General features: G+C 66.1%; 110 protein-coding genes and 2 tRNA genes (2 of these 112 only partly in view). 73 read left to right on the forward strand and 39 right to left on the reverse strand.

Annotation, left to right across the window (positions count from 1 at the left end; translation table 11 throughout):
• The 13 genes from FHR94_RS00250 to FHR94_RS00310 all read left to right on the forward strand — a co-directional run.
• On the forward strand, positions 1-1,988 hold the 3' portion of the coding sequence (locus FHR94_RS00250; RefSeq protein WP_183323339.1) for a FimV/HubP family polar landmark protein. 406 nt of this gene lie to the left of the window's left edge; 1,988 of the gene's 2,394 nt are visible here — the last part of the coding sequence; its start codon lies off the left edge, out of view; it ends in the stop codon at positions 1,986-1,988.
• A 7-nt stretch (positions 1,989-1,995) separates the two neighbouring features.
• The gene (truA, locus tag FHR94_RS00255) at positions 1,996-2,940 is read left to right on the forward strand and encodes a tRNA pseudouridine(38-40) synthase TruA (RefSeq protein ID WP_183323342.1); all 945 of its coding nucleotides are present in this window, start codon (positions 1,996-1,998) and stop codon (positions 2,938-2,940) included.
• On the forward strand, positions 2,933-3,589 hold the full coding sequence (locus FHR94_RS00260) for a phosphoribosylanthranilate isomerase (RefSeq protein ID WP_183323344.1): 657 nt from the start codon (positions 2,933-2,935) through the stop codon (positions 3,587-3,589). The genes truA and FHR94_RS00260 overlap by 8 nt, the downstream gene beginning before the upstream one ends.
• Before the next feature lie 60 nt (positions 3,590-3,649).
• Entirely contained in the window at positions 3,650-4,864 is a 1,215-nt protein-coding gene (gene trpB / locus FHR94_RS00265; RefSeq protein WP_183323346.1) for a tryptophan synthase subunit beta, read from the forward strand.
• A gap of 9 nt (positions 4,865-4,873) precedes the next feature.
• Complete coding sequence (gene trpA / locus FHR94_RS00270; RefSeq protein ID WP_183323347.1) at positions 4,874-5,677, forward strand: tryptophan synthase subunit alpha; 804 nt, start codon at positions 4,874-4,876, stop codon at positions 5,675-5,677.
• A gap of 77 nt (positions 5,678-5,754) precedes the next feature.
• Positions 5,755-6,825 (forward strand): acetyl-CoA carboxylase, carboxyltransferase subunit beta, encoded by a 1,071-nt coding sequence (accD, locus tag FHR94_RS00275; RefSeq protein ID WP_183323349.1) that lies wholly within the window; start codon positions 5,755-5,757, stop codon positions 6,823-6,825.
• A 10-nt stretch (positions 6,826-6,835) separates the two neighbouring features.
• Complete coding sequence (folC, locus tag FHR94_RS00280; RefSeq protein WP_183323352.1) at positions 6,836-8,155, forward strand: bifunctional tetrahydrofolate synthase/dihydrofolate synthase; 1,320 nt, start codon at positions 6,836-6,838, stop codon at positions 8,153-8,155.
• Positions 8,152-8,853, forward strand: coding sequence for an SPOR domain-containing protein (locus FHR94_RS00285; RefSeq protein ID WP_183323354.1), 702 nt, complete (start codon positions 8,152-8,154; stop codon positions 8,851-8,853). The genes folC and FHR94_RS00285 overlap by 4 nt, the downstream gene beginning before the upstream one ends.
• Positions 8,854-8,959: 106 nt before the next feature.
• A complete protein-coding gene (locus tag FHR94_RS00290) occupies positions 8,960-9,517 on the forward strand; it encodes a CvpA family protein (RefSeq protein WP_183323356.1) in 558 nt (185 codons plus the stop codon).
• 69 nt (positions 9,518-9,586) lie between these two features.
• Positions 9,587-11,104, forward strand: coding sequence for an amidophosphoribosyltransferase (purF, locus tag FHR94_RS00295; protein WP_183323358.1), 1,518 nt, complete (start codon positions 9,587-9,589; stop codon positions 11,102-11,104).
• A gap of 10 nt (positions 11,105-11,114) precedes the next feature.
• On the forward strand, positions 11,115-12,311 hold the full coding sequence (locus tag FHR94_RS00300) for an O-succinylhomoserine sulfhydrylase (RefSeq protein ID WP_183323360.1): 1,197 nt from the start codon (positions 11,115-11,117) through the stop codon (positions 12,309-12,311).
• Between the two features lie 163 nt (positions 12,312-12,474).
• Complete coding sequence (locus FHR94_RS00305) at positions 12,475-13,068, forward strand: cytochrome b (RefSeq protein WP_183323362.1); 594 nt, start codon at positions 12,475-12,477, stop codon at positions 13,066-13,068.
• The gene (locus FHR94_RS00310; protein ID WP_183323364.1) at positions 13,068-13,649 is read left to right on the forward strand and encodes a YceI family protein; all 582 of its coding nucleotides are present in this window, start codon (positions 13,068-13,070) and stop codon (positions 13,647-13,649) included. The genes FHR94_RS00305 and FHR94_RS00310 overlap by 1 nt, the downstream gene beginning before the upstream one ends.
• Positions 13,650-13,735: 86 nt before the next feature.
• Here FHR94_RS00310 and FHR94_RS00315 read toward each other — a convergent pair whose 3' ends face one another.
• Positions 13,736-14,530 (reverse strand): 2OG-Fe dioxygenase family protein, encoded by a 795-nt coding sequence (locus FHR94_RS00315; RefSeq protein ID WP_183323366.1) that lies wholly within the window; start codon positions 14,528-14,530, stop codon positions 13,736-13,738.
• 275 nt (positions 14,531-14,805) lie between these two features.
• Here FHR94_RS00315 and FHR94_RS00320 point away from each other — a divergent pair, with 275 nt between their 5' ends.
• The 4 genes from FHR94_RS00320 (at position 14,806) to FHR94_RS00335 (ending at position 20,454) form a co-directional block, all read left to right on the forward strand.
• The gene (locus FHR94_RS00320; RefSeq protein ID WP_183323368.1) at positions 14,806-16,632 is read left to right on the forward strand and encodes a putative bifunctional diguanylate cyclase/phosphodiesterase; all 1,827 of its coding nucleotides are present in this window, start codon (positions 14,806-14,808) and stop codon (positions 16,630-16,632) included.
• 118 nt (positions 16,633-16,750) lie between these two features.
• Complete coding sequence (locus tag FHR94_RS00325) at positions 16,751-18,037, forward strand: MATE family efflux transporter (RefSeq protein ID WP_183323949.1); 1,287 nt, start codon at positions 16,751-16,753, stop codon at positions 18,035-18,037.
• A 185-nt stretch (positions 18,038-18,222) separates the two neighbouring features.
• On the forward strand, positions 18,223-19,482 hold the full coding sequence (locus tag FHR94_RS00330; protein WP_183323370.1) for a D-amino acid dehydrogenase: 1,260 nt from the start codon (positions 18,223-18,225) through the stop codon (positions 19,480-19,482).
• Positions 19,483-19,908: 426 nt separating this feature from the next.
• A complete protein-coding gene (locus tag FHR94_RS00335; RefSeq protein WP_183323372.1) occupies positions 19,909-20,454 on the forward strand; it encodes a hypothetical protein in 546 nt (181 codons plus the stop codon).
• Between the two features lie 127 nt (positions 20,455-20,581).
• Here the strand turns inward: FHR94_RS00335 and FHR94_RS00340 are convergent, their stop codons facing one another.
• From FHR94_RS00340 to phhA, 3 genes are all read right to left on the reverse strand, one after another.
• The gene (locus tag FHR94_RS00340) at positions 20,582-21,769 is read right to left on the reverse strand and encodes an amino acid aminotransferase (RefSeq protein ID WP_183323374.1); all 1,188 of its coding nucleotides are present in this window, start codon (positions 21,767-21,769) and stop codon (positions 20,582-20,584) included.
• Positions 21,770-22,108, reverse strand: a complete 339-nt coding sequence (locus FHR94_RS00345; protein WP_183323376.1) for a 4a-hydroxytetrahydrobiopterin dehydratase — start codon at positions 22,106-22,108, stop codon at positions 21,770-21,772.
• Positions 22,109-22,185: 77 nt separating this feature from the next.
• A complete protein-coding gene (gene phhA, locus FHR94_RS00350) occupies positions 22,186-22,992 on the reverse strand; it encodes a phenylalanine 4-monooxygenase (protein WP_183323378.1) in 807 nt (268 codons plus the stop codon).
• Positions 22,993-23,277: 285 nt separating this feature from the next.
• Between phhA and FHR94_RS00355 the strand changes: the two genes are divergently transcribed.
• From FHR94_RS00355 to FHR94_RS00365, 3 genes are all read left to right on the forward strand, one after another.
• Entirely contained in the window at positions 23,278-24,843 is a 1,566-nt protein-coding gene (locus FHR94_RS00355; protein ID WP_183323380.1) for a sigma-54-dependent transcriptional regulator, read from the forward strand.
• A 104-nt stretch (positions 24,844-24,947) separates the two neighbouring features.
• A complete protein-coding gene (locus FHR94_RS00360) occupies positions 24,948-25,646 on the forward strand; it encodes an SDR family NAD(P)-dependent oxidoreductase (protein WP_183323382.1) in 699 nt (232 codons plus the stop codon).
• Positions 25,647-25,728: 82 nt separating this feature from the next.
• Positions 25,729-26,343, forward strand: coding sequence for a hypothetical protein (locus FHR94_RS00365; protein WP_183323384.1), 615 nt, complete (start codon positions 25,729-25,731; stop codon positions 26,341-26,343).
• Here FHR94_RS00365 and FHR94_RS00370 read toward each other — a convergent pair.
• Entirely contained in the window at positions 26,337-28,301 is a 1,965-nt protein-coding gene (locus FHR94_RS00370; RefSeq protein ID WP_183323386.1) for a RecQ family ATP-dependent DNA helicase, read from the reverse strand. The genes FHR94_RS00365 and FHR94_RS00370 overlap by 7 nt on opposite strands.
• A gap of 160 nt (positions 28,302-28,461) precedes the next feature.
• Between FHR94_RS00370 and FHR94_RS00375 the strand changes: the two genes are divergently transcribed.
• Positions 28,462-29,136 carry a dienelactone hydrolase family protein gene (locus FHR94_RS00375; RefSeq protein WP_183323388.1) on the forward strand — a complete coding sequence of 225 codons (675 nt, stop codon included), beginning with the start codon at positions 28,462-28,464 and terminating at the stop codon, positions 29,134-29,136.
• Here the strand turns inward: FHR94_RS00375 and FHR94_RS00380 are convergent.
• Both FHR94_RS00380 and cfa read right to left on the reverse strand, forming a co-directional pair.
• Positions 29,133-29,309: a diguanylate cyclase domain-containing protein gene (locus FHR94_RS00380; protein ID WP_183323950.1), complete on the reverse strand. Its 177-nt coding sequence runs from the start codon at positions 29,307-29,309 to the stop codon at positions 29,133-29,135. The two genes, FHR94_RS00375 and FHR94_RS00380, sit on opposite strands and share 4 nt — an antisense overlap.
• A 12-nt stretch (positions 29,310-29,321) precedes the next feature.
• Entirely contained in the window at positions 29,322-30,473 is a 1,152-nt protein-coding gene (gene cfa, locus FHR94_RS00385; protein ID WP_183323390.1) for a cyclopropane fatty acyl phospholipid synthase, read from the reverse strand.
• 484 nt (positions 30,474-30,957) lie between these two features.
• Here cfa and hppD point away from each other — a divergent pair, with 484 nt between their 5' ends.
• From hppD to FHR94_RS00405, 4 genes are all read left to right on the forward strand, one after another.
• On the forward strand, positions 30,958-32,058 hold the full coding sequence (gene hppD, locus FHR94_RS00390; protein WP_183323392.1) for a 4-hydroxyphenylpyruvate dioxygenase: 1,101 nt from the start codon (positions 30,958-30,960) through the stop codon (positions 32,056-32,058).
• An 88-nt stretch (positions 32,059-32,146) separates the two neighbouring features.
• Positions 32,147-33,607 (forward strand): sodium-dependent transporter, encoded by a 1,461-nt coding sequence (locus FHR94_RS00395; RefSeq protein ID WP_183323394.1) that lies wholly within the window; start codon positions 32,147-32,149, stop codon positions 33,605-33,607.
• A gap of 163 nt (positions 33,608-33,770) precedes the next feature.
• Positions 33,771-34,652, forward strand: a complete 882-nt coding sequence (gene cobA, locus FHR94_RS00400; protein ID WP_183323396.1) for a uroporphyrinogen-III C-methyltransferase — start codon at positions 33,771-33,773, stop codon at positions 34,650-34,652.
• Positions 34,653-34,707: 55 nt separating this feature from the next.
• Positions 34,708-35,118 carry a septal ring lytic transglycosylase RlpA family protein gene (locus FHR94_RS00405; protein ID WP_425485342.1) on the forward strand — a complete coding sequence of 137 codons (411 nt, stop codon included), beginning with the start codon at positions 34,708-34,710 and terminating at the stop codon, positions 35,116-35,118.
• A 4-nt stretch (positions 35,119-35,122) separates the two neighbouring features.
• Here FHR94_RS00405 and FHR94_RS00410 read toward each other — a convergent pair whose 3' ends face one another.
• Genes FHR94_RS00410 through FHR94_RS00425 form a run of 4 tightly spaced genes read right to left on the reverse strand, consistent with a single transcriptional unit; the run spans position 35,123 to position 38,878 of the window.
• Complete coding sequence (locus tag FHR94_RS00410; protein ID WP_183323398.1) at positions 35,123-36,238, reverse strand: ABC transporter substrate-binding protein; 1,116 nt, start codon at positions 36,236-36,238, stop codon at positions 35,123-35,125.
• The gene (locus FHR94_RS00415) at positions 36,235-37,614 is read right to left on the reverse strand and encodes a sensor histidine kinase N-terminal domain-containing protein (protein ID WP_183323400.1); all 1,380 of its coding nucleotides are present in this window, start codon (positions 37,612-37,614) and stop codon (positions 36,235-36,237) included. Before FHR94_RS00415 ends, FHR94_RS00410 begins: the two co-directional genes overlap by 4 nt.
• Complete coding sequence (locus FHR94_RS00420) at positions 37,611-38,273, reverse strand: response regulator transcription factor (protein ID WP_183323402.1); 663 nt, start codon at positions 38,271-38,273, stop codon at positions 37,611-37,613. The genes FHR94_RS00415 and FHR94_RS00420 overlap by 4 nt, the downstream gene beginning before the upstream one ends.
• On the reverse strand, positions 38,270-38,878 hold the full coding sequence (locus FHR94_RS00425; RefSeq protein WP_183323404.1) for a helix-turn-helix domain-containing protein: 609 nt from the start codon (positions 38,876-38,878) through the stop codon (positions 38,270-38,272). Before FHR94_RS00425 ends, FHR94_RS00420 begins: the two co-directional genes overlap by 4 nt.
• A 197-nt stretch (positions 38,879-39,075) precedes the next feature.
• Here FHR94_RS00425 and FHR94_RS00430 point away from each other — a divergent pair, with 197 nt between their 5' ends.
• The 3 genes from FHR94_RS00430 to FHR94_RS00440 are packed head-to-tail and all read left to right on the forward strand — an operon-like array spanning position 39,076 to position 42,043.
• A complete protein-coding gene (locus FHR94_RS00430; RefSeq protein WP_183323406.1) occupies positions 39,076-40,065 on the forward strand; it encodes a Bug family tripartite tricarboxylate transporter substrate binding protein in 990 nt (329 codons plus the stop codon).
• Complete coding sequence (locus tag FHR94_RS00435; protein WP_183323408.1) at positions 40,062-40,517, forward strand: tripartite tricarboxylate transporter TctB family protein; 456 nt, start codon at positions 40,062-40,064, stop codon at positions 40,515-40,517. Before FHR94_RS00430 ends, FHR94_RS00435 begins: the two co-directional genes overlap by 4 nt.
• Positions 40,517-42,043: a tripartite tricarboxylate transporter permease gene (locus FHR94_RS00440; RefSeq protein ID WP_183323410.1), complete on the forward strand. Its 1,527-nt coding sequence runs from the start codon at positions 40,517-40,519 to the stop codon at positions 42,041-42,043. Before FHR94_RS00435 ends, FHR94_RS00440 begins: the two co-directional genes overlap by 1 nt.
• Positions 42,044-42,181: 138 nt before the next feature.
• On the opposite strand, the gene FHR94_RS00445 is transcribed toward FHR94_RS00440, so the two are convergent.
• Positions 42,182-42,346 carry a hypothetical protein gene (locus FHR94_RS00445; protein WP_183323412.1) on the reverse strand — a complete coding sequence of 55 codons (165 nt, stop codon included), beginning with the start codon at positions 42,344-42,346 and terminating at the stop codon, positions 42,182-42,184.
• Here FHR94_RS00445 and urtA point away from each other — a divergent pair.
• The 14 genes from urtA (at position 42,345) to FHR94_RS00515 (ending at position 55,216) form a co-directional block, all read left to right on the forward strand.
• Positions 42,345-43,664: an urea ABC transporter substrate-binding protein gene (gene urtA, locus FHR94_RS00450; RefSeq protein WP_183323414.1), complete on the forward strand. Its 1,320-nt coding sequence runs from the start codon at positions 42,345-42,347 to the stop codon at positions 43,662-43,664. The two genes, FHR94_RS00445 and urtA, sit on opposite strands and share 2 nt — an antisense overlap.
• A gap of 73 nt (positions 43,665-43,737) precedes the next feature.
• Entirely contained in the window at positions 43,738-45,336 is a 1,599-nt protein-coding gene (gene urtB, locus FHR94_RS00455) for an urea ABC transporter permease subunit UrtB (RefSeq protein ID WP_183323416.1), read from the forward strand.
• Positions 45,337-45,342: 6 nt separating this feature from the next.
• Complete coding sequence (urtC, locus tag FHR94_RS00460) at positions 45,343-46,473, forward strand: urea ABC transporter permease subunit UrtC (RefSeq protein ID WP_183323419.1); 1,131 nt, start codon at positions 45,343-45,345, stop codon at positions 46,471-46,473.
• Positions 46,470-47,315: an urea ABC transporter ATP-binding protein UrtD gene (gene urtD / locus FHR94_RS00465; protein ID WP_183323421.1), complete on the forward strand. Its 846-nt coding sequence runs from the start codon at positions 46,470-46,472 to the stop codon at positions 47,313-47,315. The genes urtC and urtD overlap by 4 nt, the downstream gene beginning before the upstream one ends.
• Complete coding sequence (gene urtE, locus FHR94_RS00470; RefSeq protein ID WP_183323423.1) at positions 47,315-48,013, forward strand: urea ABC transporter ATP-binding subunit UrtE; 699 nt, start codon at positions 47,315-47,317, stop codon at positions 48,011-48,013. The genes urtD and urtE overlap by 1 nt, the downstream gene beginning before the upstream one ends.
• A gap of 8 nt (positions 48,014-48,021) precedes the next feature.
• Positions 48,022-48,915, forward strand: coding sequence for an urease accessory protein UreD (locus FHR94_RS00475; protein WP_183323425.1), 894 nt, complete (start codon positions 48,022-48,024; stop codon positions 48,913-48,915).
• Positions 48,916-49,017: 102 nt separating this feature from the next.
• The gene (locus FHR94_RS00480) at positions 49,018-49,320 is read left to right on the forward strand and encodes an urease subunit gamma (RefSeq protein ID WP_183323427.1); all 303 of its coding nucleotides are present in this window, start codon (positions 49,018-49,020) and stop codon (positions 49,318-49,320) included.
• A 64-nt stretch (positions 49,321-49,384) separates the two neighbouring features.
• Positions 49,385-49,705 carry an urease subunit beta gene (locus tag FHR94_RS00485; protein ID WP_183323429.1) on the forward strand — a complete coding sequence of 107 codons (321 nt, stop codon included), beginning with the start codon at positions 49,385-49,387 and terminating at the stop codon, positions 49,703-49,705.
• Entirely contained in the window at positions 49,702-51,414 is a 1,713-nt protein-coding gene (gene ureC / locus FHR94_RS00490; protein WP_183323431.1) for an urease subunit alpha, read from the forward strand. Before FHR94_RS00485 ends, ureC begins: the two co-directional genes overlap by 4 nt.
• Before the next feature lie 66 nt (positions 51,415-51,480).
• Positions 51,481-51,978 (forward strand): urease accessory protein UreE, encoded by a 498-nt coding sequence (gene ureE, locus FHR94_RS00495; RefSeq protein ID WP_183323433.1) that lies wholly within the window; start codon positions 51,481-51,483, stop codon positions 51,976-51,978.
• A complete protein-coding gene (locus tag FHR94_RS00500) occupies positions 51,968-52,681 on the forward strand; it encodes an urease accessory protein UreF (RefSeq protein ID WP_183323952.1) in 714 nt (237 codons plus the stop codon). Before ureE ends, FHR94_RS00500 begins: the two co-directional genes overlap by 11 nt.
• 113 nt (positions 52,682-52,794) lie before the next feature.
• Positions 52,795-53,457, forward strand: a complete 663-nt coding sequence (gene ureG / locus FHR94_RS00505) for an urease accessory protein UreG (protein WP_183323435.1) — start codon at positions 52,795-52,797, stop codon at positions 53,455-53,457.
• A gap of 36 nt (positions 53,458-53,493) precedes the next feature.
• Positions 53,494-53,721, forward strand: coding sequence for a hypothetical protein (locus FHR94_RS00510; protein ID WP_183323437.1), 228 nt, complete (start codon positions 53,494-53,496; stop codon positions 53,719-53,721).
• A 64-nt stretch (positions 53,722-53,785) separates the two neighbouring features.
• Positions 53,786-55,216, forward strand: a complete 1,431-nt coding sequence (locus FHR94_RS00515) for a phospholipase D-like domain-containing protein (protein ID WP_183323439.1) — start codon at positions 53,786-53,788, stop codon at positions 55,214-55,216.
• Positions 55,217-55,227: 11 nt separating this feature from the next.
• Here FHR94_RS00515 and FHR94_RS00520 read toward each other — a convergent pair whose 3' ends face one another.
• Entirely contained in the window at positions 55,228-56,148 is a 921-nt protein-coding gene (locus tag FHR94_RS00520) for a YihY/virulence factor BrkB family protein (protein ID WP_183323441.1), read from the reverse strand.
• Between the two features lie 99 nt (positions 56,149-56,247).
• Here FHR94_RS00520 and FHR94_RS00525 point away from each other — a divergent pair, with 99 nt between their 5' ends.
• The 5 genes from FHR94_RS00525 to FHR94_RS00545 all read left to right on the forward strand — a co-directional run bounded on the left by FHR94_RS00525 (position 56,248) and on the right by FHR94_RS00545 (position 61,929).
• On the forward strand, positions 56,248-56,802 hold the full coding sequence (locus tag FHR94_RS00525; protein ID WP_183323443.1) for a YqhA family protein: 555 nt from the start codon (positions 56,248-56,250) through the stop codon (positions 56,800-56,802).
• 181 nt (positions 56,803-56,983) lie between these two features.
• Positions 56,984-58,252, forward strand: coding sequence for a coiled-coil domain-containing protein (locus FHR94_RS00530; protein WP_183323445.1), 1,269 nt, complete (start codon positions 56,984-56,986; stop codon positions 58,250-58,252).
• Between the two features lie 159 nt (positions 58,253-58,411).
• Positions 58,412-59,212, forward strand: a complete 801-nt coding sequence (gene apbC / locus FHR94_RS00535) for an iron-sulfur cluster carrier protein ApbC (RefSeq protein ID WP_183323953.1) — start codon at positions 58,412-58,414, stop codon at positions 59,210-59,212.
• 84 nt (positions 59,213-59,296) lie between these two features.
• Positions 59,297-59,863: a dCTP deaminase gene (gene dcd / locus FHR94_RS00540; protein WP_183323446.1), complete on the forward strand. Its 567-nt coding sequence runs from the start codon at positions 59,297-59,299 to the stop codon at positions 59,861-59,863.
• Positions 59,864-60,003: 140 nt separating this feature from the next.
• The gene (locus FHR94_RS00545) at positions 60,004-61,929 is read left to right on the forward strand and encodes an autotransporter domain-containing protein (RefSeq protein WP_183323448.1); all 1,926 of its coding nucleotides are present in this window, start codon (positions 60,004-60,006) and stop codon (positions 61,927-61,929) included.
• A 215-nt stretch (positions 61,930-62,144) separates the two neighbouring features.
• Here the strand turns inward: FHR94_RS00545 and FHR94_RS00550 are convergent, their stop codons facing one another.
• The 4 genes from FHR94_RS00550 to purM form a co-directional block, all read right to left on the reverse strand.
• A complete protein-coding gene (locus FHR94_RS00550; protein ID WP_183323452.1) occupies positions 62,145-64,493 on the reverse strand; it encodes a thioesterase domain-containing protein in 2,349 nt (782 codons plus the stop codon).
• Between the two features lie 6 nt (positions 64,494-64,499).
• Positions 64,500-65,297, reverse strand: a complete 798-nt coding sequence (locus tag FHR94_RS00555; RefSeq protein WP_246389769.1) for a protein-L-isoaspartate(D-aspartate) O-methyltransferase — start codon at positions 65,295-65,297, stop codon at positions 64,500-64,502.
• 170 nt (positions 65,298-65,467) lie between these two features.
• Positions 65,468-66,208, reverse strand: coding sequence for a phosphoribosylglycinamide formyltransferase (gene purN / locus FHR94_RS00560; RefSeq protein WP_183323454.1), 741 nt, complete (start codon positions 66,206-66,208; stop codon positions 65,468-65,470).
• Positions 66,205-67,278 carry a phosphoribosylformylglycinamidine cyclo-ligase gene (gene purM, locus FHR94_RS00565; protein ID WP_183323456.1) on the reverse strand — a complete coding sequence of 358 codons (1,074 nt, stop codon included), beginning with the start codon at positions 67,276-67,278 and terminating at the stop codon, positions 66,205-66,207. The genes purN and purM overlap by 4 nt, the downstream gene beginning before the upstream one ends.
• A gap of 161 nt (positions 67,279-67,439) precedes the next feature.
• Between purM and FHR94_RS00570 the strand changes: the two genes are divergently transcribed.
• Positions 67,440-68,519 (forward strand): AI-2E family transporter, encoded by a 1,080-nt coding sequence (locus FHR94_RS00570; protein WP_183323458.1) that lies wholly within the window; start codon positions 67,440-67,442, stop codon positions 68,517-68,519.
• Positions 68,516-69,217, forward strand: a complete 702-nt coding sequence (hda, locus tag FHR94_RS00575) for a DnaA regulatory inactivator Hda (protein ID WP_183323460.1) — start codon at positions 68,516-68,518, stop codon at positions 69,215-69,217. The genes FHR94_RS00570 and hda overlap by 4 nt, the downstream gene beginning before the upstream one ends.
• A 4-nt stretch (positions 69,218-69,221) precedes the next feature.
• On the opposite strand, the gene ehuB is transcribed toward hda, so the two are convergent.
• The 4 genes from ehuB to aptA all read right to left on the reverse strand — a co-directional run bounded on the left by ehuB (position 69,222) and on the right by aptA (position 72,963).
• A complete protein-coding gene (ehuB, locus tag FHR94_RS00580) occupies positions 69,222-70,103 on the reverse strand; it encodes an ectoine/hydroxyectoine ABC transporter substrate-binding protein EhuB (protein WP_246389770.1) in 882 nt (293 codons plus the stop codon).
• Between the two features lie 245 nt (positions 70,104-70,348).
• On the reverse strand, positions 70,349-70,918 hold the full coding sequence (locus tag FHR94_RS00585) for a carboxypeptidase-like regulatory domain-containing protein (RefSeq protein WP_183323465.1): 570 nt from the start codon (positions 70,916-70,918) through the stop codon (positions 70,349-70,351).
• Positions 70,919-71,061: 143 nt separating this feature from the next.
• Positions 71,062-71,430 (reverse strand): phasin family protein, encoded by a 369-nt coding sequence (locus FHR94_RS00590; RefSeq protein WP_183323467.1) that lies wholly within the window; start codon positions 71,428-71,430, stop codon positions 71,062-71,064.
• A gap of 189 nt (positions 71,431-71,619) precedes the next feature.
• On the reverse strand, positions 71,620-72,963 hold the full coding sequence (aptA, locus tag FHR94_RS00595) for an omega-aminotransferase AptA (RefSeq protein ID WP_183323470.1): 1,344 nt from the start codon (positions 72,961-72,963) through the stop codon (positions 71,620-71,622).
• Between the two features lie 309 nt (positions 72,964-73,272).
• Here aptA and FHR94_RS00600 point away from each other — a divergent pair, with 309 nt between their 5' ends.
• A complete protein-coding gene (locus tag FHR94_RS00600; protein WP_183323472.1) occupies positions 73,273-74,652 on the forward strand; it encodes a class II fumarate hydratase in 1,380 nt (459 codons plus the stop codon).
• A gap of 123 nt (positions 74,653-74,775) precedes the next feature.
• On the opposite strand, the gene FHR94_RS00605 is transcribed toward FHR94_RS00600, so the two are convergent.
• The 5 genes from FHR94_RS00605 to FHR94_RS00625 all read right to left on the reverse strand — a co-directional run bounded on the left by FHR94_RS00605 (position 74,776) and on the right by FHR94_RS00625 (position 81,093).
• The gene (locus FHR94_RS00605; RefSeq protein WP_183323474.1) at positions 74,776-75,840 is read right to left on the reverse strand and encodes an endonuclease/exonuclease/phosphatase family protein; all 1,065 of its coding nucleotides are present in this window, start codon (positions 75,838-75,840) and stop codon (positions 74,776-74,778) included.
• Positions 75,841-75,929: 89 nt separating this feature from the next.
• Positions 75,930-76,730 carry a DeoR/GlpR family transcriptional regulator gene (locus FHR94_RS00610; protein ID WP_183323476.1) on the reverse strand — a complete coding sequence of 267 codons (801 nt, stop codon included), beginning with the start codon at positions 76,728-76,730 and terminating at the stop codon, positions 75,930-75,932.
• A gap of 138 nt (positions 76,731-76,868) precedes the next feature.
• Positions 76,869-78,551 carry a glycerol-3-phosphate dehydrogenase/oxidase gene (locus FHR94_RS00615; RefSeq protein WP_183323478.1) on the reverse strand — a complete coding sequence of 561 codons (1,683 nt, stop codon included), beginning with the start codon at positions 78,549-78,551 and terminating at the stop codon, positions 76,869-76,871.
• 113 nt (positions 78,552-78,664) lie between these two features.
• Positions 78,665-80,170, reverse strand: a complete 1,506-nt coding sequence (gene glpK, locus FHR94_RS00620; protein ID WP_183323480.1) for a glycerol kinase GlpK — start codon at positions 80,168-80,170, stop codon at positions 78,665-78,667.
• Between the two features lie 59 nt (positions 80,171-80,229).
• Complete coding sequence (locus tag FHR94_RS00625; protein ID WP_183323481.1) at positions 80,230-81,093, reverse strand: MIP/aquaporin family protein; 864 nt, start codon at positions 81,091-81,093, stop codon at positions 80,230-80,232.
• A 578-nt stretch (positions 81,094-81,671) separates the two neighbouring features.
• Between FHR94_RS00625 and FHR94_RS00630 the strand changes: the two genes are divergently transcribed.
• Together FHR94_RS00630 and FHR94_RS00635 are read left to right on the forward strand one after the other, a co-directional pair.
• Positions 81,672-81,748: transfer RNA gene (locus FHR94_RS00630), tRNA-Val, on the forward strand.
• A 41-nt stretch (positions 81,749-81,789) separates the two neighbouring features.
• Positions 81,790-81,866 (forward strand) — tRNA-Val (locus FHR94_RS00635).
• A gap of 77 nt (positions 81,867-81,943) precedes the next feature.
• On the opposite strand, the gene FHR94_RS00640 is transcribed toward FHR94_RS00635, so the two are convergent.
• The 5 genes from FHR94_RS00640 to FHR94_RS00660 form a co-directional block, all read right to left on the reverse strand.
• On the reverse strand, positions 81,944-82,900 hold the full coding sequence (locus tag FHR94_RS00640; RefSeq protein WP_183323483.1) for an alpha/beta hydrolase: 957 nt from the start codon (positions 82,898-82,900) through the stop codon (positions 81,944-81,946).
• A 99-nt stretch (positions 82,901-82,999) separates the two neighbouring features.
• Positions 83,000-83,491 carry a GAF domain-containing protein gene (locus tag FHR94_RS00645; protein ID WP_183323485.1) on the reverse strand — a complete coding sequence of 164 codons (492 nt, stop codon included), beginning with the start codon at positions 83,489-83,491 and terminating at the stop codon, positions 83,000-83,002.
• Between the two features lie 72 nt (positions 83,492-83,563).
• Complete coding sequence (locus tag FHR94_RS00650) at positions 83,564-84,358, reverse strand: MetQ/NlpA family ABC transporter substrate-binding protein (protein WP_183323487.1); 795 nt, start codon at positions 84,356-84,358, stop codon at positions 83,564-83,566.
• A gap of 312 nt (positions 84,359-84,670) precedes the next feature.
• A complete protein-coding gene (locus FHR94_RS00655; RefSeq protein ID WP_183323489.1) occupies positions 84,671-85,324 on the reverse strand; it encodes a methionine ABC transporter permease in 654 nt (217 codons plus the stop codon).
• Positions 85,305-86,375 carry a methionine ABC transporter ATP-binding protein gene (locus FHR94_RS00660; RefSeq protein ID WP_183323490.1) on the reverse strand — a complete coding sequence of 357 codons (1,071 nt, stop codon included), beginning with the start codon at positions 86,373-86,375 and terminating at the stop codon, positions 85,305-85,307. Before FHR94_RS00660 ends, FHR94_RS00655 begins: the two co-directional genes overlap by 20 nt.
• A 425-nt stretch (positions 86,376-86,800) precedes the next feature.
• Here FHR94_RS00660 and FHR94_RS00665 point away from each other — a divergent pair, with 425 nt between their 5' ends.
• From FHR94_RS00665 to FHR94_RS00700, 8 genes are all read left to right on the forward strand, one after another.
• The gene (locus tag FHR94_RS00665) at positions 86,801-87,430 is read left to right on the forward strand and encodes a riboflavin synthase subunit alpha (protein ID WP_183323492.1); all 630 of its coding nucleotides are present in this window, start codon (positions 86,801-86,803) and stop codon (positions 87,428-87,430) included.
• Between the two features lie 148 nt (positions 87,431-87,578).
• Positions 87,579-88,883, forward strand: a complete 1,305-nt coding sequence (locus FHR94_RS00670) for an NCS2 family permease (protein WP_183323494.1) — start codon at positions 87,579-87,581, stop codon at positions 88,881-88,883.
• Between the two features lie 57 nt (positions 88,884-88,940).
• Complete coding sequence (locus FHR94_RS00675; RefSeq protein ID WP_183323496.1) at positions 88,941-89,486, forward strand: adenine phosphoribosyltransferase; 546 nt, start codon at positions 88,941-88,943, stop codon at positions 89,484-89,486.
• Between the two features lie 2 nt (positions 89,487-89,488).
• Positions 89,489-89,965 carry a xanthine phosphoribosyltransferase gene (gene gpt, locus FHR94_RS00680; RefSeq protein WP_183323498.1) on the forward strand — a complete coding sequence of 159 codons (477 nt, stop codon included), beginning with the start codon at positions 89,489-89,491 and terminating at the stop codon, positions 89,963-89,965.
• 3 nt (positions 89,966-89,968) lie between these two features.
• Positions 89,969-90,655, forward strand: coding sequence for a uracil-DNA glycosylase (gene ung / locus FHR94_RS00685; RefSeq protein WP_183323500.1), 687 nt, complete (start codon positions 89,969-89,971; stop codon positions 90,653-90,655).
• Between the two features lie 99 nt (positions 90,656-90,754).
• Entirely contained in the window at positions 90,755-91,384 is a 630-nt protein-coding gene (gene upp / locus FHR94_RS00690) for a uracil phosphoribosyltransferase (RefSeq protein ID WP_183323502.1), read from the forward strand.
• Positions 91,385-91,607: 223 nt separating this feature from the next.
• A complete protein-coding gene (locus tag FHR94_RS00695) occupies positions 91,608-92,849 on the forward strand; it encodes a uracil-xanthine permease family protein (RefSeq protein WP_183323504.1) in 1,242 nt (413 codons plus the stop codon).
• Between the two features lie 189 nt (positions 92,850-93,038).
• Entirely contained in the window at positions 93,039-94,655 is a 1,617-nt protein-coding gene (locus FHR94_RS00700; protein WP_183323506.1) for a hypothetical protein, read from the forward strand.
• A gap of 75 nt (positions 94,656-94,730) precedes the next feature.
• Here FHR94_RS00700 and FHR94_RS00705 read toward each other — a convergent pair whose 3' ends face one another.
• Positions 94,731-95,318 carry a cupin domain-containing protein gene (locus FHR94_RS00705; RefSeq protein WP_183323508.1) on the reverse strand — a complete coding sequence of 196 codons (588 nt, stop codon included), beginning with the start codon at positions 95,316-95,318 and terminating at the stop codon, positions 94,731-94,733.
• Positions 95,319-95,564: 246 nt separating this feature from the next.
• On the opposite strand from FHR94_RS00705, the gene mobA reads away from it, so the two are divergent.
• The 7 genes from mobA to FHR94_RS00740 all read left to right on the forward strand — a co-directional run bounded on the left by mobA (position 95,565) and on the right by FHR94_RS00740 (position 100,803).
• The gene (mobA, locus tag FHR94_RS00710) at positions 95,565-96,212 is read left to right on the forward strand and encodes a molybdenum cofactor guanylyltransferase MobA (RefSeq protein WP_183323510.1); all 648 of its coding nucleotides are present in this window, start codon (positions 95,565-95,567) and stop codon (positions 96,210-96,212) included.
• 4 nt (positions 96,213-96,216) lie between these two features.
• The gene (mobB, locus tag FHR94_RS00715) at positions 96,217-96,801 is read left to right on the forward strand and encodes a molybdopterin-guanine dinucleotide biosynthesis protein B (protein WP_183323512.1); all 585 of its coding nucleotides are present in this window, start codon (positions 96,217-96,219) and stop codon (positions 96,799-96,801) included.
• Positions 96,798-98,048 (forward strand): molybdopterin molybdotransferase MoeA, encoded by a 1,251-nt coding sequence (moeA, locus tag FHR94_RS00720; RefSeq protein ID WP_183323514.1) that lies wholly within the window; start codon positions 96,798-96,800, stop codon positions 98,046-98,048. Before mobB ends, moeA begins: the two co-directional genes overlap by 4 nt.
• Before the next feature lie 10 nt (positions 98,049-98,058).
• Positions 98,059-98,907: a cyclic pyranopterin monophosphate synthase MoaC gene (gene moaC, locus FHR94_RS00725; protein ID WP_183323516.1), complete on the forward strand. Its 849-nt coding sequence runs from the start codon at positions 98,059-98,061 to the stop codon at positions 98,905-98,907.
• A 3-nt stretch (positions 98,908-98,910) separates the two neighbouring features.
• A complete protein-coding gene (gene moaE / locus FHR94_RS00730; RefSeq protein WP_183323518.1) occupies positions 98,911-99,366 on the forward strand; it encodes a molybdopterin synthase catalytic subunit MoaE in 456 nt (151 codons plus the stop codon).
• Positions 99,363-100,355: a GTP 3',8-cyclase MoaA gene (gene moaA / locus FHR94_RS00735; protein ID WP_183323520.1), complete on the forward strand. Its 993-nt coding sequence runs from the start codon at positions 99,363-99,365 to the stop codon at positions 100,353-100,355. Before moaE ends, moaA begins: the two co-directional genes overlap by 4 nt.
• Positions 100,356-100,512: 157 nt before the next feature.
• Positions 100,513-100,803: an H-NS family histone-like protein gene (locus FHR94_RS00740; RefSeq protein ID WP_183323522.1), complete on the forward strand. Its 291-nt coding sequence runs from the start codon at positions 100,513-100,515 to the stop codon at positions 100,801-100,803.
• 208 nt (positions 100,804-101,011) lie between these two features.
• Here the strand turns inward: FHR94_RS00740 and FHR94_RS00745 are convergent, their stop codons facing one another.
• Entirely contained in the window at positions 101,012-102,610 is a 1,599-nt protein-coding gene (locus FHR94_RS00745) for a ribonuclease J (protein WP_183323955.1), read from the reverse strand.
• Positions 102,611-102,867: 257 nt separating this feature from the next.
• Between FHR94_RS00745 and purU the strand changes: the two genes are divergently transcribed.
• On the forward strand, positions 102,868-103,722 hold the full coding sequence (gene purU, locus FHR94_RS00750; RefSeq protein WP_183323524.1) for a formyltetrahydrofolate deformylase: 855 nt from the start codon (positions 102,868-102,870) through the stop codon (positions 103,720-103,722).
• Between the two features lie 25 nt (positions 103,723-103,747).
• Complete coding sequence (locus tag FHR94_RS00755; protein WP_183323526.1) at positions 103,748-104,419, forward strand: energy-coupling factor ABC transporter permease; 672 nt, start codon at positions 103,748-103,750, stop codon at positions 104,417-104,419.
• Between the two features lie 103 nt (positions 104,420-104,522).
• Here FHR94_RS00755 and dinB read toward each other — a convergent pair whose 3' ends face one another.
• Both dinB and lexA read right to left on the reverse strand, forming a co-directional pair.
• On the reverse strand, positions 104,523-105,578 hold the full coding sequence (gene dinB, locus FHR94_RS00760) for a DNA polymerase IV (RefSeq protein ID WP_183323534.1): 1,056 nt from the start codon (positions 105,576-105,578) through the stop codon (positions 104,523-104,525).
• A 64-nt stretch (positions 105,579-105,642) separates the two neighbouring features.
• Positions 105,643-106,302 carry a transcriptional repressor LexA gene (gene lexA / locus FHR94_RS00765; protein ID WP_183323536.1) on the reverse strand — a complete coding sequence of 220 codons (660 nt, stop codon included), beginning with the start codon at positions 106,300-106,302 and terminating at the stop codon, positions 105,643-105,645.
• Positions 106,303-106,590: 288 nt separating this feature from the next.
• Here lexA and FHR94_RS00770 point away from each other — a divergent pair, with 288 nt between their 5' ends.
• The gene (locus FHR94_RS00770; RefSeq protein WP_183323538.1) at positions 106,591-107,256 is read left to right on the forward strand and encodes a TetR/AcrR family transcriptional regulator; all 666 of its coding nucleotides are present in this window, start codon (positions 106,591-106,593) and stop codon (positions 107,254-107,256) included.
• Between the two features lie 24 nt (positions 107,257-107,280).
• Here FHR94_RS00770 and FHR94_RS00775 read toward each other — a convergent pair whose 3' ends face one another.
• The 3 genes from FHR94_RS00775 to argF all read right to left on the reverse strand — a co-directional run bounded on the left by FHR94_RS00775 (position 107,281) and on the right by argF (position 109,725).
• Positions 107,281-108,261, reverse strand: a complete 981-nt coding sequence (locus FHR94_RS00775) for a 2-hydroxyacid dehydrogenase (protein WP_183323540.1) — start codon at positions 108,259-108,261, stop codon at positions 107,281-107,283.
• Positions 108,262-108,355: 94 nt separating this feature from the next.
• Positions 108,356-108,658: a hypothetical protein gene (locus FHR94_RS00780; protein WP_183323542.1), complete on the reverse strand. Its 303-nt coding sequence runs from the start codon at positions 108,656-108,658 to the stop codon at positions 108,356-108,358.
• A gap of 146 nt (positions 108,659-108,804) precedes the next feature.
• Complete coding sequence (gene argF, locus FHR94_RS00785; RefSeq protein WP_183323544.1) at positions 108,805-109,725, reverse strand: ornithine carbamoyltransferase; 921 nt, start codon at positions 109,723-109,725, stop codon at positions 108,805-108,807.
• 158 nt (positions 109,726-109,883) lie between these two features.
• Here argF and FHR94_RS00790 point away from each other — a divergent pair, with 158 nt between their 5' ends.
• Together FHR94_RS00790 and FHR94_RS00795 are read left to right on the forward strand one after the other, a co-directional pair.
• Positions 109,884-110,240, forward strand: a complete 357-nt coding sequence (locus FHR94_RS00790) for a Grx4 family monothiol glutaredoxin (RefSeq protein ID WP_183323546.1) — start codon at positions 109,884-109,886, stop codon at positions 110,238-110,240.
• A 206-nt stretch (positions 110,241-110,446) separates the two neighbouring features.
• Positions 110,447-111,076 carry an HPF/RaiA family ribosome-associated protein gene (locus FHR94_RS00795; RefSeq protein ID WP_183323548.1) on the forward strand — a complete coding sequence of 210 codons (630 nt, stop codon included), beginning with the start codon at positions 110,447-110,449 and terminating at the stop codon, positions 111,074-111,076.
• Between the two features lie 18 nt (positions 111,077-111,094).
• Here the strand turns inward: FHR94_RS00795 and rnt are convergent, their stop codons facing one another.
• Positions 111,095-111,760 carry a ribonuclease T gene (rnt, locus tag FHR94_RS00800; RefSeq protein WP_183323550.1) on the reverse strand — a complete coding sequence of 222 codons (666 nt, stop codon included), beginning with the start codon at positions 111,758-111,760 and terminating at the stop codon, positions 111,095-111,097.
• 147 nt (positions 111,761-111,907) lie between these two features.
• On the opposite strand from rnt, the gene FHR94_RS00805 reads away from it, so the two are divergent.
• On the forward strand, positions 111,908-112,028 hold the beginning of the coding sequence (locus FHR94_RS00805) for an argininosuccinate synthase (protein WP_183323552.1). 1,100 nt of this gene lie beyond the right edge of the window; the window shows 121 of its 1,221 coding nt (coding positions 1-121); the start codon lies at positions 111,908-111,910; its stop codon lies beyond the right edge, outside the window.

Raw genomic sequence — 112,028 nt, forward strand, 5'->3', positions numbered from 1 at the left:
CCCTGGTAGAGCGAGCGCGTCCCGACGAGGCATGGGCATCTTCCCCCTCCTTCGATCAACAAGCGGAGCTTGAGCCGTCCGACCTGGCGTCTTCTTCTGCGGCCTCCTCCGTGGAGGAGGCCGCCGTCGGGCCATCCTCGACCGGCCCTGCCTGGGTACGACCCGGCGACACCCTCTGGGCGGTGGCCGGACGGTTGCAACCCAGCACCGGTATTAGCCGGGCGCAGATGATGATCGCCCTGGTGGAGGCTAACCCCGAGGCCTTTGTCAGCGGCAATATTCATGGCCTGCGCGCCGGCTATCGCCTGACCGTACCGCCCCGTGAGGCGATCCTGAGGCGTTCGGACGCCGAGGCAGCCCGCGCCGTAGAGACCATGACCCAGGCCTGGGCTCGCCGTGAGGAGGGGACGCCGGCCCCGGCAGGGCCCGAGGATGCCGGCCCACGCTTGACCCTCCTGACCGAGGCCCAGGCCAGCGGCGATGCCTCGGCCGGAGAAAGGCAGGCGGTCGGTGATTCGGACCGGGCAGACAGCACTCCGCCGGCCGATGGCGATGCAGACGTGAGTGAAACGGCACGCCTCGATCGCGGGGTGCTGGGGGCGCTGTATGGCTGGAGTGAGCCGGGCCCTGATACACGGCTGCAACGTCTCGAGCAACGCTGGCAGGAAAGTCGCGACGCGTTGGCGGCGGCACGCGCCGAACGGGATGCGCTGCAGGAGGCATTGGGAACGATGCGCGAGGAACTGGAGGCGCTGCGCGGTCAGCTGACCGCCCTGGAGACGGTCGCTGCCGATGCGCCGGCCGTCCAGGCGGCGCCGAGCCAGGAAGCGGGGTGGCGCCGCGTCTTGCCGTCAGGGGGAGGACGCGCTCTGATACTGGGCGGCGCCGGTGTGGTGGCGTTGCTGGGCCTGCTGGCGTGGGTGCGTCATCGCCGCCGTCGTGAGGAGGCACCGCAGGTGGTGTTCGACCCGTCACCATCGGTAGGACAGCCGCCGAGCACCGCCATCCCGTCCGGCGGACGCCATGCCTCGCCGGCGCCGACCCACGCCTCGATGCCCCGGGCCGAGGCCATCAACGAGGCCGATATCTTCATCGCCTATGGCCGCTACGAGCAGGCGCGGGGGTTGCTGGAAGACAGCCTGGCACGCGAACCCGAGCGTGACGACCTGCGCCTCAAGCTGCTCGGGGTGCAACTCGAGCAGGGCGATCGCCAGGCGGCCCGCCAGCAGGCCGAACGGCTGCGTGCCCGGGGGGAGCCGGCGATCCTCGCCGAGGTGGAGCGCCTGCTGGCACGGCGACCGAAAGCGTCGACACCGCAGGAGGGAGCGGAAGAGCCAGCCGCTGCCGCGCAGGACGCCGAGTCGCCATCCGGCCAGGCCGCGAAGACGCAGGCGCAAGACCCGGTGGCCGGGTCACCGGCCACGGACCCCGAGGCCACCACGCCGGCGCCTGCCGTCCATGACGAGGCCGGGGCGCCGGAAGCCGAAGGCGAGCCGCGCATGACGTCGGCATCGACGTCCCCAAGTCCCCTTGGGCCGGACCGACAGGCATCGGTTCACGAGACGGTGCAGGCGAGGCCGCCTCGCCGGAGCAATGCAGGACCGGAGATCATCGACTATCGGCCGCCGGCGCTGGACCCGAACCCGCTCACTCGTCAGGAGACCCCCATGCAGCCGAGCGTGGAGTTTCCCGCCAGCGGTGCCGTGGGCGGCGACGACTCGTCACGAGGGCCAGGAGAGATTCCTTCCTCAGCATCACGGATCTCGGATCTGGAGGTGGAGGAGGTGGCCTTCCCGCCCCTGGAGCGGGATAATGCACAGTTTCACGTTGCGGCTTCCTCCCCCTCGACCCTGGCCGAGGCGCGCCGCCTGATCGATGTCGAGGCGTCCGGCCAGGCTCGGGCGTTGCTCGAGAACCTCATCGACGAGTCCGATGATCCGGACGCGCGCAAGGAGGCCCGCGAATTGCTCGACAATCTCCCGCAATGAAGGCCGAATGACCCTCTTCCAATCCCTCGACGACCGCCACCCCCTGACTGGCCGCCTGGCCATGGGCGTGGAATACGACGGCAGCGCCTACTGCGGCTGGCAGCGCCTCAAGCATGCGGCCTCGGTGCAGGCGGCGCTCGAGACGGCCCTGTCGAAGGTGGCCAGCCAGCCGGTGAAGGTACACGCCAGCGGACGCACCGACTCCGGCGTCCACGCCACCCGGCAGATCATTCACTTTGATCCCCCCGCGCCGCGCTCCCAGAAGGCCTGGGTGTTCGGCGCCAATGCGAACCTGCCCCGCGATGTCGCGGTGCGCTGGGTGAGGCCGGTACCCGATGACTTCCATGCCCGCTTCAAGGCGCTGGCCCGCCGTTATCGCTATGTGATCCTCAACCAGCCCAGCCGCCCGGTGCTGGAGCGGGCCAACGCCACCTGGTGTCGTGACCCGCTGGATGCCGAGGCCATGCACGTCGCGGCCCAGGTGCTGGTCGGCGAGCACGACTTCTCCAGCTTCCGGGCGGCCGGTTGTCAGTCGAAGACCCCCTGGCGCCACCTCCACTTCCTCGAGGTGCATCGGCACGGGCCCTTGGTGGTGGTCGATGTCCAGGGCAACGCCTTTCTGCACCATATGATCCGCAATATCGTCGGGGCGTTGGTGACGGTAGGGCGGGGCGAGCAGGACAGCGATCATCTGGCGAGGCTGCTGGCGCTCAAGGATCGTACCCTGGGCGATGTCACCGCGCCGGCCTGCGGCCTGCACTTCGTCGACTCGCTCTACGACGCGGGCTGGGGGCTGCCCCGGGAACCGCTGGGGCCGAACCTGCTGGCCTTCCTCGGCGAGTGGACGGGCGAGCGCCCCCTGCCGGACTGCCCGATGGTCGAGTTTCGGCGGGGGCGGCCCGTGACCGCCGTGGTGGCGGAAAGGGTTCCGGAAGGAGATAGCCATGATTGAGCATGCCACCCCCCTGGCGCGGACCCGCGTCAAGATCTGCGGTATTACTCGACCCGAGGATGTGGACGCCGCGGTGGCGGCCGGGGCGGATGCGCTGGGCTTCGTGTTGTGGCCGGGCAGCAAGCGGGCGATCGACGAAGCGCGCCTGGCCCAACTCGCCGCCCGGGTACCGGCCTTCGTTACCCGGGTGGGGCTGTTCGTGGACTCGGACCCGGCTCTGGTGGCACGATGCGCCGAACATCTGGACCTGGTGCAGTTCCATGGCGAGGAGACAGCGGCCTTCTGCGCCGCCTCGCCACGCCCCTGGATCAAGGCGCTGCGCATGCGCGACGGACTTGACCTGGTCGCCGCCGCCGAGGCCTACCACGGGGCCCAGGCGCTGCTGCTGGATGCCTATCGCCCGGGCGTGCCGGGGGGCACCGGCGAGACCTTCGACTGGTCGCGGATCCCCGCAAGCCTGGCAAAACCTGTTATCCTCGCCGGAGGCTTGACGCCGGCCAATGTCGCCGAGGCCATTGGCACCGTGCGGCCCCTGGCGGTGGATGTGTCCGGTGGTGTCGAGGCCCGTTTCGGCGTCAAGGATAGTGCTCGCCTCCGGGCTTTCCTGCGGGCCGTGCGCGCCGCCGATGCCGCACGGGCTGGCGATTGACGGCTGTCCCGTGACCCCCGACCCCTACATCCCTTCTGACGACCCTGTGAGGTGTCTTTCGTGAGCAAGTTCAGTGACCTGACCCGACTGCCGGACGCCCGCGGCCACTTCGGTCCCTACGGCGGCCGGTTCGTCTCGGAGACCCTGAGCTTCGCCCTGGATGAGCTGGAGAAGACCTACCTGAGTCTTCGCGATGACCCGGCCTTCCAGGCGGAATTCGACTATGACCTGGCCCACTACGTGGGTCGTCCGTCACCGCTCTATCATGCCGAGCGATGGTCGAAGCAACTGGGCGGGGCACAGATCTGGCTCAAGCGCGAGGACCTCAACCACACCGGCGCCCACAAGGTGAACAACACCATCGGCCAGGCCCTGCTGGCCAAGAAGAGCGGCAAGCCGCGGGTGATCGCCGAGACCGGGGCGGGGCAGCACGGCGTGGCCACCGCCACCGTGGCGGCGCGTCTGGGCCTCGCGTGCGAGGTCTATATGGGCGCCGAGGACGTGGAGCGCCAGAAGCTCAACGTCTATCGCATGCGCCTGCTCGGCGCCAACGTGATTCCCGTCGAGTCCGGCACCCGAACTCTCAAGGACGCCATGAACGAGGCGCTGCGCGACTGGGTGACCAACGTCGACGACACCTTCTACATCATCGGCACCGTGGCGGGCCCGCACCCCTACCCGATGCTGGTACGCGACTTCAATGCCGTGGTCGGCCGTGAGGCGCGCCGCCAGTCCGTCGAGGAGTTCGGCCAGTTGCCGGATGCGCTGGTGGCCTGCGTGGGCGGCGGTTCCAATGCCATGGGCCTGTTCTACCCCTTCGTCGAAGATGACGATGTCGCCATGTACGGTGTCGAGGCGGGGGGGGATGGCGTCGAGACCGGCCGTCATGCCGCGCCGCTGGCATCCGGGGCGCCCCGTGGCGTGCTGCATGGCAATCGCACCTACCTGATGTCCGACGAGGGCGGGCAGGTGTCCGATACACATTCGATCTCGGCAGGGCTCGACTATCCCGGCGTGGGGCCGGAGCATGCCCTGTGGAAAGACGTGGGCCGCGTCAACTATGTGGCGGCCAACGACGAGGCCGTGCTCGAGGCCTTCCGCGAGCTGACCCGCGTCGAAGGCATCATGCCGGCGCTGGAATCGGCGCATGCTCTGGCCTATGCCAAGGTGCTGGCGCCCACCCTGCGCCCCGACCAGAACATCGTCGTCAACCTGTCCGGTCGTGGCGACAAGGATATCATGACCGTTGCCAAGCTCGACGGCATCGAATTCTGAGGGGCCAAGATGAATCGTATCGACCAACGTTTCGCCGCGCTCAGGGCCGAGGGGCGCAAGGCACTGATTCCCTATATCACCGCCGGGGATCCATCCCCCGAGCATACCGTAGGCTTCATGCATGCCCTGGTGCGGGCCGGGGCCGACGTCATCGAGTTGGGCGTGCCGTTCTCCGACCCCATGGCCGATGGTCCGGTGATCCAGAAGGCCTGTGAGCGGGCGCTCCGCCACCAGGTGCGCCTGTCGCACCTGTTCGAGATGGTCCGCGAGTTCCGCCAGCAGGACACCGAGACGCCGGTGGTGCTGATGGGCTACCTGAACCCCATCGAGCGCATCGGCCTCGAGCCGTTCGCCGATCAGGCGGCGGCCGCGGGCATCGACGGCGTGCTGACCGTGGACATGCCACCGGAAGAGGCCGAGGAGTTTGGCCCGGTGCTCAAGGCCCGTGGCTTGGCCTCGATCTTCCTGGTGGCCCCTACCACTTCGCGTGCCCGGGCCGCTACAATATGCGCCCATGGCGAGGGATATCTCTACTACGTATCGCTCAAGGGCGTGACCGGCTCCGCCACCCTCAATGCCGGCGACGTGGCCGAGCACCTGGCGCCGCTGCGCGAGATGACCGACCTGCCGCTGTGCGTGGGCTTCGGGATCCGTGACGGGGCTTCCGCCGCCGAGGTGGGGCAGGTGGCCGACGGCGTCATCGTGGGCTCGGCCCTGGTCAACCGGATCGCCGAGTATGCCGAGCGTCCGGAGGCGATCCCCGCTGCCCTGGAGACCGTGCTGGGCGAGATGCGCCAGGCACTGGATGCTTGATCCGGGGCCTGTCCCCGACCGATTCGACCTGGCCCCCGCAGATCGGGGGCCGCAGCCTATACGGATGTGTTTCTGACATGAGCTGGCTAGACAAGATCGTGCCCTCGGTGGGCCGCATTCAGCGCAAGGATCGTCGGGTGAGCGTTCCCGACGGCCTGTGGCGCAAGTGTCCCAAGTGCGAGGCGGTGCTCTATCTCCCGGAGCTCGAGAAGCATCACAACGTCTGCCCCAAGTGTGATCACCACCTTCGCCTGACGGCACGCAAGCGCCTGGACTGGTTTTTGGACAAGGAGGGCCGTGAGGAGATCGCCGCCGACCTCGAGCCGGTGGATCGCCTTAAGTTCCGTGACTCCAAGAAGTACAAGGACCGCCTGGTCGCTGCCCAGAAGGAGACCGGCGAGAAGGATGCCTTGATCACCATTCGGGGCACCCTGGATGGTCTGCCGGTGGTGGTGGTGGCCTTCGAGTTCACCTACATGGGCGGCTCCATGGGGGCCGTGGTGGGCGAGAAGTTCGTGCGTGCCGCGACCCTGGCGCTGGAGGAGGGCATCCCGCTGATCTGCTTCTCCGCGTCCGGCGGGGCGCGCATGCAGGAAGCCTTGTTCTCGCTGATGCAGATGGCCAAGACCTCCGCGGCACTGGAGAAGCTCAGGCAGGCCGGCGTGCCCTATATCTCCGTGCTCACCGACCCGGTGTTCGGCGGGGTATCGGCCTCCCTGGCGATGCTCGGGGATCTCAACGTGGCCGAGCCCAATGCCCTGATCGGCTTTGCCGGTCCCCGGGTCATCGAGCAGACGGTACGCGAGCAGTTGCCCGAGGGCTTCCAGCGCAGCGAGTTTCTGCTCGAGCACGGGACGGTGGACATGATCGTCCATCGTCGTGACATGCGTGACCGCCTGGGCAGCGTGCTGCGTAAGCTTACCCACCAGCCGCGATCCGGCCTGACCGAGGCGGTCGAGGCGCAGCCGGATCTGCTCGAGGCGGCCGAACGCGGCGAGCCGGGCAGGGCGCCGGCACCTGAGCCGGTCGCCGAGGCGCTCCGTCGGAACGAGGCGTCCGAAAAGCCAGGCGAGGCCTCCGAAAAGCCAGGCGAGACCGCCGAGCCGGAAGCGTCGGATACCGCCGGTCGCCATCACGTCCCCCGTTGACGCCAGCGGCATGAGCGACGCTTCCCGTTCCCTCTCCCTGGCGGCCTGGTTGTCCCGCCTCGAAGCGGCGCACCCGGTGGGGATCGACCTGGGCCTCGAGCGTGTGGCCGAGGTCGCTCGACGCATGGGCCTGCTCGATGCGCCTCTGGCGGGGCGCGTGATCACCGTGGCCGGCACCAACGGCAAGGGCTCTACCGTGGCCATGCTGGAAGCCCTGGCCCTCACCCATGGCATGACCACCGCCGCCTACACCTCTCCGCACCTTCTGCGCTACAACGAACGGTTGCGCCTCGAGGGAGTCGAGGCCGACGATGCGACGCTCATCGACGGCTTCGAGGCCGTGGAGGCCGCGCGCCTCGATGGCGAGCCGGTCAGCCTGACCTACTTCGAGGTCGGCACCTTGGGCGCGCTGCATGCCATCGCCCGCCGTGCCCCCGATCTGGCGATCCTCGAGGTCGGGCTCGGGGGACGACTGGACGCCGTGAATGTCATCGATCCGGATGTTGCCGTGGTGACCACGGTGGCCCAGGATCATGCCGCCTTCCTGGGGAACGACCTCGAGGGCATCGGCCGCGAGAAGGCCGGCATCCTGCGGGCGGGGCGCCCCGCGGTGCTCGGCAGCGAGTCTCTGCCGGACAGCGTGCGGACGGTGGCCGAGGAACTCGGCGCGCCGGTCTACGCTCTGGGCGAAGCCTTCCGGCGTGAAGGCGATGGCGAGGGCTGGCGCTTTTGGGGTCAGACCCCGAGTCAGGGTCTGACGCTGGTCGATCTCCCCGATCCCGGCCTTCCGCTGGATAACGCCGCCACGGCCCTGCAGGCCTTGGTGCTGGCCGAGGTGCCGCTGGCGTCGGCGGCCTGTCGTCGCGCGCTGACTGAAGTGCAGCTGCCGGGGCGCATGCAGTGGGTCGGCCAGTGGTGCCTCGATGTCGGACATAATCCCCATGCCGCCGACTACCTGGCCGGACGCCTGTCGGCGCGGCCCTGTGCCGGGCGCACCATCGCCCTGGTGGGCATGCTCGCCGACAAGGACGCCGATGGCGTGATCGAGGCGCTCTCATCCGTCGTCGATGCCTGGGTGCCGGTCGGCCTCGACGGCGAGCGGGCCCGCGGTGCCGACGAGTTGGCCGAGCGATTGGTGGCGCGGGGCGCCGAGGTGTGGCACCGGGCCGCCTCGCCGGGGCTGGGGGCCGCCTGGCTGACGCCCCGGCTTGCCGCCGAGGATCGGGTCCTGGTCTGTGGCTCCTTCTTCACCGTGGGCGCCGTGCTGGCGGCCTGGCGGTCCCGGGCACAGACTGATCAGGTTGACACGAGCTTCGAGGGAGCGACATGAAATACGGAATGCGTGAGCGCGTCAGTGGCGCGATGATCCTTGTCGCCCTGGCGGTGATCTTCGTTCCGATGCTGTTCGACGAGCCGGCGCCCCGGGACGAGCGTCCCCGTCCGGTGATGACTATCGAGCGACCGGCCGAGGTCGAGCGTCAGGATGTTCCCGCCCCCGAGCCTCCCGATAGCCTCCGGGGGGGCACCCAGGCCATCGACGAGACGCCCCTCGAGGGGGTCGAGGCACCCGACAGTGCCCCCTCCACCACGGCGTCCGCCACGACGGTGGACAACATCGAGGCCATGCCCGGCGCGGTGCAGCAGGAGACGCCCGGCGAAGACGCCAAGGCGGACGATGCCACGAAGGCGGAAGACGCTACGGAAGAGGACCCCATCGCGGCGCTGGCGCGGGCCGCGGACGAGCGCCTCGCCGCCGAGGAGACGGCGCCGACCGAGTCGCCTCGGCAGGCCGCCGAGGGGGGCGAGTGGGCCGTGCAGGTCGGCAGCTTCGGCGAGCCGGGCAATGCCGAGCGGCTCCAGGCACGACTGGAATCGCAGGGTTTTCCGGCCTATCGGCGCCCGCGCGACAATGACCTGACCTCGGTTTATGTCGGTCCCTACGACAGCTCCGAGGTGGCCGAAGTCGTCATGGCCGAACTCAAGGCCAAGATCAACCTCCAAGGCCTGTTGGTACGCACGGAACGCTGAGTGGGGCATGACAGGCACCGAGCGGAAAGTAACAGGGTGCCGAGTGAAGGATAAGAGGGCGCCGAGTGAGTCATGAGCGAGTGAGTCATGTAGAGAGGGCGCTGAGATGCTGCTGACCTGGCTTGACTGGCTATTCATCGTGGTACTGACGGTGACCGCCCTGGCCGGCTTCATGCGCGGGCTGATACGCGAGGCCCTGGGGCTGGCGACCTGGGTGCTCGCCTTGCTGGCGGCCCGCTGGCTGTCACCCCCGGTGGCGGAGCTGCTGGCCGGTCTGATCGATAATCCCGACGGACGCCTGGTGTTGGCCTTCGTGATGGTGGTGTTCACGGTGATCCTGGCTTGCGGCTTGATCATCCGCATGATGCATGCCGCCGTGGAGTGGGTCGGCATGGGCCTGTTCAATCGGGTCGCCGGCGCCGCCTTCGGCGTCGCCAAAGGCGCGGCGATCGTGGTGCTGGCGACCATTCTGATCGGTCTGACGCCACTGGAACAGCTGCAGGCCTGGCAGCAGGCGCAGTTGCGACCGACCTTCGAGCAGCTCCGGGACTGGGCGGTGAGTCGGCTCATGGACGCAGAAGGGCGCCTGCCCGAGATGCCCGCCGTGCTGCGTGAGCTGCCTCGCGACTCTGGCTTGGTCATCGACCCCGAAACGACCCCCTGACATATATGACCGGGGCGGACGCCATCCTCGCATGGCCCCGTCCCATCCAAGGCAAGAGAGGTAAGCTGAATGTGCGGTATCGTGGGCCTGATGGCCAAGCAGGCGGTGAACCAGGGCATCTATGATGCCCTGACGGTGCTCCAGCATCGGGGGCAGGACGCCGCCGGCATGATGACCTGGCACGAGGGACGCTTTCTACTGCGCAAGAGCAACGGCCTGGTGCGGGATGTCTTCCATACCCGCCACATGGCGCGTCTCAAGGGTAGCCTGGGCATCGGCCATGTCCGCTACCCTACGGCCGGGTCTTCCAGCGAGGCGGAGTCCCAGCCCTTCTATGTCAATTCGCCCTTCGGCATCACCCTGGCACACAACGGCAACCTGACCAACTCCGAGCAGCTCAAGCAGGAGCTGTTCTCCTCGGATCTGCGCCACATCAATACCAGTTCCGACTCCGAGGTGCTGCTCAATGTCTTCGCCCACGAGCTGGGCAAACAGGGCCTGCACCTCGAGCCCGGCGACATCTTCGATGCCGTGCGCCGCGTGCATCGTCGCTGTCGTGGTGGCTACGCGGCCGTGGCGATCATCAATGGCGTGGGCCTGGTCGCCTTCCGCGACCCCCATGGCATCCGGCCGGTGGTGTTCGGTACTCGCGACGGGGGGCAGGGCCAGGAGGTGATGATCGCTTCCGAGTCGGTGGCCCTCGATGTGGGGGGCTTCGAGTTGCATCGTGACCTGGCGCCTGGCGAGGCGATCTTCGTCGACATGGACGGGGCGATCCATACCCAGTCCTGCGCCGATGCTCCGCGCCTGACCTCCTGCATCTTCGAGCATGTCTACCTGGCACGACCCGATTCGATCCTCGATGGCGCCTATGTCTACGGCACACGCATGCAGATGGGCCGCAAACTGGGGGATCGCATCAAGAGTGAGTGGCCGGACTACGATATCGACGTGGTGATCCCGATTCCCGATACCTCCCGGACCTCGGCACTGGAGCTGGCCCAGCACCTGGGGGTGACCTATCGGGAGGGCTTCGTGAAGAACCGCTATATCGGCCGGACCTTCATCATGCCCGGGCAGACCCAGCGCAAGAAGTCGGTGCGCCAGAAGCTCAACGCCATCGATGTCGAGTTCAAGGGCAAGAACGTGCTGCTCATGGACGACTCCATCGTGCGCGGGACCACCTGCAAGCAGATCATCCAGATGGCCCGCGAAGCCGGGGCCAACAAGGTCTATTTCGCCTCGGCGGCGCCACCTGTCCGCTATCCCAACGTCTATGGCATCGACATGCCGGCCGCCAGCGAGCTGATCGCCCATGGCCGCAGCGAGGCCGAGGTGGGGGAGCTGATTGGGGCCGATCGCATCGTCTATCAGGACCTCGAGGACCTCAAGACGGCCTGTCGAGAAGTCAACCCGTCGCTGGAGGCCTTCGACTGCTCGGTCTTCGATGGTCGCTACATCACCGGTGACATCGATGACACCTACCTGGCCGATCTCGAGGCCGCACGCAGCGATGAGGCCAAGCAGCGAAGCGCCGGCGATCATGCCCTGGTAGGCGTGCATAACCAGGATGATATCGACGACTGAGGGGAGCGGCATGCACGACGAATCGATACCCGGTGAGGGTTGGCAACTCGATACCCTGGCGATCCGCACCGGCCACCGGCGGACCCACGAGCAGGAGCACGGGGAGCCGATCTTCCCGACCTCAAGCTTCGTCTACGACAGCGCCGCGGAGGCGGCACGCAAGTTTGGGGGTGAGGAGCCGGGGAACATCTATTCACGCTTCACCAACCCCACGGTGCGCACCTTCGAGGAGCGCCTGGCGGCGCTGGAGGGCGGTGAGCGCTGTGTGGCCACCAGCTCCGGCATGGCGGCGATCCTGGCCACGGCCCTGGCATTGCTCGAGGCCGGCGACGAGATCGTCGCCTCCCGCTCGCTGTTCGGCTCCACCGTGAGCCTGTTCGACAAGTACCTGGGCAAGCTGGGGATCACCACCCGCTACGTGGAACTGTCGAACCTCGAGGCCTGGGAGGCGGCCATCACGCCGGCGACCAAGCTGCTGTTCGCCGAGACCCCCTCGAACCCGCTCTCCGAGGTGGTTGACATCGCGGCGCTCGCCGAGATCGCCCATCGCCACGGTGCGTGGCTGGCCATCGACAACTGCTTCCTGACGCCGGCGCTGCAGACACCCATCGAACTGGGCGCGGACCTGGTGATCCACTCCGCGACCAAGTACCTGGACGGCCAGGGCCGGGCGATCGGCGGTGCCGTGGTGGGGCGTGACAAGGAGCTCGAGGAGCTGTTCGGGGTGGTGCGCACCTGCGGGCCCTGCCTGAGTCCCTTCAATGCCTGGATCTTCACCAAGGGGCTCGAGACGCTGGGCCTACGCATGAAGGCCCATTGCGCCAATGCCCAGCAGCTTGCCGAGTGGCTCGACGGACATCCGGCCGTGGCGCAGGTCCATTACAGCGGCCTGGTCGGCCATCCCCAGCACGCGCTGGCGGCCCGTCAGCAGAAGGGCTTCGGGGCGGTGCTTGGCTTCGAGGTCAAGGGCGGGCGCCAGGCGGCCTGGTCGGTGATCGATGCCACGCGGTTGGTGTCCATTACCGGCAACCTCGGTGACGTCAAGACCACCATCACTCATCCCGCCACCACCACCCACGGGCGCCTCTCAGACGACCAGAAGGCCGCAGCGAGCATCCATGAGGGATTGATCCGCGTGGCCGTAGGCCTCGAGGACCTGGCCGACATCCGTGCCGACCTGGCACGGGGGCTGGATGCCCTCGCCTGAGCCAGGCACGGCTCCCGGCAAGGGCGTCCTTGCCGAGGCCTCACGCCACGTCGTCTCGCCTATTCAGTTTTTCCGAATATGGCATTCGGCTTTTTTCAGCAGACCCCGGGACGGTGGTCGGGTAGGGTAGGCGCCTGATTCTTTTTCATCAGGGATGTCTCGTATGTGGCGCAACACCTCATCGGGCTGGGGGCTTGTCAGCATCCTGCTGCACTGGCTGAGCGCCCTGGCCATCATCGCGCTCTTCGTGCTGGGCTGGTGGATGACCGGGCTTGGCTACTACGACAGCTGGTACAACCTGGCGCCCTGGTGGCACAAGTCCGTGGGCATGCTGGTGCTGTTCGCGACCCTCGCCCGGCTCGCCTGGCGGGCGGTTCAGCCCACACCCACGGCCGCCGGCACGCGTCTGGAACGGGCGCTGGCCCATCTGGGCCATATCGCCCTCTATGTCCTGATGCTGGTGGTCCTGGTCAGTGGCTACCTGATCTCCACCGCCGACGGCGCCGGCATCAGCGTGTTCGGCGCCTTCGAGGTGCCGGCACTGATCAGCCACCTGCCCGACCAGGCGACCGTGGCCGGCACCCTTCACTGGTACAGCGCCCTGGCCCTGATGCTCATCGCGGCGGGACATGCCCTCGCCGCCCTGAAACACCATTGGATCGATCGCCATGACGTGCTGTGGCGCATGATCGACCCGACCCGTTCCCGTCGCCCTTTCGGGCGATCGACCTCCCCGACGAACCAAGGAGATGCATGATGCTCAAGAAGACCGCCATCGCCACCGCCCTGACCGCCGCCCTGGTGCCGTTCACCCAAGCCCAGGCAGCCGAGTACACCATCGATACCGAGGGGCAGCACGCCTTCGTGCAATTCAAGATCAGCCACCTCGGCTTCTCCTACATCCTGGGCAGCTTCGAGGAATTCTCCGGCGAGTTCAGCTACGATCCGGAGAACCTCGCGGCGTCCTCCGTCAGCGTGGATGTCAATGTGTCGAGCATCAATACCAACCATGCCGAGCGTGACAAGCACATCCAGAGCGATGACTTCCTGAATGTCGCCGAGTACCCGACCGCCACCTTCGCATCCACCGGGTTCGAGCCCACCGGTGACAACGAGGGCGTCCTGACCGGGGAGTTGACCCTGCATGGCCAGACCCACGAGATCGAGATGCCGGTGACCCTGGTTGGCGAAGGGGAGGACCCCTGGGGCGGTTACCGTGCCGGCTTCGAGGGCTCCACGACCCTGACCCTGGCCGACTATGGCATCGACATGTCGAGCTTCCCCGAGGTGATGCATGAGCTCGAGCTCTACGTCACCTTCGAGGGCATCCGCCAGTAAGAGAGGATAGCGTCAGGGTCCTAACCCGACGCCTAAATCGAGGACCCCCCGGCATGGCCGAGGGGTCTTTTTTATTCCCGCAACCCTCAGCGGGTCTCGTTGAGCACGGCGTCGGGGAAGTGACGACGCAGGATACGGTTCTGGAAATCATCCACGAAACGGCTGTTGATGATCACGATGAACCGCTCGAAGGGTGCGCCGGGATCCTGCTGGGCGATGCCGTCCACGCTATGGAAGAGCCGGTCGTCCCGCAGGTGCAGGATATCGCCGGGCGCGAGGATGGCATCGGTGAGTCGGCGCGTACCGGCCTTGTCGGCATAGAGGTGGTTGTCGGCGCCGGCCACGTTTTCCCGGGTCACCACCATGATGCTCAGGGCCTTGCAGCCGTCGGCATGGATGCCCTGTCCCTGGAGGGGGTCGACCCGACCCTCGCCCCGGACACCGGTGATCTGCATCAGGATCGGTTCGTTAGCCTGAAGCTCCCACAGCCGCGCCCAGGCCTTCACGAAGGCCTTGACGTCGGGGCGTGCCAGAAAGGCATCGGTCAGGGGCGCGTAGTAGCGCAGCCGATCGGCCATGCTCTCGGCCTCATTGAAGGCGCCGCCCTGCGCCATGGGGCAGTGGCCCATGGCCTGCATCTCGCCCCTCTCGTCGAGGGCCAGCCAGGACATCCGCTTCCAGCGCCGGTTGACGTAGGGATCGCGGGGCAGGTCGGTAGTGGCGGCCTGCCAGGCCGCCAGGTCGAGGCGATCGCGTACGTCGGTCAAGGCCCAGTCCTGGCGCGACAGGGTATCAATGACCGCCGGAGACCAGTAGTCGACCAAGGGGCCGGCAGGCATGGTGGTACGATCGAAACCATGCTTTAAGGTGTCGAGTTTCATGAGTTTTCTCCATTTTCGTAGTGGGCGGTAATGCCCTTTGTTGCTACAAATGAATGAGCAACAGGTACGAAAGGAGGAGAATGGCAACGAAATGTCAAAGTGCGATGTGGCTCAGATCCCGTGGCGCATCATGTGATGGACGCGATAGCTCCGGTGAGGACACGTCATGCGCCGTGCGAGAGTGGCGACGATTCCGTGTAGGATGAGAACGCTAATATCGTGTGAAGGAAGATCATGAGGAATGAGACCGGCAGTGTGACGGGGAGGCAGCCGCCATGATCGGCCGTAATTCGCGCGTTCAACGCTGGCTAACCCATCATCTGGGGTGGGTGCGCCGGTGGTCGTCACGGGAACCGCGTGAGGGCTGGCACGACGATGTCGAACGGGTGCGTCGCCAGTATCTGGAGAGCGAGCAGCGCTTCCGCGCCCTGCTGGAGAGCCTGCCCAAGGTGGCCGTCCAGGGCTATGATCGCGATCGGCGCGTCATCTACTGGAACGAGGCTAGCACGCGACTCTATGGCTATTCCGCCGAGCAAGCCGAGGGCCATCTCCTCGAGGAGCTGATCATTCCTCATTTCATGCGGGAGGGGGTGATCGAGGCTCACCGTGCCTGGGTCCAGGAGGGCAGGGAGATTCCCGCAAGCGAGCTGGAGCTTCGCCATCGCAGCGGTGAGCTGGTGTCGGTCTTCTCGCACCATGTGATGCTCGGCGAGCATACCGAAGACCCCCTGATGTTCTGCGTCGATGTGGACCTCTCGGACCAGAAGCGCGCCCATCGGGACCTGGCCTTCGCCACCCGTTTCGATCACCTGACCCACCTGCCCAACCGGCAGACGTTCGAGGCGGAACTCGACGAGATGCTGGAGACCTGCCGGCGGCGGGGCAGCGGCCTGGCGGTGCTCTATCTCGACATCGACCACTTCGTGGAGATCAATGATGCCGTGGGCTATGAGCAGGGCGACTGGCTGCTGGTTGAGCTTTCACGGCGCCTGCGCCAAGAGCAGCGGGCCACCGACCTGTTGTCCCGGGTCTCCAGCGACGAGTTCGTGATGGCCTTCCCGGGGGTGGAAAAGGAGGCGCACATTGTGCGTCTGGCGGCCAAGGTACAGGAGGTATTCCAGACGCCATTCGTCGTCGACGGTGGCGAGCGGATGATCACCGCGAGCCTGGGGGCCAGTCGCTACCCCGACCATGGGGCCAGCGCCCGGGAGCTGATCCGCAATGCCGATGTGGCCAAGAACCGCGCGAAGCTCGATGGGCGCGGCAGTCTCCAGCTCTTCCAGCAGACCTTCCACGACGAACTGGTCCGTCAACACCGGCTGGCCGAACGCCTCGAACGTGCCATCGACAAGCGGGAGCTGAGCCTGCATTACCAGCCCCAGGTGTCGGCGGTCAGTGGCCGTATCGAGAACCTGGAGGCGCTGTTGCGATGGACCCCGGCGGACGGGCCGCCGGTATCTCCCGCGGAGTTCATCCCCCTGGCCGAGCGTTCGGGGCTGATCCATCGGCTGGGCGACTGGGTGATGGAGGAGGCATGCCGCCAGCAGGCGGCCTGGCGCGCCGCGGGTTTCACCGAGTCACGCATCGACATCAATCTCTCCGGCCGCCAGGTATCCCGGGCGGACGTGCTCGAGCGCTTCGAGGCCTGTCTCGCGCGTCATGGCCTGGGGGCTCGTGATATCGGCATCGAGCTGACCGAGAACGTGCTTATCACGGCGGACAGCCGGATTCTCGAGGGACTCAGGCGTCTCTATCACCGGGGGGTGCGGATCGCGATCGACGACTTCGGCACCGGTTACTCCTCGCTGAGCTATCTCAAGCACTTTCCTGTCACCGCGATCAAGATCGACCGCACCTTCGTACGGGATGCCCCGGGCCAGCCCGAGGACCGGGCCATCATGGAGGCCACGGTCTTCATCGGCCATCGCCTGGGGCTCGAGGTGGTGGCCGAGGGGGTCGAGAATGAGGAGCAGCTCACCCTGATCCGCGAGATGCACTGCGACCTGGTGCAGGGCTATTACTTCTTCCGTCCGATGCCGGCCTTTGACATCGAGCGTCTGCTGGTCGGACTGGTGACGACGTCACCGGGGCTCTCCGGCTGAGAGACGTGGCGCCTTGGCGTAGAATGCAGCGTCCCGTCTATCCATCGGAGGTCTCGTGACGCACGCCGAACCCGACCCTCTTCCCCTTGGCCGCCGGCTCTGGCACCAGACCTGGCCCATGGCCATCGGGGTACTGGCCCTGCTGGGGTTCCAACTGGTCGACAGCGCCTTCATCGCACGGCTGGGAACCGCACCGCTGGCGGCCCAGTCGTTCACCTTCCCGCTGTCGTTTCTGATCATCGGTATCCAGGTCGGCCTGGGCATCGCCATCGCGGCCCTGGTCTCCCGGGCCCTGGGGGCGGGGGAGACGGCCCGGGTGCGCCGCCTGGGCAGTCTGGTCCTGCTGGTCGGCACCGCGACCATCGCGCTGCTGGCCGTGGCGCTGTGGGGGTGGCAGGCGCCGATCTTCACCCGCTTGGGGGCCGATGCTGCCGGTCGTGAGCTGATCCGTGACTACTGGGGGCCTCAGCTACTGGCCGCCTGGCTGGGCGCCGTGCTCTATTTCGGCTATAGCCTGTTTCGCGCGCACGGCAACACACGCCTGCCCGGCAGCCTGATGGTTGCTACCAGCCTGATCAACCTGGTGCTGGACCCGCTGCTGATCTTCGGGGTCGGCGCCTGGCCGGGCCTTGGCCTGCCGGGGGCGGCCTGGGCCACCGTGCTGGCCTTCACCAGCGGGCTGGTGGTACTGGGCTGGCGCCTGGCGGGCACCGACTGGTTGGCGGTCTCGGGGCTCGGCCGTGAGGTGCGGGTCTCCTTGCGCCCCTTCGCGGGCATCGCCGGACCCGCCATGGTCAGCCAGTTGATGCCGCCACTGGCGGCCCTGCTGGCGATCTCGGTGGTGGCGCGGCTGGGGGAGCCGCAAGTGGCGGCCTGGGGGCTGGCGAGTCGTCTGGAGACGCTGTCGTTGATGGTGGTGTTGGCCCTGACCATGTCGTTGCCGCCCTGGCTGGGGCGCTGTTACGGCGCGGGTGACTGGGAGCAGGTGCATCGACTGATGCGCCTGGCCCTCGGCGTCGTGGTGGTCTGGCAGCTGGCCCTGGGGGGGGTGATGGCAGCCATGGCGCCCTGGGTGGCCCTGATGCTGTCGGGGACCCCCGAGGTGCAGGGTGAGCTGGCGGTGCTGATTCGCTTCCTGCTGCCGAGCTACGCGGCCCTCGGCGTCTGCATGCTGGTAGTCTCCGCCGGCAATGCGCTGGGTTGGCCGCTGCGGGCCATGCTGATGTCCGGGGCGCGACTGTTCGTGTTCTATCTGCCCTGCCTGTGGCTGGGTGCCTGGCTCGGCGGGCTGACCGGGCTGGCGATGGGGGCGGCCCTGGGTAACCTGCTGGCTGGCATCACGGCCTGGCAGGTGCTGCGGCGTATCCTCGCCAGCCCGCGGCGATGTCCGGCGAAGACTGCCTAGTGGAATAAGCTTTTTAATAGCCATTTATTTTGATAAATGACTAATTTTTCCTTAATAAAAAATAAATATTATCATAATAAATGATAAATATAGTGTCATTTTCTACTGCTTGATCCCTACACTGCCGGCGGCGCTTGGCGCTCGGTAGCAGACAACCATCGTTCAGCGGTCAAGGGGGGAGCAGCATGAAGGTTCTGATTCTCGGTAGCGGCGTCGTCGGGGTCACCAGCGCATACTACCTGGCGCGCCAGGGCCATGAGGTGACGGTGGTAGACCGCCAGCCGTCACCGGCCCTGGAGACCAGCTACGGCAATGCCGGTCAGGTCTCCTTCGGCTTCTCCTCGCCCTGGGCGGCACCGGGCATCCCCCAGAAAGCCGTGAAGTGGATGTTCCAGGAGCATGCCCCCCTGAAGATCCAGCCCAAGATGGAGCCCGCCATGGCGCGCTTCATGATGCAGATGTTCGCCAACTGCAGCGCCGAGCGCTACGCGGTCAACAAGGAGCGCATGGTGCGCATCGCCGAGCATAGCCGGGCCTGCATCAATGCCCTGCGGGCGGAGACGGGGATTCGTTACGAGGATCGTCAGCGTGGCCTGTTGCAGCTATTTCGCCATGATAGCCAGGTCGAGGCGGTGGTCAAGGACATGCGTGTCCTCGAGCAGTGTGGCGTCAACCACAAGCTGCTCAACGGCGAGGAGATCACCAAGGTCGAGCCCGCGCTTGGCCGAGTGCCCGGCAAGTTCGTCGGGGGCCTGCACCTGCCCGACGACCAGACCGGCGACTGCTACCTGTTCACCCATCGCCTGGCGGACTACTGCCGTGAGCGGCTGGGTGTCACCTTCCGCTTCAATGTCGAGATTCAGCGACTCAAGCGCTCTGCCGGCAAGGTCGAGAGCGTACTGACGAGCGAAGGCGAGCTCACCGCCGATGCCTACGTGGTCTGTCTCGGCAGCTACTCGTCCTTCCTGGTCAAGGACCTGGACATCCGCCTGCCGATCTATCCGGTCAAGGGCTACAGCTTGACGGTGCCGGTGGTCGACGATGGGGGAGCGCCCCAGTCCACGGTGATGGATGAGACCTACAAGGTGGCGATTTCCCGCTTCGATGACCGGATCCGGGTCGGCGGTACCGCCGAGTTGGCTTCCTACAACCTGGCACTGCGCGAGAAGCGTCGGGCGACCATCAGCATGGTGGTCCGTGATGTCTTCCCGGAAGGCGGTGACGTGGCGAAGGCGGAGTTCTGGACCGGTCTGCGGCCCATGACCCCCGACTCCACGCCGATCATCGGGGCCACCCGCCACGCTAACCTATGGCTCAACACCGGCCATGGCACCCTAGGCTGGACCATGAGCTGTGGCAGCGCCCAGTTGCTCGCCGACCTGATGGACGGCCGTCCGCCGGCCATCGACCCGCGTGGCCTCGACGTCTCCCGCTATGCCGCGTGAAGGAGCAGGCCTTGGTGTAACGAGCGGAACCTGGCGTGTCGGCGACAGCCTGGTCCTCAATTAGCAGGTTGTGTATCTTTAGCAACACATTAACTGACTGATTAATATGATATTTTTCTGTCCTTGATGAGTGGCGTCGATGAATTGCGACATTCCATGGGGTAGCGATTTCCCGCCGTGCCGGAATAGAAAACACTGTTTCTTTTTAAGATATTGTTTTTATTTGATTTATTTTCAGGTTGGCATGCCTTTCGCTGCAGTCGAGATGTCGCCTTGGTGATCTCGACCCAGGGCGTGGCGAGGCACCTCGCAATTTCTCGATGACCAGGAAGGGTTCTGGGCCATGGATGGGCCCGATCCACATGGATACAAGTCACTCTGGACACGCCGGGCCTGCGCCCGGTGTGGTTCAACCAAGGAGGCAGCATGAAGCTGAAGACACTCGGGATCACTATCACCCTCGCGATGACGGGCCTGGGCGCCAATGCCATCATGGCCGACAGTGCCGGGGTCCAGGCACAGACCGAGGCGGCGATCCAGGCGGAGGCCGCCGGTCATGAGGCCGGTGCCGATGCCGGCATGCATGCCGACGCCGGACTGGGTGCCGAGGCCGAGGGCAACGCCGAGACTGATATGGGCGCGAATGCCCAGACCGAGCAGGGTGCTGCCGCCGATGGTCAGCTCACTTCCGGGACCGCCGCCTCCGCGGGCACCGAGGCGGGTCAACAGGCCGGTGGCCAGCTGGATGCGGCCGGTGACCAGGCGGCGAGTACCCTGGATCAGGCGAAGGACAAGAGCGAGCAAGCCCTGGAATCGGCGGAAGGTACGGCCGAACAGGCGCTTGAGTCCACCACCGGAACGGCCGAGCAAGCCCTTGGCCACACCACCGAAACCGCAGGTGATCTGGTGGGGTCGGCCGATGCGGACGCGAGCCTCTCCGGCTCCGCCGAGGGGGAGGCCAGCCTGAATTGAGCCTGCCCGTGGCGGCGCTTACGCCGCCACGGCTTACGCTCTTGTTTCTTACCTCTTACCTCTGTTTACGGCATGCCGACAAAGACGCCCGGGCCCGGGCGTCTTTCTAGAGCAGGGGGGATTCGGCTCAGTTGACCGCGGCGATCGCCTGGGTCAGGTAGGGCAGGTTCTCGTGGGAGAAGCCGGCCACGTTGGCACGCCCCGAGCGCACCATGTAGATGCCGAACTCGTCGCGCAGGCGGTCGACCTGCTCCGGCGTCAGGCCGGTGTAGGAGAACATGCCGCGCTGGTCGGCGACGCAGGCGTACTTCTGGTCGAGGCCGTAGGGCTTGAGGGCCTCGACGAAGTCACGACGCAGGGTGTTGATGCGATCCCGCATCTCGGTGAGCTCCTCGCGCCAGAGGGCAGCCAGCTCGGCGGACTGCAGGATCTCGCTGACGATGGCGCCGCCATGGGCCGGCGGGTTGGAGTAGTTCTCGCGGGCCACGATGGCGATCTGCGAGCGGACGTTCTCCATCTGCTCGTTGTCCTTCGCCACCATGATCAAACAGCCGGTGCGTTCGCAGTAGATGCCGAAGTTCTTAGAGCAGGAACTGGTAATGATCACCTCGTTGAGGTTCTCGGCCATCAGGCGCACCCCGTAGGCGTCCTCGTCGAGGCCCTCACCGAAGCCCTGGTAGGCGAAGTCGATCAGTGGAAGCAAGTTGCGCGCCTTGACCACGTCCAGCACCTGTTGCCACTGCTCGCGGGAGAGATCGAAGCCGGTTGGATTGTGGCAGCAGGCGTGCAGCAGCACCACGTCGCCTTCCGGTATCTCCTTGAGGGCGGCCAGCATGCCATCGAAGTCCAGGCGGTTCTCGGCATCCACATAGGGATACTTGTTGAGCGTCAGCCCGGCAGCCGGGAAGATACCCAGATGGTTCGGCCAGGTCGGGTCGGACACCCAGATGGCCTTGCCGGGCAGCTGATTGGCGATGAAATCCGCCGCCAGGCGCAGGGCGCCGGTGCCGCCGGGGGACTGGGTAGCGCTGGCACGCTTGGCCTCCAGTACCGGTGAGTCCTCGCCGAGCACCAACGGCAGGATCACCTCGCCGTAGGCCGGCGACCCATGGGAGCCGATGTAGGTCTTGGTGGTTTCGTTCTTGAGCAACAGGGCCTCTGCTTCCTTGACGGCGCGCATCACCGGGGTGTTGCCCTGAGCATCCTTGTAGACGCCGACACCGAGATCGACCTTCTGCGGGTTGGTATCCTTCTTGAAGGCCTCGATCAGACCGAGGATGGCGTCCCCGGGAACCCGCTCAATTTTCTCGAACATTTATTTCGCTACCTCGTCGGTTCTGGCGGCAAGAATGAAATCGTTCTTGTGCAGGCCCTTCAGCTCGTGCGACCACCAGGTCACGGTGACCTTGCCCCATTCGGTCAACAGGGCCGGATGGTGACCGGCCTTTTCGGCGATCTCGCCGACGCGGTTGGTGAAGTCGAGGGCCTGCTTGAAGTTGCGGAACGCGAAGACCCGCTCGAGCTTCATGATGCCATCCTGCTCGATGATCTGCCACTCGGGGATGTCGGCGTGCAGGGTCTCGATCTCGCTCTGAGTGGCGCGGGGCGCGTCGGCGCTACAGGCTTCGCATTGCAGTTCGGAAAGCTCGCTCATGATGACTCCTCGTTGTCGTTGGTCATGGGTCGTCGGGGTGAAGGGGGCAGGCGCAGGAGGCCCCGGCCGCCTTTGGTTTAGGCAGAAAGTGGCTTGGGAGGGAAGCGCGGCTCGAAGAGGCCGAGCTCCATCGCCTCGTGGACCATGCCCATGATGTCGCGATTGGCCAGCTCGTGCAGCGTGTCGAGGCCATCCAACACATAGTAGAGGGGCTGGAGGATGTCGATCCGGTAGGGCGTGCGCATGGCCGCGAGGGGATCGAAGGGCAGATGCTCCGGAGCGTCGGACAGCGCATGCTGGGTCTCCTTCGGGGAGGAGATGATACCGCCACCGTAGATGCGCCGGCCCTCGGCGGTGTCGACCAGGCCAAATTCCACGGTCATCCAGTACAGCCGGGCCAGGTAGACCCGCTCCTTGGGCGTGGCGTCGAGTCCCAGACGGCCGTAGGTGGCGGTGAACTCGGCGAAGGCCGGGTTGGTGAGCATCGGACAGTGACCGAACAGCTCGTGGAAGATGTCCGGTTCCTGTAGGTAGTCCAGCTCTTCCGGGGTGCGGATGAAGGTGGCCACCGGGAAGCGGCGATGGGCCAGCAGCTCGAAGAAGGTATCGAAAGGGATCAGCGCCGGCACCTGAGCGGTCTCCCAGCCGGTGGCTTCGCGTAGCACCGCGTCGACCTCGGCCAGCTGGGGGATGCGCTCCATCGGCAGGGCCAGGCGCGCCATGCCGTCCAGGTATTCCTGGCAGACCCGCCCCGGAAGCAGCTCGACCTGACGCTCCATGAGGGTCTTCCAAGTGGCGTTCTCCTGCTCGCTCCAGGCGATATGGCCGTTGGCATCCGGCCTCCTGGCCTGGTAGGCGGTCTTCTTGCCTGTCGGTGCCTTCATGATGTTTCCCGTGACGGTTGGGGTGTCGTGGCCTTGGAGGGAATATCCGCAGTCTAGGCCGCCTCAGGGCGCTACTTGGAGCGTCACGGTACCCGGTGGCGGAGAGAACTCACGCCTCAGTGTAAGAAAATCGTGACAGACCCGCCTGCCACGGACCCCTTTATGCATAGGATGCGGAATGCGGCCATTGAGCGGCCCTTGTTGTCACGTTATCTTTACAACAGAGTCACACCGGCCTGACGATTTCCTGGCCTGTCGGCTCCTGTTTCTCCCTTTGAGTCCCTTATGCGCCTGAGATTTCATTGCCAGAACCGCATCGGTATCCTGCGCGACATCGTCGCGCACTTCGCCGACTACGGGCTCAATGTGGCCCATGGCGAGGTCGGCGGCGAGCACGGCAATGCCATCTACCTGCACGTGCCCCAGCTGCTCAATGCCCAGCTCGCCACGCTGAAGCCGGAGCTGGAAGCGGTGCCCGGTGTCTTCGGCGTCCGCCGGGTCAGCCTGATGCCCAGCGAACGTCGCCACCTGGAGCTCGATGCCCTGCTGTCATCGCTTTCCGACCCGGTGATGTCCATCGACATGGAGGGGCACCTGGTCGCCGCCAACCGGGCCGCCGGCCAGCTGCTGGGGGTGCGCATCGATGAGGTGCCGGGGCTGTCGCTGGACCGTTACCTGCCCGACCTGGACCTGCCGGCGTTGATTCGTCGCAACAATGCCCGGGTCAATGGGTTGAGGGTCAAGCTGCGTGACACCGTCTTCCTGGCCGATATCGCCCCCCTGCACCGCGAGAAGCTCGAGGACGTGGCCTCCCTGGCCGGGGCGGTGGTCACGCTACACCGGGCGGACCGCATCGGGGAACGCATCTACCAGGTGCAACGCCAGGCACTGCGCGGCTTCGAGACGATCTTCCAATCGAGTCCTCGTCTGGCGGCCTTGATCCGTGAGGCCCGACGCATGGCGCCCCTGGAGGCGCCGTTGCTGATCCAGGGCGAGACGGGCACCGGCAAGGAGTTGCTGGCGCGGGCCTGCCACCTGGCCAGTGCCCGGGGACAGGCGCCGTTCATGGCGCTGAACTGCGCTGGACTGCCCGAATCCATGGCCGAGACCGAGCTGTTCGGCTATGCACCGGGGGCCTTCGAGGGGGCAAGGCCCGAGGGCAAGCTGGGGCTGCTGGAGCTGACGGCCGGCGGCACCATCTTCCTCGATGAAGTGGGCGAGATGAGCCCGCGCCTGCAGGTCAAGCTGCTGCGCTTCCTCCAAGATGGCGGGTTTCGCCGAGTGGGCAGCGACGAGGAGACCTACCTGGATGTCCGGGTGATCTGTGCCACCCAGCAGGACCTGCCGGCGCTGTGTGCCCAGGGGCAGTTCCGGCAGGACCTCTATCACCGGCTGAATGTGCTCTCGCTGAGCGTGCCGCCGTTGCGGGATTGCCTGGACGGGCTCGAGGAGCTTGCCGCTCAGTTCATCGATCGAGCCGCCCGCCAGATCGGTTGTACGCTACCCGCCATCTCGGAGGCGGCCCTGGCCAGGCTGCGGGCCTATCACTGGCCAGGCAACGTGCGCCAACTCGAGAACGTGCTCTTCCAGGCAGTCTCGCTGTGCGAGCGTGGCGTCATCGAGCCGCGCCACCTGCGCCTGCCCGAGGTAGGCCAGCCTTCCGGGCTGGCCGGCATCGACCTCGAGGGGTCGCTGGCCGAGATCCTCGGCGAGGTGGAGCGCCGGGTGCTGACGACGCTCTACCCCCGTTACCCCTCGAGTCGCCAGCTCGGCAAGCGGCTCGGCGTCTCGCATACCACCATCGCCAACAAGCTCAAGCGCCATGGTATCGGCTTGGAGGAGGACGACTGACGCCGGGCGCCTCGGCTCGGTGCCCCCGGCGCAGCGTGTCTACACTCCAGGCAGGTAATCTCGAACAACCAAGCGCGCATCGGAAGCGTCGGGAGGAGGCCGTCATGAACAAGGTCTGTGCCATCGTCGGTGTCGGTCCGGGTAACGGCCTGGCGCTGGTTCGGCGTTTTGCGCGAGAAGGCTATCGCGTCGCCATGCTGTCGCGGGATATCGACAAGCTGAAGAGGTGGGAACAGGAGATTCCCGGGAGCCATGCCTATCGTTACGATGCCACCGAGGGCGAGCAGGCCCGCGAGGTCTTCACGCGGATTCGCGCGGAGCTCGGGCCGGTCTCGGTGCTGCTCTACAACGCCGGTGGCGGCATTTTCAAGAGTGCCGAGCAGGCGACGCTACAGGAGTTCGAGGACAGCTGGCGGGTCAACTGCTACGGCCTGCTGGCGACCGTCCAGGCCGCCCTGGGGCAGCTGCGCGAACATCACCGGGCGAGCCTTGTCGTCACCGGCGCCTCGGCGGCGCTGCGCGGCCGAGCCGCGACCGCCCCCTTCGCCTCGGCCAAGGCGGGGCAACGCAGTCTCGCCCAGTCCCTGGCTCGCCAGCTCGGTCCCGAGAACATTCATGTCGCCTATGTGGTGATCGACGGGGTGGTGGACCTGCCCCGCACCCGGGAGGCCATGCCGGACAAGCCGGACGACTTCTTCCTGAATCCCGACGCCGTGGCCGACAGTGTCTGGTTCCTCACTCGCCAGGAGCACTCGGCCTGGACCTTCGAACTCGACCTGAGACCTTTCGGCGAAAGTTGGTAACGTTGCGGTGTTCGGCCGGCCCGTCTGCCGATGTGGCGGCGCGAGGGGGAGGCGGAGATCGCGTCGGTTAACGGAGGATCCCGTGTCGCCACCCCGCTTGCCGCTATGGCTTAAGCTTGCCTTCACGCTCTGGGTGCTCATCTGGGCGACGAGCTATGCCCGAGTGCTGGGCTGGCAGAACTTCCTGTGGCTGTGTGACCTGGCGAGCTTTCTGATCCTCGTCGCCCTATGGACCGAGAACCGGCTGCTGATCTCCGCCCAGTGGCTCGCGGTGTCGCTGGTGGGGGTGCTGTGGACGCTGGATGTGGCGGTGGCGTTCGCCATCGGGGTACACCCCATCGGCGGCACCGAGTACATGTTCGACACCGCGCGACCGCTGGCTTTCCGACTGCTGTCGCTATTCCATCTGTTTCTGCCGCTGGTGGCGGGCTACGGCGTGTGGCGGCTGGGCTACGACCGCCGCGGCCTGGGGTGGCAGGTCGTTCTGACCTGGCTGGTGCTGCCGCTGAGCTACGCCGTCACCGACCCCGAGCGCAATATCAACTGGGTGCAGGGTCCCTTCGGTCAACCACAAACGAGCCTCGACCCGCTGGTGTATCTCGTCGGCCTGATGCTGGCCTGGCCGGTGGTGGTCTATCTGCCGCCCCATCTGCTGACGCGGGGTCTGGCGCGCTGGCGCCGTCTCCGTGGTCATTGACCCAGGCGGCGGGTGAGCCACGTCGCGACCTCGGCATAGGGATAGGCCTCCAGGGCGGCGAAGCCGGCGAGGCGACGTGCCTTGAGGCGGATCAGTCGCGGCGAAGTCAGGCCGCACAGGAAGCGGGCCAGCAGGGCCGGTGTGGCGGCATCCGCTTCGTCGGCCTCGGCCAGCAGAGCCCGAAGCGGCGCACATAGGGCCAGAGGGTCGCGCTCGTCGAGCGGGGTGGGGAGCGGCGGCGCCGGCAGCCGGGCGACCTCGCCGCGACAGGCCGAGCAGTGGCCGCAACGCTCGGGGGCGCGGGCATCGCCGAACCAGTCGGCCAGGCGCCGGGTCAGACAGTCCTCGGTCTCGAACAGCGCCAGCATGGCATGCAGGCGCGCGATCTCGGCATCTTCCTTGTCGCTGAAGTAGTCGTGCAGGGCCGTGATCAGGGTGGCGTCGTCGACGCGCGCGACCACGTCGAAGACTTCGGTCATCTGGCGGCTTTCCAGCACCATCCAGCCCTTGTCGACGAAGTAATCCAGGGCGGTGATCACTCGCCGCCGCGAGGTATCCAGGCCGCGCTCGGCCCCCAGCCGCTCGAGCGCCGCGAAGTCCAGGCTGTGCCAGGTCCGGGCCCTGGAGGACGCGGCCAGAATGGCCTCCACGAAGGCCCGACGTTCGCCCTGGAAGCGGCCGGCCAGCGACTCGGCGGCCTCGAGCAGCTGGAACCGGTACTCGGCGAAGTAGCTGTAGCGCGGCCGGATCACGCCGCGCAGCTCGAGCTGGACCAGCAGCGTCTTGAGCGGTAGGGGCCGGATGTCGCTGTCCCGTGAGAGCGTGGTGAGCGTGAACTCCCAGGCCTGGCCGGCGGAGGGCAGCGCCGCGATGACCCGAGCGATGGCGTCGCGCTCCGGGGTGTCACCATAGGCGAAGTTCTCCAGCACATTGAGGTGGTCACCGCCGGCCAGCATCAGGCATTCGGCGGGGGCGCCGTCGCGGCCGGCCCGCCCGATCTCCTGGCTGTAGTTCTCCACGGACTTGGGCAGGTCATAGTGCACCACGGCGCGGATGTCGGCCTTGTCGATGCCCATGCCGAAGGCGATGGTGGCGACGATGCAGGGCGACCGGCCGGCCATGAACTCGTCCTGCAGCCCAGCGCGGGTCTCGGCGTCGAGGCCGGCATGATAGGCCACCGCCGGCAGGCCGGCGGCCTGCAGGTAGGCGGCGATGCGCTCGGCGGTCTGTTGCAGGGTCACATAGACGATGCAGGCAGGTGGCGTCGCCTGGGTGAGGCGCGGGCGCAGCCAGTCCACCAGGCGCCGGGGACGCTGCTCGGCGGGCACCGGCGCCACCTGCAGGTCCAGGTTGGGACGATAGAAGCCGGTGGCGGTGACGTCGCAGGCCTCGATGGTGAAGCGCGCGCACATGTCGTCGATGACCTTGGGGGTGGCCGTGGCGGTCAGCAGCAGCACCTGGGGGATACCCAATTCCCGTCGCGCGTCGGGCAGCTTCAGGTAGTCCGGGCGGAAGTTGTGACCCCACTCGGAGATGCAGTGGGCCTCGTCGACGACCATCAATGACAGCGGTACGCGGCGGATGAAGGCCCAGAAACGCTCGTTCTTGAGCCGTTCCACGGAAATCATCAGGATGCGGATCTCGCCCTGAGCGACGTCCTCCATGATCGCGCGGGTCTCGTCACGGCTCTGGTTCGAGTCGATACTGGCGGCCGGGATCCCGTGACGCCTCAAGAAACTCAGCTGGTCCTGCATCAAGGCCAACAGCGGCGAGATCACCAGGGTCAGGTGCGGCAGGTGAAGGGCCGGTAACTGGTAGCACAGCGACTTGCCGGAGCCGGTGGGGAAGATCGCCGCCGCCGAGCGGCCGGCGATCAGTGTCTCGATCACCGGTCGCTGGCCCGGGCGAAAGTCGGCGTAGCCAAACACCTGATGCAGGGTCTTGTCGATGCCGGACATGGCGGACACTCCTTGTCGGTTCGTGAGGATGGACAGGGTACACCCACCATCTTCGTAACGGGATCGCGGTTGACCTCGGGCGGGATGGCAGACCGCGAAAGGCCGTCACTACACTGGGAGTAGAGGTACCGAGATGTCGGCTCAAGGGGAGGAGGTGACCATGACAGAAGGGGTACATCACGAAACGCAGGTCGAGGTCCAGGCCGCCGGGGTCGCCCTGGAGGGCGACCTGCTGGTTCCCGACGCGTCGGCGGGGATCGTGGTCTTCGCCCATGGCAGCGGCAGCAGCCGGTTCAGTTCGCGCAATCGCCAGGTGGCGCGTTACCTGGCCGACCAGGGGCTCGCCTCGCTGCTGTTCGATCTGCTGACGCCGGAGGAGAGCCTGATCGACGAGCGTACGCGCGCCCTGCGTTTCGATATCCCGCTGATCGGGACCCGCATGAGCGAGGCGGTGGACTGGGTGGCCGAGGCCCCCGAGACACGGGAGCTGGCGATCGGGCTGTTCGGGGCCAGCACGGGGGCGGCGGCGGCATTGATCGCCGCCGCCGAGCGACCGGCCCGGGTGCAGGCGGTGGTCTCGAGAGGCGGCCGGCCCGACCTGGCCGGCGAGGCGCTTTCGCGGGTCAAGGCGCCGACCCTGCTGCTGGTCGGTGGCCGGGACACCCAGGTGATCCGGCTCAACGAACAGGCCATGTCCGGCATGACCGCGGCGCCCTGCGAGCTCTCCCTCGTGCCGGGGGCGTCTCACCTCTTCGAGGAACCGGGCACGCTCGATATCGTCGAGGCCAAGGCGGCTCGATGGTTCCTGAGCCATCTCGGGAGCGGGTCGGGCTAGGAGGTCGTCATGACCTGATTGCGTCCACCATGCTTGGCGCGATAGAGGCTCTTGTCGGTTCGTCGCAGCAGGGTATCTCGTGAGTCGCCGACCCGGTGCTCGGCGATGCCGATACTGACGGTGACGCCTCCCTGGCCGATCCCGAAGTCATGGGTGGCGATGCGTCGGCGCAGTGCCTGTACCCGTCAGCGTGGGGCGTCGTAGCGCCCTGGGCGTCCGCGCGAGAAGGCCACCTGCCAGAGTTGCAAGTTGCGGGCCCGGAAGGCCCCGGCACAAACCGAGAGATAGTAGCGGAACATCCGCCGGGTGCGCTCGTTGTAGCGGTGGGCGATCTCGGGCCAGTGAGTATCGAAGTTGCGAAGCCAGGCCATCAGGGTATGGTCGTAATCGGCCCCGAAATTTTGCCAGTCCTCCATTAACAGGTGTCCTTCGCTGGCACGGGCGATATGCATGGCCGACGGCAGCACCCCGTTAGGGAAGATATAGCGGTTGATCCAGGGGTCGATGCTGATCTCCGAGTTGTTGGAACCAATGGTATGCAACAGGAAGAGGCCATCGTCGGGCAGTAGGCGTTCAACGGTCTCGAAGTAGGTGGCATAGTTACGGTGACCGACGTGTTCGAACATGCCGATGGAGACGATGCGATCGAAGGTGCCTCCCAGGTCACGATAGTCCTGAAGGAGGATTTCCACCGGCAGGTCGGCGCAGCGCTCCCTGGCCAGCGCGGCCTGCTCCTTCGAGATGGTGATGCCGGTGACCTCGACGTCGTGGTGGCGGGCGGCATGCTCGGCGAGGCTGCCCCAGCCACAGCCGATGTCGAGCACCCGCATGCCGGGCCTGAGCTCCAGCTTGCGGCAGGCCAGCTCGAGCTTGGCCCGCTGGGCCTGATGGAGGGTCTCGGCCTCCTTCCAGTAGCCGCAGGAGTAGCACATGGTCTCGTCGAGCATGCGCTCGAAGAGGTCGTTGCCTAAGTCATAGTGGGCCTCGCCGACCATATAGGCACGCGCCTTGCTCTGTAGGTTGAAGAAACCCGATTGCAGGCGATACATGAGGCGTTCGGTCGGCTTGCGGGCATGCTTGCCGACACCGTGGCGCAGCAGTCGGTAGGCCATCTCGTCGATCCGTTCGCAGTTCCACCAGCCATCCATGTAGCTCTCGCCAAGACCCAGGGTTCCCTGATGCAACACCCGGCTGAAGAAATCGGGGTGATAGACCTGGAGGTCCTGAGGGGCGTTCCCGTTCAGGGACACCCCCGAGCCGTTCAGCAGTTTCTCGATAATGTAACGGGGCCGGGTCCGGGGCAGGGCGACGGGGCCGATGCGGGCATCACTGGTCATGGAGTCCTCCTGGTCCCACAGTGGTCGTTAGGATGGCTGGCGGCGTTTTCGTCAGCATAGTCCAGCGGAGAAGAAGTCGTTAACCATCGAAGTGTTGAACCAAGGAGAGACGAGATGCACGTGATCCTCGATCCGTGTGTGCATCCGTACCGACCGGACCCAGCACATGGCCGACAAGGTGACCAGTGTGGAAGAGCGGCTGGCGGGGCAATTGCCGCCTTCCTGAGGCTATGCTGCGAGCATGGATGCGGTGTAAGATTATCTTTACGGTTTGTCAGGGTTTCCTGCCGGCTATCGAGCCTTTGTCGGCAGGTGAGTGGGGATGGCAGGGTTTCGTTACACTGACGTTCTGTCATCCTCCGGGAATCTCTTGTTATCCGGATCGCGTGCCATTTCGGCAGGGGCGGGGGCGCACTAGGCTGGGAGCACCTCAAGGCCGAGTGCCTTGTGCTGTTCTTCCCACAATAATGCCCTGGAGGATTCCATGAACGCCCCTGCCCAGACACCGCCCCCCGTCAGCACCGCCAATCCCATCGGCACCGACGGTTTCGAGTTCGTCGAGTACACGGCGCCGACGCCCGAGGGCATCGAGGAACTGCGGGCACTATTCAACCGCATGGGCTTCACCGAAACCCGCAAGCATCGCTCCAAGCAGGTATTCCTCTTTCAGCAGGAAAACGTCAACTTCGTGCTCAACGCCGAGCCGGGAAGCCACGCGGCGACGTTCGCCGAGGTGCATGGCCCCAGTGCCTGTGCCATGGCGTGGAAGGTGGAAGATGCCCGCCAGGCCTTCGAGTATGCCGTGGCCAACGGTGCCGAGCCGATGGAGAATCCGGTCGGCCTCCGTGAGGTGGGGATTCCCGCGGTGAAGGGCATCGGCGGTTCGCTGCTGTATTTTGTCGACAACAAGGTCGACAATGAAGGGCGCACCATCTACGACATCGACTTCGAGGCGATCCCTGGCCGCGGCGCCAACGACCACAGCGTCGGCCTCAAGGTACTCGACCACCTGACCCACAATGTCGACCGTGGCCAGATGGATCCTTGGGCGGACTTCTACACGCGCATCGCCAACTTCCGGGAGAACCGCTACTTCGACATCAAGGGCAAGAAGACAGGCTTGCACTCCCGTGCCATGACCGCTCCCTGCGGCAAGATGCACATTCCGATCAACGAGTCCGCCGATGACACCTCGCAGATCGCCGAATTCCTGCGCGAGTATAACGGCGAGGGCATCCAGCATCTGGCCATGGCCACCGACGATATCTACGCCACGGTGCGGGCACTGCGGGCTAACGGCGTAACCTTCCTCTCCACGCCAGACACCTACTACGAGAAGGTTGACCAGCGCGTGCCCAACCATCAGGAGAATGTCGAGGAACTGCGCGAGCTCAACCTGCTGATCGATGGTGGCCCGGATGAGGGCGTCCTGCTGCAGATCTTCACCGAGACCGTGATCGGTCCCATCTTCTTCGAGATCATCCAGCGCAAGGGCAACGACGGCTTCGGCGAGGGCAACTTCAAGGCCCTGTTCGAGTCCATCGAGGAAGACCAGATCCGTCGCGGCGTTCTCAAGGCGGATTGAGCCCCTGCATAAAAATCCTTCACAATATCGCTGATGCGGCGATACATCTTTGTGTCGGAACTACAACATCCCTGAGCCCTGGTGTGATATGACAACGAACGAACAACCCCGTACTCAGTGGCGCGGCCGCTGGGGCTTTCTGCTGGCGGCGACCGGCTCCGCGGTGGGCCTAGGCAATATCTGGAAATTTCCCTATATCACCGGCGAGTACGGTGGCGGCGCCTTCGTGCTGGTCTATCTGGCCTGTATCCTGGCCGTGGGTGTGCCGGTGATGATGACCGAGATTGCTCTGGGACGACGCGGGCGAGGCAGTCCCATCGATGCCATCCGTCGCTTGGTCAGTGAATCGGGTAAAGGCTCGGCCTGGTCCCTGCTCGGCTGGATGGCCATGCTCTGCGGCTTTTTGATCCTGTCCTTCTACGTCGTGGTGGCCGGCTGGTCCTTCTCCTATCTATGGAAGATGCTCAGCGGTGGCCTGGCCGGTTCCAGCGTCGATGACATGGCGGCGATCTTTGTGGCCAACAACGAGAATCCCTTGAATCTGGGTTTCTGGAGTACCCTGGTCACGGTCGCTACCATGGTGATCGTCGGCAAGGGCGTGCAGGCTGGTATCGAGAAGAGCGTCGACTGGATGATGCCGGGCCTGGTGATCATGCTGCTGGCACTCATCGGCTTTGGCATCTTCTCCGGCGGTTTCGGCGACGCGGTACGCTTTCTGTTCTCCTTCGATGCCGGTAGCCTGTCCAGCGAGGGCATGCTGACCGCTCTGGGCCATGCATTCTTCACCCTGTCGCTGGCCTCCGGGGCCATCCTCACCTACGGCAGCTACTTGCCGGCCAAGGCGTCGATTGCGCGTACCACCCTCAGCGTGGCCGTGGCCGATACCGTGGTGGCGCTGATGGCCGGCCTGGCCATCTTCCCGGTGATCTTCGCCAATGGCATGAGCCCGGCCAGCGGACCGGGGCTTATCTTCATGAGCCTGCCGCTGGCCTTCCAGGCCATGCCGCTGGGTACCCTGTTTGGCGTCCTGTTCTTCGTCATGCTCTCCATGGCGGCCCTGACCTCCTCGATCTCCATGGTCGAGGCCACCATCTCCTGGCTGAGTGACAACAAGGGCATCTCGCGGCGTACGGCGTCCTGGAGCACCGGCATCGTGTTGTGGCTGGTCAGTACCCTGGCGATGCTGTCGTTCAATCTGGGTGCCGACTGGACCCTGGCCGGCAAGACCTTCTTCGACTGGCTGGACTACCTGACCTCGCGCTGGATGATGCCGCTGGGCGGGCTGGGCATGGTGCTGCTGGCCGGTTTCGTGCTGAAACACGAGACCTTTCGGGAGGAACTCGGTCTTTCGCCGGCCTGGCATGCGCTCTGGCTGTTCATGGTCCGTTACGTCAGCCCGCTGGGCATCTTGGTGATCTTCGTCGATGCTCTAGGCATCACTCGAGTGCAGTTCGGTCTGCACTGGCCCTGGCTGCTGGCCATCCTTGTCGTCATGACTCTGGTCGGCGAACTGGCCAGCCCTCGTCTGCGTCGTACACTCAGTTCCTGAGCCTGACATCAAGCGCCAGACGAACTCTTGTCGCCCCCGCCCAGCGGGGGCGACAACGTTATGGGTGGGGGGTGATGGACGGCGCCGAGGGGAGAGTGACAGGCGAGGTGTCGATTAATTACCATTATGCATAGAAGATAAGTCTTACTGGAGATATCGAAATATGCAGATAGGCTCCCCGCATGATGGTGATCAGCTCGACCCCGGTGTCTGTTGGCCGACCGGTTCAGCCTTCCCTGCCGGTGGTGTCAGCCTGGTCGGGGCCGGTCCCGGAGACCCCGAGCTGCTGACCCTCAAGGCATTGCGCCGTCTCCAGGCGGCCGAGGTGATCCTGCACGACCGTCTGGTCAGCGAGGAGGTCCTGGCGCTCGCCAATCCGACGGCCAAGCGGTGCTATGTGGGCAAGGAGCGGTCCCGCCACAGCGTGCCCCAGGACGGCATCAACCAGGCCCTGGTGGATTGGGCCCGAGCGGGCAAGCGGGTGGTGCGACTCAAGGGTGGGGATCCCTTTATCTTCGGCCGGGGAGGCGAGGAACTCGAGACGCTGGCGGCCGCGGGGATTCAGGTGGAGGTGGTGCCCGGCATCACGGCCGCCTCCGGCTGTGCGGCCTATGCCGGCATTCCCCTGACCCATCGCGACCATGCCCAGTCCGTGCGCTTCATTACCGGTCACCTGCGTAATGGCAGCTGTGACCTCGACTGGCCCGCCCTGGCCCGCCCTGGCCAGACACTGGTCTTCTACATGGGGCTGGGCAGCCTCGCGCTCATCGGCGAGCGACTGCAGGCCCATGGCCTGGCACCCGACACGCCATTGGCCCTGATCGAGCAGGGCACCACGGCGCGCCAGCGGGTGCACCTCGGCACCCTGGCAAGGTTGCCGCCGGCCGGCGAAGTGGTTACTATCCGACCGCCGACGCTGATCATCGTCGGTACCGTGGTGACATTGCATAACGTGCTGGCCTGGTTCGACAGCGACCGGGCCGACAGTTCGGGCTGGCAGCAGGGAAAGCATCCCACGCCCACCACCCCCTCCGAAGACGCCTGAACACGCAGGAGACGTGATACGGCGAAACGGAGCCCCGAGGTGTCTTATGGACAACATGCTTCAATGCCCGCGTGCCCGTCATCGTCTGTCTCGCCTGGTCCTCGCCGGCCTGACCGCCTGCCTGCTGGCCGCCTCGACCAACGTCATGGCCCACCCGTCATCCGGGCCCCGCATCGAGCCCCAGAAAGGCGTCGCTTCCTTCTATGGCGATCGCTTCCAGGGGCGACCCACGGCCAGCGGCGAACCCTTCAACGCCCAGGCGCTGACGGCCGCCCACCCGACCCTGCCGTTCGGTACCCGCGTACTGGTGACGCGCCGGGACAATGGCCGCGAGGTCGAGGTGCGCATCAACGATCGTGGCCCCTATGCCAAGGGGCGGGTCATCGATCTCTCCAAGCGGGCCGCCAAGGCCCTGGGCATGATCAGCCAAGGCACTGCCCCGGTAGTGATCACGGCGGTGCGCTGATCGCTCAGCGAGCGGGCGAGGATCTGTCCCGCCCGTATTCCCGCTGCCAGCGCGAGAGCAATGCCTGACGCTTCAGCTCATCCAGGGTAGCCAGCAAGCCGGGGCTCAGGGGGAGCGGATGCAGGGCCTCCCCCTGGGAGCGACGTAGCGCGGCGGCCGTTCCCGGGCCGTCGAGGGCCGGATGGATGGCGCCCAGTGGGGTGCGCTCGGCCAGCACTCGTTGGCCGGTCTCGCTTAACAGGTAATCAAGAAAGCGTCGGGCGTTCACCGGATGGGGAGCCAGGCGTGGAATGAAGGCGAGCCGCTGCGTCACCAGCGCATAGTCGTTGGGGATGATCTGGATTAGCGCCGGATCCTGCGCCACCACCTGGCGAGCATAGCTGCCGAGCAGATTGTAGCCGATCAGGTAGCGTCCGTTTGCCAACCCCTCGAGCATCTCGCCGGTGGTCTCCACCAGGTCGGCCTTCACCAGGCCCAGAGCGCTGACCAGATCCCAGTAGCGTGGCGAGAGTCGCGACTCCGCGATGGCATAGGTATAGCCGGCGCCGCTGCGGACCGGATCGTAGGTGACGACGCGGCCCTGCAGGGACTTGGGGTGCTGCTCGAGAAGATCGAGCAGCGCTACATGGTTGTCGGGGCGTCCGAAACGCTCGACGATGTCCCGGCGCACCACCATCACGATGGGCTCGAAGGTGAGCGCGAACAATTCGCGGCGCCAGCGGGCCCACGCCGGCCAGGCACGGGCGGCCGGCGTATCCAGCGACATGGCGTGTCCCGCGTTGGCCAGATAGTACTGTAAGGGCATCGCCGAGGAGATCACCACGTCGGCGTCGGCCGGGGACGCTAGGAAGCGCCGATGCAGGGCCAGGGTGGTCAGGTTGCGGTAGCGGAGCGTGATGCCGGGATGACGGCGATGGAAGTCTTCGAGGATGGGACGCATGATCGGCGTGTCCAGGGCGCCATGCACCACCAGCTGGCCGGCATTCTCTTCACCGTCCGTGGCGGAGTCAGGCGTGGTAGGGCGAGGCGAAGCAGGAAAGGTCAGCTGTTCATCGGCGGTGGCTATCGGGAGCCATAGGCACAGCAGCAAGCCCAGTATCACGTGCCAGGATCGGCTCATGGAGCGGCCTCCGGGAAGTGCAGACTGACGCTCAGGCCGCGACCGTCGGGACCGTCGGCGAGCACGAGTCGGGCGTCGTGGGCCCGAGCGATGCCATCGACGATGGCTAGCCCGAGTCCCGATCCCTCGCCTTCTTCCCGACCACGATGGAAGGGGCGCAGGACCAGGCGACGCTGCGACTCGGGAATGCCCGGGCCATCGTCTTCGACCGCCAGGACAGGCGGTGTGCCCCCTACCCGGACCGTGATGCGATGCGCCCCATAGCACCAGGCATTGTCGATCAGGTTGGTCAGGGCCTCCTCCAGCTCCCAGGCGATGCCGTGAACCACCACCGGCGCGTCTGTCCCTGCCAGGCCCAGGTCGACCCCGTGGCCGTGACACTCGCTCCAGTGGCGCCTGACCGCCTCGCGCGCCAGTTGCTCGAGATCCAGCGGCGTGTGCTCGGGATGGTGTTCCGGGTTGTCGAGACGCGTCAGGGACAACAGCTGCATGGCCAGCCGCGCGGTGCGGGCACTGGTGGCCTGCATCGCCTCCAGGGCATTGCGCCAGGCCTGGGGATCGTCCTGACGCAGTGCCAACTCGGCGCGGGCCGAAAGCCCGGCGAGCGGGGTGCGCAGCTGATGGGAGGCGTCGCCGATGAAGCGCTCCTGGTTAGCGCGTACGCGTCGCATCCTGGCCAACAGCTCGTTGAGCGTCTCGCGGAGCTCGGCCAGTTCCCGCGGGAGCGCCAGCTCGAGGGGCGTCAGGGCGCGTGGGTCCCGCGCCCGGATCGCTCGCCGCAGGCGCGTGAGCGGGGCCAGGGCACTGCGCACGGCCAGCAACAGGACCACCACCGCCAGGGCGGCCATGGCCAGCACCACGGCCAGGTTGCTGCGCAGCAGCTGATTGGTCAGAGCAATCCTGCCTTCACGCGTGTGGGCGACCCGTACCTCAAAGCCTTCCGTCAGCTGCCAGTCCTCCAGGCGTGAATGGCGCACGCCCTGGCGCAGCGATAGCCCCTGCCAATCGACATCCCGGTAGAACAGTCGGTCTTCACCGCGGCCGTCCAGGGTGAGGCGCGGATCGCCCGGCAGTTCGGCATTACCGGTGACGAATCGGCCGGCGGCATCGTACAAAGCATAGAACACCCGTTCCTCGGCGTCTGTGGCCAGCATTTCCAGCGCGGCCGGTGGCAGGTCCAGCCACAGTCGGCCGTCTTGCCACTGCACCTGTTCGGCGATCGCCAGGGTGGCGGCCTCGAGCAGGCGGTCATAGGCACGATCGGCGGTACGTCGCGCATCCACCCAGGCCTGCAGCACCATCAGCCCCCCCAAGGCCAGCAGCGGCAACAGCAGCCAGGTGAGCAGGCGCCGATACAGGCTGTCACCCCGGCTCACCGCGCCTCCAGCAGGTAGCCCAGGCCCCGGATCGTGCGCAGGGCCAGGGTATCGTCGGGCAGGCGCTTGCGCAGCCGGTGGACATAGACCTCGATGGCGTTATCGCCCATGGCCTGGCCCTGGAAGGCCTCTTCGGCGAGGCGCGCCTTGTCCACCGGTTCGCCGGCATGGTGCATGAGGCAGGCCAGCAGGCGCTGCTCGCGTGGCGGCAGGTTGAGCGTCTCGCCGTCCAGGGTGAACCGCTGGGCGAGGGCATCGAAGACTAGCGAGCCGACCTGCAGGCGTTGCCCTCGCTGCTGGCGGCGCAGCAGCGCCCTGACTCGCGCCTCCAACTCATCCAAGGCGAACGGCTTGGCCAGATAGTCATCGGCGCCCAGGTCGAGGCCCTTGACGCGGTCCTCGATGGCCCCCCGGGCGGTGAGGATCAGCACCGGGGTGTCACGATCGTGGGCACGCAGGGCGGCCAGCACGTCCAGGCCGCCGCAGCCGGGTAGGTTCAGGTCCAGCAGCACCAGCGCCAGACCGTGGCCCGGCACACCCAGGCGCTCTCTGGCTTGGCGACCATCAGCTAGATGATCGACCTCATGGCCCTCGAGGCGCAGCGCATCGCCCAGGGTCTCGGCCAGCAGGGTGTCGTCCTCGACCAGCAGCAGCGTCATGAGATCGTCTCCTCGTCGGCAGGGGGTGCTTCAAGGACGGCGGCCGCCTCCTGCAAGGCCTGGCGTAGCCTTGTGGCGGACTGGCGTCCGGCGGGGCCCGACAGCGAGAGCCATAGCGGGGGCGCATCGGGCCCGTTGGCCAGGGCCAGGTATTCCATGGCACCACCGGGCAGTACCGGGCGCGGGTCATCCTGCTCGCTGACCGGCCAGCGACTGCCCGGTCGCAGGTCATGCCGCAGGGCCGTGGCCGGCAGCGCCACCAGGCGGCACTCCACTTCGCCGGGATGCGCTTCGAGCAGGGCAGCGGTCTCGCCGGTCTCGGCTGCCAGGCGGTCCAGCAGCGGCTGGACCCGCGCCGCCAGCTGACGTGACGGAACATGGCGACGCGCCAACCGTACCGGGCTATGGCCCAGTCGCCAGCGCCCGTCGCTGCCCCGCTGGACATAGTCATAGCGCGCAAGCGAGCCGAGCAGTCGCAACAGGGTGCTCTTGTAGTAGCCGGTGGCCTGGGCCAGGTCGGCCAGCGTGAAGGCCTCTCTTGGGGAATCGAAGACCTCGAGCACCGTCAACGCCCGCTCGACGGCCTCCACGCGATCCTGTGCCATCTCGTCTCTCCCTCCATGCCGGATCCGGCTTGCCGATTCAACTTTAGTCGCGATCCTCGCCTCAGGCATTGACCTGCACAGGGTGTATGCCTAGATTTCTATCCTGAAGAACATAGTTCTGCCTTACAGAATTGTAAGCCAGGTGTCAGTGTTCTACAAGCGCCATCTCGATCCACCGACTTCAGAGGACAACAACAATGTCCATGAGAACGCCACTCAAGCTCTTCGCCGTCGCCGCCTTCACCGTCAGCGCCGGTTCCGCCATGGCCTTCGAGCCCGAGGGTAAGGTAGAGTGCCTGGCCCCCGCCGACCCGGGCGGCGGCTGGGACTTCACCTGCCGCAGCGTGGGCAAGGTGATGGAGGACCTGGATATCGTTCCGCGCAGCGTCCAGACCATCAACATGGCCGGTGCCGGCGGGGGCGTCGCCTATGCCCACACCGTCAGCAAGCGCGCCGGCGATGACCAGCTACTGGTCGCCGCCTCCACCGCCACCACTACCCGCCTGGCCCAGGGGCAGTTCCCGGGTATGAATGCCGACATGGTCAACTGGATCGGCGCCCTGGGGGCCGATTACGGCGTCATCGCGGTCTCGGACGATTCGCAGTACCAGGATCTGCCGGCGGTGATGGAGGCCCTCAAGGAGGACCCGCGCAGCGTCAAGTTCGCCGGTGGCAGCGCCAAGGGCGGCTGGGACCACCTCAAGGTGCTGATCGCCGCCCAGGCCGCCGGGGTCGAGAACCTGCCGCGTGTTCCCTACCTGTCGTACAACAACGGCGGCGAGGCCCTGACCCAAGTGGTCGGCGGCCACGTGGACGCCTTCACCGGCGACATCACCGAGGCCCAGGGTTTCATGGAGTCCGGCGACCTCAGGGTACTGGCGGTGCTCTCCGACGAGCGCCTGCCGGGCGAATACAGCGACATTCCCACCGCCAAGGAGCAGGGCATCGATGCGGTCGGCCCCAACTGGCGCGGCTTCTACATGCCGGCGGATATCTCCGACGAGGCCAAGCAGTACTGGGTGGATGCCATGGACACCATCTATCAGAGCGAGGAGTGGAAGAACGTCATGCAGCAGAACGGCTTGATGCCGTTCCACATGAGTGCCGGTGAGTTCGAGACCTTTGTCAAGAACCAGATCGATGACATCGAACAACTCTCCAAGGATATCGGGCTGATTCAGCAATGACCTTCTTCAACGACCGCATCTTCGGGGTCCTGATGATCGTCCTGGCCGTCGCGTACGGCTGGGGCACCACCCAGTTTCCCGAACCATTCGGCGGGACCGAAGCCGTCGGTCCCGAGACCTTTCCCCTGCTGCTGGCCATCGTGCTGGCACTCTCCAGCCTCTACATGGTCGTGCGGCCGGATCCGGATAACGCCTGGCCGTGGAGTCGCACCGGCGTCGAGCTGATCATCGCCGTGGTGGTGCTGATCCTCTACGCCATGCTGCTGCAGCCGCTGGGCTTCATCATCAGCACGACCTTGGCGGTGGGCACCCTGTGCTGGCGCATGGGGGCGGTGCCGCTCAAGGCTTACGTGACCGGTGCGGTGGCCGGCGTGGTGGTCTTCCTGCTGTTCAACTTCGCGCTTGACCTGGCGTTGCCGCTGGGCCTGCTCTCGTTCCTGGAGGTGAGCTGATGGAGACCCTTGGCTTCCTGATCGACGGCTTCGGCGTCGCCTTGGCGCCGCACAACCTGATGTTCGCCCTGCTCGGGGCCTTCCTCGGCACCCTGATCGGCGCCCTGCCGGGGCTCGGCCCGGCCAACGGCGTGGCGATCCTGATTCCGCTGGCCTTCACCCTGGGGCTCGCCCCGGAAACCGCCATGATCATGCTTACCGCGGTCTATGCCGGCGCCATGTACGGTGGGCGCATCTCGTCGATCCTGCTCAACATCCCCGGTGATGAGCCGGCGATGATGACCTGCCTCGACGGCTATCCCATGGCGCAGCAGGGCAAGGCCTCCGAAGCCCTGGCGATCTCCGCCGTGGCCTCGTTCATCGGCAGCCTGATCGCCACCATCGGGCTGATCCTGCTGGCGCCGTTGCTGGCCGATTTCGCCTTGACCTTCGGGCCGGCGGAGTACTTCGCGCTCTTCCTGCTGGCCTTCGCCACCCTCGGGGGCATCACCGGCAAGAACCCCATGAAGACCGTGGTGGCCGCCGCCATCGGGTTGATGATCGCCACTGTGGGCATCGATTCCACCGGAGTGCAGCGCTACACCTTCGGCGTGCTCGAGCTCTACGAGGGCGTGGACTTCATCATCGCCATCGTCGGGTTGTTCGCCATCTCCGAGCTGCTGTTCTTTATCGAGGAGAAGGCTGGCGGCGGCAAGGCGAAGATGGCCGTCAACAAGCTCACGCTCAGCTGGAAGGACATCCGCAACATCCTGCCGTCCAGCTTTCGGGGCGGTGTGCTGGGCTTCATCGCCGGGGTATTGCCCGGGGCAGGGGCATCGCTGGGCAGTTTCATCGGCTATACCCTCGAGAAGAAGGTCGTGGGCAAGAAAGGCTACTTCGGCCAGGGCGACCCGCGCGGCGTGGCCGGCCCCGAGGCCGGCAACAACGGCGCTTCGAGCGGGGCACTCGTGCCCATGCTGACGCTTGGCGTGCCGGGTAGCGGCACCACCGCGGTGCTGCTGGCGCTGCTGATCTCACTGAACATCACCCCCGGGCCGCTGATGTTCACCCAGAATGCCGACATCGTGTGGGGCGTGATCGCCGCGCTACTGATCGGCAACTTCCTGCTGCTGTTGCTCAACATCCCGCTGGTGGGCATCTTCGTCAAGCTGCTCTCGGTGCCGCCGATGTATCTGCTGCCGGTGGTGACCATGATCGCCTTCGTGGGGATCTACTCGATCAGTAACACCACCTTCGATCTCTACTTCATGGTGGCCTTCGGCGTTGCCGGGTACATCTTCCGCAAGTTGGAGATCCCGCTGGTGCCGATCATCCTCGGGTTGCTGCTGGGGCCGGAGATGGAGAAGAACCTGCGCCACGCCATGGACATCTCCGACGGCGACTGGACCATCCTGTGGGACAGTGGCCTGGCCATCGGCCTGTGGGTGTTCGCCGGGCTGGGGCTGATCCTGCCCTATATCGTCGGGCCCATCCTGCGCCGGCGCATGCAGGTCCAGACCGGCACAGGCGGTCCCGAAAGCGACTGATCCCGCCGCTCATTCACCCTGCTGATTCGCGGGGGTGCCGAGGCGATCGGTGCCCCCGTTCTCTTTTCATCAAGGCCGTTCGGGCACTAATTCGGTGCATTGCACCATGGTCCCGTCCCCCGGCGGAGCGTGAAGAGGTCATTTCTGCACCATGGCGATGCGTCCGGGGGTGGTGTCGACACCTGTTTGATTGGTGCAAAAATTTGATTGTAAAGGAATAATTTTGATTATGCGCGGGCTGGCACGTGCCTTGCGATGGACTGGGCGTCCCATAATAAGTGCCATACGCAAGGAGATCACCATGACCCCACGTCGTCTCGCCCTGTGTCCTCATTGGCTCGCCGCCTCGCTGTTGAGCCTCGGGGTCGTCGCCCCCGCGATGGCCCAGGAAGAGCCCATCAAGGTCGGCATCCTGCACTCGCTCTCCGGCACCATGGCGATCAGCGAGACGGTGCTCAAGGACACCGTAGAGATGCTGATCGAGCAACAGAACGCGAGGGGCGGCCTGCTGGGCCGTGAACTCGAGGCGGTGGTGGTCGATCCGGCCTCCGACTGGCCGCTGTTCGCCGAGAAGGCCCGCGAGTTGCTGGCCCAGGAAAAGGTCGATGTCATCTTCGGCAACTGGACGTCGGTATCCCGCAAGTCGGTGCTGCCGGTGGTCGAGGAACTCAACGGCCTGCTCTTCTACCCGGTGCAGTACGAGGGCGAGGAGTCGTCCGAGAACGTCTTCTACACCGGCGCGGCGCCCAACCAGCAGGCGATTCCCGCCGTCGACTACCTGATGAACAACGTCGGCGTGGAACGCTGGGTGCTGGCCGGTACCGACTACGTCTATCCGCGCACCACCAACAAGATCCTCGAGGCCTACCTGAAGTCGCACGGCGTGTCCGACCAGGACATCATGGTCAACTACACGCCCTTCGGTCATTCCGATTGGCAGAATATCGTCTCCGAGATCAAGGCGTTCGGCAGCCAGGGCAAGAAGACTGCGGTGGTCTCGACCATCAATGGCGATGCCAATGTGCCCTTCTATCGTGAGCTCGGCAACCAGGGCATCGACGCCGCCGACATCCCAGTAGTGGCCTTCTCGGTGGGCGAGCAGGAGCTCACCGGCATCGACACGGCCCCCCTGGTGGGCCACCTGGCCGCCTGGAACTACTTCATGAGCGTCGATACCGACGCCAACTATGACTTCATCGACGCCTGGATCGAGTATACCGGCGACGACATGGCGGTCACCAACGACCCGATGGAGGCCCACTACATCGGCTTCAGCATGTGGGCCGAAGCGGTGCGCAAGGCGGGCACCACCGAGGTGGACGCCGTCAAGGATGCCATCATCGGGGTCTCGGTACCCAACCTCTCCGGCGGCTACGCGGCCATGATGCCCAACCACCATATCACCAAGCCGGTGCTGATCGGCGAGATCCAGGACAACGGCCAGTTCTCCATCGTCTGGGAGACGCCTTCCACCGTGGCCGGCGACGCCTGGTCCGACTACCTACCCGGGTCGCGTGACCTGATCAGCGACTGGCGCAAGCCGATGCAGTGCGGCAACTACAACGTCGTCGAAGGCAGCTGCGGTGGCGGTACCAGCGAGGATGTCGCGACGGCGGAATGATCCCACCTGCGGGCCGGCGATGCCGGCCCGTTCCCCCGACACGCCACTCAATGCTTATTCCAAGGATACGTCCATGAGGATCCCCGACTCCCTCTGCCGGCTGGTGGTCCTGTGCCTGCTGGCCTGGTTACCCTGGGTCGCCCAGGCACAGGACGATCCCGGTCAGACCTTGCTCGAATCCCTCGATACCACCTCCTATGTCGAGAAGGGCGAGGCGATCGAGGCCATCATCGCCAGCGGCGACGAGCGCAGTCGTCGCTGGCTCGAGGCGCTGCTCGGCGGCAAGCTGCAGCGCCACAAGGCGTCCGGTCAGTTCGTCGTGGTCCTCGAGAACCGCGGCCGCCATTGGCCGGTAGTCGATGCACTCGGTTTCGAGGAGGCCGGCGAGATGTCGCGCCGAGAACTCGATCGTATCGGCATCAACAATGCGCTGCGTGGTCAGCTGCAGGGCGCGCTGGCGGTGCTGGATCTGCATGCCGACGAGGTGGACGAGCGTCGCGAGGCGGCCCGAGCGCTGCTCGGCGACATCGATGCCACCCTGGCCGAGCCGCTCCAGGCGCTGATCGACAGCGAAGAGGACGGCGAGGTGCGTCGTCTGCTCGAGCAGGCGCTGGCCATCCACCGCCTCGGGCAGGGCGAGATGGCCGCCGTCGAGGACCTGGCCGGTAGCCTGAACAGCCGCGTGCGCGCCGCCTTGAGTTCGGCGAGCCGCAGCGACGACCCGCAGCTTGCCCAGGCCGCTGGCGCCGCCCTGGTCGATATCGAGCAGAAGATGAAGCTCAATCGCGGCCTGGAGACCCTCTACTTCGGGCTCTCGCTGGGCTCGGTGCTGGTGCTGGCGGCCATCGGTCTGGCGATCACCTTCGGCGTCATGGGCGTGATCAACATGGCCCACGGCGAGTTGATCATGCTCGGTGCCTATACCACCTGGGCCATGCAGCAGCTGCTGCCCGGCCAGCCCGGCCTGGCGCTGCTGCTGGCGATTCCCGCCGGCTTCCTGGTGGCGGCGCTGGCCGGGGTGGCCATCGAACGCGGCGTTATCCAGTTCCTCAAGGGACGTCCTCTGGAGACCCTGCTGGCCACCTTCGGCGTCAGCCTGATCCTGCAGCAGCTGGTACGTACCGTGATCTCGCCGCAGAACCGCACCGTGGTTAGCCCGGACTGGATGAGCGGCTCGATCATGATCAACGAGGGACTGTCTCTGACCCTCAATCGCCTCTATGTGCTGGGTTTCGCCCTGGTGGTGTTCGCCGGCCTGATGCTGGTCATGCGTCGTACCCGCCTGGGCTTGGAGGTGCGGGCGGTGACCCAGAACCGTGCCATGGCGCGTTCGATGGGCATCCGCGCGACCCGTGTGGACATCCTGACCTTCGCCTTGGGCGCCGGCGTAGCGGGACTCGCCGGGGTGGCGCTCTCCCAGCTCACCAACGTGGGGCCCAACCTCGGCCAGAACTACATCATCGACTCCTTCATGGTGGTGGTGTTCGGCGGCGTGGGAAATCTGTGGGGTACCCTGGTGGCCGGCATGTCGCTGGGCGTGATCAACCAGGTGTTGGAGCCCTGGGCCGGTGCCGTGCTGGCCAAGATCGTCGTGCTCGTGTTCATCATCCTGTTCATCCAGAAGCGCCCCCGCGGACTCTTCCCGCAGAAGGGCCGGGCGGCGGAGGGCTGATTCATCATGTGGCTGACAAGACCATTGCGTGAACGTTCGACGCAGCTTTTCCTGGGTATCCTGCTGGCCGCCCTGGCGCTGGTGACGCTGCTCAACCTGACGCTGCCGGCCGCGCATCCGCTGCATGTCTCGACCTATACCGTGACGCTGCTCGGCAAGTACCTGAGCTATGCGCTGCTCGCCGTGGCGGTGGACCTGGTGTGGGGCTACCTGGGTATCCTCAGCCTGGGGCACGGTGCCTTCTTCGCCCTGGGGGGCTACGCCATGGGCATGTACCTGATGCGCCAGATCGGCGATCGAGGCACCTATGGTGATCCGGTGCTGCCGGATTTCATGGTGTTCCTCAACTGGGACAGCCTGCCCTGGTACTGGCTGGGCTTCGACATGCCGTGGTTCGCCTTCCTGATGGTGTTGCTGGCGCCGGGCCTGCTGGCCCTGGTGTTCGGCTTTCTGGCGTTCCGCTCGCGGGTCACCGGCGTGTATCTGTCGATCATTACCCAGGCCATGACGTTCGCGCTGATGCTGGCCTTCTTCCGCAACGAGATGGGCTTCGGCGGCAACAACGGCCTGACCGACTTCAAGGAGCTGCTGGGCTTCGACCTGCGCAGCGACGCTACCCGGCTGGGGCTGTTCATTGCGACCGGCATCGCCCTGGCGCTGGGCTATGTGGTGTGCCGCGCGATCGTCGCCAGCAAGCTCGGCCGGGTCAGTGTGGCCTGTCGCGATGCCGAGGCACGCACGCGCTTCCTGGGCTACCGGGTCGAGCGCTTCCAGCTGTTCGTGTTCGTGGTCTCGGCGATGCTCGCCGGGGTGGCGGGTGCGCTCTACGTGCCCCAAGTGGGCATCATCAATCCCAGCGAGTTCTCGCCGATCTTCTCCATCGAGGTGGTGCTCTGGGTGGCCCTGGGCGGCCGCGCGACCCTCTACGGGGCGGTGATCGGGGCGCTGCTGGTCAACTACGCCAAGACGGTGTTCACCGGCGTGATGCCCGATGCCTGGCTGTTCGCCCTGGGGGGCCTGTTCGTGTTGGTCACGGTCTTCCTTCCCAAGGGGATCGCCGGCCTGCTCGATCTGCGTATCAAACGCCGCTCGGCCACGTCCGATTCCACGCCAGCCACAGGGGAGGCCACCGCATGAACATCCTGAAATCCCTGGCCGACCGGGATCGCGTCTTCGACTTCCTGGTGCCGGTCGCGTCCCCGGTGGACGTGCGCCATGGCCCCATCCTCTATCTCGAGGACGTCAGTGTCAGTTTCGACGGTTTCAAGGCCATCAATGATCTCAATCTGACCATCGATGACGGTGAGCTGCGCTGCATCATCGGCCCCAACGGGGCGGGCAAGACCACCATGATGGATATCATCACCGGCAAGACACGTCCGGACACCGGCCAGGTGTGGTTCGGCAGCCGCCATGACCTGCTGACCCTGAATGAGCCACAGATCGCCAGCCTCGGCATCGGGCGTAAGTTCCAAAAGCCCACGGTCTTCGAGGCGCTCTCGGTGTTCGAGAACCTGGAGCTGGCCATGGCCGCCGACAAGCGCATCCTGCCCACGCTCACCGCCCGCCTGACCGGCGAGATTCGTGATCGCATCGAGGAGGTGCTCGCCACCATCGGCCTCACCGAACTGCGCTATGGCCCGGCGGGTATCCTCTCCCACGGCCAGAAGCAGTGGCTGGAGATCGGCATGCTGCTGATGCAGCGGCCACGCCTGCTATTGGTGGACGAGCCAGTCGCCGGTATGACCGAGCAGGAGATGGAGCGCACCGCCGAGCTGTTGACCGGCCTGGCCGGCAAGGGCAAGCAGTCGGTCGTCATCGTCGAGCATGACATGGGCTTCGTGCGCTCCATCGCGCGCACCGTGACGGTGCTCCACCAGGGCAGCGTGCTGGCGGAAGGCAGCATGGACAAGGTTTCCAGTGATCCTCGGGTGGTCGAGGTCTACCTGGGTGCCGACCCGGACGTGGAGGCCGCCTGATGCTGACTATCGACTCCCTCAACCAGTACTACGGCGAAAGCCATACCCTCTGGGACCTGGATCTCGAGGTACCGGCCGGCCAATGCACCTGCGTGATGGGGCGTAACGGGGTGGGCAAGACCACCCTGATGAAGGCGATGATGGGCGAGGTGCCCGTGGCGGGTGGCAGTATCCGCTATGCCGATGAGGTGGAGCTGACGAAGAAGCGGGTAGAGGACCGCTCGCGGCTGGGCATCGGCTATGTCCCCCAGGGTCGCCAGATCTTCCCGCTGCTCACCGTGGAGGAGAACCTGCGTACCGGCCTGGCTGCCCGGGGCGATGGTCGCAAGTCGATCCCCGAGCGCATCTACGAGCTCTTCCCGGTGCTACAGGAAATGCGCCATCGCCGGGGAGGCGATCTTTCCGGTGGCCAGCAGCAGCAACTGGCCATCGGCCGGGCCCTGGTCCTCGAGCCGCGCCTGCTGATCCTGGATGAGCCGGGCGAGGGCATTCAGCCCAATATCGTGGCGCAGATCGGCGAGGTGATCCGGCGGTTGATCGCCGAGGATGGCCTCACCGTGCTGCTGGTGGAGCAGAAGCTGCCCTTCGCGCGCAAGTATGCCGATCGTTTCGTGATCATGGATCGCGGCCGGCCGGTGGCCGATGGCGAGATCGAGGCACTCACCGATGCACTGATCAAGGAGCACCTCACGGTGTAGGCTGCCGCATGACCGTTTTCGAGACTTCGCTTGATGACACTTCGCCATCGGCGTCCGGGCACCGCTTCGATGCCGGGCGTCGCTGGGACGCCTTCCTGGACCTTGGCTTCGCACCCCGCGACGGGGTGACGCGGCTGGTCCGGGCGCGCCACCAGGGACCGCTGCGGGTCCAGCGGCCCTTTTACCCGGAAGGGCGCCAGGGGGCCTGTCACGTCTATCTGCTGCATCCACCCGGCGGCTTGGTCAGCGGCGATGCCCTGACCATCTCGGCGCGGGTCGAGACGGGGGCCCATGCGCTGATCACCACCCCCGCCGCCAACAAGCTATACCGCGCCGATAGCCAGGGCGTGGCCTGGTCCCAGCAGACCCACCTGGCGGTCGAGGCCGGCGGCGCCCTGGAGTGGCTGCCCCAGGAGACGATCGCCTTCGATGGCTCCCGGGGCGCGCAGCACACCACCATCGCGCTTTCCGGCGACGCCCGTAGTCTGGGCTGGGAGGTGCTGGCGCTGGGACGACCGGCCAGTCGCTTGCCCTATCTCACCGGGAGCATCGACCAGCGTTTCCGACTGTTTCGGGACGGCCGGCCCCTGTGGCTGGAGCGCCAGCCCCTGAATCCCCAGCATCCGCGCTTCACCGGTCGCTGGGGGCAGGGTAGAGCCAGCATCCAGGCCACCCTCTGGGCCGTGGGCCTGCCCGACGAGCGGGACGCGATCGAGGCGCTGCGCGAGGCCCTGCCGGCCTCGCCACGCTGGGCGGTGACGGTGCGCCACGGCGTGCTGCTGCTGCGCTACCTGGGCGATGAGCGTAACGAGGCCTGGGATCTCTGCCAGGGCGCGTGGGAGGTGCTCAGGCCGCGATTGCTCGGCCAGCCGGCACATACGCCGCGGATCTGGTTGACCTGACGAGGCTCCGCCTCGGCTGCGAGCGACGCGCTACGGGCATCGAGCACCATCCTGTCGAAGCCCGAAGCCCGAATTCCAACGCATGAAGAGGGAGCAACGCCCATGGAACTAACCCCCCGAGACAAGGACAAGCTGCTGCTGTTCACCGCGGCCCAACTCGCCGAGCGTCGCCGCGCACGCGGTCTCAAGCTCAACTATCCGGAAGCCGTGGCGCTGATCAGCTTCGAGATCCTGGAAGGGGCCCGCGACGGCAAGAGCGTCGCCGAACTGATGAGCCATGGTCGCGAGATCCTGACCCGCGACGACGTGATGGAGGGCGTGGCCGAGATGGTCGACGAGGTGCAGGTGGAGGCGACCTTTCCCGATGGGACCAAGCTGGTCACGGTTCATAATCCGATTGTGTGAGGTAGGTGAGGAGTGAGGTGTGACTCCTTGCCCCTTGCCCCTCACGCGACGAAGGAGCGATCACATGATTCCAGGTGAATATCAGCTGAAGGACGGCGAGATCGCGCTCTGCGAGGGACGTGAGCGCATCACCGTCGAGGTCGCCAATACCGGCGACCGTCCCGTCCAGGTGGGTTCTCACTACCACTTCGCCGAGGCCAACCCGGCGCTTCACTTCGACCGTGACCAGGCCCGCGGCCGCCGCCTGGACATCGCCGCCGGCACCGCCATCCGCTTCGAGCCCGGCCAGACCCGCGAGGTGACGCTGATTCCCTATGCCGGCGCGCGGCATATCTATGGCTTTCGCGGTGAGGTGATGGGCAAGCTGGATGGAGGCAAGTCATGACAACGAACAGGATCAGCCGCCAGGCCTATGCCGACATGTACGGTCCGACCACCGGCGACCGGGTGCGCCTCGGCGACACCGAGCTGTGGATCGAGGTCGAGCGCGATGCCACCCACTACGGCGACGAGGTCAAGTTCGGTGGCGGCAAGGTGATCCGCGACGGCATGGGCCAGAGTCAGCGCGCCGATGCGGCGGTGATGGACACCGTGATCACCAACGCCCTGATCCTCGACTGGTGGGGCATCGTCAAGGCCGACGTGGGCCTTCAGGCAGGGCGCGTCAAAGCCATCGGCAAGGCCGGCAATCCGGATACGCAACCAGGGGTCGAGATCGTCATTGGCCCAGGTACCGAGGTGATCGCCGGCGAGGGCAAGATCCTTACCGCCGGCGGCATCGATGCCCATATCCACTTCATCTGCCCGCAACTGGTGGAGGAGGCGCTGATGAGCGGCATCACCACCATGCTGGGCGGCGGCACCGGCCCGGCCACGGGATCGAATGCCACCACCTGCACACCCGGGGCCTGGCATATCGGCAAGATGCTCCAGGCGGTGGACGCGCTGCCCATGAACATCGGCCTGCTCGGTAAGGGCAACGCCAGCCTGCCCGAGGCTTTGGAGGCTCAGCTGGAAGCCGGCGCCATGGGCCTCAAGCTCCATGAGGACTGGGGCACCACGCCGGCCGCCATCGACAACTGCTTGAGTGTGGCCGACAGGTACGACGTTCAGGTGGCGATCCATACCGATACGCTCAACGAGTCAGGCTTCGTCGAGGACACCCTGGCCGCCTTCAAGGAGCGGGGGATCCACACCTACCACACCGAGGGGGCGGGAGGCGGTCATGCGCCGGACATCCTCACCGCCTGTGCCAAGCCCTACGTGCTGCCCTCGTCCACCAACCCTACGCGGCCCTACACGGTGAACACCATCGACGAGCATCTCGACATGCTGATGGTCTGCCACCACCTCGACCCCAACATCCCCGAGGACGTGGCCTTCGCCGACTCGCGTATCCGCCGCGAGACCATCGCCGCCGAGGATATCCTCCACGACCTGGGGGTGATCTCGATGATCGCCTCGGACTCCCAGGCCATGGGGCGGGTCGGTGAGGTGATCTGCCGGACCTGGCAGACCGCCCATAAGATGAAGGTACAGCGGGGCCTGCTGCCCGAGGACGAGGCGCGCGGGGCCGACAACTTCCGCGCCAAGCGCTATATCGCCAAGATCACCATCAATCCGGCCATCACCCATGGGCTCAGTCATGAGGTGGGCTCCGTCGAGGTGGGCAAACTGGCCGACCTGGTGCTCTGGGACCCGGCCTTCTTCGGCGCCAAGCCGGCGCTGATCCTCAAGGGCGGGATGATCGCCGCCGCGCCCATGGGCGATCCCAACGCCTCGATCCCCACACCCCAGCCGGTGCACTACCGGCCGATGTTCGGGGCCTTCGGCCGCGCGGCAAGTGCAACCCGTTTGACCTTCGTCAGCCAGGCGGCGCTCGACGCCGGGATCCGTGAGGAGCTGGGGCTGACCAGTCCATTGTCGGCGTGTCGCGACGTGCGTGGCGTACGCAAGGGTGATATGAAGCTCAACGATGCCTGTCCCGAGCTAAGCGTCGATCCGCAGACCTATGAGGTGCGCTGCGACGGCGAGCTGCTGACCTGCGAGCCAGCCACCGAGCTGCCGCTGGCACAGCGCTATCACTTATTCTGAGCGCCCAGCGCCCAGCGCCATGGCCCTAGACTCGGCCAGGAGGCTGAACAGAACGGAGTAGACAAAATGTTGAGATTGACCGAGCGCCTGGGACCCATTGCGGCGAGCCAGGCTACCGACAGCCTGATGCTGCCTTATGAACTGCGCATCCGAGGGCGGCTCAAGACAGTGAGCGATGCCGGACGCGAGCTCGGCCTGTTCCTGGATCGCGGACCGGTGCTGCGCGATGGTGAGGGGCTGCGCGCCGAAAACGGCGAGGTGGTGCGTATCCGCGCTGCCGACGAGCCGGTGATCACCGCACGGGTCTTGGCCGGTCTGCCGCTGGCCCGCCTGGCCTATCATTTGGGCAATCGCCATGTGCAGCTGGCACTGGGCGAGGATGAGAAGGGCGGCTTCGTGCGCTTCCCGCCGGACCATGTGCTGGAGACGCTGGCCGAGCGGCTCGGGGCGACCCTGGAGCGCTTTGATGCGCCCTTCGACCCGGAGCCGGGCGCCTACCAGCAGCCGGACGGCCATGAGCATGGCCATCATCACCACGATCATGCGCGTGTCCATGCGCACTGAGTCGTCGGGGGCCGGGCAGGGTGACGACTTGGCGCTGCTGGGCCTGCTGCAGCTGGTCAGCCCAGCGCTGCCAATTGGCGCCTTCGCCTTCTCCCAGGGGCTCGAGAGCGCCTTCGAGCTGGGCTGGGTCTCCGATGAGGCGAGCCTCGGCGCCTGGCTCGCCGGCGTGCTCGACGATGGCCTGACACGCTGTGAGCTGCCGGTGCTGGCGCGCCTGCACCGGGCCTGGGCCGAGGCGGACGGCGAGGCCATCGTCGAGTGGGATACCTGGCTCGCCGCCAACCGCGAGACGGCGGAGCTGGCTGCCGAGGACAGCCGGCTGGGGGCATCGCTGGCACGGCTGTTGGCGAGCCTGGCGCTGCTGCCGGATAGCCTGTCACGAGAGACGCCGGCACTGCCCGCAGGCGCGGGTTACGTGACGGTGTTTGCCTGGACAGCCCATGCCAGGGGCATAGCGGTGCGTCAGGCGCTGCTCGGTTTCGCCTGGTCCTGGCTGGAGAACCAGCTGGCCGTGGCCTGCAAGGCGTTGCCGCTAGGTCATACCGCCGCCCAGCGGCTGGTGGAGCGGTTGCGCCCGGCGTTGGTGGACGCCGTGGACCAGGCCCTGGCGCTGGAAGATGACGAACTGGGCCCGGCGCTGCCCGGGCTGGCCCTGGCCAGCGCCCTGCATGAGACCCAGTATTCGCGGTTGTTTAGAAGTTGAGAGACGAAAGAAGACGGAAGAGGGTATTCGTACTTCTTCAAGTCGCGAAGCGACGTCTTCACTCTTTCTTCTCATCATTTCCCGGACGTTGCATTCATGCAAGGAGAAATTCGATGACCCATTGCCTGCGTATTGGTGTCGGCGGCCCGGTGGGCTCCGGCAAGACCGCCCTGCTCAAGCAGCTGTGCCTGGCGCTGCGCGACCACTATGATATCGCCGTGGTCACCAACGACATCTATACCCGCGAGGACGCCGACTTCCTGCTCAAGCACGAGGCCCTGCCCGCGGGCCGTATCCTCGGGGTCGAGACCGGTGGCTGTCCGCATACGGCGATCCGCGAGGATGCCTCCATGAACCTGGCGGCCATCGATGAACTCCAGGCACGCCATCCCGGCCTCGAGCTGGTGCTGGTGGAGTCCGGTGGGGACAACCTCTCGGCCACCTTCAGCCCCGAACTCTCGGATCTGACCCTCTATGTGATCGACGTCTCCGCCGGGGATAAGATCCCGCGCAAGGGCGGGCCAGGTATCACCAAGTCGGATTTGCTGATCATCAACAAGATCGACATCGCCGAGCAGGTGCATGCCTCGCTCGAGGTGATGGAGCGCGACTCCCGCAAGATGCGCGGCGAGCGGCCGTTCGTCTTCACTAACCTCTACGATGGTGTGGGACTCGAGGAGGTCATCCGTTTCATCCTCGACCGGGGCATGCTGCCGGAGCGCCGGCCGCCGGAGCGCCGGCCGCCGGAGCGCCGGTCCGAGTCCGTCACCGTCTGAGCCATCCATCCTTCGCCTGACCAGGGAGAACGTCCCATGAACGCCCTACTTTCCTTCATTACTCATGCGGGTATCTCGGCAGCTACGCTGTTGCCATCCGGTATCATTCTGGCCCATTCCGGGCATGGTGCCCCAGAGATGCATGCCCATGCCGGTAGTCCGTCACTGATGGCGGTGCTGGCCGTCGTCACGCTGGGCATGGCCGCCCTGGTGCCGCTGGCGCGGCTCGTCCTACGGCGCCGTCGGCTTCGCCACCCGCGCTGAAGAACGGAGGCCGACGGTTGGGGACTCCATGGACGGAAGGGCCCCGGGAAAGAGGAGACGGCGCATGTGGCCATGGGGAGTGGCCGTCCTGCTGCTGGCCTGGGCGGCCATGGGCGCCTGGCAGCGTTGCAAGCCGTTGCCGGAGGGGGTCGGCCAGGCCTGGCCCGAGCGTCCGGCGGCACAGGTGCGCCTTCTGGTCGACGAGACCTGGTACGACGCCCAGGGGCAACAGCATCGACGCCAGGCCATCTTCGACGAGATGCTGACGATGATCGAGCAGGCGCGACGGCTGGTGGTGCTCGATGTCTTCCTGTTCAACGACTTTGCCGGGGCCACCGAAGGCAAGGAGTTCCGGCCCCTGTCCGGCGAGTTGGCCGAGGCCCTGATCGCGCAGCAAAGGCGCCATCCCACGCTTGAGGCGGTGGTGGTGACCGACCCCCTCAACACCTTCTACGGCAGTCTGGCACCGGAGCACTTTGCGCGACTGCGCGCAGCCGGCGTGCGGGTAGTGATCACCGATCTCAACCGGCTGCGGGCTTCCAACCCGCTCTGGTCGGGGCTCTGGCATCTCGGACCGCGCTGGCTCGGCAACCGCAGCGACGGCGGTTGGTTACCCAATGCCCTAGGGCCGGGACGGGTAACACTGCGCAGCTATCTCGCCCTGCTCAACTTCAATGCCAATCACCGCAAGACCCTGGTGGTGGATCACGGCGATGACTGGGCAGGGCTGGTCACTTCCGCCAATCCCCATGACGCCAGTAGCCTTCACGGCAACGTGGCGCTGCGTTTCGCCGGGCCAGCCGCCCGCGATCTGCTGGTCTCCGAGCGATGGGTGGCCGCCTGGGGCGGGGTGAAGTTGTCGGGGCCTTCCTCGCCCGAGGCTTCGCCTGTCGAGGGCGGAGGGCCGCGCCTGCAGCTGGTGACCGAGGGGGCCATCCGCGAGGCGCTGCTGGCCGCGATCGGGCGGGCCGGGCGCGGTGAGCGGTTAAATATCGCGGTGTTCTACCTGTCGCACCGGGGCCTGATCGAGGCCCTCGTCGCCGCCCGCCGGCGGGGCGTGAGGGTGCGCGTGCTGCTGGACCCGAACCAAGAGGCCTTTGGCCTCAAGAAGGGCGGTATTCCCAATCGGCCCGTGGCCGACGAACTGGTCGCGGCAGGCATCGAGGTGCGCTGGTGCCTGACGCGAGGCGAGCAGTGTCACGGCAAGCTGTTGCTTCGTCATCCCGTGGCTACTGACGGTGAGGCCGAGATGATCCTGGGCTCGGCGAACTTCACCCGACGCAACCTCGATAACCTGAACCTGGAGACCAGCGTGCGCCTGGTGGGGGCACCCGATACGCCGGTGATCATGGAGGCCATGGCCTTTTTCCGGCGCCGCTGGGATGCCACGCCGGCGTGTGCCTCCAGCGAGCCCTATGTGGCGGGGCACGCCGTGAGGGGCTGGCAGGTCCTGCGCTACCGAATCATGGAAGCCACCGGGCTCTCGACCTTCTGAGCAGGCCCAGATCAGTCGATCGTCACCACCTGGCGCCTCGGATCCTGGTACCAGGGCAGGCCGAGCCGGGCATTACGCTCGAGCTCGGCAATGACCTGGGCCCCGAGCAGGAGGATGACCGCCCCAATCTCCAGGCTCAGCAGCACCACAATCAGGGTGGCCAGCGAGCCATAGATGGCGTTCACGAACGACAGGTTGGCGAAATAGAAGACCAGCAGCAGACGCACGCCTTCCCACATCAGGGCGGCGACGAAACCGCCCACCACCGCCCGGCGCAGGGCGATCCGCACCACCGGCAGTACCTTGTAGATGGCACTGAACAGCAAAAAGACACCAGTGAAGCTGATCAGGTTAAGCATCGGCTCGGAGAGGCCGGCCAGCGGCAGTTCGGAGCCGAAGAGCGCCATCCAGACGGCATTCAGCGCACTGACCAGACTGACCAGCAGCGTCAGGGCCAGCAGGCCTGCGCCCAGCACCAGCATGAAGGCATAGGGCATCAGGACCGAGACCCAGATACTGCGTCCCTGATGGTTGTCCGGGGTATGGAAGATGATCGCCAGGGCATCCTCGAGCATACGGAAGGCGAACGAGCTGAATACCAGCAGCACCGGGATGCCCAGGATGCCGATGACGTCCCGGGAGTCCAGCAGCGAACGCACTGCCTCTAGCAGGATCTCGGCGTGGGCCGGGGCCAGGTGACGAACCTGAACGGAGAGCACGCCCAGCAGATGCTGTTCGTCGACGATCCGCGCCAGAAGGACCACCAGCAGCGCGAACAGCGGGACGATGGAGAGCAGTATATTGTAGCCGACGCCACCGGCCAGCAGCATGCCACGGTTGCGCAAGAAGGCGGTCAGCACGCGGCCCGTGAAGCCGAGAATTCGCGGCAACAGCGGGAAGAGGAGGCGTCGGATCGAGCTACGTGCCGTCATGTAAGGGCCCGCCCCAAGGAGGTTATGGCATCATACGCTGCCGCCGGCGACCCTCGTCAATCTTGCGGCGCCCCCCATTGCATGAGAAAGGAGAGCAGCATGACACCGGAATCTCGTCCCAACCCGGGGAAGCAGCGCGGACGCCTGGAGCGGCGTTTCGAGGCCTTCTTGTGGAATTCACGCCTGATGGTGCTGCTGGCGGTGGTGCCGGCCCTGCTGGGGGCCCTGGCGTTGTTCATCATCGCCACTATGGACATCCTGTCGGTGCTGGTCGACACCTGGCGCCATTACCTGAGCGGCGGGCCGGACATCCACAAGAGCGTGGTCACCGACATCATCGTGGCCATCGACATCTATCTGATTGCCCTGGTGCTGATGATCTTCGGGCTGGGAGTCTACAAGCTCTTCGTGTCGCGTATCGAGCCCGCCGAAAAGCGCGAACTCCATCATCCCTTCAATGTGCAGTCACTGGATCAGCTCAAGGACAAGATCGCCCGGGTGGTGATCCTGGCGGTGATCATCGAGTTCTTCCGCGCGGTGGTGGGGATCAGTTTTTCCTCTCCGCTGGATGCCATCTACCTGGCACTCTCGGTACTGGCACTGGCCTTGGCGTTGTACCTCATGGCGCTGGCCCATCGGGCCAGCGACGAGTGACTCCGAGACGGGCTCGTGACCAGGCACCGTGTAAAAAGTTCGGGACCAAGACGTGGAGTGAGCGTGACCCTTGCGAGTGGTGAGGGGCGGCATGGCGTGTATGCTGAGGAGGGTGGAGTACCCGTATGCCCCACCGGTGCCCTGCCGGTGGTCACAGCCAGTCAACAGAGGGAAGCGGTTCATGGCAGACACCTCGATGAAAGAGCTATTCAAGGACAATCGCGTCAAGGGCCTGGGGGCCGTGGCCGTGGTTGCCATCATCTGGGCGCTGGTCGCCCAGTCCAGTGTCAGCTCCAGCAATGAGGCACGCGAGTCGCTCCAGTCTCGCCTGGAGGCAGCACAGGCCGAGAGCCAGACGCTCACCGATCGCCTGGAGGCGGCACAAGCCGAGAACCAGACGCTCACCGATCGCCTGAACGAACTGGAGGAGACCCAGGCCGATGTCGCCTCGCTGGAGGCCCGGATCGAAGAGCTGAACCAGCAGCAGCAGGCCGCCGAGCGCCAGCTCGAGGAGACGTCGGCCGAGGTAGAGGCCGCGCAGGCTGCCCTGCAGGAGGCCCAGGCGTCGGCCGAAGCCCTGGATACCCAGATCGCTACCAAGCAGGATGAGCTGGAACAGGCCAACACTCGGCTGGCCAGCCTTCAGGAGGAGGCCGAATCGACGCAGGAGGCTCGGGAGGCTGCACAGGCCGAACTCGAGCAGGCCCAGGCGGCCCGCGATGAGGCCGTATCGGCCCGGGAGGAGGCCGATCAGGCTCGCCAGCAGGCCGAATCTGCGCGGGAAGAGGCACTGCAGGCCCGTGATGAGGCGATGGCGGAACTCGAGCAACTGCGTCAGGAGATCAGCGACGCCCAGCAGAACCTGTCCGATCTCGAAGCGCAGATCGCCGAGAGGACCGAGCAGCGCAATGCCCTGCAGCAGGAAATCTCGCAGTTGGAGGAGCGCAAGTCCGATGCCAGCCAGGCCTTGGAGGCGACTCGCCAGGAGCATGAGCAGGCCAAGGCCGACGTCGCCGAGGCCCGTAACGAGTTCGAGAACCTCAAGGTGGCCATCCAGGTGGGGCGTGAGGAAGTCGCCGACCTGGAAAGCCAGGTCGAGGAGCGTCAGGGGCAGCTGGATCGCCTGGAGTCCCAGCTCTCCAACTGGCGCAGTGAACTCGCGACCCTGGAGCAGCGCCTCGAGGACAGCGGCGCGAGCAGTGCAGGAACGAGCAGTGCCAGCGCCGCGGGTAGTGCGTCTGACACCGGCAGCGCCGATACCACTAGCAGCAGTTCGACCGATACCGGTGCGCAGAGCGGCAGCGGCGCCGAGAACGGCGGCAGCACCGCCAGCGAGAGTGGGGACGGCGATGCGGAGGCCCCGAACGGTGCCGGCGGTGAGGGTAGCGATGGCAGCGAGTCTGCCCCTCAGGACGCTGAGGCCACCCAGGGCGAGCCCATGACCGAGTGAGGGGGCACAACGTCAGGCAGTTGACAGGACGGCGGGCCCAGGCTCGCCGTCCTGCATTATGGTGTCCTGTGCCGGGATTGCCAGGCAGGGCAGGCACGCGCGTATACTGAGAGCCTGAGCGCGTGTTCAAGGCACCCCAACCGCAAGGAGTCAGTCGTGATCGAAGGGGTCAAGCATATCGTTGCCGTGGCATCCGGCAAGGGCGGGGTGGGCAAGTCCACCGTGACCGTCAACCTGGCGCTGGCCATGGCCGCCGAGGGGTATCGGGTCGGCATCCTGGACGCCGATATCCATGGACCCAGCCAGGCAAGGATGCTCGGGGTGGGGGAGGGTGTGCGTCCCCAGGCGGCCGGCGAGAACCGTTTCCGGCCTCTCGAGGCGCATGGTCTCCAGGCCATGTCGATGGCCTTCATGGTCGACATCCGCGAGCCCATGGTCTGGCGAGGTCCCATGGTGGCCGGTGCCTTCCAGCAACTGTTGACCCAGACCGCCTGGGACCATCTGGACTACCTGTTCATCGACATGCCGCCGGGGACCGGTGACATCCAGCTGACGCTGGCCCAGAAGGTACCGGTGGACGGCGCGGTGATCGTCACCACGCCCCAGGACATCGCCCTGCTGGACGCCCGTAAGGGCATCGAGATGTTCCGCAAGGTGAATGTGCCGGTGCTGGGCGTGGTGGAGAACATGAGCCTGCACGTGTGCTCCCACTGCGGTCACAGCGAACCGATCTTCGGTGAGGGCGGTGGCGAGCGGATCGCCGGCGAATACGAGACCCGCGTGCTGGGTCAGTTGCCGTTGACGCTCGCCATCCGCGAGCAGGCCGACGGTGGGCGCCCTACCGTGGTGGCCGAGCCGGACAGCGAGGTGACGGCGACTTTCCGCGCCATGGCGCGCCAGGTCGCCGAACAGATCCAGGGCCAGGCGCCTGGTGGGCCGGAGATCTCCTTCAGCGAGTGAGTCGGCGTATCGTGACGCTATTCCCCGGGGCCGCTATCATGTGGCCCCGCTTTCTTTCTGATCCCAACCCAGCAGGACGACCGAATGAGCATCAAATCCGACAAGTGGATCCGCCGCATGGCCGAGCAGGACGGCATGATCGAACCCTTCGAGGCCGACCAGGTGCGCTATGTGAACGATCGGCGGGTGATCTCCTACGGGACGTCCAGCTACGGCTATGACGTGCGCTGTGCCGACGACTTCAAGGTCTTCACCAACATCCACTCCGCGGTGGTGGACCCCAAGGCCTTCGACGAGAAGAGCTTTGTCGACATCAAGGGCGATGTTTGCGTCATCCCGCCCAACTCCTTCGCCCTGGCGCGAACCGTGGAGTACTTTCGGATTCCGCGTAGCGTACTGACCATCTGCCTGGGCAAGTCCACCTATGCTCGCTGCGGTATCATCGTCAATGTCACGCCGCTGGAACCGGAGTGGGAAGGGCACGTGACCTTGGAGTTTTCCAACACCACCAACCTGCCCGCTAAGATCTATGCCAACGAGGGCGTGGCCCAGATGCTGTTCTTGGAGTCCGACGAGGTCTGCGAGTCTTCCTACAAGGATCGCGGCGGCAAGTACATGGGGCAACGCGGGGTGACACTGCCCCGTACGTGACGGCTCACGGCCCGATGGGGCGAGGGGCATTTTTCTCTGACAGATGACCCGAGGTCTTCTAGGCTTGAAAATACCCCTGACAAGGCAGATGCCGTCGGGGAAGCTCTCTCCATGACCAGCTCCATGTCCAGGCCGCAGCCATGTTCCTGCCGATTCCCAGGCGAGACATCAGCTCCGTCGCCCGCGAGCGAGCCTACCGAACGCGTCTGTTCGTCCTGCTGCTGGTGCTGGCCCTGTGGCCCGGCCTGGCGGCTGCCTATTCGCAACTGATCGTCTTCGGCGATAGCCTCAGCGATTCGGGCCAGTTTCCCGATGTCGAGCGGATCGCGCTGGGCGAAATCGGCAGCCTGCGCTTCACCAACCGCCTGGGGCCGAGTTATCGGGCGCCCTCGCCCTATGGCCGGGTGAGCGCCCAGCGCCTGGCGGAGGCGCTCGGGCTGGCCCCGCTGCTGCCGTCGACTTCCCTCGTCCGTGAACAGACGGGTGCCCCCGACGGCACCAATTATGCGACGGGAGGCTATACGACCCCGCAGATACTGGCCTCGATCGCCCGCCCGGACGGTTCGGTGGTCGATACCGGCCTGGTCTCGCGCACCCGAGACGGTTATCTGGTCGAGCAGGGGACGGCCGATCCCGAGGCGCTGTACTACGTCAATGGCGGCGGCAATGACTTCTTCGATGGCCTGGTGACCGGGCCTGCCACGGCGGCCGCGAGCGCCGGGACCTTGGCCGATGGCGTCGACCGGCTGGTGGCGGCCGGGGCACGCACGCTCGTGGTCTGGAACCTGCCGGATGTGGGGGCGACGCCGGCCGGCCTGGCCAGCGGCCAGCGCGAGACCTTCTCGTCGCTGGTTCGGGTCTTCAACCAGACGCTGGGTGAGCGCCTGAGGCGTCATGACGGGCGGGTGGACATCATCCGCCTGAACGTGGGGGCGCTGTTCGAGGAGGTGGTCGCCGCACCGACGGACTTCGGGTTCGCCGGCGGGGTGGCGTTGACCGATGTCTGCTTCAGTTCCCCCGGTTGTGATGTCACGCCCTTCGGCCTGTCCTCGAGCACGCCCGACCCCGATCGGCTGCTGTTCAACGATGGCCTCCATCCGACGACGGCGGGGCAGCAGATCCTGGCCGACTACGCTCTGGCCCTGATTGAGGCGCCGCGCACCCTGGCGTTGGCCATCGAGCTGGCCGTGGGCGCCCTGAATGCCCAGCAACAGTCGATTACCTACCAGTTGCGTCCGGGCCTGCAGCACGACACGTGGCGCGTCTATGTCCAAGGGGACCATCATGACGGCCAGGCAGATGGCGATCGCGATGCGCGCCTTGGCGAGGCCACCCAGGGGAGTGTCGGTGTGGGCCTGGTGGTGCCGGTCGGACAGGGCTGGCTGGGCGCGGCGGTCACCGAGCAGCGCGCCGAACTGGACGCGCCGGGGGCGTTCGAGCTCGACGGTCAGGCCTACAGCCTGTTCGCTCGGCAGCAGTTCGGCCGTGTCGGGGTGCAGGCGATGGCCAGTCGGGGGGAGTTCGATCTCGATCTGCAACGGCGGATCGCCCTGGGGGTGGCGAGCAGGACACTCGATGGCACCACGGAAGGGGATGGCTGGGCGGCCGATCTGCGGCTCGATTATCGCCTGACGGCCAGCGAGTCGCCTTGGTACAACGCACCGTTCATCGGTTATCGGCATATCGAGGCCGATATCGAGGGTTACCGCGAGCAAGGGTCGGCAGCCAATGCCTTGAGGGTCGCCGATCAATCCGTGACCGATCGCCAGGCGGAAGTCGGCTTCCTGGTGGATCGTGCTCCGGCGGGGGGACTTGGTTTCTTTGCGGAACTGGCGGGAGGGCGCTATCTCGACAAGACCCGTGACGGCGCTGAGGTCAGGTTGGCCTCGCTGCCGACCAATCGTTGGTCAGGTGAGGGGCGTGAGCGTGAGGATGACAGCTACCTGCGCCTCGATGCGGGGCTGCGTGTGCAGCTAGGCGGTGTCACCGTTCAGGCAGGCGGCGGCGTGCAGGGCTGGAGCGAGACAGCCGCGCATGTGCAACTGAGTGCCGGCTTCACGTTCTGAGCGATGCCATCACCCTTCCCGAGGCTCAACTTGCCGAAGACCGGGTTAATAACTTCTTTCACAACCCATTGGACAGAGTGGGCTTTTCCGTCGGCAAGACTTTACGAGGGCGCTGTGAACCCCTCCCTGGGCGCTACCTTTGCCATCCATGGCAAAGGACCCTCGCTTCGTCTTGCCCCCGGCGCCCACCATTACTGGGGGTTTGGAAATGAGCTCTAATAATTGCGCATAAGTCTCAACCAGTGTCCGGCGATGATGAAGGCCGCTAGGTAGCACAGCACGCCGGCGGCCAGGGTCGTGCTCTGGCCGATGTGAACGGACACCAGCGGCGCTAGCACCGCACTCAGCACCGAGGCGAAGCCGTTGATGCCCCAGGCCCAGGGCACCCAGCGCGGCTGGTCGGCCAGCTGCCGCAGCGCCCAGGGGAAGGGCCGTCCCATGGCCCAGGCCAGCGGCAACAGCGCCGCTACCAGGACCAAGGCGCGCAGCGGGAAGGGCGGGGTGCTGAGCGACTCGACGGCCAGCCAGGTGAGTAGTGCCGGCACCAGTCCCAGGGCTAGGCCGGCGAAGACTCGCCGACGATTGGCCAGGTCGGCGGTTTCGGGGGCCATGGCGCTACCCACGCCGGAGCCGATCAGGAAGGTGGCGAAGACCAGCGCGGCGGCGAGCACCGGCTCTCCCAGGTAGAGGATCAGGCGCTGGAAGAGCGCCAGCTCGATGAGCAGGTAGCCCAGGCCGAGCGCGGTGAAGTAGCCGGCCACCGACAGCCGGCTGAAGGGTGGCCGCAGGGGCGGCAGCCGTCCCAGCGGCAGCAGAATCAAGGCGAAGGCCATCACGCTGACGATGACGGCGGTCAGCGCCGACAGCAGCAGCGTCCAGTCGAGATAGCTCCAGCCCCGGCCGCCCAGCTCGTGGACCAGCGCGGGCGCCTGGGCCCATACCAGCGAGCGCCACACATAGGGGCGATCGAGCGTCGCCGGCGCGGTGTGGAAGAGACGCGCCTCGACGGGCAGCGGGGCGTCGGCGAACCGCGCCCGGGCGATGTCGAAGAACAATGGCGTCGCCAGGCGGTGATAGCGATTGGCCTGCTCGCGGGCAAGTCCCGGCAACCAGACGAGGTCGAAGCGCCAGCGCTCGGCGAAGGCACGCAGCGCCGAGCGGTCGCCGGCCGTCAGGGGCTGCGGCGAGGCCAGGATCACCAGCGCCTGCAGGCCCCGCAGCACCGCCACCCGCTCGGCCGGCGGCGCCCCGCCGTGACGTTGCAGGGCCTGCGTCAGGGTGGCCAACACCCGCGGATAGTGGCGCGGCGGATAGTCGAGGCGCAGCGGGATGGCGAGCAGCCCCTCGGGAGTCAGGCGCGCCATCGCCCGCGCCAAGCCGGCCACGCTCAGCGCATAGTCCTCGGTGGCGGCGTCGCCGCCCTCCCAGGCCCGGTCGAAGGCGATGACCGCGTAACGGGCGTCTGCGGTGACCAGGTGCCGCCAGGCGCCGTCCTCGACGAGGCTCAGGCCGGCATCGCTTGCGCCCCGGTCTCGGGCGATGTCGAGCAGGCGGCCGTCGGCCTCGACCCAGGTGACGTCACGCCCGCCGGCGGCGAGCGGAGTCTGCCAGGCGCTGCTGCCCAGCACCAGCACGCGGCCCTCGGGCCGCAGCGCCAGCGGCAGGCCGTTCAAGGCGGCCTGCCAGTGCGCGTCATCGGCGGGCCAGCGTCGCGGCATCGGCACCAGCCGGTCGCTGCCCACCACCACCGCATCGCTGACCGGCACGCCCTGCATCCATTGCAGGCTCAGGCCCGGAGCGAAGCGCAGGCTGTCGGCACGGAACAGGGTCAGCCGGCCGGGCAGCCCCGGTGCCACCACCAAGGTCTCGCTGCCGGGCAGCTCGCGTAATCGCGACAGCGCCTTGAAGTCCGACACCGCCGGCGCTGGCGGCTGGACGATGACGACCAGGGTCAGTGCCAGGCCCGAGGCCAGTCCCGCCGCGCTAAGACCCCGGCCGCGGGCGGCGGCCAACACGCTGCCCAGTCCGAACAGCAACGCCGCCACCACGGCCAGGGCCGCCTCCACCGGCATTACCGTCAGCAGCGCCGCGGCCCCCAGGCTGCCCACCCCACTGCCCAGCAGGTTGGCGGCATACAGCGTCCGGGTGCGCTGCGGCCAGCGCAGAAAGACCTGGCCGATGGCCAGCCCGGCGCCATAGAAGGGCACGAAGGCGACCAGGTCCACCAGCAGCAGGCGGGCGAGCTCAGCAGGCTGCCAGCCGGCGAACAGCGGCCGCAGTGCGAGGCGCGACTGCAGCGCCAGCAGCACCAAAAAGCCCGCTGCGGTGATGCCCAACCCCATCAGGAACCAGCCGTCGCCGCGGCTGAAGCGCCAGCGTCCGGCCAGCGTCAGGGTAGTGCCCGCCGCCCCTAGGCCAAGCAGCGCCAGGGACACCGACAGTCCGGCGAAGTGATACCAGTGGCTGAACGCGAACAGCCGCAGCAACAAGACCTCCAGCGCCAGCAGGGCGGCGGAGACCCCGCCCAGGGCGGTGAGGTCGAGCCAGTCCGGCGCGCCCTTCATCCCCGCTCAATGCCCCCTGGTGAGGGGGACGAAGCGCACCGTCGCTAGGTTGCGCGAGCTGACTTCCCCCTCGGGATTTTTCTCGAGCAGCAGCAGATTCTGGATCCAGCCCATCTGCCCCACCGGGATCACCATACGCCCGTCGGGGCGCAGCTGCTCGAGCAGCGGCGGCGGCACATGGCTGGCGGCGGCGGTGACGATGATGGCGTCGTAGGGGGCGCGGGGTGGGTAGCCGTAGTAGCCGTCGCCGTGCAGCACAGTGACGTTGGTATAGCCCAGCGTCGCCAAGCGCTCGGCGGCGCGCTCGGCCAGCGGCGCGATGATCTCCAGGGTGACCACGTCCTCGACGATCTCGGCGAGGATCGCCGCCTGGTAGGCAGAGCCCGTACCCACCTCCAGCACCCGGTCGTCGGGGTCGAGTCCCAGGCGCTCGGTCATGAAGCCGACGATATAGGGCTGGGAGATGGTCTGGCCGTGGCCGATGGGTTGCGGAGCGTCGCGATAGGCACGCAGTGGATCGAGGTGCGGCACGAAGCGGTGGCGTGGCACCCGGCGCATGGCATCCAGCACCGCCGCGTCGGTGACGCCCTCGCCGGCCACCTGGTCGCGGACCATGCGTTCGCGCCGCTCAGCATAGGCACCGTCGCCGAAGGCCGGTCGGCTTGGCGCCGCGGCGTCCCGCTCGGCCTGCAGCAACACCCGGGGTGTTTGGGCGGTGGCCGCGGATGCCGCCAGGCACGCCCAGCACAGGCTCAGTCCGAGTACGGCCCCCTGCCGCACGATCATGGCACGCTGGCGCGTCATTGCCACCCTCTTGCGCTCGCCTCCGAATTCAAAGGATAGGTCAGGGACGAAGCACCTTGCGACCTTCTCGGCGAGGTCGCCGGTGAGGGCGATCATGCGCACGGTCCTGGCGCATGCTACGGCTGGATCACCATGGCCCCACGGCGTGGGGCCATGGTGATCGATACACGTCAGTCGTCGATCTCTTCATCCAGTTCTTCGGCGGCATCGGCGTGGGAGAGGCGCATGCCGGTGGGGGGCAGGGGGGTGCCATCCATGGTGGCGGCGTCGCCCTCGAGCCTCAGGCGTCCCTCCAGGTACCAACACACCGCGATCGGGAAAATCAAGTGCTCGCGGGCCTGCACCTTGGCCTTGAGGCTTTCCTCGGTGTCCTCCGGGGTGATCGCCACCTCGGCCTGAAGGGCCACCGGGCCGCCATCGAGCTCCTCGGTGACGAAGTGCACGCTGCAGCCATGCTCGGCCACGCCGTCGGACAGGGCCCGGGCATGGGTGTGCAGGCCCTGGTAGGCGGGCAGCAACGAGGGATGGATATTGAGCATCCGCCCCAGGAAGCGGTTGACGAAACGCGGTGTCAGAATACGCATGAAACCCGCCAGCACGATCAGGTCGGGCTCGTGGCGCTCGATCACCTTGATCAGGGCGCCATCGTAGGCCTCACGGCTGTCATACTCGCGATGCGGCAGGACTACGGCATCGATGCCGGCATCACGGGCGCGCTTGAGGCCATAGGCATCGGCCTGGTTGGAGATCACCGCGACGATCTCGCCACCCAGTTCGTCATGGGCCTGGGCATCGATCAGGGCCTGCAGGTTGCTGCCGCTGCCGGAGATCAGTACCACCACTCGCCGGGCCTCGGCGGGCTCGGGGGTGAAGTCCTTGAGGGTGTCGCTCGGATAGCCGGGCTCGCTCATACTTCGAGGTTCTCCAGCTGGACCGGTTCCTCGTCCTCGCCGCGGGCGACGATCTCGCCGATACGATGCACCGTCTCACCCTGGGCCTGCAGGTGGGCGCGGGCCTGGTCGGCCTGATCGGCCGGGACCACCAGCACCATGCCGATCCCGCAATTGAGCACCCGATGCATCTCGTGCTCTTCGACGTTACCCTGCTGCTGGAGCCAGTTGAACACCGCCGGGCGGGTCCAACTGGTCACATCGATGCGCGCCCCCAAGCCGTCGGGCAGCACCCGAGGCAGGTTCTCCAGAAGTCCCCCGCCGGTGATATGGGACAGCGCATGCACCGAAATGTCGGTTTCCTTGAGCAGCGAGAGCAGCGGTTTGACGTAGATGCGGGTCGGCGCGAGCAGCGCCTCACCCAAGGACCGCCCATCCAGGGCGGTCTCCAGGGCCGCACCGCTGACCTCGAGGATCTTGCGGATCAACGAGTAGCCATTGGAGTGAGGACCGGACGACGCCATGCCCAGCAAAACATCGCCCTCGGCCACCTGCTTGCCGTCGAGGATCTCGGATTTCTCCACGATGCCGACGCAGAAGCCGGCCAGGTCGTAGTCGCTGCCCTCGTACATGCCGGGCATCTCGGCGGTCTCGCCGCCGACCAGGGCGCAGCCGGCCTGCTCGCAGCCCTCGCCGATGCCACCCACCACGTCCGCGGCGATGTCCACGTCCAGCTTGCCCGTGGCATAGTAGTCGAGGAATAGCAGGGGCTCGGCGCCGGCGACGATCAGGTCGTTGACGCACATGGCCACCAGGTCGATGCCGATGGTGTCATGCCGGCCCAGGTCCATGGCCAGGCGCAGCTTGGTGCCGACCCCGTCGGTGCCGGTCACCAGTACCGGCTCCTGGTAGCCTTCCGGGAGCTGGCAGAGGGCGCCGAACCCGCCCAGCCCCCCCATCACCTCGGGACGACTGGTGCGACGGGCGACGTCCTTGATGCGATCGACCAGGGCATTGCCGGCATCGATATCGACGCCGGCGTCCTTGTAGCTGAGGGAGGCCCCGCTCGGGCGATGGGGGGAATCGGTCATGACCTGTCCTTCGTGAAGAGTGGCTGTCGATGATCTGCTGGTTCGGGTTGTCGATGCGGCGCTCGGCAAGCGTCATGCAGTAGGCAAACAGGGGCTTAAATTGTAGCATCACGCCGCGCGGCTCGCATCGCCGTGGCGGGGCTTCACACGGGGAGGAGGGGATGCGCAGACAATGGTGGATCGTCGCCGCCGTGGCGGCGGTGGGGTTATGGTTCTTCATCAGCATCGAACCGGTGCTGATGCCCTTCTTCGTGAGCATGATCCTCGCCTACTTGGGCGACCCCCTGGCCGATCGCCTGGAGGCCATGGGCCTTTCCCGTCGTCTGTCCGTGTCGCTGGTGTTTTTGCTGCTGACGCTGATCATCGTGCTGACCCTGGTGGTGGTGGTGCCGATCCTCGGGCGCCAGCTCGGCCAGCTGGTCGAATCGCTGCCGGCGGTGCTCAACTGGATGCAGGTCACGGTGGTCCCGCACATCCGCTCACTGACCGGCATGGACCTCTCTACCGACTTCGACCAGATGCGCCAGGCCCTGGTCGATAACTGGCGCCAGACCGGTACCCTGGCCGCGACCCTGCTGACCCAGGTCTCGAAGTCCGGGCTGGCACTGATCGCCCTGGTGGGCAACCTGGCACTGATTCCGGTGGTCACCTTCTACCTGCTGCTGGACTGGGACATCCTCGTGGCCAAGGTGCGCGGCTCGTTGCCACGCAGCTGGGAGCCGGCGGCGGTGAAGCTGGCCAGCGAGTGCGACGAGGTGTTGTCGTCCTTCTTGCGTGGGCAGCTGATCGTGATGCTCTGCCTAGGCGTGATCTATGCCGTCGGCCTGTCGTTGCTCGGGGTGCGTTTCGGCCTGCTGATCGGCCTGCTGGCGGGACTGGCCAGTATCGTGCCCTACCTCGGGGTCATCGTCGGCATCGGCGTGGCCGAGGTGGTGGCCTTCTTCCAGTTCGACGACTGGCTGATCCTGCTCGCCGTGGCCGGGGTCTTCGGGTTCGGCCAACTAGTGGAGAGCACGGTGCTCCAGCCCAAGCTGCTGGGTGACAAGATCGGCCTGCACCCGGTCGCGGTGATCTTTGCGGTGCTCGCCGGCGGCCAGCTGTTCGGCTTTACCGGCGTCCTGCTGGCGCTGCCGGTGGCGGCCATGGTCATGGTGGTGTTGCGTTATCTCCATGAGCGGTATAAAAACAGCAGCCTCTACGACGCCGGCCGCCACCGCATCCACGACGAGGAGTCGCCATGAGTCGAGCACCCGCGCAGTTGCCACTGGGCGTGGGGCTGCGCGACGACGCCACCTTCGCCAACTTCCATCCCGGGCCCAACGCCCCTCTGGTCGACCGGCTGGTCCACCAGCTCGACGACGCGGGGGAGCCCTTCCTCTATCTCTGGGGCGCCCCCGGCGTGGGGCGCAGTCATTTGTTGCAGGCGGCCTGCCATGCCGCGTCCGATCGCGATGGTCGGGCGCTCTACCTGCCGCTCGATGAACTGGGCCACTTTCCGCCCCTGATGCTCGAAGACATCGAGCGTCTCGATCTGGTAGCCATCGACGACCTGGAGCGGGTGTTGGGACGCAAGCGCTGGGAGGAGGCCTTGTTCCATGCCTTCAATCGACTGCGCGATGCGGGGCGACGGCTGGTGATTGCCGCCTCGTCGCCACCCCGCCAGCTGGCGGTGCAACTGCCGGACCTGGCCTCACGCCTGACCTGGGGCATGACCTTCCATGTGCAGGGGCTCGATGACGCGGGCCGCCTGGCGGCCCTGCAGCTGCGCGCCCGGGTGCGTGGCATGCACCTGCCTGACGAGGTGGCCCGCTATATCCTGCACCGGGGGCCGCGGCGGCTGGATGAACTCTTCGGTGCCCTCGAGACCCTGGATCACGCCTCGCTGTCGGCCCAGCGCAAGCTCACCATTCCCTTCGTCAAACAGGCGCTGGGTTGGTAGGCGCTCACTCCTGGTCGCCGCAGAGCCGCCGGGTATCGAAGCGGAAGGAGTAGAGGATATCCTTCTTGAGAAAGCCGTAGCGGGTGAGGGTCTGCTCCCAGTCATCGGTCCTCTTGTAGTCCTTCAGGGCGTCATTCACCGCCGCTCGCAGGTCGTCGGCGTCGAGGGGGAAGGTGAAGCCCCCCCAGTAGCGCACCTCACGACCATCGACGATCGGGTCCTTGAAGTTGAACTCCGCTTGGACCTCGGGGCTCATCTCCTCCAGAGAGGAGACAGTCAGGCCGGTGGCGGCGAAGGCATCCGCTTGTCCACGGACGAGGGCGTCGATGGCTTCCTGGGGGCCTTCCAATGTCAGGATGCGCGAGGGATCGACGCCCAGCCGATCGAAGATCTCCTCCTGGACGGTGCCTGCCTGGACGGCGACCTTGAGGCTGTCGGTGCGCTCGGCGAAATCCTCATAGGCGTCGAGCTGATGGGGGTTGGAGGCCAGTACCAGCAGGCCCTCGCCATAGGAGGTGTTGGGCTCCGAGAAGAGCACCCGCTCACAGCGCCCGGGGCGAATGGCCATCTCCGCCGCCGCCATGTCGAAGCGTCCCTCCTCGAGCCCGGGGATCAGGTCGTCGAAGTCGGTAGCGAGCCATTCGATCCGTTCGATGCCGAGCTCGTCGATAAGGTGGTGGGCGACCTCCGGGCCGACTCCCAGTGCCTTTCCCTCGGCGTTGAGGTAGCCGTAGGGGCGTTCGTTGGCCACGGCGATACGGATGACGCCACGCTCCTGTATCTCCTCGAGGGGGGCGGCGTGCAGTGGCGTCGTCAGGGTAGCCAAGCCCAGCAGCAGGCCCGCAAGGGCGAGCCGGCCGGTCGGGTAGGGGATCGAGCGTGCCATGTTCATTCTCCCCGCGTGCCATCGCGTTACCGCCACGGGCGTCATCATGGCACGGGGGGAGGTGTCAGGTCGCGGGTGACGATTAGGGCGATGCAGTGCATGTCATGTTGTGTGTGTCATCCAGCAGCGTCCCTGTCTCGCCAACGCTTGATCGTCAACTGTCCTTTGATGGCGACTATTAGCGTAGGCCATCCGTGGCCTGTATGCAGAGAAGACGTATTGCCCCGAGGAGACCACAGTACGCGCTATTGGCTCAGGTCGACCTCGCGATGCTGACCATTACCCAGACTGATCTGGTGGATCACCACCTGGACCTTGCCGGTAACCGGGTCGCGCCCGCTGGCCGAGACATAGAAGTCGCCGTCGGGTAGCCCAGTCACGCGAAAGGCGCCGTTGCCATCGGTTCGGGTGGTATGGGTATAGTCGCGTGCCCGCGGGTCGGCCGGTTCCACGGCGCGGCCGGCCAGGGCATGTTCCGCGGCCTCGGCGGAGTAGGTGGTCACCGGCGCCACGGCCACCGGACGGCGGGTCACCGGGCGACCGCTCAGGGTGAAGCGTCCACTGACGACGGCCGTGCCGCGCTTGTCGAGGCGGGCATACTCCTCGGCGGGGAACGCCACCTCGCGGGGCACACGGCCGGTCCTCTCTTGCGGCTTCTCGCGGTCAGGGCGGGGTGAGGGTGTGGTCGGGGCCGCCTCCGTGCTTCGGTCGATCACCTCGATGCGCTCGGTCCCGCGGTCAGGGGCGTGGGGCTCGAAGGTCTGGCAGCCGGTGAGCATAAGGCCCAGCAGGGCGATCGCGATCCAGCGTGTCATGAAGGTCTCTCCCTTTATCGAGAACATGTTCGGGGTGGCCATGGCTCCGTGCCGGGAGAGCATAACGCAAAAGGGCCACCGATCAGTGATCGGTGGCCCTTCGCGACCTCACGACGCCGGCCGTGCCGGCGCGTGCATCAAGCTTACTGAGCGGACTTGGTCGCCGTCTCGGTAGCCTGCTTGACGTTGTCCTCGGTCAGCTTCTGGCTCTTCTGCACGAAGTCCTGCTGCAGAGAGACGACCTTCTCGGTGTCGCCCTTGAGGCGCTCGGTCAGGTCCTTGGCAACTTGCTGCTGGTTATCCATGTAGGCGCGCAGGCCCTCGGCGTCGCGGACGTCGAGCAGGGCACGCAGCTGGGCAAGGCCGGTCTCGGTGTAGGCCTTGCCGGCATCCAGCTGGGCATTGGCCAGCTTCTCGGCGAAGTCGACGGACAGGTTGGCGTAGGCACGGGCCGGGCCGAAGAACAGGGTTTCGAACTGTTGGGTGAACTGTTTGGTATCGACGTTTTGCATCGTGTGACCCTCCTGAGGGTTCGGGTGATATCGAAGGCCTTGGCGGTCGGCCGATGCCTTCCTCGTCTTGTGCGTTGCACCATAGCAGAGGGGTTTGTGCAGTGCAACATGTCGAGCCCATGATTTTGGCGAATGCCATCATGTCGTACCCGGTTACCAAAGAAGCTCCTGGTTCCGTTCGCCGATGGCTCACTCCAGTTCGTCGATGGCGTCGCCCAGGGCGTTGACGAGCCGGTCGATCTCGTCGCGCTCGACGATGAAGGGCAGGCCGAGTTGGAGGGTGTCGCCGCCGTAGCGCACGTAGAAGCCCTTCTCCCAGCACTTCATGGCGATCTCGAAAGGACGACGGGCCGGCTCGCCGGGGTAGGGCGCGATCTGCAGCGCGCCAGCGAGGCCGTAGTTGCGGATGTCGCTGATATAGCGCGTGCCCTTGAGGCCGTGCAGCGCCTCCTCGAAGACCAGGCTCATCTCCTGTACACGGTCGATCAGGCGATCGTTCTCGAGCACGTCCAGGGTGGCCAGGGCCGCGGCACAGGCCACCGGATGGCCCGAATAGGTATAGCCGTGGGGCAGCTCCAGCAGGTAGTCAGGGCCTCCCTGCGCCATGAAGGTATGGTAGATCTCGCCCTGCACGATGACGCCGCCCATGGGCACCGCCCCGTTGGTCAGCTGCTTGGCGACGTTCATGATATCCGGCACCACGCCGAATGCCTCGGCCCCGGTCATCGCCCCCATGCGGCCGAAGCCGGTGATGACCTCGTCGAAGATCAGCAGGATATCGTGCGCATCGCAGATCTCGCGCAGACGCTTGAGGTAGCCCTGGGGCGGCGGGATCACCCCGGCCGAGCCGGCCAGGGGCTCGACGATCACCGCGGCGATGTTGGAGGCGTCGTGCAGGGCGATCAGCTCCAGCAGCTCCTCGGCACGCTCGGCGCCCCGCTCGGGTAGGCCGCGGGTGAAGGCGTTCTCCTTGAGCAGGGTATGGGGCAGGTGGTCGGCATCGACGCCCTGGCCGAAGAGGGCGCGATTGGCACCGATGCCGCCCAGGCTGGTGCCGCCGAAGTTGACGCCGTGATAGCCCTTGGAGCGGCCGATCAGCTTGATCTTGGTCGGCTGACCTTTCTTGCGCCAGTAGGCCCGGGCGATCTTCAGCGCGGTATCGGCACTCTCGGAACCGGAGCCGGTGAAAAACACATGGTCGAGGCCCTTCGGGGTCAGCCCACGCAGACGGTGAGCCAGCTCGAAGGCCTTGGGGTGGCCGTACTGGAACGCCGGGGCATAGTCCAGCTGGGCGAGCTGCCGGGCCACGGCCTCGGCAATCTCGGGACGGCCATGACCCGCGCCGCAGGTCCACAGGCCGGAGAGGCCGTCGAAGACGCGACGACCCTCGGCGTCGGTGAAGTAGCTGCCCGCGGCACCCACGATGATCCGCGGGTCGCGCTTGAACTGGCGATTGCCGGTATAGGGCATCCAGTAGGCGTCCAGCTGCTCGATGGTCAGGCCCGCGGTTTGCTGGGAAGAACGATCTGACATGGCAGCACCCTCTGTCGATATTGCCGTGGTAGGTGATTCTGGCATGCCCGGCTACCTGTCGACCCGCTATGTCGAGCCTCGCTTCAACCGCCGCTACAACCGGGGACGATGATCCCGAGCTTCCTCACGGTCGCGCGGCGAACGACGCCCACGCGCCCCCTGCTGAAACTGGCGAGACCGTATAAGGTAATCAGATTGCCTTTTGCCGGCGAGAGCGCTCCTGGTAACGCCATGGGCACGCTACCATGGTGAAGGAAGGTAGTCGTGTGGACCGTCACGACATCCCCCATCGGACCCGAGGAGCCGAGCATGAGCGAGCATCGCATCGAGCATGACAGCATGGGCGAGCTGGAAGTGCCCCGTCACGCCCTCTATGGCGCCCAGACACAGCGCGCCGTCAACAACTTCCCGGTCTCCGGCCAGCCCATGCCGGCCCCCTTCATCCATGCCATCGCCCGCATCAAGCTGGCGGCGGCCCGGGTCAACCGCGATCTGGAGTTGCTGGATGACGAGCGTGCCGCGGCGATCGTCGCGGCCGCCCAGGCCGTCGTCGAGGGTCAACACGATGAGCACTTTCCGGTGGACGTCTTCCAGACCGGCTCGGGAACATCCAGCAACATGAATGTCAACGAGGTCATCGCGCGCCTGGCCAGCCAGGATGGCCTGGAGGTGGGGCCCAATGACCACGTCAACATGGGCCAGTCGAGCAATGACGTGGTGCCCACGGCACTGCATCTCTCGGCGGCCCTGGAGGTGACCCGGGAACTGCGCCCCGCCCTTGAGCACCTGCGCGGCGTGATCGACGCTCGCGCCGAAGAACTCGACGGGGTGGTCAAGACCGGCCGGACCCACCTGATGGATGCCATGCCACTGCGCATGAGCCAGGAACTGGGCGGCTGGTCGAGTCAGGTCGGCCAGGCCATCGAGCGTCTGGACAGCGCCCTGGTGCGGCTCTGCCGCCTGGCGCAGGGGGGCACCGCGGTGGGGACCGGGATCAATGCCCATCCGGAGTTTGCCGCGCGCATGGCGCGGGACCTCAGTGAACAGTCGGGGCTGACGCTTGCGCCCAACGACAGCTTCTTCGCCAGTCTCGGCGCCCAGGACGCGGCGGTGGAACTCTCCGGGCAGCTTCGCGGGCTCGCCTGCGTGGTGATGAAGATCGCCAACGACCTGCGCTGGATGAACTCTGGCCCCTTGGCCGGCCTCGGCGAGATCGAACTCGAGGCGCTGCAGCCGGGGAGTTCGATCATGCCCGGCAAGGTCAACCCGGTGATCCCCGAATCGGCCGCCCAGGCGGCCGCCCAGGTGATCGGCCTGGATACGGCCGTCACGGTGGCCGGGCAGAGCGGCAATTTCCAGCTCAATGTGATGCTGCCGCTGGTCGCCAACAACCTGTTGACCGCGATCACGCTGATGGCCAATTCCTCGCGCCTGCTGGCGGATCGGGCCATCGCGACCTTCAAGGTGCGCGAGGATCAGCTCGCCGGACCATTGTCACGCAACCCCATCCTGGTGACCGCTCTCAACTCGGTGATCGGCTACAACGCCGCCGCCGCCATCGCCAAGAAGGCCTATCAGGCGGGTCGCCCGATCATCGATGTGGCCGAGGAGGAGACCGAGCTCACCCGGCAGGAGCTCGAGCGGCTGCTCGACCCGGCGACCCTGACCCGGGGCGGGATACCGGAATAGAATCTGAGGAAGAAGGAAGAAGGAAGAAGGAAGAAGGAAGACCGGGGAATAGTCGTTCTTTTCTCTGTAAGGCGCGAAGCGCCACTCTTCCTTCTTCGAGCGGCGTAGCCGCGTTCTTCCCTCTCAGGTCTCCTGCTCCCTCTCCCTGCCTTCCTGGATGGTTTCCCGAGCGTCCTGATGTTCTTCGCCATCGGCCTCGGGGGTCTCGTGCTCGTCGGCCCGGGAAGGCCGGTAGCACAGGGTGGCCAGGATCGGGAAGTGATCCGAGCCGAAGCGGGGCAGGCAGCGCATGGCCTTCAGGGTGAAGTGTTCGCTGACGAAGATATGGTCCAGCGGCCAGCGCAGTACCGGGTAGTCGGCGTGAAAGGTGCTGAACATGCCGCGCCCCCGGCGCGGGTCGAGCATGCCGCTGACTCGGCAGAATAGCCGTGTGGTGCGTGACCAGGCGACGTCGTTCAAGTCGCCTGCCACCAGAGTGGGCACGGGGTTCTCATGGATCGCCTTGCCTACTAGCAACAGCTCGGCATCGCGCCACAGCGACTCCTCGCTCTCGCCGGGGGCCGGGGGCCGGGGATGCAGGGCATAGAGGCGAATCACATCGCCGCTGGGCAGTTCGACGCCGGTATGGATCGACGGGATGTCATCCTGGATCAGCCACTTGACCTGTGGCGAGGCCAGCCGTCGCCGGGAATAGAGGTGCATGCCATAGAGGTTGTCCAGTGGGACCTTGACGCTCTCGGGCCAGTCCGGCTCGAGAGCGGCATCGAGCTGCTGTTGCCACCAGTCGTCGGATTCCAGGGTCAGCACCAGGTCGGGCTCGTGGCGTCGGATCAGCGACACCAGGGTATCGGCATGGCGGTTAGAGGTCAGCACGTTGGCGATCAGCAGCGTCAGACAGCGTGGCGCCTGGCCTGGCTGGGCCGGCTTGACCTGGATCGGCCAGACACGGGTCCAGGGCAGAATATAGTGAACCTGGATCGCCAGGGTCAGCAGGCCGGCCGACAGACCGACCCAGGACCAGGGCGGCGCGGCCAACGATGCCAGCAGCGCCACCACCACCGCCATCAGGGCGATCTGCAGGCGGGGGAATTCGCAGACGCGAATCCACCACCACTTGAGGTGCAGTCGTGGTAGCAGCGTTGCGACCAGCAGCAGGGTAGCGAGCAGGCCAAAAAAGGGGCCGAGCATGCTGTGTCTCCGTTCGAGGTGAGCCGCGATACCGGGGGCATCCGCTGGCCCGGCACTGCCTCAGCATAGAGAACAACCGACGGGGCCGCTCAGGCGGACGAAGTATGCTCTTCGATATGGCGCACCGGAGAGTCGGCGATATGCAGTGCCACATCGTGACTTTGTAGCAGGCGGCAGATGGTCTCGGGGGGCCGTCGGTCGGTGAACAGGGCATCGATCTGGGTGATCTTGCCCTGACGCACCACGGCATTGCGGTGGAACTTGGAGTGATCGGCGATCAAAAACACCTGGCGGGAGTTGTGGATGATGGCCTGGGCGACGCGCGCTTCCTGGTAGTCGAACTCGAGCAGCGAGCCATCCTCGTCGATGGCGCTGATGCCGATGATGCCGAAGTCGACCTTGAACTGGTTGATGAAATCGATGGTCGCCTCACCGATGATCCCCCCGTCCCGCGAGCGTACCTGGCCACCGGCGATGATGACATTGAAGTCCTGCTTATGCTGAAGGATGGCGGCGACATTGAGGTTGTTGGTGATCACCTTCAGGCCATGGTGATCGAGCAATGCCTCGGCAACGATCTCGTTGCTGGTCCCGATGTTGATGAACAGGGATGCGTGATCGGGGACGCTAGCCGCCAGCAACTCGGCGATACGCCGCTTGGCCGCCAAGTTGAGCGTTTTGCGGGTCTGGTAGGCGGTATTGACGGTACTCGATTCCAGGCCGGCGCCCCCATGTACCCGACGGATCAGCCCCTCGTCGGCCAGGGCGTTGAGGTCACGGCGGATGGTCTGGGGCGTGACCCCGAAGTCCTGGGTCAGCTGCTCGATGGACGCGTATCCCTGGTGCTTGACCAGAGCGATGATGGCTTCGTGGCGTTTCTGCTGGTTCATGGCGAAGGCGTCGTGGTCGATGGAAGAAGGGGGACGCGGCCGCGTCCCCCGCAGCCATCATAGCAAGCTCGCCTGTCCAAGGGGGAGAGCTACGGGGAGACGCGCGAACACCCCTTATCACCAGGCGTGTTCGGCCGTCTATGCCCACTTCAGTGACTCCGAGTGCGCCGGATTATCGACCTCGGCCGCCGGGCTCAGGGCTTCGGTCGGAGGAGGAGTATCGTCGGCGAAGTATTCATCGAAGCGCACCTGAGCCTGGTCACCGAACAGGATCTCGCAGGCCTCGCGCAGGCCCGGAGAGCGCCGGATCTGTTCGCGGCTGACCACCAGGGAGATCTTCGAGCGACGGCGCAGGAAGTCCTCGAGGCGAGTGATCATCTCGCGCCGCTGGGCCTGACGCAGCTCGCAGCGCAGGTACTCGGTGCCCTCGATCAGCAGCTCGCCCTGGCGCGGGTCCTCGCGGATCTCCTCGAGCATGTCCAGCGCATGGGTCCCGTAGCGGCGCCATAGTCGGGTCGACAGGGGCTCCGACGCGTCCGGTGAGGTCATGGCGTCCAGCTCCATCAGCCGGGCCTGGTGCATGAACTCCTCTTTGACCGATTCCGGCGGTTCGCCGTACCAGCGGGCGTCCGGGTAGGGCACCGCGATGCCCAGACGCTTCACCTCATCGACGATCTCCTCGCCGACGTTCAGGCAATCGGTGAGCTTACCGCCGAAGATGCTGATGTGGGCTTGGTCCGGGTCGATGTCGATGGCATGCTTGCGCGACAGCTGCAGGAAGTCGCGTCCGCCACCGGCGCTGGCCTGGACCGCCAGTGGCCGCACTCCGCAGCGGGTGGCGATAATGTCGTCGTGCCCGAGGGGCTTGTCCAGGTCGAGACGCTTGTTGATGTTATCCAGCACGAAGCGGATGTCCTCATCGGTGACGTGCACCTCGGGGCTCTCCATGCGGGTATCGGTGGTGCCGATGCAGGTGCGCTGGCCCATGGGAATGACGAAGAACAGCCGCCCGTCGTCGGCGAAGAACGCTAGCACCCGCTGGCTGTCGGTCAGCCTCGGCACGATGAGGTGAATGCCCTTGGAGTAGGCATGCTGGTGGCGCGTCTTCTGCTTGGTCAGATCATTGTGCTCGTCGACCCAGGGACCGGCGGCGTTGATCAGCACTCGGGCGCGGATCTCGACGCTTTCACCGGTCATGACATCGCAGGCGCGAGTGATCCACAGGCCGTTCTCGCGTCGCGCGCCCTGCGACTCCACGTAGTTGGCGGCCACGGCCCCATAGTTCAGTGCGCTGCGCACGAAGTTGAACACGAAGCGGGCGTCATTGTCGTGCAGGTAGGCATCGGAATACTCGAAGCCGCCGATGGCGTTAGAGGTCTCGATGATCGCCTCCCGTGCCTTGATGGCCGCCGGGCGCAGGAAATGGGGAATCCGGGTGAAGCCGTTGCCCATCACCCAGTAGAGCCAGGTACCGGCCCACAGGTAACGCGGATGGTAGCGAAAGCCCTTGGCGATGGTGGTCAGGAAGCGAATTTCCTTGACCGTGGAGGGAAAGCTCTTGATCAGGTGGTTGCGGCTCTTGCAGAGCTTGCGAACCAGTGAGTAATCGTGGCTCTCCAAGTACTTGATGCCGCCCCACACCAGGTTGGAGGAGTGCATGCTGGTACCGCCGGCGAAGTCACCGCGGTCGATCAGGGCGACCCGGGCGCCCTTGCCGGCCAGGGCCGCGGCCGCGGCGGCGCCGTTGATGCCGCCGCCGATGATCAGGGCATCAAAGGTGCCGTCGGCCAGCTTCTCGATATTGCTGTTGCGCAGTTGCATGAGTGCGTCCCGTCAGGAAAGTGGAGATGCTCCGCGAGCTTCCCTCCGGGGCCGCTGGCGGTTCAGCGTGCCGGCGGCCCCGGAGGGGGGCGGGTGGCTATCGGGAGATGGGGTTATTCTTCATCTTCCCGCTCCCAGTTCATGGTGCGCCGGACGGCCTTCTTCCAGCCCTTGTAACGGCGTTCACGCAGTTCGGCATTCATCTGCGGCTCGAAGGTGCGCTCCAGGCGCCCCTTGTTGACCACCTCGTCCTGGGTCCACAGACCCACGGCGATGCCAGCCAGATAGGCCGCGCCCAGGGCGGTGCTCTCCGTGACGACCGGGCGGTCGACATTGACCCCGAGCATGTCGGCCTGGAACTGCATGACGACGTTGTTGGCCACGGCGCCGCCGTCCACGCGCAGGGATTTCAGCGTAATGCCGGAGTCGGCCTGCATAGCGTCGATGACGTCTCGGGTCTGGTAGGCCAGCGAGTCCAGGGTGGCCCGGGTGATATGCTCCTTGCGGGTACCGCGAGTGAGCCCGAAGATCGCCCCCCGGGCGTACATGTCCCAGTAGGGGGCTCCCAGCCCGGCGAACGCCGGTACCATGTACACGCCACCGGCGTCATCTACCTTGCCGGCGTAGTACTCCGAGTCCTCGGCCGAGTCGATGAGCTTGAGCTCGTCGCGTAACCATTGCACGGCCGCCCCGGCGATGAAGATGGCCCCCTCCAAGGCGTATTCCACCTTGCCGTTGAGGCCCCAGGCGATGGTGGTGAGCAGGCCGGACTTCGAGGGCACCGGCGTCTCGCCGGTATTCATCAGCAAAAAGCAGCCGGTGCCGTAGGTGTTCTTGACCATGCCCTTTTCGAAGCAGGCCTGACCGAAGAGGGCGGCCTGCTGGTCGCCGGCGATACCGGCGATGGGCACCCGGGCGCCGCCGAACATCTCGGCGCCGGTAGTGCCGTAGACCTCGCTGGAGGGCCGGACCTCGGGTAGCATGGCGGCTGGGATGCCGAGCTCATCGAGCATGCGCTGGTCCCATTCCAACGTGCAGATGTTGTAGAGCAGGGTCCGTGAGGCGTTGCTGACATCCGTGACATGGCATTCGCCGCGGGTCAGGTTCCACACCAGCCAGGTGTCCATGGTCCCGAACAACAGATCACCGCGTTCCGCCTTTTCCCGTGCTCCTTCGACATTGTCCAGGATCCAGCGGATCTTGGTGCCCGAGAAATAGGCGTCTGCTACCAGGCCGGTAGCCTCGCGGATGTACTCCTCCAGGCCGCGCTCCTTGAGCTCGTCACACAGCGGCGCGGTGCGGCGGTCCTGCCAGACGATGGCATTGTGGACGGGCCTACCGGTGTGGCGGTCCCAGACGACGGTGGTCTCACGTTGGTTGGTGATGCCGATGGCCGCCACTTCGGAGGGCTTGATGCCCTGGGTCTCGAGCACTTCACGGGCCACGCCCATCTGGCTGCCCCAGATCTCCATGGCATCGTGCTCGACCCAGCCGGGAGTAGGGTAATACTGGGTGAACTCCTTCTGGGCGACGCCCACGATCTGGGCGTCGCGGTTGAAGAGGATGGCACGGCAGCTGGTGGTGCCCTGGTCGAACGACAGGATGTATTGTTTTTCCATGGGGTGTTTCCTCGGTATTGTCAGATGATTGTGGCGTTCTTCTTGTGGGCCAGTGCCCATCAATCCTTGCTACGGGTAGCTGAGGTGCCAGGGGTACCAGTGGCAGGGATCTTGGGGGTGGGATGCCGTCTCTCCCACCGCTTTGCGAAGATGAACTCGATGGCCAGGCATGTCAGGACCACGGCCAGGGCGAGCGACATGGCCAGGGGGCTTCCCTCGATAAAGACGTAGCGATAGAAGAGCCCCCCGGCAATGCCGCCGATCAACGGCCCCACGATCGGCACCCAGGCATATTTCCAGTTCGACTTCCCCTTGCCGGCCACGGGCAGGATGCAGTGGGCCAGGCGTGGCCCTAGGTCCCGGGCCGGGTTGATGGCGTAGCCGGTGGTGCCGCCGAGTGACAGGCCGATGGCAAGGATCAGCAGGCCGATGACGAGGGGGTTGAGCCCTTGGGTGAATTCATTGGCACCGATGGCGAGCACGCCCAGCACCAGCACGAAGGTCCCGATGATCTCGCTCATCAGGTTGGAGGGTGTGTGGATGATGGCGGGATCGGTAGAGAACACGGCCAACTTGGCGGCTTGGCTCTCGGTTTTTTCCCAATGCGGATAATAGTGCAGCCAGACCACCACCGCGCCGATGAAGGCGCCGAGTATCTGGGCCAGCACATAACCTGGAACCCTGGACCAGGGGAATTCACCGATCACCGCGAGACCGATGGTGACCGCGGGATTGATGTGGGCACCGCTGAACTGGCCCACCGCATAGATCGCCATGGCGACACCCATGGCCCAGCCGAAGGTAATGACGATCCAGCCGCTTGCCTCGGCCTTGGAATGCTTGAGAACCACGCCGGCCACGACGCCGCCGCCGAAGATGATCAGGATCATCGTGCCGAAGAGTTCGCCCAGAAAGGGAGTCATGGTGGTCTCCTGCTTCTACTTGTTTGAGTCGGTGTGCGTGAGTGTTGTCTGTTTAAGTGGTGTGTTTTCGTTATCGATCAAACGGCTTGGGCTTGATGTTCGATAACGAACACTAAGCTAGATCAGGACCAAGCCTGCCGCAATACCTTGTCGCCCCTTTTTGGGTTATCCTTTAGTCGAGTAACCTCAGGGGTACGTCGCCGATTTCTTACGGGAATGCGGTATTTCACCTCGTCCAAGCAGGTCGGTACGGTTCGGTGGGTGTTCGTCAGGTGTTCGTTTTGCGTTCGGTTTGTGTGTAGGTGATGTTCGGGTGTGGGCAGTTCCGAACCCCCTGGCTATTGCTGTCGCGCGTACCGTGCACCGTTCGACATTGATTCGCGACATGAGGGGAGGCTTATTCGACAAGCACGTCGGCGGAAGGGTGTTGGCATTCGAGTAGCAGGATGTCGCCGAGACCAAAATCGGTGCCAACTCGCTGATCGCGATGAACTTTCAACATGGGCTTGCATTCTTTCCGGGAGTGCGTAGAATACGCATCCGTTGCCACGGTGAGTGCATCGCCGCCGGGATGATGCAGGACCATAGCTCAGTTGGTTAGAGCGCCACGTTGACATCGTGGAGGTCGGCGGTTCAAATCCGCCTGGTCCTACCAGAAGCTGTCCCGGCAGAGGCTTCTCACGGCAACCGCACCTCAGGACCATAGCTCAGTTGGTTAGAGCGCCACGTTGACATCGTGGAGGTCAGCGGTTCAAATCCGCTTGGTCCTACCAGTTCATGAAGACGCCCGATTCGCTTGTCGAGTCGGGCGTCTTGCATTGTATGGCGCCTTCTGGGCATCGTTACCCGGCTATCGGGCCAGCTGCGCGTCGAGGAAGCGCCCGACCTCCGTCAGGGCGTGGCTGGCCGGCTCGAGCAGCGGCGCAAACCCCACGAAGACATGCGGCATGTCGGCCCACAGGCTGAGCCGGACCGGGCTGCCCTGCCGGTGGGCCGCTTCGGCATAGCGGCGACTGTCATCGAGGAGGATCTCGGCCTCCCCGCACTGGAGCAGCAGGGGGGGCAGGCCGCGAAGGTCGCCCTCGAGGGGCGATACCCGAGGATCGTCGGGCGGGGCGCTCGGCGACGGGCCAAGGTAGGCCTGGGTGACCAGTGGCAGCACGGCCGGGTCGAGGATCGGGTCGAGCGCCGCCTGGTGGCGCAGCGAGTCGCCTGTCCAGCGCAGGTCGGTGGCCGGCGAGAAGGCGATCGCCGCGTCGGGCAGCCGCTGACCCTTCGCCTTGAGCACATTGAGGCAGGCCAGTGTCAGGTTGCCGCCGGCGCTGTCGCCGGCCAGCAACAGGTCGTCATCGGAATGGGAGGCGCACAGCCAGTCCCAGGCATCGAGGCAATCCTCCAGGCCGGCCGGGAAGGGGTGCTCGGGAGCCAGTCGATAATCGATGACGATCACTTCGGCATGGGTGGCGCGCGCCAGTCGTACCGCCAGAGGGCGATGCCCGGCCGGACTGCCGGCGATCCAGCTGCCGCCATGCAGGTAGAGCAGACGGCGTTCGGGGGGACCGTCGGCATCGCCCGGGCGGACTCGCTCCGCGGCGATCACCCGATCGCCGCGAGTCGGGATCAAGACCGGTGTGACCCGTCCGTGGGCATCGAGGATCTCGGGCGCCGCGGCGAAGTACATATCCAGCAGACGACGCTTGACGGTCAGGTTGTTGCCGCTTGAGGCAGTGAGCGACTTGAGCAGCGCCAGGTGGTCGCACACGGTGGCTAGCCCCTGGGGGCCAGAGGCGGGAGATGAGATCGGCATGAGGCCCTCCGGATGGCGTCGAGACGGTCTTTCAGGGGTGTCCATGGCGTCAAGGGTGGCGCCGTGACGGGCATTCGGCAATCCCGCCGTTGCCGGTCATCAGTTGCCGCCGGTGGCAGGGTGAGCATACAGGTCGCTGGCGGCGATGAAGACCGCGACCAGGCGCTCGAGGCCGGCCTGATCCTCGGCACTGAAGCGTCCCTGAACCGGGCTGTCGAGGTCCAGCACTCCCCACAGCCGCTCGTCGACGATGATCGGGATCACCAACTCGGCGCGCGAGGCGCTGTCACAGGCGATATGGTCGGCCACGGCGTGGACATCGTCGATGCGCTGTGTGGTACGCGTGCGTGCCGCCGCGCCGCACACGCCCTGGCTGAAGGGAAGGGGGTGGCAGGCGGGCTTGCCCTGGAAGGGACCGAGGTCAAGCCGCTGGGGCTTGCGCTGCAGGTAGAAGCCGACCCAGTTCAGGTCACGCACCTCCTGCATCAGGAAGGCGCAGGTCTGGGCGGCGTTGGCCAGCCAGTCGCGGTCGTCGAGCAGGGCATCGAGCTGGCGGGCGAGCAAGGTGTAGTCGGGGTGGGGAGCGGTCATAGGGTCTCCTCGAACGCAACGGGCCGGCTCTGGGGCCGGCCCGTGCACCGTGGATGGATTCAGGGTGTCAGGTTACTTCCAGCCCGGTACGGCCTGTGGCCCGAACAGCTCTTCGGCCTTGGCTTCGACCTCCTCGCTCTGGTAGGCGTCGACCAGCTGCTGGATCGCCTCGCGCTCCTGGTCACCCTCGCGCACCACGATCAGGTTGACGTAGGGCGATTCCGGGCCCTCCTTGATCAGGGCGTCGTCCAGCGTCAGGCCGGCAGGCTGGGCGAAGGTGTTGTTGATGAAGGCCATATCGACATCCGGCAGCACGCGAGGCAGCTGGGCGGCCTCGATCTCGCGGAACTCGAAGTCGTGCGGGTTCTCGGCGATATCGATGGGGGTGGCCTCGAGGTTGCTCGGGTCGTCGAGCGTGATCAGCCCTTGGTGGTGCATCAGGATCAGCGCACGGCCCTCGTTGGAGGGGTCGTTGGGCAGGGCGATGGTGGAGCCCTCCGGCAGTTCCTCGATGCTGTCATGCTTCGCGGAATAGGCGCCGATCGGGTAGACGAAGGTGCGCCCGGCGATGGCGAAGTCGTAGCCGCGATCCTCGACCATGGAGCGCATGTAGGGCTCGTGCTGGTAGGCATTGGCATCCAGGCTGCCATCGGCCAAGGCGGCATTGGGGGTGACATAGTCGGTAAACTCGATGATCTCGACGTCGAGGCCGTACTCGCGCTCGGCCTTGTCCGCGGCGACCTGCATGACCTCGGTCTCGGGGCCGGCCACGGTACCGACCTTCAGGCTGTGCTCGTCGGCCTGGGCGGTGGCGCCGGCAAGGGCCAGGACCGAGGTGGCCAGGGTGCCGATCAAGATGTTGCGCATATGGTGAATCTCCTGTCGTATCGTCTCGATATTAAGATAATAAGCGAAATATCTTAAATAGCTTAAAGTTATTAATCTAATTTTATCTTAAGGGGAGCTCTGATTTACGTAGCGAGCGATGACAGGCGGGGGCGCCGAGCCTGGTCGCCGCCGGAGCGCAGCTTCCGGAGTGTAGCCCGCTACATGAGGAACGACCGGGCCGGCGCACCGGCACCGCCGGCGGCCAGGATGGCTAGGTTCGTTCCCTACGAACCTACGCATTTCCCACCTCCATGTGGGTCATCGAGCGCAGCAGTAAATCAGTGTCTTCCCTCACTTGTGGTCGCTCTTGCGCACCAGATAATCCCCCAGGCTCTGGAAGCCCTGCACCATCACCACCAGGATCACCACGGTGATCAGCATGACGGTGGGGCTGAAGCGGTTGTAGCCGTAGCGGATACCCAGGTCACCGAGACCGCCACCGCCCACGGCGCCGGCCATGGCCGAGTAGCTGATCAGGGTGACCACGGTGACGGTCAACGCCGTGAAGATGCCGCCGCGCGCCTCGGGCAGCAGCACCTTGGTGATGATCTGCCAGGGGGTGGCGCCCATGGACTGCGCGGCCTCGACCAGGCCAGGGTTGATCTCGTTCAGCGCCCCCTCCACCAGGCGGGCAATGAAAGGAATCGCGGCGATGGTCAGCGGTACGGCGGCGGCATTGGTGCCGATGGAGGTGCCCACCAGCATCCGGGTGAAGGGGATGATCGCCACCATCAGGATGATGAAGGGGATCGAGCGGCCGATGTTGGTGATCACGCCCAGCAACCGGTTGGCCACCGGCTGGGCGAGGATCTGCTGCGGCCGGGTGACATACAGGAGAACCCCGAGCGGGATGCCGAACAGCGCGGCGATCACGCCCGAGATCGCCACCATGTAGAGGGTGTCGAGGGTGGCCTCGAGGATCAGTTCAAACATCGCGCTGGACATGGCCGAGCACCTCCACCTTCAGGTCATGGGATTCGAGATAGTCGATGGCCTCGCGGGTCTCGTCGGCGGTCCCCATCAGTTCGGCGATCATCAGCCCCAGGGTGCGGTCCTGGATCGATTCCACCTTGGCCTGCAGGATGCTGACGTCCACCCCGCATTCCCGCGCCAGTCGCGAGATCAGCGGGGTGGAAACGGCATCGCCGGAGAAGGCCAGGCGTACCACCGGATGGCTGTGCTCGCCGGGGGCTTCCTCCAGGCGCTCGATCAGCGCCCGGGGCGGCTCGAGTTCCAGAAAGTCGTTGAGGAAGCTGCGTCCCAGGTGGGTGCGAGGAGCGGTGAAGAAGTCGCCGACCTCGGCCTCTTCCACCAGCTTGCCCTCCGAGATCAGGCTGACCCGGTGGCAGATCGACTTCACCACCTCCATCTCGTGGGTGATCAGCAGGATGGTCAGGCCGAGCTTGTGGTTGATATCGCGCAACAGTTCGAGGATCGCCCCGGTGGTGTGGGGGTCCAGCGCCGAGGTGGCCTCGTCGCAGAGCAGCACCCGCGGGCGGCTGGCCAGTGCCCGGGCGATGGCCACGCGCTGCTTCTGGCCGCCGGAAAGCTGGGCGGGGTACTGGGACACCTTGTCGGCCAGTCCCACTAGGTCGAGCAGCGGCAGGACCCGCTCACGGATCTCGCCGCGCTTCATGCCCATCAGCTCCAGCGGCAACGCCACGTTGGCGAAGACGGTGCGCGAGGTCAGCAGGTTGAAGTGTTGGAAGATCATGCCGATCCGGTGGCGTGCCTGGTTCAGGGCCTGGCCCGAGAGGCTGGTGAGCTCCTGGTCGTCGACGAACACGCTGCCGGTGGTGGGGCGCTCGAGCAGGTTGACGCAGCGGATCAGCGTCGACTTGCCGGCCCCGGACAGGCCGATCACGCCATGGATCTGTCCCTTGGGCACATGTAGGTCGACGCTCTTCAGCGCCGTGACCCCGGCATCGCTGGCAGGCCGTCCTCGGGAACGCCCGTGAGGATAGTAGGTCTTGGATACGTTATGCAGTCGGATCATCTGGGCCACCAGGAGGGCGCCGGGTCGCCAGGGGCGGGCGGTGCAGCGCGTGGGCAAAAAAAGGCCACCCTCTCGGGTGGCCATCAACGCTGGACACACCCTTTTAGCCGCACTTCACTCCGCAATGACACCAGCAGGTGTCCATTGTGGGGTGGGCGCCCGCAATCCGGGTACAAATCGGCGCCGTTAAAATGTAGCGGGCAAGCCTAGATTTCGAACGGTCGTTTGTCAAGGCGTTTGGGGCATGTATCGGGCAGGCTGGCTTCGGTATGGCAAGATTTCCTGCCAGGGCAGCATGCGCAGGATAATGCACTGAATCGTCGGCGCCGAGCCGGGTCGCCGCGTGGACGTCAGCGCCCGGGTTGCCTAGACTAGCCTCTTTTGATCGGCACCGGCCCCGAGGCTGGACAGCACGAGGAGTGTTCATGTTCACAGGTATCGTCCAGGGCACCGCCGAGGTGGTCGCCATCCACGAGGCGCAGGCCTTTCGTACCCATGTGCTGGCCTTGCCGGCGCCACTGCGCGAAGGGCTCGAGCTCGGCGCCTCGGTGGCCCACAATGGGGTCTGCCTGACTGTCACCGCCATCGACGGCGAACGGGTGAGTTTCGATCTGATGCGCGAGACGCTCAGGCTGACCAATCTCGGTGCCCTGGCGGTGGGGGATCGCGTCAATATCGAGCGGGCGGCGCGCTTCGGTGACGAGATCGGCGGTCACGCCATGTCGGGCCATGTGATGGCGATGGCCGAGCTGGTGGAACTCGACGAGGCCCCCAACAACCGCCGCCTGTGGTTCGAGCTGCCCCCGGCGCTTGGGCGTTTCGTGTTCGACAAGGGCTATATCGGCGTGGACGGCATCAGCCTGACCATCGGCGAGGTGCGCCCGGCCGGCGCCGATCAGGGTCCGCGCTTCTGCGTCGACCTGATCCCCGAGACCCTGGCGCGCACCATCCTGGTGGATCGGGTGCCGGGCGACCGGGTCAATATCGAGATCGATCCCCAGACCCAGGCCATCGTCGAGACGGTCGAGCGGGTCCTGGACGCGCGAACGAGGTGAGCTCGCTCGCCAGGCAAGAGTCATCCCCCGTTTCGTCGGTGGGGCGTCTCGCATGGCGCGATGCCATCGTCTACCATGTGCGGCTTTTCTCGCCGCCCGGGAGGCCCCACCGGTCGTCACCACCGTTGTAGCGCGCAGGAAGATATCCATGCTGAACCGCCTGATCGAGAACCAGTTCAAGCTGGCCGAGCACCAGACCGATGTGAAGACCGAAGTCATTGCCGGGCTCACGACCTTCCTGACGATGGCCTACATCATCTTCGTCAACCCGAGCATCCTCTCCGAGGCGGGCATGGACTATGGGGCGGTGTTCGTCGCCACCTGCCTGGCGGCGGCGCTCGGCTGCCTCATCATGGGGCTGTGGGCCAACTATCCCATCGCCCAGGCCCCCGGCATGGGCCTCAATGCCTTCTTCACCTATGGCGTGGTACTGGGCATGGGGTATAGCTGGGAGGCGGCGCTGGGGGCGGTATTTTTCTCCGGTTTCGCCTTCTTCCTGCTGAGCATCTTCCGGATCCGCGAGTGGATCATCAACTCGATCCCGCTCTCGCTGCGCCTGGGGATCGCCGCCGGCATCGGCCTGTTCCTGGCGATGATCGCCCTGCAGAACGCCGGCATCGTGGTGGCCAATCCGGCCACCTACGTCGCCTTGGGGGATCTCTCCGAGCCCGCTGCCCTCTACGCGCTGCTGGGCTTCTTTGTGATCACCGCACTGGCCTACCTGCGCATCACCGGGGCGGTGATGATCGGCATCCTCGGGGTGACCGTGCTGGCGATGCTCCTCGGCCACAACGAGTTCGGTGGGCTGGTCTCGATGCCGCCTTCCATCGGCCCGACCCTCATGGCGCTCGACCTGGCCGGTGCCTTGGACGTGGCGATGCTCAGCGTGATTTTCGCCTTCCTGTTCGTCGACCTCTTCGATACGTCCGGCACCCTGATCGGCGTGGCGCACAAGGGGGGGCTGCTAGACAAGGACGGCAAGCTGCCGCGCATCGGTCGCGCCATGATGGCCGACAGTGGCGCCTCCATGGCCGGGGCCGTGCTGGGCACCTCCACCACCACCAGCTACATCGAGTCCACCGCGGGAATCGTCTCCGGGGGGCGTACCGGCCTGACCGCGGTGGTGGTGGCCGTGCTGTTCTTGATCAGCCTGTTCTTCGCCCCGCTGGCGGGCTCTATCCCCGCCTATGCCACTGCAGGCGCCTTGCTCTACGTGGCGGTGCTGATGGCCGGCAGCCTGTCCCACGCCAACTGGGACGATCCCACCGATGCCGCCCCGGTGCTGATCGCCGCCCTGGCCATGCCGCTGACCTTCTCCATCGCCGAGGGCATCGCGTTGGGCTTCATCAGCTACGCTGCCATCAAGACGCTTTCCGGCCGCTTCCGTGACCTGAATCCGGCGGTGATCGTGCTGGCGCTGCTGTTCGCGGCCAAGTTTCTATTCCTTGATTGACTCTGGGTCCTCGACTGACCGTCAGGCATCGACCTCCATCCAACGAGATTCGTATCGATGAGCATCTACGGCGACTACATCAAGTCCGTGATTCGTACCGTCCCCGATTGGCCACAGCCGGGGGTGAACTTCCGCGATATTACCCCGCTGCTGCAGAACAGCGCGGCCTTCCGCAAGCTGGTCGACAGCTTCGTGCACCGCTATCAGGAGATGGACCTCGATGCCATCGCGGCCATCGACGCCCGGGGCTTCATCATCGGTGCGCCGCTGGCCTACGAGCTGGGCTGCAGTTTCGTGCCGGTGCGCAAGAAGGGCAAGCTGCCGTTTCGCACCATCAGCGAGACCTATACGCTGGAGTACGGCGAGGCCGAGGTGGAGCTACATAGCGACGCCTTCCATGAGGGAGACCGGATCCTGATCGTCGACGATCTGATCGCCACCGGCGGCACCATGCTTGCCGCGGCCAAGCTGATCTCCCGCAGTGGTGGTCAGGTGGTGGAGACCGCCACCATCGTCGACCTGCCGACTCTGGGCGGCTCGCAGCGCATCCGCGAGGCCGGCTATGGCGTCTTCGCGGTCTGTTCCTTTACCGAGGACGAATGACCATGGTCAGTCGCTACCACCAGCATTTCACCGTCTCCTGGGACCAGTTGCACCGCGACGTGCGCGAGCTCTGCCACCGGCTGGTCGAGCGTGACTTCACGGGCATCGTCGCCATTACCCGGGGTGGGCTGATTCCGGCGGCGCTGATTGCCCGCGAACTCAATGTGCGCCTGATCGATACCGTGTGCATCAAGAGCTATGATCATATGGAGCAGGGTGGCCTGCAGGTCCTGAAGGGCGTCGACCACGAGGGTGACGGCTGGCTGCTGGTCGACGACCTGGTCGATACCGGCAAGACCGCCCGCAAAGTGCGTGAGATGCTGCCCAAGGCGCATTTCGTCACCGTCTATGCCAAGCCGGAGGGCAAGCCGCTGGTCGACCAGTACCTCACCGAAGTGGCCCAGGACTGCTGGATCCAGTTCCCCTGGGACATGGGCGTGGCCTATGTCGAGCCCCTGGCCGACCAGGTGAGGCGTTGAGCCATGTCGACCTGTCCGCTTCCCGACAGCTGGCAGCGCTGGCTGGGTGACGAGTTCCAGGCGCCCTACATGCAGGCCCTGCGTGACTTCCTGGCCGCCGAGAAGGCGGCCCGAAAGGTGATCTACCCGCATTCTTCCAACTGGTTCCGGGCCTTCGAGCTGACCCCCCTGGACCGGGTCAAGGTGGTGATCCTCGGCCAGGATCCCTATCACGGTCCCGGCCAGGCCCACGGGCTGTGTTTCTCGGTGCGCCCCGGGGTGCGGGTGCCGCCGTCGCTTTCCAATATCTACAAGGAGCTTGAGGCCGATGTGGGCGCCAGGCCGGTCGATCACGGCTGCCTGGAGCATTGGGCCCGCCAGGGCGTGCTGCTGCTCAACACCTCGCTGACGGTGGAGCAGGGCAATGCCGGCTCTCACCGAGGCATGGGCTGGGAGACGTTCACCGACCGCGCCATCCAGACGGTCAGCGCGCACGCCAAGCCCTCGGTCTTTCTGCTCTGGGGTAGCCCGGCCCGCAAGAAGAAAGCGCTGGTCGATACCTCGCGCCATCTGGTGCTGGAGTCGCCGCATCCCTCGCCGCTCTCGGCCCATCGGGGCTTCTTCGGCAACCACCACTTCTCGCGGGCCAACGCCTTTCTCGAGCAGAACGGGCGCTACCCCATCGACTGGCAGCTGCCCGCCCAGCCTTAACGCGAAAGCGGGAGGCGGGTAGAATGGCACGCAATTTTGTCGATGCCGTCCATTCGGCGAAAGTCACATCGTCCCCACCGCCGCCGAAGAGGTCACCCCATGAGCGTCCATGCCATCCGGCATCCCCTGGTCCAGCACAAACTGGGGCTGATGCGCGAAGCGGATATCAGTACCAAGAGTTTCCGTGAGCTGGCCGGCGAAGTGGCCAAGCTGCTGACCTACGAGGCGACTCAGGACCTGGAGCTCGAGACCCACGAGATCCAGGGCTGGAGCGGGTCGTCCATCCCGGTGCAGCAACTCAAGGGAAAGAAGGTGACCATCGTGCCGATCCTGCGCGCCGGCCTCGGCATGCTCGATGGCGTCACCGACCTGATTCCCAGTGCCCGCATCAGCGTGGTCGGCCTCTACCGCAACGAGGAGACCCTCGAGCCGGTGCCCTACTTCGCCAAATTCGCGGGGGATCTCGACGAGCGGATGGCCATCGTGATCGATCCCATGCTCGCCACCGGCGGTACCATGGTCGCCACCCTGGACATGCTCCGCGAGCGCGGCTGCCGGCACATGAAGGTGATCGTGCTGGTGGCGGCGCCCGAGGGTATCGAGCGCGTCCAGGCGTCCTATCCGGACATCGAACTCTACACCGCGGCAGTGGATGACCACCTGGACGCGCACGGCTATATCGTCCCCGGGCTCGGCGACGCGGGTGACAAGATCTTCGGTACCCGCTGAGTTTTCGATCTTCGCAATCTGGTGTGAGCCGTCCCTGATCCCGGGCGAATGCGTAGGGGCGATAAGCGCCAGCGCATCGCCCGACCCAGGCGCCTCCCCAGGCCTACGTGGAACGGTTCACGCTGATCTGCAAAGGACCAAAATTTTCGCCCCTGCGATGCGCGGTCCAGGGGCGTTTTTCTGCACGGCTGAAACACTCAACCTTCACGACGGAGAGGCTCTCATGAGCGATCAAGCGGCGGCCCCATCGATGCCGACCGACTCATTGCTGCGTACCCTGTTGACCGGCGCCCAGATGCTGTTCGTGGCCTTCGGCGCCCTGGTGCTGGTGCCGTTGCTGACAGGCCTCGACCCCAGTGTGGCACTGTTCACCGCCGGCATCGGCACCCTGGTGTTTCATGGCGTGACCCGGGTCAGCGTGCCGGTATTTCTGGCCTCGTCGTTTGCCTTCATCGCCCCGATCCAGGGCTCGGTGGCGAGCTTCGGCATTCCGGCCACCCTGGGCGGGCTGATGGCGGCGGGCCTGGTCTATGTGGCGATCTCGCAGCTGGTGCGCCTCAAGGGCACCGGCTGGCTGCATCGCCTGCTGCCCCCGGTGGTGGTGGGGCCGGTGATCATGGTGATCGGCCTGGCGCTGGCGCCGGTGGCGGTGGACATGGCCACCGGTGAGACCAGCGATACCATCGGCTACGGTCCGGCCATCTTCCTGTCCATGACGAGCCTGCTGGTGACCCTGGTGCTGGCGGTGTTCGGCCGCGGCCTAATCCGCCTGATCCCGATCATGGGCGGCATCGTCACCGGCTATGCCCTGGCGCTGCTGATGGGGGTGGTCGACTTTACGCCGGTGCACGAGGCCGCCTGGTTATCTCTGCCGGCCTTCACCGCGCCGAGCTTTCACTGGGCGGCGATCCTGTTCATGATCCCGGTGGCCATCGCCCCGGCGGTGGAGCATATCGGCGACATGATCGCCATCGGCTCGGTCACGCGGAAGAACTACCTGGAAAAGCCCGGTCTACACCGCACCCTGCTGGGCGATGGCCTGGCCACCACCGCCGCGGCCTTCGTCGGTGGCCCGCCCAACACCACCTACTCCGAGGTCACCGGCGCCGTCACCCTGACCCGCGCCTTCAACCCAAAGATCATGGTGGTCGCGGCGGGTATCGCCATCGTGCTGGCCTTTGTCGGCAAGCTCGGTGCCCTGCTGCAGACCATCCCCGGTCCGGTGATGGGCGGCATCATGACCCTGCTGTTCGGCTCCATCGCGGTAGTGGGCATGAATACCCTGGTACGCGCCGGCAAGCCGCTCACCGCGCCGCGCAACCTGGTGGTGGTCTCCCTGGTGCTGGTCTTCGGCATCGGTGGCATGCAGTTCGGCAACGGCCAGTTCACCCTGCAGGGCGTCAGCCTCGCCGCCCTGGTTGGTATTCTGCTCAACTGGGTGCTGCCTCGCGCCGAGGAGGAGTAAGTGTCTATGCACAAGTCATCGTATCTGGTGGAGTCCCTCGGCTCGGCGGTGAGCATGGGGGTCTCGCTGGAGAGCCCGCGCTTGCAAGTAGCCAGGCCGAGCACAGCATCTATACTTTGTTAGATCAGAACCTCCTTATAACGCTTATAACAGAAAGTGAGGGTTGATATGACAATAGAGAGACGATTTGTGCAACGCGCTACCCGTGTTTTTGCCGGTGCGGTGGCGGGGTTGGCGATGGCATCTGCTAGCGCCACCGACGCGAAGGAAGCCGCCGGGACCGGCCTTGGAGACGTGGACTTCCGGGCTTCCTGCACCGCGGAGGTGGGCGAGGACTTCGACCGCGCCGTGGCCATGCTGCATCACATGATGTACGCCCAGGCGCGCGAGGCCTTCGAGCGCATCGCCGCCGAGGAATCCGACTGCGCCATGGCCCATTGGGGCATCGCCCAGACCCTGTACCAGCCACTCTGGCCCACGCGCCCCAGCGCTGACGAACTGGAGCGGGGCCGCGAAGCGCTGCAACGGGCCCGCGACATCGGTGTGGAGACCGATCGCGAAAAAGCGCTCCTGGCGGCCGCCGAGGCCTTCTTCGAGGACCCGGACGCGGACTGGTGGACGCGCATCGGCCGGTGGGCCGATGCCCTGGAATCGGCACATGAGAACCACCCCGACGACCGGGAGATTGGCGTCTTCTACGCGCTGTCGCGTATCGCCGTGGGCCAGACAGCCGATGACCGGGCCGCCTATAACGCCGAGGGCGCACGAGCGGCGCTGGCCGTCCACGAGGAATCGCCCACCCACCCGGGCGCGATCCACTACCTGATTCATGCCAACGACATCGACGCCCGTGCCGGCGAGAATCTGGATGTGGTGCGCGCCTACAGCGACATCGCGCCCAGCGTGCCCCATGCGCTGCACATGCCCACCCATATCTTCGTGAGGCTGGGGAACTGGCCGGAAGTGATCGAGTGGAACCAGCGCTCGGCCGAAGCCGCGCTCGAGCATCCCGCCGGCGACCATGTTTCGCACCATTATCCCCATGCCGCGGATTACCTGGTCTATGCCCACCTACAGCGCGGCGAGGACGGCAAAGCCCGCGGTGTACTGGACGAGGTCTTGGCCAGGCAGGGCTATCAGCCCAGCTTCATCTCCGCCTTTCACTTGGCGGCGATGCCGGCGCGCTTCGCGGTGGAACGTCGCGATTGGGAGCGCGCGGCGGCCATCGAGCCCAGAACGCCGACAGAGATACCCTGGGATAACTTCGCCTGGCCGGAGGCGCTGTCCTGGACCGCGCGCGGACTGGGCGCGGCGTACCAGGGCCAGCTGGAGCAGGCGCGCGAGGCCGAGGCCCAGCTGGCAGCATTGCGCGACAGCTCCGAATCCGCGGGTGAAAGCGGTTTCGCCAACTATATCGAGATCGACCGGCTGCTCCTGGCCGGGCACATTGCCCGAGAGGACGGCCGTGATGACGAGGCCGTGGCACTACTCAAGCAAGCAGCGAAACTGGAAGATACGATGGAAAAGCACCCGGTGACCCCCGGTGCCCTCCTGCCTCCCCGCGAGGCCTTGGGCGAATTGCTGCTTGAGCTGGACCGGTCGGGCGAAGCGCTCGAGGCCTTCCGGTCGTCGCAGGAGGTGTGGCCCGGGCGCTACCGGACCCTCCTTGGCGCAGCACGGGCGGCGTCCGCTGCAGGGGATGAAGGCGTCGCGCGGGAGTATTACGGCATGCTGCTGGAAACCACCGCCGCGGAGTCCGACGGTCCCGAAATTGAGGAAGCCAGGAACGCAATGGGCAAGATGTGAGCGGCATGCGGCCGAACCCGGCGCCGGCTGGGCTCCTAAAGGTCATTCACCGCGGATGGCTGCGACCAGACCCTGTCAGGCGTGAGGCAGTTCCTGGCCCGCGTCGGAGAAGGTCGGCGGGGTGCTGGCGCTGACGATCACGCACTCCTCGGTCCCGGGATTGCGGAAGCGGTGGGGCAGGCGGGAGTCGAAGTAGTAGGCATCGCCTGCGCCCAGCATCCCCACCTCGCCGTTCACGGTGATCTCGATCTGCCCCGCGATCACCACACCGCCTTCCTCGCCGTCATGCTCGAGCATCTCCGCGCCGCTGTCGGCGCCGGGGGGATAGCGCTCATGGAGTATCGACATGCGCCGGTCGGGGCGTCGGGCCGCCACCAGTCGCCAGGACAGCTTGCCGTCGCCGATCTCGGTCAGTTCCGAGGCGCGATAGAAGGGACGGGGGTGGCTGGTCTCCTCGCCGGCGAAGAAGGCACTGATCGAGACCGGCAGGGCGTCGAGGATCTTCTTCAACGAGCTGACCGAGGGGCTGACGCTGTTCTGCTCGATCAGCGAGACGGTGCTGTTGGTCACCCTGGCGCGCTTGGCGAGTTCACGTTGCGAGAGGCCGCGTGCCAGCCGCAGCTGACGCAGGCGCCCTCCGACATCGAAACCCTCGTCGGTCATCTGGTGTGTCTCCGGGCCTGATGGAAGGTTACACGGTGGTGCGGTGTGAACGACACCCTGCGCATGCAGGTGTGCGAAATCCTTGACACATCATACCCGCTGCCGGTGTCGCCGATAAGGCCTCTTCCCTCTGCTGCCTTGACCCGGGTCAGCAGGCGGTATGACGGTCGCGTGAGGCCATGGCACCCGTGGCAGGGCTCAGGCATCATGTTGGCCAGACATGATGAATACGTGACAGGAGCGGTCATGATTTCCCGAGACGATCTCACCGGCCTGGTGCTCGCCGGTGGCCAGGGACGCCGTATGGGCGGGCGCGACAAGGGCCTCGAGCCCTTCGCTGGCCGGCCCCTGGTGACCCATGCCGTCGACCGGCTCCGGGGCGCCGTCGCCGAGGTGCTGATCAATGCCAACCGCCACCTCGATGCCTACGCCGAGCTGGCCGACCGGGTGATCGAGGACGCCGAGGCCGGCTACCAGGGGCCGCTGATGGGCATCTACAGCGGGTTGCGTGCGGCGACGACTCCCTGGGTGGTGGTGGTGCCCTGCGACAGCCCGGCGCTGCCCCGGGACCTGGTCGATCGACTGGTGGTCGGCATCGACGATCACGCCATCGCCGTGGCCTTCGACGGCGAGCGTCACCACCCGGTGGTGGCCCTGATCCGCACCTCGCTGGCCGATGACCTGGCCGCGGCCCTGGCGGCGGGGGAGCGCAAGATCGATCGCTGGTACGCCCGTCATGGCTGGGCCGACGTGGACGTCTCCGACTGCCCCGAGGCCTTCGCCAACCTCAACACCGACGACGAGAAGCGCCGCCTGGAGCGCGCCTTGAGCGAGGAGCCCTCAGCCCGCGGAGGAAAGGAGCCCTCGGCTCGTGCAGAAACAAGGAGTCCCTGACCCGATGAGCGACTGCGTGCCGGCAACCCTGCCGCTCGACGATGATCTGCCACTACTGGGGATCGCCGCCTGGAGCGGTACCGGCAAGACCACCCTGCTGGAACAGCTGCTGCCGCGGCTCGGTGAGCGCGGCCTGCGGGTAGCGGTGATTAAACACGCTCACCATGCCTTCGACGTCGACCAGCCGGGCAAGGACAGCCATCGCCTGCGCCAGGCCGGCGCTTCGCCGATGCTGGTCGCCTCCCGCGCTCGGGTGGCGCTGATGATGGAGACGCCCGGCCGTGAGGAGGCCGACCTGGCCGAGCTGATCGACATGGTACGACCCCAGCATCCCGACCTCATCCTGGTGGAGGGCTTCAAGGCCTGGCCGCTGCCCAAGCTCGAACTTTACCGCCCCGCCGTGGGCAAGTCGCTGCGCGTGGCCGAGGACCCCTGGGTCCGCGCGGTGGCAAGCGACGCCGCCCTCGATCTGCCCTCGGGCGTCGCGACCCTGGACCTCAATGACCTCGACGCCCTCACGGACTGGATCGCCGCCTGGCCGGCGCGTTGGGCAGACGAGGCGAGGCGGCGAGAGGAGGGCTGCGCATGACGCTTTCCTGCTTCGAGCTCGGTGAGCGCATGCTCACGGTGGTCGAGGCCCGCGAGGCGCTGGCCGATCTGGTGAGGCACGCGCTGCCCGTGGAGCCTGTGCCCCTGGCCGCCCTCCATGGACGCGTGCTGGCCGAGCCGGTGGTCTCGGCCATCGACGTGCCGCAGAACACCAATGCCGCCATGGATGGCATCGCCCTGGCCTGGCCGGTGGCGGGGGAGGTCCCCTCGGTCTGGCCGGTGGCGGGGGAGGTCCTGGCCGGCCGGCAGCGTGATACCCCCCTCGCCGCCGGCGCGTGCGTGCGCATTACCACCGGGGCGCCACTGCCGCCCGGGGCCGACACCGTGATCATGCGTGAGCAACTGGTCGAGGTGGGCGATGCGGTGCGCGTGGAGCATCCCGAGCGGGTGCGGCATGGCCAGCATGTGCGCCAGGCCGGTGAGGACCTCGCCCGGGGCGAGACGGCACTGGCCGCCGGCACCCGGCTTGGGGCGGCCGAGCTGGGCCTGCTGGCTTCGCTGGGCGTGGCCGGGGCCTTCGTGCATCGCCGACCGCGGGTAGCGGTGTTCTCCACCGGCGACGAAGTCACCGCCCCTGGCGAGGCCTTGCCGCCGGCCGGTATCTATGACGCCAATCGCTATACCCTCGCCGGGCTGCTGACCGAGCAGGGAGTCGAGGTGCTGGACCTCGGCATCCTGCCCGATGCCCACGATGCCCTGGTCGTCGCGCTGCGCGAGGCCGCCGACCGAGCCGACCTGGTGGTCAGTAGTGGCGGCGTGTCGGTCGGGCATGCCGACTTCACTCGAGCGGCCCTGGAGGAGGTCGGCCGCCTGGCCTTCTGGCGCATCGCCATCCGTCCCGGCCGGCCCCTGGCCTGCGGTCAGCTGGGTGCGCGCCAGGTCCCCTTCTTGGGGCTGCCCGGCAACCCCGTGGCGGTGATGGTCACCTTCCTGCAGTTCGTGGTCCCGCTGCTCGACCGGCTGCAGGGCAGGGCCTACCGGCCCGCTCCGCTCACCGCCGTGACCGACGAGACGCTCAAGAGTCGCCAGGGGCGTACCGACTTCCTGCGGGGGATCTATCATGCCGGGCCCGATGGGCGCCTCCATGTGCGCAGCACCGGGGCCCAGGGGTCGGGTATCCTCTCCTCCATGGTGGCCGCCAATTGCCTGATCGAGCTTACCGACGACCGCGAGGGCGCTGTCCCCGGCGAGGCGGTGAGCATCCACCCTCTTCATCGATTGTCCTGAGACCTGACCCATGACCCTGACACACCTCAACGCCCGTGGCGAAGCCCATATGGTGGATGTCGGCGACAAGCCGGAGAGCCAGCGGGAGGCCACCGCCTCCGGCGTGATCTACATGCAATCGGCGACCCTGGCCTTGCTGGCCGAGGGAGGGCTGCCCAAGGGCGATGTGCTGGCCACGGCGCGCATTGCCGGTATCCAGGCCGCCAAGCGCACCCACGAGCTGATCCCGCTCTGCCATGCCCTGGCGCTCTCCAAGGTAGCCATCGACTTCCACCTGGACGAGGCGGAAAGCTGCCTGCAGGTCCTGGCCACCTGTCGGCTGACCGGGCGTACCGGCGTGGAGATGGAAGCGCTTACCGCTGTCTCGGTGGCGTGCCTGACCCTCTACGACATGTGCAAGGCCGTCGACAAGTCGATGGAGATCGGTCGCATCCACCTCGATACCAAGACCGGCGGCAAGTCCGGCGACTATGCCCGCCAAGACGATCACCGCCTGCAGGGGGCAACCGCCCCCCTGATCGGCGACACCGCCACGTCCCCCATCGTTACCGGCGAGGGAGCGGCCGGCGAGGTCTCGCTGGGGCCACGCTGCGATATCGCTGCCCCCTGCATCCGGGTCAAGTGCCTCGCGGAACTGCGTGAACGACTCGGCGTCGGAGAAATCTCGGTGCCCTTCGATCGACTGCCCAGCAGCGACGTGGCCGGGCTCAAGACGGCGCTGAAGGCCATGGATGAGCGCTTCGAGGGCCTCGACCGGGGGCGGGTGCTGTGTGCCGTCAATCAGGTGATGGCCGGCGATGCCACGCCGCTGACCAGCGACGACGAGGTGGCCTTCTTTCCGCCGGTGACCGGAGGATAACGCATGATCCGCGTGCAGCAGGAGGCCTTCGATGTCGGCGCCGAGCAGGAGGCGCTGACGGCGGGGCGCACCGACATCGGAGCGGTGGTCACCTTCACCGGCCTGGTCAGGGACTTCAATGAGCGTCCCGAGGTCCGTGCCCTGACTCTCGAGCACTATCCGGGCATGACCGAGTCGGCGCTGCAAACGATCGTCGACGAGGCCGAATCCCGCTGGCCACTGCTGGGGGTGAGCGTGATCCACCGGGTTGGACGCCTCACCCCGGGAGACCCTATCGTACTGGTAGTGGTCGCCAGTGCCCATCGCCGAGCCGCCTTCGAGGCCTGCGACTTCATCATGGATTACCTGAAGACGCGTGCGCCCTTCTGGAAGAAGGAGCACACCGCCAATGGGGATTACTGGGTCGCCGAGCGCGCTGGTGACCATCAGGATGCCCGCCGCTGGGAGACACCGACATGACCGACGAGCTGATCGACGATTTCGGCCGGCGCGTGAATTACGTGAGGATCTCGGTCACGGACCGCTGCGATTTCCGCTGCGTCTACTGCATGAGCGAGACGATGACCTTCCTGCCGCGTGCCCAGGTCCTGACCCTGGAAGAGCTGGGCATGGTGGCTCGCGCCTTTACCGAGATGGGGGTGGAGAAGATCCGTCTCACCGGGGGCGAACCCCTGGTACGCCGGGATATCGATCGCTTGGTCGAGGACATCGGCACACTGCCCGGGCTCAACGACTTCGCCATGACCACCAACGGCGCGAGCCTGCCCAAGTACGCCGATCGTCTACGCGAGGCAGGCCTCAAGCGTCTCAACATCAGCCTCGACTCCCTGGATCCGGAACGCTTCCGACGTCTGACCCGGACCGGTGATCTCGACCGGGTCATCGACGGGATCCGCGCGGCGAAGGCCGCCGGGTTCGCGCGGATCAAGCTGAACGCGGTGATTCTCAAAGGACGCAACGACGATGAGGTGCTCGATCTGGTGGACTTCGCCCGCCGCGAGGGGCTCGATATCAGCTTCATCGAGGAGATGCCGCTTGGCGATGTCTCCGATCACCGCCGCGACGAGACCTTCTGTTCCAGTGATGAGGTACAGGCGATCATCGAGACCCGACATGACCTGGTGCCGACCCCTGAGACCACGCCGGGGCCCTCGCGTTACTTCCGGATGCCCGATAGCACCAGTCGAGTGGGCTTCATCTCCCCCCACAGCCATAACTTCTGCGCCAGCTGCAATCGCGTGCGCGTGACGGTGGAAGGGCGGTTGCTGCTGTGTCTCGGCAACGAGCATTCCGTCGACCTCCGCGCCGTGTTGCGGCGCTATCCTGGCGATCTCGAGGCACTCAAGCAAGCCATCGTGCGGGCTATGCCTCTCAAGCCCGAGCGGCACCACTTCACTACCGATGGGGATGTCCAGGTGGTGCGCTTCATGAACATGACCGGCGGGTAAGTCCGCCGGCCTTTTTCCTGCTTTCTCTCTTCGGGTTTTCGCCCCTTTCTGCGCTTTTTCATGCCAACTTTTCTTGCCAATTGGTCGAGGGTGCATATACTTTCGACGTGACCATTCGATTCATGCCATCATTCAACACCCGGATTGGAGGGGGCTAATGTCCAGCGAAACCCTGGAGCGTATCGCCCGGAACAAGAACGTCGCACGCGCTGCCGCCCGTCAGCTCAGCACCGAGCAGCTGCACAAGCTCGCCGAGGTGATCGACGAGGTCATCGCGCAGAAGAAGGACGAAGAAGTCCAGCGTCAGCAGGAAGAGGAAGCCAAGGCGCGCAAGCTGGCCGAGATTCGCGAGCAGATCAACGAGGCGGGCCTGTCCCTGGATGATCTGGTATCCGAGCAACCCAAACGCAAGCGTGGCCGTCCGCCCAAGAGTGAAAGCCAAGGGTAAGGGGGATGACGGTATCGTCCTGCTGGTCTCAAGGCGACCAGCGGGGGTACAAAGTTGCGTGGGAACCGGATCAGTACGCTGACTGTCTTCCGCGCGAGGACAACCGCCCCGGGAGGTAACGGCATGGCCAGCCGCGCTCCCTCGATCACTTTTTTTTCTATGGTCGTCACGCCCTGAAACCAGCACCGTGACCTTCACGAGGTCACGGTCAAGGCTTCACTGAGCTGCCCACCCTTTCCGTCTCGACCGCCAGCAGCTGCAGGTGGATTTCCGGTACCCGGTGCAGATGATCTGCGAACCAGGCCAGGATTCTCGGCTGCAGGGCATGACGCAGGCCTACTAGCGAGTCCGTCTCGATCTCTTCCAGGCAGTCGTCGAGCCACTCGGCGAAAGCGGTCTCGTCCAGGGGGCTGGCTTGACTGGCATCGAGCATCAGGCGACCGATGCGCGTCCAGCCATGCTCAGTGGCGGCCACCGATACCGCGAGATGAAGGCGGCCGTGCCGTGACCGATTCGCCGCGCCGCCGAGGCCGGGCAGGGGCGCCACGGCATCCTGGCTGACAATGCAAGGCGACTGGGGGTGGCGGGACTCCAGCCTCAGGCCGTCGCCATCCAGGCGAATCAGATCGCCATCCATTGGCGCCAGCGGTGCCGCGATGCCCATCTCCCGGGCCAGGGCCTGATGGGCCTGCTGATGACGGGGTTCGCCATGCACCGGCAGCAGCCGGCGCGGCCGGACCCAGCCGTAGAAGGTTCTGAGCTCGTCCTGGGCAGGGTGCCCCGAGGCATGCAACTCGGGGTGGTTGAACTCGTCCATCAGCGTCACCTCGAAGCGAGCCAGGCCACGCTTGAGCCGCTCGATCAGCCGCTCATTGCCGGGAATCGCCTTGGCGGAGAAGATCACCGTGTCGCCCCGGGTCAGTTCGAAGTGCGGATGGCGGCCGCGAGAGAGCCGCGACAGGGCCGCCCGGGGTTCCCCCTGGCTGCCGGTGGCGATCACCAGCACCTCCTCCGGTGGCAGGTAGCCGAGGTCGGTGACCGGCACGAGCGGCGGCAGATCGTCGAGGTAGCCAAGCCCGCGGGCCACGCCTACCATGCGCTCCATCGAGCGCCCCATCAGGCTGACCCGCCGGCCGCAGCGTCGGGCCGCACGGCCGATGGCCAGCACCCGTGCCAGGTTGCTGGCGAAACAGCTCACCACCACTCGACCCTCGCAGTGGTTGATGGCCGTCACCAAGGCATGGGCGACCTCGCCCTCACTGCGTGAATGGCCTGGCAGCGGGGCGTTGGTGGAGTCACCGACCACCAGGTCCACCGGGGCGATGGCACGGAACGTGGCGGCGGAGATGGGCGGGCCGATCAAGGGTTCGGGGTCCAGCTTCCAGTCACCGGTGTGCAGCACCCGGTGCTCGCCGGCGGCGATCAGCAGCGCACAGCTCTCGGGGATCGAGTGGGTGAGTGGCAGATAGCGCAGGGTGAAGGGGCCGGTCTCCAGGGCCTCACCGGGTTCGATCACCCGGATGGCCTCGGTGGTGAGGCCCCGTTCGAGGAACTTGGCGCGCAGCAAGCCGGCTGCCAGCGGCGTGGCATGGATCGGGCAGTCCCAGTTGGGCCACAGCCAGGCCACGGCGCCGATATGGTCCTCATGGCCGTGGGTGATGATCAAGGCGCGGGGCATGATCCCGAGCGTGTTCAGGGTGGTCAGGTCGGGTACCTGAAGCGGATTGTCGGGCAGGTCTTGGCGAATCATCATGCCACAGTCCACGGCGATCCAGTCGTCAGCATGGCCGTAGAGGTTCAGGTTCATGCCGATCTCGCCACAGCCTCCCAGCGGCAGGAAATGCAGAGGTGGGCGGCGGCGGGGACGGATCTGGACACGGGTCTGTGACATCGAAAAGCGATCACCGAGCGATGGGCGGATGGAGCACTGATCATGCAGTGACCGTCACTATACGGGATGCCCCGGTGGCGTCACAACGCGCCAGGCTACCGGCCCTGTCGGGCGCCGCCGATTTCGTTACAATACGGGGCTCGAGCCTTCTTGCTGCTATCCACGGACAACCGATGTCTCATTACTATCGACTGGTGATTTCCTGCCCCGATCGGGTCGGTATCGTCGCCCGGGTCTCGGGCTTTATCGCCGGCCATGGCGGCTCCATCACCGAGGCCAGCCAGCATTCCGACCTGGCTACCGGCCGCTTCTTCATGCGCTACGAGATCCTGGCGGATTCCCTCGGCATGGGCGCGGGGGAGTTGCGCGAGGCCTTCGCGCCGCTGGCGCGGGAATTCGACATGACGTGGAGTCTCCACGACACCCGCGAGCGGCGGCGTGTGGTGCTGATGGTCTCCCGAGAGACGCATTGCCTGGTGGACCTGCTCTACCGCTGGACGGCCGGCGAGCTGGACTGCGAGATCGCTGCGGTCATCTCCAACCACGACGACATGCGCGGCCTGGCAGAGTGGCACGACATTCCCTACCACCACGTGCCGGTCATCCCCGACACGAAGCCGCAGGCCTTCGCGCAGGTCGAGCAGCTGGTGGACGTCACCGGCGCCGACTGCATCGTCCTGGCCCGCTACATGCAGATCCTACCCCCGGCCCTTTGCGAGCGCTATGCCGGCCAGGTGATCAATATCCACCACAGCTTCCTGCCCTCTTTCGCCGGGGCGAAGCCTTATCACCAGGCCTACCAGCGGGGCGTCAAGCTGATCGGCGCGACCTGCCATTACGTCACCGAGGAACTGGATGCCGGGCCGATCATCGAACAGGACATCCATCGGGTCAGCCATTGCCACACGCCCGATGACCTGGTGCGCTTCGGTCGCGATGTCGAGAAGGCGGTCCTGGCCCGTGGACTGCGCTGGCACCTCGAGGACCGAGTGCTGATCCACGGCAACAAGACCGTCGTGTTTGCCTGAGCGGGCCGCCTAAACCGGAGGCCTCATGTCGTTTTCCGAACTGGTCCTGGCCCCCTGGCTGATGTGGCTGTGCACGGCCATCTCGCTGTTGTTCGTTGGACTGGCGCTGAGCCGACGCCCCTGGATCCTGTTGCTCGAGGATCACGCCCTGCAGCATCGCTGGCTCGCCGCCACGCTGATGGTGTTGCTGATGTGGCAGCTACGCGCCCAGGCGGTGGACTGGCTGACCCTGCATTTGATGTTCACCGCGCTGCTAACCCTGGTCTTCAAGGCGCCGCTGGCGCTGCTCTCGATCGCCGCGGTGAACCTGGCCATGGTGGGGATCGGCCGAGTGGCCTGGCCGCTTTGGGGGGTGAACCTGCTGGTCACGGGGATCGTGCCGGCGCTGGTCATGGGCCTGGTGTGGCGACTGGTCGATCGGCGGCTACCGGACAACCTGATGGTGTTCCTCTTCGTGGCCTGCTTCTTCGGCTCGGCCCTGGCGACCCTGGGCGCAGGCCTCGCCGCGGTTGGCCTGATGGCCCTGGGTGCCAGCGACGCCCATGCCATGTACCAGGCCATGGAATACGCCCGCTTCCTGCCCCTGCTGATGCCTTCCGAGGCGTTCATCACCGGCATGCTGATGAGCATCCTGCTGGTCTACCACCCGCACTGGGTCGCCACCTTCAACGACCACCGCTATATCGATACCAAATAGCGCCCAGCGCCGAGCTACAAACGCCCAGTAGTTCAGAGACGGGCATATACTTGGCCGCTTGGCTCTTATTCTGCCTGGGCGCTGGGCGCTGGGCGCTGGGCGCTTACAGCGGCAACACCAGCTGCTGCCGGGCTTCCTCGGGGAGCAGGCGCACCCCGACCCCGAGCAGACGCACCGGGCGATGGGCGCGGGCCCAGGCCTGTTCCAGCAGCCGGCCGTAGTTTGCCGGTGAGGGGGCGAGGCCGCGGCTCTCGAGGGTGGTGAGGCTGAAGTCGTCGAAGCGAACCTTGATGAACAGTCCCGCCAGGGGGGGGTGGCCCTGGCGGGCCAGTCGGCTCTCGAGCTTCTCGCACAGCGGCCCTAGGGCCGAGCGGGCGTTGGCGAGGTTCGGGAGGTCGCGGTCGAAGGTCGACTCCACGCTGACCGACTTGCGCTCGCGTGTCACCCGCACCGGCCGCTCGTCGATGCCCCGGCAAAGCTCGTAGAGGCGCCTGCCGAACTTGCCGAACTCGTCCAGCAGCCGCTCCAGCGGCAGGGCACGCAGGTCGGCGCAGGTGGCGATGCCCAGTGCGTCGAGACGGGCGCCGGTGGCCGGGCCGACGCCGTGGAGCTTGCTGACCGGCAGCGCACTCACGAAGGCATCGACCCGCTCGGGCGGGATCACGGTGAGGCCGTCGGGCTTGTCCCAGTCGCTGGCGATCTTGGCCAGGAACTTGGCCGGCGCGACGCCCACCGAGACGGTGATGCCGGTGCGGACCAGGCATTCCTGCTTGAGCCACTCGGCCATCCAGGTGGCGCTGCCGCGAAAGCCTTCGACGTCGGTCACGTCGAGGAAGGCTTCGTCCAGCGACAACGGCTCGACCCGGGGGGTGAGCTCACGGAAGGTCGCCTGGATCTGACGGGAGACATCGCGATATTTCTCGAAGTCGCCGGGCAGCAGGGTGAGGTGAGGGCAGAGGCGCAGCGCTCGGGCGGTGGGCATGGCGGAGTGGATGCCGTAGACCCGGGCGGGGTAGTTGCAGGTAGCGATCACCCCACGTCGCTCCCGAGAGCGGCCGATGGCTAGCGGGATGTCCCGCAGCACGGGGTTGTCGCGCATCTCCACCGCGGCGAAGAAGGCGTCACAGTCGGCGTGAAGGATCTTTCGCTGGCGGCTCATGGCAGACTTTCAAGCACTTCCTGACACTGGCGAGCGAAGGCCGGGCACGACCAGGCTCGACGCGTCAGGCCAGCGCCTGGCCGTTACCACCGCGTATCACCCCCACCCCGATCCCCTCGATCTCCAGCACCTGGTGGCGCAGGTCCACCACGATCGGCGCGAACTCCGCGTTCTCGGCGATCAGGGTCACGCTATGGCCCCGACGCTGGAAGCGCTTCACGGTGACATCATCTTCCAGGCGGGCTACCACGACCTGGCCGTCGCGAACCCGCTCGGTGCGGTGCACGGCGAGCAGGTCCCCCTCGAGGATGCCGATGTCCTTCATGGAAAGCCCCCGCACCCGCAGCAGGTAGTCGGCGCGGGGGGTGAAGTACTCCGGCGGCAGCGGGCAGTAGCGGTCGATATGCTCGGCAGCCAGGATCGGGCTGCCGGCGGCCACCTCGCCGATGATCGGCAGGCCCGGCTGTGGCTCGTCCCGAGCCGCTTCCCCTGCCGCGGCCTCCGGTTCCTGGGCCGCCAGGCGGATGCCACGGGAGGTGCCGCGGATTACCTTGATCACGCCCTTGCGCTCCAGTGCCCTCAGGTGCTCCTCGGCGGCGTTAGGGGACTTGAAGCCCAGCGCCCGGGAGATCTCGGCCCGGGTCGGCGGGTATCCCAGCTCGTTCATGGTCTTGACGATGAAATCGAAGACATTCTGCTGGCGTGGCGTAAGGGGGCGACTCATGCAACCTCCGGGACGGCGGTGGGTGGCGAAGCAGCGCCACCGCGATCGGCTAGGGGGAGAGGCGGCCTGCCAGGCGCGCCATGGTTGATAAAGTATACAGCATGATCTTCCATCCAGTAAAAGCGCCGGCGGCGCTTCTCGCAAGGGTAACGCTTCAGGATGGCCAGGACAGCGTGTCACGGAAAGGACCGGATTCAAACGCGTGCCCATCAGGTGGATTGAGACGATCCCTTGTTTATCGTACACTTCAGAGATATTCAAACAATTGTTTCTAACCGGGGCCCTTGCATGGCACAGCCCGATACCGTCACCCGCATCTTGAATACCGCCGAGGTGCTGTTCGCCGAACATGGCTTCGCCGAGACCTCGTTGCGCAACATCACCAGCAAGGCCAATGTCAATCTGGCGGCGGTGAATTACCACTTCGGTTCCAAGAAGTCACTGATCCAGGCGGTCTTCGCCCGTTACCTGGACCCCTTCACCGAGCGCTTTCACAAGGCCTTGGACGAACTCGAGGGCCGCTATCCGGATGGGACCGTGCCCCTGGAGATCCTGCTGGAGGCCATGGCGCAGTGCGTGCTGGAGGTGCCAGGAGAGCGCAACAGCCTGAAGGTATTCATGCGCTTGCTGGGGCTTGGCTACAGCCAGACCCAGGGCCACCTGCGGCGCTATATCGAGGAGGAGTATGGCGGGGTCTTCTCCCGCTTCACCGAACTGGTGCGCCGAGCCACCCCGGAGCTGCCTGATGTCGAGCGCTTCTGGCGGCTGCATTTCATCTTGGGCACGGTGATCTTCACCCTCTCGGGGCTGGATGCCCTGCGTGACATCGCCGAGAAGGATTACGGCGAACATGTCACGGTGCGTGACCTGGTGCAGCGTCTGCGGCCCGTGGTGGTCTCGGCCATGAGCGCACCACTGCCTCCTGTGGCGATGCCCCGGGTCGAGGTGGGCTGAGGCCCGCGCTCGAAGGGCCGTCGGTCAGGCAGATCGCCAGGCGGATTCGTTGACCAGGTTGAGGGGCTGCTGGCCCTTGAGCGCCCGGGTGATGTTCTCCACCGCGCGTTGTGCCATGGCATCGCGGGTCTCGCGGGTGGCGGAGCCGATATGCGGCAGGGCGACCACGTTGGGCATGTGGGGCAGGGGAGACTCCGGTGACAGCGGCTCCTGCTCGAAGACATCGAGCCCGGCGGCGCGGATCTGGCCTTTTTCCAGGGCCGCGATCAGGGCCGCCTCGCAGACGATCCGGCCGCGGGCGATGTTGACGAAGATCGCCGAGGGTTTCATCAGGCCGAATTCTCGGGCGCCGACCAGGTGCTCGGTCTCGGGGGTGAGGGGCACGGTCACGCAGATGAAGTCCGACTCGGCGAGCAGGGTGTCGAGGTCGCGTCGCTCGGCTCCTAGCTCGCGCTCGAGGGCGGGTTTCGGGGAGGCGTTGGCGTAGCGCACGCGCATGCCGAAGCCGAGGGCACCACGGCGCGCCACGGCCGCACCGATACGACCGAAACCGATCATGCCCAGTGTCTTGCCGTGGACATTGGTGCCGAACTGTGCCTCGCCGATGCTGGCCTGCCAGTCGCCACGCCTGACGAAGTCAGCCAGTTCGACGACGCGGCGGGCCGCCGCCAGGATCAGGGCGAAGGCGGTGTCCGCCGTGGTCTCGGTGAGCACGTCGGGGGTATGGCAGAGGAGGATGCCACGCCGCGTCAACTCGTCGACAGGATAGTGGTCGTAACCCACCGAGATGGTGGCCATCACCTCCAGTAGGGGGGCCGCGTCGAGCAACGCGGGGGTGATGGTCAGGCCGGTGCCGATCAGGCCGTGGGCCCTCGGCAGAGCGGCCTGGAAGGCGGGGTCTTCCGCCAGGGCGGTGCCGGTGAAGACCTCGATGTCGAAATCACGTGACAGCGTGGCCAACTGCTCGTCCGTCAAGCGGCCATGGACCAGGATGCACTTCTTCATTAGTTCGGCTCCAGTTCTGCAAGGGCATGACCCCGGCTCTGGGGAATGCCGTGTCGTCTGTCCTGACCGTCACGCTCTTCTCATCGCCAGGCGATCAGGCGCAGTCGGCCGCCCCTTCCCCGAACATGTCGAACAGCAGGTCCCGGCCGAGGTCGGTGAGCACGAAGCGCTGCTGGGGGTTCCAGGTCGCGGCGTCGCTGGCTTCCAGGGTGCGCTGGCAGATCGCCCAGTCGTGGGAGGCCTCGCTCAGCGCTCGCAGGGTCGCCGGCTCCAGGCCGCGATGGGGGATGGTGACCGTCTCGAGGACATGGCCCTGGCGGTAGAGCTGGGCGGTCATGTGGGAAAGGCACTGGCGCAGGCTGCGCTGCATGGCGGAGTGGGACGTAGATAGGATCATTCGACGGGCAGGGCTCCTTGTGACAAGGTGGGCTGCCCCACAGTATACAACCTTGGTTGTGTTCGACCAAGGTCGCAGGTGGCCGAGGCCGAGCCGAAGCCGAGGAGAGTGGGCCGCGATCCCTCGGCACGGACCACGGCCGGGGATCACGCCTCCACGCGTCCCAGCAGCAGGAACTCGAGCAGGGCCTTCTGGGCGTGCAGACGGTTGCCGGCCTCCTGCCAGACCACCGCACGCGGATCGTCGAGCAGGGTCTCGCTGATCTCCTCGCCGCGATGGGCCGGCAGGCAGTGCAGGAACAGCACGTCGTCGGCGGCCCGGTCGAGCAGAGCCTCGGTAACCTGCAGGCCGGTGAAGGCCGCCTCGCGTTTTGCCTGTTCCTCTTCCTGGCCCATGGAGGCCCAGACATCGGTGGTGACCAGGTCGGCCCCGGTGACGGCCTCCGTGGGGTCACGGTGCAGGGTGACGCGATCGCCGGCGGCGTCGAGGATGTCCTGGCGAGGCTCGTAACCCTCGGGACAGCAGATACGCAGCCGGAAATCGAACTGGCGGGCGGCATTGATCCAGGAGTGGCACATGTTGTTGCCGTCGCCGAGCCACACCGCGGTGCGTCCGCGTACGCTGCCGCGTCGTTCCGTCCAGGTCATCACGTCGGCCAGCAACTGGCAGGGATGGTAGTCGTCGGTCAGGGCATTGATCACCGGCACCGCGCTGGCCGTGGCGAACTCTTCGAGGTCGGCGTGGGAGAAGGTGCGGATCATCACCGCGTCGACCATCTCCGACAGTACCCGGGCGGTGTCACCGATCGGCTCGCCGCGACCCAGCTGGGTGTCGCGGGGCGAGAGGAACAACGCATGGCCGCCGAACTGCGCCATGGCGGTCTCGAAGGAGACCCGGGTGCGGGTCGAGGACTTCTCGAAGATCATCGCCAGGGTGCGGTTGGTAAACGGGGTGTAGGTCGGGCCATGGGTCTTGAGGCCGTTCTTGATCGAGATGCCGCGCTGGATCAGGTAGCGCAACTCTTCCGGACTCAGGTCGAGCAGGGTCAGGAAATGGCGGGCGGCCATGGCATTACTCCATGAGCAAAAACGCTCATCCTAGCCATCGACCGGGGGATGCGCAACGCGCCCGTGATCAGTAGAATGGCCTCATCAGCAAGGCCGACCGTCGTACTCGGGTATTCCCTAATCGCCGGTGGGCCCACAGCGAAACGAGAGGAGACGTCATGAGCACCACCGTCGAGAACATCCAGCGCCAGATCGGCGAGAACCCCATCCTGATTTACATGAAGGGCACGCCCCAGCTACCGCAGTGCGGTTTCTCCGCTCAGACCGTCCAGGCCCTGATGACCTGCGGCGAGCGCTTCGCCTTCGTCAACGTGCTGGACAACCCGGACATCCGCGCCGAACTGCCCAAGGTTGCCAACTGGCCGACCTTCCCCCAGCTGTGGGTCGAGGGTGAGCTGGTCGGCGGCTGCGATATCGTCATGGAGATGCACCAGAACGGCGAGCTCGAGACCCTGATCAAGGAGACCGCCGCCAAGCACAAGGACGACGAGAGCGAGCAAGGCAGCGACGCCTGATTCCTCGCCCGATCGTGGCTTCTCGAGGCCCGCGCGCCCTCCCGGCTCGCGGGCCTCGTGCGTTCGGCCCGGTCCATGTGGCGGATACGCTTTGATACCGATTCCTTGATCGGGCGCTTTGCAAGGTGTTGTCATTCCTACCATCCTAACAAGCGCGTGTCGTGCTCGTGCGCTTCCTTCATCGTCGATGAAACCGGAGGTGGTTCATGCAAGTGCCATTGAACATCAGCTATCACCATCTTGACGGCAGTGAGTGGATCGACGACTACATCAAGTCGCGGGTGGCCAAGCTCGAGCAGATCAGCGACGACATCGTATCCTGCCGGGTGCTCGTCGAGCGGAGTCAGCATCCCCACCAGACCGGCAACCCACATCGCGTCCTCATCCAGCTGTCGTTGCCGGCCCGCGGGGAACTGGTGGCGGAGAAGACCGACAAGGTCAACGACCCCCATGTCCAGCTGCGCCGCATCATCCGCGATGCTTTCGAGGCGATGGAAAAGCAGCTGAAGAAGGCAACCGGCAAGCGCGGCGCCAAGGTGGTGCATCACAATGCCGAGTCGGTCCCACCGGAGGCCACTGTGGTTCGGATCTTCGACGAGGAGGGCTACGGCTTCCTCAAGGATTTCAGCGGCGAAGAGATCTACTTCCACCGTAATGCCGTCCTGCACAACGACTTCCCGCGACTGACGGTCGGTACCCGGGTCCGCTACGAACCCGAAGAGGGCGAGGAGGGCTGGCAGGCCAGCTCGGTGCAGATCATCGACAAGCCGGGGGTGGGCGGTCGCGAGCTCGATGACGACGATCTCGGCACCCCGGCCGGCTGGCAGCGGGACTGAACCGTTGTCACGGCGCCGTCAGACTTCCTTGAGCCCCTGCTCCCGCTGGGCCAGGTTCCAACCGCCCAGGTCCTTGTAGCGATTGACCATGGCGCAGAACAGCTCGGCGGTGCGCTCGGTGTCGTAGCGGGCCGAGTGGGCGGCGCTGTTGTCGAATTCGATGCCGGCGGCTCGACAGGCACGCGCCAGCACAGTCTGGCCGTAGACCAGGCCGGCGAGGCTTGCCGTATCGAAGCTGGAGAAGGGATGGAAGGGGTTGCGCTTGATGCCGCAGCGAGCGACAGCGGCGTTCAAGAAGCCATGGTCGAAGGCGGCGTTGTGGCCGACCAGTACCGCCCGTGTGCAGCCGTGGGCCTTGATCGCCTTGCGCACCGGGCGGAAGAGTTCGCCCAGGGCTTCGGCCTCGCCGATCGCTACCTGGCGGCGCAAGGGGTCGTCGAGGCGGATGCCGGTGAAGTCCAGTGCCGACTGCTCCACGTTGGCGCCCTCGAAGGGGGTCACATGGTAGGCATAGGTGGCATCGGGGATCAGGTTGCCTTCGGGGTCCATGGTCAGGGTCACGGCGGCGATCTCGAGGATCGCATCGCGTTCCGGGTTGAAGCCCCCGGTTTCCAGGTCCACCACCACGGGCAGGAAGCTGCGGAATCGCTGCGCCATGAGTTCGCGGGCGATCGCCTCGCTCATGCACCCCTCCTTGTCTGGGCCATCGGGTCGTCTCGAGCCGCGAGAGTCTACCAGCTCGGGCGCGTCACGTCCCGTCGCGGTATTCGCTGCTCCCTCGTCGCGCTATAATTAACCGCTTGTGACGTTCATCTTAGAGGAGCCCCCAGCATGTCCGATGTCAAGAAGGTCGTGCTCGCCTATTCTGGCGGCCTGGACACATCCGTCATCGTCAAGTGGTTGCAGGAAACCTACGACTGCGAGGTGGTGACCTTCACCGCCGACATCGGCC

It is taken from the genome of Halomonas cerina, assembly GCF_014192215.1.
In the GTDB taxonomy this organism is placed as follows: Bacteria; Pseudomonadota; Gammaproteobacteria; order Pseudomonadales; family Halomonadaceae; genus Halomonas; species Halomonas cerina.

Coding starts and splice junctions, on each gene's coding strand:
- truA (WP_183323342.1), top strand. CDS start 1,996: ATGACCCTCTTCCAATCCCTCGACGACCGCCACCCCCTGACTGGCCGC.
- FHR94_RS00260 (WP_183323344.1), top strand. CDS start 2,933: ATGATTGAGCATGCCACCCCCCTGGCGCGGACCCGCGTCAAGATCTGC.
- trpA (WP_183323347.1), top strand. CDS start 4,874: ATGAATCGTATCGACCAACGTTTCGCCGCGCTCAGGGCCGAGGGGCGC.
- accD (WP_183323349.1), top strand. CDS start 5,755: ATGAGCTGGCTAGACAAGATCGTGCCCTCGGTGGGCCGCATTCAGCGC.
- folC (WP_183323352.1), top strand. CDS start 6,836: ATGAGCGACGCTTCCCGTTCCCTCTCCCTGGCGGCCTGGTTGTCCCGC.
- FHR94_RS00285 (WP_183323354.1), top strand. CDS start 8,152: ATGAAATACGGAATGCGTGAGCGCGTCAGTGGCGCGATGATCCTTGTC.
- FHR94_RS00290 (WP_183323356.1), top strand. CDS start 8,960: ATGCTGCTGACCTGGCTTGACTGGCTATTCATCGTGGTACTGACGGTG.
- purF (WP_183323358.1), top strand. CDS start 9,587: ATGTGCGGTATCGTGGGCCTGATGGCCAAGCAGGCGGTGAACCAGGGC.
- FHR94_RS00300 (WP_183323360.1), top strand. CDS start 11,115: ATGCACGACGAATCGATACCCGGTGAGGGTTGGCAACTCGATACCCTG.
- FHR94_RS00305 (WP_183323362.1), top strand. CDS start 12,475: ATGTGGCGCAACACCTCATCGGGCTGGGGGCTTGTCAGCATCCTGCTG.
- FHR94_RS00310 (WP_183323364.1), top strand. CDS start 13,068: ATGCTCAAGAAGACCGCCATCGCCACCGCCCTGACCGCCGCCCTGGTG.
- FHR94_RS00315 (WP_183323366.1), bottom strand. CDS start 14,530: ATGAAACTCGACACCTTAAAGCATGGTTTCGATCGTACCACCATGCCT.
- FHR94_RS00320 (WP_183323368.1), top strand. CDS start 14,806: ATGATCGGCCGTAATTCGCGCGTTCAACGCTGGCTAACCCATCATCTG.
- FHR94_RS00325 (WP_183323949.1), top strand. CDS start 16,751: ATGGCCATCGGGGTACTGGCCCTGCTGGGGTTCCAACTGGTCGACAGC.
- FHR94_RS00330 (WP_183323370.1), top strand. CDS start 18,223: ATGAAGGTTCTGATTCTCGGTAGCGGCGTCGTCGGGGTCACCAGCGCA.
- FHR94_RS00335 (WP_183323372.1), top strand. CDS start 19,909: ATGAAGCTGAAGACACTCGGGATCACTATCACCCTCGCGATGACGGGC.
- FHR94_RS00340 (WP_183323374.1), bottom strand. CDS start 21,769: ATGTTCGAGAAAATTGAGCGGGTTCCCGGGGACGCCATCCTCGGTCTG.
- FHR94_RS00345 (WP_183323376.1), bottom strand. CDS start 22,108: ATGAGCGAGCTTTCCGAACTGCAATGCGAAGCCTGTAGCGCCGACGCG.
- phhA (WP_183323378.1), bottom strand. CDS start 22,992: ATGAAGGCACCGACAGGCAAGAAGACCGCCTACCAGGCCAGGAGGCCG.
- FHR94_RS00355 (WP_183323380.1), top strand. CDS start 23,278: ATGCGCCTGAGATTTCATTGCCAGAACCGCATCGGTATCCTGCGCGAC.
- FHR94_RS00360 (WP_183323382.1), top strand. CDS start 24,948: ATGAACAAGGTCTGTGCCATCGTCGGTGTCGGTCCGGGTAACGGCCTG.
- FHR94_RS00370 (WP_183323386.1), bottom strand. CDS start 28,301: ATGTCCGGCATCGACAAGACCCTGCATCAGGTGTTTGGCTACGCCGAC.
- FHR94_RS00375 (WP_183323388.1), top strand. CDS start 28,462: ATGACAGAAGGGGTACATCACGAAACGCAGGTCGAGGTCCAGGCCGCC.
- cfa (WP_183323390.1), bottom strand. CDS start 30,473: ATGACCAGTGATGCCCGCATCGGCCCCGTCGCCCTGCCCCGGACCCGG.
- hppD (WP_183323392.1), top strand. CDS start 30,958: ATGAACGCCCCTGCCCAGACACCGCCCCCCGTCAGCACCGCCAATCCC.
- FHR94_RS00395 (WP_183323394.1), top strand. CDS start 32,147: ATGACAACGAACGAACAACCCCGTACTCAGTGGCGCGGCCGCTGGGGC.
- cobA (WP_183323396.1), top strand. CDS start 33,771: ATGCAGATAGGCTCCCCGCATGATGGTGATCAGCTCGACCCCGGTGTC.
- FHR94_RS00405 (WP_425485342.1), top strand. CDS start 34,708: ATGCTTCAATGCCCGCGTGCCCGTCATCGTCTGTCTCGCCTGGTCCTC.
- FHR94_RS00410 (WP_183323398.1), bottom strand. CDS start 36,238: ATGAGCCGATCCTGGCACGTGATACTGGGCTTGCTGCTGTGCCTATGG.
- FHR94_RS00420 (WP_183323402.1), bottom strand. CDS start 38,273: ATGACGCTGCTGCTGGTCGAGGACGACACCCTGCTGGCCGAGACCCTG.
- FHR94_RS00425 (WP_183323404.1), bottom strand. CDS start 38,878: ATGGCACAGGATCGCGTGGAGGCCGTCGAGCGGGCGTTGACGGTGCTC.
- FHR94_RS00430 (WP_183323406.1), top strand. CDS start 39,076: ATGTCCATGAGAACGCCACTCAAGCTCTTCGCCGTCGCCGCCTTCACC.
- FHR94_RS00435 (WP_183323408.1), top strand. CDS start 40,062: ATGACCTTCTTCAACGACCGCATCTTCGGGGTCCTGATGATCGTCCTG.
- FHR94_RS00440 (WP_183323410.1), top strand. CDS start 40,517: ATGGAGACCCTTGGCTTCCTGATCGACGGCTTCGGCGTCGCCTTGGCG.
- urtA (WP_183323414.1), top strand. CDS start 42,345: ATGACCCCACGTCGTCTCGCCCTGTGTCCTCATTGGCTCGCCGCCTCG.
- FHR94_RS00445 (WP_183323412.1), bottom strand. CDS start 42,346: ATGGTGATCTCCTTGCGTATGGCACTTATTATGGGACGCCCAGTCCAT.
- urtB (WP_183323416.1), top strand. CDS start 43,738: ATGAGGATCCCCGACTCCCTCTGCCGGCTGGTGGTCCTGTGCCTGCTG.
- urtC (WP_183323419.1), top strand. CDS start 45,343: ATGTGGCTGACAAGACCATTGCGTGAACGTTCGACGCAGCTTTTCCTG.
- urtD (WP_183323421.1), top strand. CDS start 46,470: ATGAACATCCTGAAATCCCTGGCCGACCGGGATCGCGTCTTCGACTTC.
- urtE (WP_183323423.1), top strand. CDS start 47,315: ATGCTGACTATCGACTCCCTCAACCAGTACTACGGCGAAAGCCATACC.
- FHR94_RS00475 (WP_183323425.1), top strand. CDS start 48,022: ATGACCGTTTTCGAGACTTCGCTTGATGACACTTCGCCATCGGCGTCC.
- FHR94_RS00480 (WP_183323427.1), top strand. CDS start 49,018: ATGGAACTAACCCCCCGAGACAAGGACAAGCTGCTGCTGTTCACCGCG.
- FHR94_RS00485 (WP_183323429.1), top strand. CDS start 49,385: ATGATTCCAGGTGAATATCAGCTGAAGGACGGCGAGATCGCGCTCTGC.
- ureC (WP_183323431.1), top strand. CDS start 49,702: ATGACAACGAACAGGATCAGCCGCCAGGCCTATGCCGACATGTACGGT.
- ureE (WP_183323433.1), top strand. CDS start 51,481: ATGTTGAGATTGACCGAGCGCCTGGGACCCATTGCGGCGAGCCAGGCT.
- FHR94_RS00500 (WP_183323952.1), top strand. CDS start 51,968: ATGCGCACTGAGTCGTCGGGGGCCGGGCAGGGTGACGACTTGGCGCTG.
- ureG (WP_183323435.1), top strand. CDS start 52,795: ATGACCCATTGCCTGCGTATTGGTGTCGGCGGCCCGGTGGGCTCCGGC.
- FHR94_RS00510 (WP_183323437.1), top strand. CDS start 53,494: ATGAACGCCCTACTTTCCTTCATTACTCATGCGGGTATCTCGGCAGCT.
- FHR94_RS00515 (WP_183323439.1), top strand. CDS start 53,786: ATGTGGCCATGGGGAGTGGCCGTCCTGCTGCTGGCCTGGGCGGCCATG.
- FHR94_RS00520 (WP_183323441.1), bottom strand. CDS start 56,148: ATGACGGCACGTAGCTCGATCCGACGCCTCCTCTTCCCGCTGTTGCCG.
- FHR94_RS00525 (WP_183323443.1), top strand. CDS start 56,248: ATGACACCGGAATCTCGTCCCAACCCGGGGAAGCAGCGCGGACGCCTG.
- FHR94_RS00530 (WP_183323445.1), top strand. CDS start 56,984: ATGGCAGACACCTCGATGAAAGAGCTATTCAAGGACAATCGCGTCAAG.
- dcd (WP_183323446.1), top strand. CDS start 59,297: ATGAGCATCAAATCCGACAAGTGGATCCGCCGCATGGCCGAGCAGGAC.
- FHR94_RS00545 (WP_183323448.1), top strand. CDS start 60,004: ATGTTCCTGCCGATTCCCAGGCGAGACATCAGCTCCGTCGCCCGCGAG.
- FHR94_RS00550 (WP_183323452.1), bottom strand. CDS start 64,493: ATGAAGGGCGCGCCGGACTGGCTCGACCTCACCGCCCTGGGCGGGGTC.
- FHR94_RS00555 (WP_246389769.1), bottom strand. CDS start 65,297: ATGACGCGCCAGCGTGCCATGATCGTGCGGCAGGGGGCCGTACTCGGA.
- purN (WP_183323454.1), bottom strand. CDS start 66,208: ATGAGCGAGCCCGGCTATCCGAGCGACACCCTCAAGGACTTCACCCCC.
- purM (WP_183323456.1), bottom strand. CDS start 67,278: ATGACCGATTCCCCCCATCGCCCGAGCGGGGCCTCCCTCAGCTACAAG.
- FHR94_RS00570 (WP_183323458.1), top strand. CDS start 67,440: ATGCGCAGACAATGGTGGATCGTCGCCGCCGTGGCGGCGGTGGGGTTA.
- hda (WP_183323460.1), top strand. CDS start 68,516: ATGAGTCGAGCACCCGCGCAGTTGCCACTGGGCGTGGGGCTGCGCGAC.
- ehuB (WP_246389770.1), bottom strand. CDS start 70,103: ATGGCACGCTCGATCCCCTACCCGACCGGCCGGCTCGCCCTTGCGGGC.
- FHR94_RS00585 (WP_183323465.1), bottom strand. CDS start 70,918: ATGACACGCTGGATCGCGATCGCCCTGCTGGGCCTTATGCTCACCGGC.
- FHR94_RS00590 (WP_183323467.1), bottom strand. CDS start 71,430: ATGCAAAACGTCGATACCAAACAGTTCACCCAACAGTTCGAAACCCTG.
- aptA (WP_183323470.1), bottom strand. CDS start 72,963: ATGTCAGATCGTTCTTCCCAGCAAACCGCGGGCCTGACCATCGAGCAG.
- FHR94_RS00600 (WP_183323472.1), top strand. CDS start 73,273: ATGAGCGAGCATCGCATCGAGCATGACAGCATGGGCGAGCTGGAAGTG.
- FHR94_RS00605 (WP_183323474.1), bottom strand. CDS start 75,840: ATGCTCGGCCCCTTTTTTGGCCTGCTCGCTACCCTGCTGCTGGTCGCA.
- FHR94_RS00610 (WP_183323476.1), bottom strand. CDS start 76,730: ATGAACCAGCAGAAACGCCACGAAGCCATCATCGCTCTGGTCAAGCAC.
- FHR94_RS00615 (WP_183323478.1), bottom strand. CDS start 78,551: ATGCAACTGCGCAACAGCAATATCGAGAAGCTGGCCGACGGCACCTTT.
- glpK (WP_183323480.1), bottom strand. CDS start 80,170: ATGGAAAAACAATACATCCTGTCGTTCGACCAGGGCACCACCAGCTGC.
- FHR94_RS00625 (WP_183323481.1), bottom strand. CDS start 81,093: ATGACTCCCTTTCTGGGCGAACTCTTCGGCACGATGATCCTGATCATC.
- FHR94_RS00640 (WP_183323483.1), bottom strand. CDS start 82,900: ATGCCGATCTCATCTCCCGCCTCTGGCCCCCAGGGGCTAGCCACCGTG.
- FHR94_RS00645 (WP_183323485.1), bottom strand. CDS start 83,491: ATGACCGCTCCCCACCCCGACTACACCTTGCTCGCCCGCCAGCTCGAT.
- FHR94_RS00650 (WP_183323487.1), bottom strand. CDS start 84,358: ATGCGCAACATCTTGATCGGCACCCTGGCCACCTCGGTCCTGGCCCTT.
- FHR94_RS00655 (WP_183323489.1), bottom strand. CDS start 85,324: ATGTCCAGCGCGATGTTTGAACTGATCCTCGAGGCCACCCTCGACACC.
- FHR94_RS00660 (WP_183323490.1), bottom strand. CDS start 86,375: ATGATCCGACTGCATAACGTATCCAAGACCTACTATCCTCACGGGCGT.
- FHR94_RS00665 (WP_183323492.1), top strand. CDS start 86,801: ATGTTCACAGGTATCGTCCAGGGCACCGCCGAGGTGGTCGCCATCCAC.
- FHR94_RS00670 (WP_183323494.1), top strand. CDS start 87,579: ATGCTGAACCGCCTGATCGAGAACCAGTTCAAGCTGGCCGAGCACCAG.
- FHR94_RS00675 (WP_183323496.1), top strand. CDS start 88,941: ATGAGCATCTACGGCGACTACATCAAGTCCGTGATTCGTACCGTCCCC.
- gpt (WP_183323498.1), top strand. CDS start 89,489: ATGGTCAGTCGCTACCACCAGCATTTCACCGTCTCCTGGGACCAGTTG.
- ung (WP_183323500.1), top strand. CDS start 89,969: ATGTCGACCTGTCCGCTTCCCGACAGCTGGCAGCGCTGGCTGGGTGAC.
- upp (WP_183323502.1), top strand. CDS start 90,755: ATGAGCGTCCATGCCATCCGGCATCCCCTGGTCCAGCACAAACTGGGG.
- FHR94_RS00695 (WP_183323504.1), top strand. CDS start 91,608: ATGAGCGATCAAGCGGCGGCCCCATCGATGCCGACCGACTCATTGCTG.
- FHR94_RS00705 (WP_183323508.1), bottom strand. CDS start 95,318: ATGACCGACGAGGGTTTCGATGTCGGAGGGCGCCTGCGTCAGCTGCGG.
- mobA (WP_183323510.1), top strand. CDS start 95,565: ATGATTTCCCGAGACGATCTCACCGGCCTGGTGCTCGCCGGTGGCCAG.
- mobB (WP_183323512.1), top strand. CDS start 96,217: ATGAGCGACTGCGTGCCGGCAACCCTGCCGCTCGACGATGATCTGCCA.
- moeA (WP_183323514.1), top strand. CDS start 96,798: ATGACGCTTTCCTGCTTCGAGCTCGGTGAGCGCATGCTCACGGTGGTC.
- moaC (WP_183323516.1), top strand. CDS start 98,059: ATGACCCTGACACACCTCAACGCCCGTGGCGAAGCCCATATGGTGGAT.
- moaE (WP_183323518.1), top strand. CDS start 98,911: ATGATCCGCGTGCAGCAGGAGGCCTTCGATGTCGGCGCCGAGCAGGAG.
- moaA (WP_183323520.1), top strand. CDS start 99,363: ATGACCGACGAGCTGATCGACGATTTCGGCCGGCGCGTGAATTACGTG.
- FHR94_RS00740 (WP_183323522.1), top strand. CDS start 100,513: ATGTCCAGCGAAACCCTGGAGCGTATCGCCCGGAACAAGAACGTCGCA.
- FHR94_RS00745 (WP_183323955.1), bottom strand. CDS start 102,610: ATGAACCTGAACCTCTACGGCCATGCTGACGACTGGATCGCCGTGGAC.
- purU (WP_183323524.1), top strand. CDS start 102,868: ATGTCTCATTACTATCGACTGGTGATTTCCTGCCCCGATCGGGTCGGT.
- FHR94_RS00755 (WP_183323526.1), top strand. CDS start 103,748: ATGTCGTTTTCCGAACTGGTCCTGGCCCCCTGGCTGATGTGGCTGTGC.
- dinB (WP_183323534.1), bottom strand. CDS start 105,578: ATGAGCCGCCAGCGAAAGATCCTTCACGCCGACTGTGACGCCTTCTTC.
- lexA (WP_183323536.1), bottom strand. CDS start 106,302: ATGAGTCGCCCCCTTACGCCACGCCAGCAGAATGTCTTCGATTTCATC.
- FHR94_RS00770 (WP_183323538.1), top strand. CDS start 106,591: ATGGCACAGCCCGATACCGTCACCCGCATCTTGAATACCGCCGAGGTG.
- FHR94_RS00775 (WP_183323540.1), bottom strand. CDS start 108,261: ATGAAGAAGTGCATCCTGGTCCATGGCCGCTTGACGGACGAGCAGTTG.
- FHR94_RS00780 (WP_183323542.1), bottom strand. CDS start 108,658: ATGATCCTATCTACGTCCCACTCCGCCATGCAGCGCAGCCTGCGCCAG.
- argF (WP_183323544.1), bottom strand. CDS start 109,725: ATGGCCGCCCGCCATTTCCTGACCCTGCTCGACCTGAGTCCGGAAGAG.
- FHR94_RS00790 (WP_183323546.1), top strand. CDS start 109,884: ATGAGCACCACCGTCGAGAACATCCAGCGCCAGATCGGCGAGAACCCC.
- FHR94_RS00795 (WP_183323548.1), top strand. CDS start 110,447: ATGCAAGTGCCATTGAACATCAGCTATCACCATCTTGACGGCAGTGAG.
- rnt (WP_183323550.1), bottom strand. CDS start 111,760: ATGAGCGAGGCGATCGCCCGCGAACTCATGGCGCAGCGATTCCGCAGC.